The following is a 115,343-nucleotide window of genomic DNA, read 5'->3' as shown; positions in this document are numbered from 1 at the left end:
GTTCAACGGCACTAAATTGTTGCATGCAAGCTCAATAGACATTCATCTATTCTCACCATCAGCAGACCGACGATTTTGCTTAGCAAGACTGTTAGCTTATTACTTGTCGTCACCGATACACACTAAGAGGGGTAATTGTAGTTAAATACAACTATTTGCCATTAAATATACCAATAATGACTAGTAAATTTAGACTCGCTAACGTAAAATTTCACTCTTTTATTTTAACCCCAGTTTTGATGGTTTATTTGTCATAATAAGCGTCAAACTACCGCGTCGTCACTCACTACCGGGTTATCACTTTTGTGTACTCGCATAGCCGACAAGACGCCCAATCGCATTTAAATGCAAAAATGCAGTGGATGATAACATGCAGCAGTTAACCGAGATCGTAGAACAAGCCTTAGAAGTCATTGATAAGGCCAGTGATCTAAAGACATTGGATGATATCCGTGTCGATTACCTTGGTAAAAAAGGTAAAATCACTGACATGATGAAAATGATGGGATCATTAAGTGCAGAAGAAAAACCTGCCTTTGGTGCCGCAGTCAATCAAGCTAAACAAGCCGTTCAACAGCAGTTGACTGAGCGTATTGACGGATTAAAAGCATCTGAGTTAGAAGCCAAATTAATTGCTGAAAATATTGATGTGACTTTACCTGGTCGTACCTTAGATATCGGTGGTTTACATCCGGTTACGCGTACTATCGAACGTATTGAAACCTTCTTTGGTGAGTTAGGCTTTGTTGTTAAGCAAGGTCCTGAAATCGAAGATGATTTCCATAATTTCGATGCGTTAAATATTTCTGAGCATCATCCTGCTCGTGCTGATCATGACACTTTTTACTTTAATCCTAAAGTGATGTTACGCACCCAAACATCGGGCGTACAAATTCGCACGATGGAACATGAAAAGCCGCCACTTCGGATCATTTCTCCAGGCCGTGTTTATCGTAATGATTACGACCAAACTCACACGCCAATGTTCCACCAAGTTGAAGGGTTAATGGTTGCTGAAAACGTTAACTTTGCCGAGCTTAAGGGCATTTTGCATGATTTTTTACGTAACTTCTTTGAAGAAGACTTAGAAGTACGTTTCCGCCCATCTTACTTTCCATTTACAGAACCTTCAGCCGAAGTAGACGTGATGGGAAAAAACGGTAAGTGGTTAGAAGTATTAGGCTGTGGCATGGTACATCCAAATGTATTGCGCAGTGTGGGTATTGACCCTGAAAAATACTCTGGTTTTGCTTTTGGTATGGGTGTTGAGCGTTTAACCATGTTGCGCTACGGCGTAAATGATTTACGTGCCTTCTTCGAAAACGATTTACGTTTTCTTAAGCAATTCAAATAACGGAGCAAAAATTAGATGAAATTCAGTGAATCTTGGCTTCGTGAGTGGGTTAACCCATCAGTAAGTCGTGACGCATTATCACACCAAATCACCATGGCCGGTCTTGAAGTTGACGGTATTGATGCCGTAGCTGCCGATTTTAGCGGTGTTATTATTGGTGAAGTGGTTGAATGTGGCCAACACCCAGATGCAGACAAATTACGCGTCACCAAAATCAATGTTGGCGGCGATGAGCTTATTGACATTGTTTGTGGAGCACCAAACTGCCGTTTAGGCTTAAAAGTGGCTGTAGCAATGGTTGGCGCTGTGTTACCTGACGATTTTAAAATTAAAAAAGCCAAGTTACGTGGTCAACCGTCAATGGGCATGTTGTGCTCGTATGGCGAGTTAGGTATGGACATCGAAAGTGATGGCATTATCGAATTACCACAAGATGCGCCTTTAGGCGTCAATGTGCGTGAATACTTGCAATTAGATGACGCCATTATTGATGTTGATTTAACGGCTAACCGCGCTGATTGTTTAGGCATGGCAGGGCTTGCACGCGAAGTGGGTGTATTAAATCGCCAAGCAGTGACAGAGCCTTCCTGGGAAGCGGTAACGGCCACTATCGACGCGCCGTTTAGCATAAATGTTGTTGCACCAGATTTGTGCCCACGTTACTTAGGACGTGTGGTTAAAAACATCAATGTTAAGGCTGCTACGCCATTATGGATGCAAGAAAAATTGCGTCGCAGTGGTATTCGCTCAATTGATCCCATCGTTGATATCACTAACTATGTGTTGATCGAATTTGGTCAGCCAATGCATGCGTTTGATTTAAATGCTTTAAACGGCGGTATTACCGTGCGTTTAGCTGATGGTGTTGAAAAGCTAACCTTACTGGATAGCAACGAAATTACCGTTCCAAGCGATACCTTAGTGATTGCAGACGACAAACAAGCGGTTGCGCTTGCGGGTGTGTTTGGCGGCGAAAGTACCGGTGTGAATGAAAACACCCAAGACATTCTTTTAGAGTGCGCTTTCTTTGCACCATTAGCCATTATGGGTAAATCTCGTCGCTTAGGCTTACACACAGACGCGTCACACCGTTTTGAACGTGGTGTAGACCCTGAGTTGCAACATAAGGTTATGGACCGCGCTACACGCCTTGTATTAGATATTTGTGGTGGTGAAGCCGGGCAGGTGATTGAAGCCGTGTCTGCTGAGCATTTGCCCGCAGCCGCTAATATCACTTTGCGTCGTAGCAAGTTAGATAAAAGCTTAGGTCACTTTATTCCAGATTCTGACGTGGTTGAAATTCTAGAACGTTTAGGTTTAAGCGTGCAGACCAGCGGTGATGTATGGCATGTGACAACGGCTACCTATCGCTTTGATATGGCGATTGAAGAAGATTTAATCGAAGAAGTCGCCCGCATTTACGGCTACAACAACATTCCTAATATCGCCCCTCAAGCGGCGTTAAGCATGCCAGATCACAAAGAAGCGGATATTTCGTTAAAACGTGTGCGCAGTATATTTGTGGCTCGTGGTTTCCAAGAAGCGGTGACCTACAGCTTTGTCGACCCTAAGATGCAGAACATTGTTCATCCTGGCGAAGAAGCCATGGTATTGCCTAACCCGATTTCTGTCGAAATGTCAGCAATGCGCTTATCAATGTTTACTGGATTATTGACCGCAGTAGGCTATAACCAGAGCCGTCAGCAAAATAGAGTACGTTTATTTGAGACCGGTTTACGCTTTGTTCCTGATGCACAAGCAGATTCTGGAGTTCGTCAACAAGCTATGCTGGGCGCGGTTATTTCCGGTGTTCAAAACGAAGAACATTGGTCAATGGAATCGAAAACTGTCGACTTCTTTGATTTAAAAGGTGATTTAGAAGCAATAATCGGCTTGACAGTTGCCTCTACAGAATTTAGCTTTAGAGGGGCAACACATCCTGCGCTGCATCCAGGTCAATGTGCTGAAATATTACGAAATAATCGAGTCATTGGTTACATCGGTGCTATCCATCCTAGTTTGGAAAAGCCGTTTGGACTCAATGGAAAAACAATTGTTTTTGAGTTAGAACTGGATGCATTATTGCACGCCCGTTTGCCGCTAGCCCAAGCTGTATCTAAGTTTCCTGCCAATCGTCGCGACATCGCGGTAGTAGTAGATGAAACAGTTTCTGCAACTGATGTTATGAATTTGATAAGAAAAGTTGGCGAAAATCAGTTGGTTGGCTTAAACTTGTTCGATGTATACCAAGGTAAAGGTGTTGAGCCAGGCAAAAAGAGCCTAGCCATCGCACTTACGTTACAAGACACTACTCGTACACTTGAAGATAAAGATATTACTGAGACTATGGAATCAGTGGTATCGGCTCTAAAGACCGAGTTCAACGCATCGTTGAGGGATTAAAGTATGGCACTTACCAAAGCCGAAATGGCAGAACATCTTTTTGAAACATTGGGCATTAACAAACGTGTGGCTAAAGAGATGGTTGAGTCTTTTTTTGAAGAAATTCGTGAAGCACTCGAAAGTGGTGAGCAGGTCAAGTTATCTGGCTTTGGCAACTTTGACCTTAGGGACAAGAATCAAAGACCGGGAAGGAACCCGAAAACTGGTGAAGATATTCCGATTTCTGCACGCCGTGTTGTTACCTTCCGTCCTGGACAGAAGTTAAAATCACGTGTCGAAGCGGCAAACTCGGGTAAAAAATAGTTCACTAGTTAATACGCCAATCCGAACGGATCTGTATTACGAAGAGCCACTCTTAATTGAGTGGCTCTTTTGTTTTTGAATTTGGTGAATGTAACCCACCGTTTGCAGCATCAGCTTGATATTGGCATGGTAACCAGTGTATTCGATAAATCTTGCCCAGGCTGTTCTAAAATAGGTGTGAGTAAGCTGTGCAACAAAGACGTTTGCTATTGTCTGGTATAATTTCTGTTTCACACTCATTAATCACTAGTATAATGCCTTCGCTATAATATGATTTTTTACCGTGGGTCACGGTCAGTTTATTTGGAGTTTCTTTTGGCACGACAAGCAAAATATTTTGATACTCGCTTTAATAAATCACTATTGCATCCTCGTTACTGGGGAACATGGCTAGCTATCGCTGTGTTGTTTCTATTTGGCGTACTTCCCGCAAGCGTAAGAGATCCCATTGCGAGACTATTGGCTCGAGTCGTGATGAAAGTGGCCAAAAAACCATTGCGAATAGCAAAGGTGAACATTACCCATTGTTTTCCAGAAAAATCAGCTGAACAAGTCGATGAATTAATCAAAAAAAATGTTGAGACATTTGTCATTACTTTATTATCGCAAGCAGAGCTGCTTATTCGTTCTACCGCGCACCTTAAACGACGTATTCAACTTAACGGTTTTGAGCATGTTAAAGCAGCTCGCGATGCTAAGCAGCCGATTATTTTCATCATGCCGCATGTATGGCCGATGGAGTACGCAGGTCTTCGTATTAACATGGAAATACCTTTAGTGACTATGGCTAAGGCTCATCGCAATGGGTTATTTAATTGGTTTAGTAACCGGATGCGCAGCAGTCAAAATGGTCGCGTGTATATGCGTGAAGCAGGCATCAGAGCATTGTTAGCAGAGTTAAAAAATGATAACAGTTTTTTCTATTTACCAGATGAAGACTTAGGCCCTGAACAGAGTGTGTTTGCACCTTTTATGGGTACTGTTAAAGCGACGTTACCCGTAGTAGGGCGCTTAGCTCAAGCCGGCAACGCACAAGTTATGCCTGTTAAAATAGGATACGATCAACAAGCTAAACAATTTATTATGACAGTGATGCCAGCGGTTAATCCTGATGAAATGATTGGCAAAGAAAACGAAGCTATCGCATTAAACAAAGTGGTTGAACAAGTCATTAATGCTTATCCAGAGCAATATATGTGGTTTTTGAAATTACTTAAAACTCGTCCTCCAGGCGAGCAAGAATTTTACTAAAATATAACGACTACCATGATATGAACACAATAATAATAAGAGGTTTATATGGATTTTAATGAGTTATTAGCGGCTTTATCGTTTGTGGTATTCACTTATGATAATCATCACATCACCTTATTGCAGCTGTTGCAAGTGCCTCTCTACATATTTTTAGCGTGGTTTATTATCACTCGTGTTGGGCGATTGATTGTTAAAGCACTAAAACGTCGTAAAGTGGGCGCAGATGCAATTCACCTGTTCACTCGCATGTATTTTATTATCAGTATTGCGGTGCTGGTGTTTACCAGTATGGAAATTTTAAATATTCCATTAACGGCATTTGCGTTTGTGTCTGGTGCGATAGCCATTGGGGTCGGTTTTGGTGCACAAAATATTATCAATAACTTTATCAGTGGTTGGATTTTAATGTGGGAACGGCCAATCCGTATCGGTGACTTTTTAGAAGTCGGTGAAGCCCGTGGAGTAGTGGAGTGTATTAATACTCGCTCAACCTTGATACGCCGAAATGACGGGGTGCACATGCTAGTACCTAACAGTCAGTTACTGGAAAATACCGTAACTAATTGGACCTTGATCGATAAAAATGCACGTACATTTGTTCGTGTTGGTGTCGCTTACGGTTCGGATGTGATTAAAGTGCGTGAGCTGATTTATCAAGTTATTGCTGAACGGGATGATATTCTGCCGCAACCTAAACCCTCAGTTTTATTTGAAGACTTTGGCGACAACGCATTGATTTTTGACTTAATATTCTGGGTTAGTGCAGTGTCAGAAACGGATATCCGCCGCCGTCGTAGCGAAATTCGTTTTAGAATGTATGAACTATTTAACGAGAATAATGTGGTGATAGCATACCCACAACGTGATTTGCATGTTAATGGTAATTTGACGGTAACTCAAAGTCATAAAATGTAAATAAAACCATTTTTATATCAATGTATATCAACAAAAAAGACGCCGTAGCGTCTTTTTCTATTTAATGCAGAAGGACTCTAAAACTACTTGGCTTTATTGTGGCGATCTAATAGGTTTTTATTAATATCAGCCATTGATAAGCCTTGGTCTTCAAGTAACACGATTAAGTGATACATCAAATCAGAAGCTTCATTCACAAGCTCCTCTTTATCATGAGTCGCAGCAGCAAGTGCAGTTTCTAAACCTTCCTCACCGACTTTTTGGGCGATACGCTTAGTACCACGTTCAAATAGCGAGGCAGTATAGCTTGACTCAGCACTTTGGCCTTTACGTGAAATAATCAACTTGGTTAGATTATCGATAAAAGGATGCGCGTTACCATCTTTCCAGCAGCTTTCTGTCCCAGTGTGACAAGTTGGGCCGTTAGGAATAACTTGAACTAGAAAACTGTCGTTGTCGCAGTCTTTGTCGATAGCAATGAGATCAAGCGTGTTGCCTGAGGTTTCGCCTTTGGTCCATAAACGTTGTTTAGAACGACTAAAAAAAGTGACTTGTTTGGTGGCTAAGGTTTTCTCTAATGCAGCTTGGTCCATGTAACCTAGCATGAGGACTTTGCCCGTTAGGTGGTGCTGTACAACCGCTGGGATCAAGCCTTGTTGCTTGTCCCAATCTACGCCTGTGCTATCAAATTTGATGTCTGTCATCTGTAATCTCTTTTTGGGTAAGGCTATTTTCTAGTTTCGTAAAGTCTAAGCCTATAAACGAATCGCGATGTTATTGGCGTGCAAGTATTGTTTTAACTCACCAATATCAATGATGCCTTTATGAAACACGCTTGCTGCTAATGCGGCATCAACCTTGGCAAGTTCAAACACTTCTTTAAAGTGCTCCATGGTGCCCGCACCGCCAGAAGCAATTAACGGTACATCGCAAATGGCGCGTACAATGCTGAGTTGTTTGATGTCATAACCACCGCGCACGCCGTCTTGGTTCATGACGTTCAATACAATCTCGCCACAACCGCGTTTTTGCACTTCTTCAACCCAATCCTGAGTATACCATTGAGTGTCTTTGGTAGCGGCTTCATCCCCGGTAAACTGTTTTACTTTGTAACTATCGCTGACAGCATCATAAAATGAGTCAATACCGATAACGATACACTGGCGGCCAAACTCATCTTGCAGGCGTGATATTAAACTCGGGTCGCTTAATGCAGGCGAGTTAATCGATATTTTATCAGCACCAAAGGCGAGTTTTTCGCGTGCTTGCTCGATGGTTTTAATGCCCCCGGCGACACAAAACGGAATATCAATTTGTTCAGCTACGCGGCTAACCCAAGATTTATCGATAACGCGGTCGTGCGCGCTGGCGGTAATGTCATAAAACACTAACTCATCAGCGCCTTCTTCTGCATAACGGGCGGCGAGGGGAACGATGTCTCCAACAATCTCGTGATTGCGAAACTGCACCCCTTTAACCACTTTACCTTCACGTACATCAAGACACGGAACTATGCGTTTGGCCAGCATTGTATTGCCTCCTTCACGGTAAATTGGTTAATCAGTAAAGCTTTACCGATAATAATGCCCGATGCTTTGCTGTCGCGTACAGCGGCAACATTGTCAAGTGTTGCAATGCCACCAGAGGCTTGCCAAAGGATATGGGGATACGTTGCGGCAAGTTCTGTGTAGAGCTCGGTATTGGCGCCTGTTAAGGTGCCATCACGGCTGATATCAGTCACTAAAGCATGCTTAAGGCCGACGGTTTCAAATTCAGCTACTAACGACTCTAATGACTTACCGCCACCCGATTGCCAGCCCGATACCGCAACAATTTTGTCGCCGTTATCGTTAATATTGACATCAAGAGCTAAACAAATAGCATCGCTACCGTATTTTACAAACCAACTTTTTACCAGTTCAGGCTCTTTGACTGCAAGAGAGCCTATCACCACACGTTTAACCCCAATGGCTAATAATTCCGCGACTTGCTCTTCGCTGCGAATACCGCCGCCGACTTGAATGTCAACATCAAGTCCCGCAGCAAGTTCAGTAATTAATTGAGTTTGGCGTTTATTCGGATCTTTAGCACCCGTTAAGTCAACGATATGCAGCAATTTTGCCCCTTGGGCTTGATAAGACTGCAATTGTACCAGTGGACTTAAGTCAAAGGTGGTCTGTTTGTCATAGTCACCTTGGTACAAGCGCACCACTTGGCCGTCAATTAAATCAATGGCAGGAATAATCACTGTGGTGTCCCCATATTTAAGAAGTTCTGTAAAATTTGCGCGCCTACTTTGGCACTTTTTTCTGGGTGGAATTGCACCCCAAAAAAGTTACCTTTACCAATGGCGGCACTGAATGACTCGCCATAAGTGCTGCTGGCTAGGGTGTACTCACTGATTGGCGCACGGTAGCTGTGAACAAAATACACGTAGCTGCCATTTTCAATGCCAACAAATAATGGGTGATCGCTCACCTCTATTTGATTCCAGCCCATGTGTGGCAGCGGTAAGCCTTTACTGTCTAGGTCGCCAATGTCTGTCGGCACTAATCCTAGACAGGTGATATTTTGCTCGCTGCGGCCGCCATGTTCATTAGACAATGATGCCAGCATTTGCATGCCTAAACACACGCCCATAACAGGTTGCGTTAAGCTTTTAATTAGCTCGATAAGGTTCTTTTGTTTTAGGGCATCCATGGCCGCACCAGCGGTGCCAACACCCGGTAGTACCACTCTTGCGGCGCTGCGGATGACATCAAAGTCAGCACTGACTAAGACATTGGCATTCAGGCGCTCAAAAGCAAACCGTACAGAGCTTAAATTGGCACAGCCGGTATCAATAATCACGGTAAGATCATTGCTAGCGTTTGAAGTATTCGATACTTGTGTCACATGAACTCCTTACAGCACACCTTTGCTTGATGGCAGTATGTCACCTTCGACTTTCACCGCTTGGCGAAGCGTACGGCCTAACACTTTAAACAGTGCTTCTACTTTGTGGTGATCGTTATCGCCTTTCGATCCAATGTGCAAAGTGCAACGTAGGCCATCAGCGAATGAGCGGAAGAAGTGAGGCACCATTTCGATAGCCATTTCACCGACCATTTCACGATCAAAGTCAGCATTGAATTTTATGAATGGACGACCGGAAATGTCCATTAAACATTCGCCACTGGCTTCATCCATAGGTAAGCTAAAACCAAAACGAGCGATACCGCGTTTGTCGCCTAATGCCTGGCGAATGGCATCGCCAATAGCGAGGGCCGTGTCTTCTACGCTGTGGTGGTCGTCAATTTCTAGGTCGCCGTCAACATGCACGTCCATTTTAAAATTACCGTGGGTTTGAATTTGATCCAGCATATGGTCAAAAAAGCCAATCCCGGTTTCAATCTTACCTTTGCTTTGGTTGTCTAAGTCGATGGTGACTTTGATGTCGGTTTCTTTGGTGGTACGCACTACCGTTGCCACGCGACCTTTACTTAATAAAGCGCTGGTTATAGCGTCCCAGTCGAGTGTTTGACGATTATATTTAAAGCTTTTAATGCCCATGGCATTAGCGAGCTCAACGTCAGTTTCACGATCGCCAATTACCGCGGATTCAGTAAAATCTACTTTACCCTGGGTTAAGTAGTCTTTTACTAAGCCAAGTTTAGGCTTACGACAGCTGCAGTTTTCATCATTAAAGTGTGGACAGATAACCACATCGTCAAAAACGACACCTTGGCTTGAAAAAATTTGCATCATCATGTCGTGCGGGGCATCAAAGTCTGCTTTTGGAAACGAAGGTGTGCCCAAACCGTCTTGATTGCTGACCATGACTAAACGGAAACCGGCTTTCTGCAATTTAAGTAACGCTGGGATCACTTGTGGTTCAAACACTAATTTAGCCAAACTATCGAGTTGTTTATCGATGGCTGGCTCTTCAACTAATGTACCGTCGCGGTCGATAAAAAGGATTTTCTGTTTCATGCTAACTACCTTAATGGTGATATCTAATTCTTATTTATGATGTATAGGGTATTGACCGATATGCAACGTGCACTAACGCACTAACGCATTAACCAAATAACTGAATAATCACATCGGTTTGTTTGGCTGATGTAAAGCTAAAACGAATCGCATCAGCAAGGCGTGGGTCTTTGTATGCTCGAGCAACCACGCCGGAATCGCTTAATCGTTTAGCGGCTGCTTGTACATCGTCAAATTGGGCTAAAACATAGTTACCGTTGGCAGGTAACACCTTAGCGCCATAGGCTGTTAATGCAACGCTTAAGCGTTTGCCTTGTTCAATTAAACTGGCGACTTGAGTTCGCATAGTGTCAATGCCAGCAGGACTTAACGCTTTTACCGCAAGGTCTGACACCGGTAATGGCACCGGGTAAGGGGCGATGACTCGCATGACTAAGTCAATAATGTCATCACTGGCGAGCATAAAGCCACAACGTGCACCTGCTAAAGCAAATGCTTTTGATAATGTGCGCAACACCACAAGGTTAGGGTAGGCGCCAAGTAAATCTGCCACGCTGTAGTCTGGGCAAAACTCAATGTAGGCTTCGTCTACCACCACAATAGCTTTAGGTGCTGCGTTAATAGCTTGTTCAATTTTGTCTTTTGCAATCACGGTGCCGGTTGGGTTATTTGGGTTACAAATAAATACAATTTTGGCATTGCCGATTTGTGTTGGCCACGCATCCGGTAACTGATATTCATCGGTTAACCTTAACGCTGTGACAGCTACATTAAAGGTTGCAGCACTAATTGAATACATTCCATAAGTTGGACCAAAACAAGCAATACTGTCGACGGCAGGGATACAAAATGTACGAATGAGTAATTCGATCGCTTCGTCGGCACCGCGACTGGCAATAATATTACTTGCCTTAACGCCTGAATAACGGCTGTAAGCATTGATGAGTTCAGCAGGTTGGCATTCTGGGTAACGATTCACTTTATCAAGCGGACTATTATTGAATGGCGATTCATTGGCGTTAATCCAAATATCACCGCGACCACCAATTCGTCTGGCACTTTGATAGGGTGTTAATGTCAATAATTCGGGTCTAGCCAACTGCTTTGGATCAAAAGATGCTGCTACGGTCTGGCTCATGGCGGTGTTCTCTACTTTCTACTCTAATAGGGTGCTAACTAGCTCTTAGCTATAGCGCTGACAATATGAATGACTCACTACTCACTACTCAAAACTGGCTAAACGAATGGCGATAGCATTTTTATGTGCATCTAATAATTCATTTTCTGCCAAAACCATCACAGTGTTACCTAAATTTTTAAGCCCTTGTTGGCTGAGCTCTTGCACTGTAAAACGTCGACTAAAATCGGCTAATGACAAACTTGAAACTGAACGGCTATAACCATAAGTCGGTAAAACATGGTTAGTACCGCTAGCATAATCGCCCACAGACTCTGGGGTATAAGCGCCTAAAAAGACGGAGCCGGCACCGCGAACTTGCCTAAGCACGTCACGTGGGGCAGTAGTTTGAATAATTAAATGTTCTGGGCCATACAAATTAGACACTTTTGCAGCTTGCACCATATCGCTAACAATAATACTGCGGCTGCATTCTAGCGCTTGTGCGGCGATGTCTTTACGGCTCAACGGTGCTAATTGTTCAGTTAACGCTTGGTTGACTTGCTCTGCCAATGTTAATGAGTCAGTCACTAACATTACTTGCGAGTCAACACCATGTTCTGCTTGGGATAATAAATCGGCCGCAACAAAACCAGGATTTGCATCTTTGTCGGCAATCACTAACACTTCAGACGGACCTGCAGGCATGTCTATTGACACACTAATACGGCTGTCCTGTGACACTAATCTTTTTGCTTCAGTCACATAACGATTACCCGGACCAAATATTTTATCTACGTTCGGCACCGACTCTGTCCCAAATGCTAATGCCGCAATGGCTTGGGCACCACCCACCTGGAAAATATCAGTAATACCACAGACATTGGCGGCATAAATAATCGCATCATTAATCGGCGGTGGACTGACTAACACACGCTTTTCGCAACCGGCAATTCTTGCTGGTAACGCCAACATCATTACTGTGGATATTAATGGAGCTGTACCACCGGGAATATATAAGCCGACTCGCTCGATGGGTTCACTGCGCAATTCACAACGAATTCCCGCTTGAGTTTCTATATCAACACCCTGAAACACCTGCGCCTTGTGAAAGGTTTCAATGTTGTTCACCGCTTGCGCAACAGCTTGTTTGACGTCGTCACCTACACGTGCACATGCTGCCGCAATGGCGTCAGTTGATAATGCGAGCTCAGTCAGTTCAACACCGTCAAATTGCTTGTTATAAGCCAGTAATGCGCTATCACCTTGAGCGTTGACTTGCTCAATAATGTCACGAACACGTTGCTCTACACTTGCATCACCAATTAATGGCGAACGCGCTAACGTTTGTCGTTGTTGTTCAGTAGATAAAGAAGCCCAATCGAGAATTTGCATTTGTGTTACCCCATCATTTTTTCAATAGGCATGACCAGAATTGAGCTTGCACCTAGTGCGGTTAATTCTTCCATAGTGTCCCAGAATAAATCTTCTGTGCTTACTACGTGAATAGCCACACGATTAGTGTCGTCATTAAGTGGTAATACGGTTGGGTTTTCAGCGCCTGGGAGTAGGGCAACGATTTGATCTAACGTTTCAATTGGAGCGTGCAATAAGATGTACTTACTTTCACGGGCACGGATAACGCCATTAATACGCGATAAGATTTTGTTGATTAGAGCTTGTTTTTCAGTAGATTGAGTTTTGTTTGATTGAATAATGCAAGCCATTGAGCGGTAAATGACTTCGGTTTCATACAAGCCGTTCGCTTCAAGGGTTGCACCGGTCGAGACTAAATCACAAATGCCATCTGACAATCCTGCCCGTGGCGCGACTTCAACAGAACCTTTAAGCATACAGTCGCTGTAGTTAATGCCTTTTTCTAGCATAAAACGGCGCAGTAAGTTCGGGTAAGATGTCGCGATGCGCAGACCTTCTAGTGAGTTGGCATCTTTATATTCAAACTCATTAGGTACCGCGAGTGATAAACGACATGAACCAAAATCTAATTCACGTAATTTAGTGCATTCAGCCGGTTTACCTGCTAGTTGGCGCTCTATTTGTTCTTCTTCTAGAACGTTTTCACCGATAATACCTAGGTCGACAACTCCATCCATTACTAGGCCTGGAATATCATCATCACGAACGCGTAATAAGTCGATTGGCATGTTGTCTGCGTGTGCAATCAAGCGTTGCTCATTAACGTTAAATTTAACGCCACAGCTTTTCAGCAATTGTTGAGATTCTTTAGATAAACGGCCTGATTTCTGGATGGCTATACGTAAACGCTTTGACTCACTCATGTGATAATTCCTTATGTATTAAATATAAAATGTGTAAATTTAACTGCTTAAATAAAAATAAAAATTTAGAAAACAAAAAACCCCTGAAATTCCTTCCAGGGGTTTATGTGAATAATTGTTCACCACCAGAAGGATATCGTCCTTCGGCAGTTAGCATCCGAAGGCTACCGCATATGGTGATGATGGTGGATTGTAGTCACTTGGATTTTCATTTCAGTACTCTTTATTTGATATTAGTAAATCAGTTCAAATGAGGGATTATGCACTCATCTGATGTCGTGTATATCGACTTTCAGTTAACTTAACCGCATTTATGCTTGTTTGCAAGAGCGGATAAAGCATTAATGTTATTTAATTACCATATTTTTTGCATAAGATATGCTTTCTTGTCTGTTTGTGATCATTAGAGCCGATTAAGAAAGCGTTAACAACACAACTGCTTAATATTTTAGCTATCAATGCCCTTGGGGATTAACCTCTACTTGTTGTTTGTCGATAAATGACTTTGAGAACTCAATAAATACAAAGGGTAGACCGTTAGCGTAATGACGCCTCCCATTTGGCACTCTACATCACTTAGGTTAATGATATCGTTTAATGGCTTGATTCTTATGCAACAAGAGCCGTGTGCTAGTCGATTATTCAAGGGATAAACGATGTTTTAGTGTGATGAAACTTGTTCCTTTAGTCTTTATGAATCGCAATGTTTAAATCATATCGTTATAAGCCATTGAGTTTATTGGACGCTACTTATAAGCTGGCGTGAATTACGCTTTATTAATTTAGCTAACTTCTCGAGGTACGCACAGTATGAAGACCATTGATGTAGTGGCGCTTAGAGATGTTATGGACTTAATGCTCGATGCAGTATGTGTGGTTGATAAAGCAGGAAATTTTGTGTTTGTTAGTGCTGCATTTGAAGATATTTTTGGATACTCTCCTGACGAAGTGATAGGCAAACCTATGCTTGACCATGTTTACCCTGAAGACGGTATAAAGACACTTAAAGTCGTTGAATCATTGCTGAGTGGCAAAAAGCTACCTCGTTTTGAAAACCGTTGGGTTCGTAAAGATGGCAAAATAATTGATATTCTTTGGTCGGCACGATGGTCTGAAGATCACCAGTTTAGAATTGCAGTTGCTCACGATATTACTGAACGAAAATTAATGGAGCAGCAACTTCATTACATTGCAGGACATGATCCATTAACAGAATTACCTAATAGAGCATTGTTGTTTGGGCGTTTACAAACATCGCTTGGACTGGCGCGTCGCGAAGGCTCTCATCTTTCTTTGTTATTTATCGACATTGATGGGTTTAAACATGTTAATGACAGCTATGGGCATCTTGTTGGTGACAAGCTACTTAAGAATATCGCTCAGCGTTTGCGTGATTGCGTTCGTAAATCAGATACGGTTGGACGTTTTGGTGGCGATGAATTTGTCGTTGTACTAAACGGTATTGATTCAGTTGATAGTGTGCTGTTTATTGCTGAGAATATTCGAGTTGAACTGGAGAAAACTTATCAATTTGATAGCCTTAATTTGCAACTGTCACCGAGTATTGGTGTCGCTCGTTATCCCGATAATGGTGCTGATGAGCAGCAATTAATTCAATATGCAGATCAAGCTATGTATAGAGCAAAAAATGCTGGAGGGAACCGGATCGATACTGGTGTAGACCATCTTAAGTAGGGTTACGGTTTAGGGCCTGTTGATCTTTCAAGGCTGTTTTTGCAAAGATAAACAGGCCCTCGTCATTAGCTCAAACTGTAACAAGAGTTATGTAACGAAATAGCCGTTCATCATTAATGGTAACCAGAACTATGGTTAACGATATGTTCTGCGCATAAAAACATAATGTACTCGATAGCTTTTAATATGATGATGTATTCATCTAGTTGTACAGATTAGGAAGAACATTTTAGTATGCGAAAAACCGATAAAAAAATCGATAATAAATTAAGAGAGGGGTTAACCGTCGTATGCGAACATGCACTGGATAGCTATCCTGGTTTTGCATGGATTACGCACGTCGTTGATTACACGACATTCCCCAAGAGCTTACGAATTATTTGTATATTTGATACAGAAACACAACTAACGCAATTCAATCAAAGTGGTCATAAAGCGCTACTGTTAACGCTAATTCAACGCACCCTTGCTCAATACCAGATTGATCTCAAAGATATTAATCAACATGTTAGCTTTGATACTGAAACTGCTTGTGATCAGCAACATCATGGTAATTGGGCGTTGCGATTACATAATGCCAGTAGTATCGATAAAAACGGGCTATCTAAGCTGCACTAACATTGTATTGGGGTTTTGTTTAAGTGATTGATATTTAATATTAATTTTTAACCGTTAACTCATTAGATTAAAGTTCTGTTGGTGATTATAAAAATGCAGTACATGGGCAAGCTCGTAATCTGCTTTGTTTAATTCACCATAAGCAAAATGTGGTGCCAAATCAGTTTGATATTGTTGAAAATCTTTTAAAGATTGTATCAGCCTAGCGAGTGCTTGATTAACATCAACACTGCGGTCTAACTCTGGCGTAGCAGGGATTGGTTCGGCTAAGTTATGAGACATTGCGCCTTTAGTGGCAAATACGGTGAATGCCAGCGCCCCGACAGTTTGTTTAAAGAGTGCTGATTTATGCTCTGGAAACCCGCTCATTGAAAATTCAACACTTTGCGCGCAATGTGTAAACACTTCAGCACTGTTCCACTTGCCAGTGCTTAAACCTGCAAGTTGTTCGGTTGATAACATCGTTAACTTATTCAACTTGGCTAATAGTGCAGCAATGTTCAGTTGTGTTGGATCATTGCCTTGGCTTAACCATAATGCACTGGCACCAGTTAATCCTACCGCAGCGCCTAACATTCCCACTTTTAAAAACTGTCTGCGTTGCATTATGTGGCCTTTTTGGTAGGCATTAACTTACTATTTAACCTGAGATCGGTTTAAGCCATAACAACAATAGCGCCAAACTCAGCATTCGTAATATTGAGTTGTGGCTTAGTTTCTTTCAGTTGATAGGCAATCAATCCGCCTATCATATTCAACATAAAACCATGCACGCTTCGATGTCTTGTATGCTCTATTTGTGAAATATTTTTTAGCTGGTCATTGATGGTTTCAATGATAAATCGACGTGAAAGCATCGCTCTATCCCATAGGGATAATGCTTTAGCTTTCATGTTTTTACGGACATTATTGACGATCGTAACACCTTGTTCGAGTAAGTCGCTCGCCAGTGCTCTGCTAATGTAGCCTTTGTCGGCATAAAGTTTATCCATTGAGTTAACCACCATCCCCGAAACAGGCTGAGTGTCATGCACATTCGCGGGCGTTATTTTGGCGGCTACAATGCCGCCTTTGTGATTAACAATTAGGTGAAGTTTAAACCCGTAGAACCATCCCATCGTGCCTTTTCCTCGGCTAGCGAGGCCCGATAAACTTTTATGCCTTGGAATTCGTAAGTTGTGACAGACCTTGATACTCGTTGAATCAACAAACTCAATCCCTGTTGGCTGACTTCTTATGGTACAAAAATAGCTGCACAATGGCACGACAGTTGTGGGCATTAGTTCCAAAAAGCGACTGTAACTGAGCAAATGTGGAAAATCAGATTTAAAGAATCGAGCAAGATAACCAGTATAAAAGTTCTTGAAGTCACGGTGGTGGGATGTATGGAAGAGTATGATAATGGTCATTATTTCGCTCATGTCCATTCGATTTGAGCGCTGACGTTTTCGTGTGCCGTCAGTCAGGCATTGTGTTTTCCATTGCGGAATGAATACAGCACAAAAATCATCGACATCACAAAATATATCCACTAAATTATTCATACGCCCTCTGCATGATTAAATCCTTCTTGGTCGAAAGATCTGATCGTAAAGAGGGCGTTTAGTTCAATTCTTATCCCGAGTTCAGGTTATTTAATGTCATCATCATCATCATCAACTTAACGACTGTGTGCATCTGTGTGGATTGCTTATTTCTATAACAAGATGTTAATTGCCGTGGCAATCAATAGAACAAGCTCGTTAGCCAAATAATCAAATGGCTACTCAAGGGTAAATAATATTCGATGATGTCAGCTGCAATTGTATTTGACTGCTTATTTCGGCTTTTTGGCTGGCTGTTAAGAGGGTTGAGTTATCAATTGCTGTCATCGCTGCTCGTTTGTCAAACCCACTCCAGACATTGACGGTACTGGCAATAGATTCTAATCGAGTCGTGGTATCATTAATGCGTTCGGCTACATTAAACGCTTGTTGTGGATCTGTTTGGCTCAACTGGGCTGATCGTTGACGAAAAGCAATATCTTTGTTGTCATCGGACAGCGAGTTAATTACCTGCAAAAAATCGACTTCCGAATTTTCTGCGAGGGCGTAGCTAGCGTTAATGATAATATCCCGCTGAACATTCGCTTCATAATTGTCTATTCGCGCTAGCATCATATTGGGTTCCACACTGGCTATTTCAGCTAAGGCACTGTTGAAATAATCTTGATTTAAATCGTAAGCTTGTTTTTGATTGTTTAAAAATACTAAAGCAGCCTCAGGATCTGTTTCTGCCATTTTTCGAGAAACAATATATATCCCGCTGGCACGTTGCTCTACGGCAATAGTATCTAACCAATCGACAGCATCTTGAGTATTCTTTTCAACCAACTGATATACCATCGATGTAATAAGATAATTAGTCGACTCATTTAATGGCAGTGATGAAATGAGATTGGCGGCTTCGTTAGGTGACTGTTCAATGTAGTAATACATGGTATTTAAGTACATTTTTAACGTTGATTGAGTTTCTGTTTGCAATTTTAACCATTCAAATGCGGCTATTGCATCGGTGTTGGCCCATGAGTCGACAATCGACATGATGATCGACGACTTCATTGGTTCTACTGCTAATAACTCTACATCGCTTAATGCTTGTTGCGGATTTACAGACGCTAAACCACGTAAATAACCGTCGAGTAATGATTCATATTGTTCAGTCGACTTTTGCTGTTCTAGCCATGAAATGACATTTGAAAATTGCATTTTCCCCGCTATTTCTAAAATTAATCCATATAAGTCTTCATGTTGCGTTTCTTCGGCAACGAGTAATGCTTCTAGAGGGTCTTGTTCGGCCAGTTGCATGATGCGAAAAATCGACATGTAAGGCGTTTCATCATTGCCTAACGATGCCTTAAATGCTTCTCGGTCTTGAGTGTTCTGGGTTACATCATTTACCGAAGTAAGATTAGCTTGACCTGCAGAGACAAATTTTGAAGTGTTGCCTTGTGGTGTTTTGGACAATAAATCGGCATGTTCGGTAGTGTCTGGGGTGTCACTAGGCCATATCAGCGGATAACTGATAAACCCGATACACCAACTTATAACCACTACAATTAACCATTTCATTATTGCTTTTCCTTAAGCTTATTGACTGTGTTCAAATATCTCTAGGGCTACGTTATTATGATGCCGTTAACATTGCAACGAATTATTCAGTAATAGATTTAATAAAAACGAGTTTAACTGACTAATTTTTATATTAATTTATCATCGACATTTAAATTTTGAGTTTGAATAAGTCATCATAGGTAAAACTGACAAAAACAAGACATTTCACTTAGACAAAAAATTAACCCGATATTATTTCGGATAATCTATGTTTATTTTTATCATCAACAAAATCGAGACCTGGATCTTATATTACGACTAAAAATAAGGCTATCTTTACAGTAGTGTTTTTATAGAGCAATAACTTATGTTTCAGATTTTTTCTGATTTTGCATCTTGGCTTATATACAGTTTATTGGGGTTGTCGCCAGAGACCAAACTCGGAGATGCGCTGCATTTTTTTGTTGAAGACGTCACTAAAATTTTTGCTTTACTGCTGGTGATGATTTATTTCATTGCCCTCATCCGGGCTTCGTTAAATGTTGAGCGTGTCAGAGATTATTTAGCAGGTAAACACCGAGGATTAGGTTATTTAATGGGATCAGGTTTTGGTGTCATAACGCCATTCTGTTCTTGTTCGAGCATTCCTGTTTTTTTAGGTTTTACCTCTGCCGGGATCCCATTAGGGATCACCATGAGCTTTTTGATTACCTCGCCTTTAATCAACGAAGTCGCAATATTACTGCTTATGAGCTTATTGGGGCTCAAATTTACCTTATTGTATATTGCCGTTGGAATGAGTGTAGGAATGTTAGGCGGCCTGTTTCTTGACAGTATTAAAGCTGAACGTTGGCTACAGTCGTTTGCGGCCGAAGCCTTAAAACGTGGTCAGCAGAAGGGGGTTGGCAATACTGCTGATGATAGTGGCAAAGTGCAAACTATGTCATTGCCACAAAGGCATCAATTTGCCAAAACTGAGATGCTAGATATATTCGGCCGAGTGTGGAAATGGGTCATCATTGGGGTGGGTTTGGGCGCGGCGCTGCATGGCTTTGTACCAGACGGTTGGATTGAAGCGCATTTGGGCGACGGACAATGGTGGTCTGTTCCTGCTGCGGTGTTGCTCGGCATTCCACTTTATTCCAATGCGACAGGTGTTATTCCGATTATGGAAAGCCTTATTATCAATGGTTTACCAATAGGTACCACATTAGCATTTTGTATGAGCACTGTAGCGGCCAGTTTTCCTGAATTTATTTTGTTAAAGCAAGTCATGCAATGGCGTTTACTGGCAATATTATTTAGCCTTCTATTAGTTTCATTCACTTTAGTGGGGTGGATATTTAATGCATTTGCTCCGTTGCTATCATCTACGAATTAGTCACAAGGAACAATAAATGAAAATCATTAAAGTATTAGGTTCTGGTTGTAAAAAGTGTCTTGAAACTGCTGAGCTTGCCCAAGCTGTTGCTGATGAAAAGGGGGTTACAATAAAAATTGAAAAAGTGACCGATATGGCGCAAATTATGGCTTATGACGTAATGAGTACGCCAGCGGTAGTGGTTGATGAAAAAGTGGTCCACAAAGGCAGTAAGCCCACCAAAGAACAGATGGCAATGTGGATATAATGTGTCTGTAGCGATTAATGGCTTGGGGCTATTGGCTGTAAGTAAGTTAGTAGTAACCTGCCATTAGATTGAAATACGATCATCTATAAGTTTACTATATTCAAATCAACCTTAACCCTGTTGTGTTTACTTTGCTCAGGTATATTTAAGCGTAAAGCTAAGGTACCTCCTCATCGCTTTTACGTTCCCACGTTACGTTGTTCACAACGCTGTAAGTGACGTCACGTCATTAACAGATTATTCACCGAATCCATCACTTTTGTTATTTTTCTGCATAATTTCTGCACTTTCTGTCTATATCATCTATAGGTAATACAATATCTCTTTAGTTAAACCAATAACGATCCACTTAAAGGAATCGATGCCATGAAATTATTCGTTAAACATCAACAATTCACTCAATCAATTTTGTGTTCTTTGGTTATCGCAGGTTTATTAACAGCCTGCAACGGCAGTGATAATAACACTGACACAGCTACAGTCGATGAGAGCACGACAGTGGTCACAGATAATGGTGTCAGTTACGACGGCACTACTGACGGTGTACTATGTGATTATGCATACAGCGAATTCAATGATTCTGAGTCTGTGGGTTATAACAGCGAGTCACAGTGGAATTGTACCGATGATATGCGCGAATTAGTGGCAAACGGTATTCCTGATCACGCTGTTGGGACTTTTCCTAATGATAACAATCCGAACATGATCACCGTGCAAGACATTACAGCCAGTATTACTTTACAGCCCGTTAAAACTGATGTTGCTAAAGAATTAGGTGGCCCATCAGGCCCGCAGGGGTATGTGTTAAATGGGGTTGAAATCGATGCCAGCACAGCCGGAACCTGTGATGATTCTGGTTTAATTTGTGATGCAGCTATGAATGTCGGCAACTGGAATATTGAGGCGCTAGGTCAATCAAGCTTTGATTTTGGTACTGATGACAATAATGCGCATGTTCAACCAAGTGGCGAATATCATTATCACGGTATGCCTGAAGGTTTTATTACGCTACACGGTGGCAGCAGTGACACTATGACCTTAATTGCATGGGCATCTGATGGATTTCCGATTTATGCTCGTTATGGTTATAGCAGCGCAGATGATGCTACTTCAGGACTTAAAGTGGTCACGGGTAGTTACCAATTAGTCACAACAGTGAGTGATAACAGACCATCGACGGATTTATATGCTTTAGGTACCTTTAAACAAGATTGGAAATATGTAGATGGATCAGGTGATTTAGATGAATGTAACGGCCGCTTTGGGGTCACTCCAGAGTTCCCTAATGGCATTTATCATTATTACGCGACAGACAGTTACCCGTTCTTTCAACGATGTGTGAAAGGTGAAGTTGAAGCTGCTGGCCAATTACCTCCACCACCTCAATAAATCAATCTTATTACACGTAAGGAGGACATTACATGCGGGTTTTGAAAAAACAAATAATAATGATTATTTTTATGATGAGTTTACTGTTGGCAACAGAGGCTCAATCTCACATGATGGTGGCTCAACACGGCACCATCAATATGGTCAATAATGGTGCGTTTATGGTGTTATCATTACCGATCAGTGCGTTTAATGATATAGATGATGATATTAATGGTCATTTATCAACGGTTGAGTTTAACGCTCATCGTGTTGAAATCATTGCTCAAATATTGGCTAAGGTTAAATTAAAAGATAATAATGGTTTGCGTCCATTAGAGGGGTTAATGTTTTCGTTAGGCGATGATCATCATGACGCCGATACAGCGACGCAATTAATTGTTATGGGGCGTTTTGCTATTGATAACAACGCGACAAATTTAATTTTCTCATTAGACTTATTTGGCCTAGCCGAGGCTGAAAAAGTCATGAGCATGAGTGTGAAACACAAGGCGGCCAATCAAAAAATGGCGTTTGAACTCACCCCGGAACACCCTATTCAAAACCTATTTGCTGAATAACTCACTGTCCAACGATTAAGTTAGGCGTTGAACGAGTCAAAAATGCTGAGTCACGCTGGTGGCCGGCATTTTTTGTTTCCAGTTTAATCCATCGGAGAGTTGACATTGTTAACCTATCTCCTTTACAACTTTTGGTGATAAACAGTTGGAACATGATGCCGTTATAAGCATAATAGCCCAAATCACACTACATCAGCATTAGCGCGATAATTTGAGGATGCTTTGAGCTCTACACTTACCCAATCTGTAATCCATGAATTTAGCGATCGCGGTGCGTTAGCCAAACATGTGCATCATTACCACCATCGACAAAGTCAGACAGATATGGCCGTTGCGGTCAGTGACGCTATTGCTAAAAAGCATAATCTGATTTTAGAAGCGGGTACTGGTGTGGGTAAAACCTATGCGTATTTAATTCCGGCCTTACTCAGCGGCAAGCAAGTGGTTGTGAGTACCGGCAGTAAAAATCTGCAAGAGCAGCTATTCCTCAAAGATCTCCCCGCATTACTTGCCATGTTAGATGTACATGTACCCATTGCGTTATTAAAAGGGCGTAACAATTATTTATGTCAGTTACGTCTTGAAAAGCAGATGCAAAATGCCAGTCAATTTAGCGAATATTATATTGATGATTTACTCAAGATTAACCAATGGGCACATTTAAGCAAAGATGGCGATATCGGCAATTTAACCTCGGTGGCAGAGCATTCAGAGGTTATTCCTAGCGTTGTGAGCACCAAAGAAACCTGTACGGGTAAAAAATGCGATCATTATGATGTGTGTTTTACCCGTAAAGCACGTATTAGGGCCATGGAGGCAAAAGTGGTGGTGGTTAATCACCATTTATTTTTTGCTGACCGCTTACTCAAAGACACCGGGTTTGCCGAGTTATTGCCAGATCCTGATGTGGTTATTTTTGATGAAGCCCATTTGGTGCCAGATATTTGCATTAACTACTTTGGGAGCCATATCTCCAGTCGCGAAATTGATCAGTTGCTTAATGGCATCATTAAAATACACAAACAACTCATTCGTGACAGTATTCAAATAGAGCAACTGTCGCAACGTGGGCTGTTGGCTTTGAGTGACTGGCACAACGCTATGTACGACAACCAAGTAACTGATTGGCGTAAAGTACTCGCCAACAAACACTTAGCGACAGTATCGTGGGCACTACAACAGGCACTTACCGACCTTACCAATGTAATGCGTCATCATCTTGGGCGTGAAGACCAACTCGACTTAGCGTTTGAACAATTGCATGAGCTTGCTGAAAAGCTACAAGACTATTTTGAATGCAAAGACATGCAAGCGGCTTATAGTGTCGAGTTAGGTCCGCGCTTTATCCTGTTAAGACTGAGTCCTATCAATGTGGCAAAACAATGCCAGCAGCTGTTTGATGCCAAAACTCGCTGGATTTTCACCTCGGCTACCTTACAAGTAAACCGAAGTTTGGGCCATTTTGCGACTGAGCTTGGCTTGTCATCAGCGCAACAAATCATTTTAGACAGTCCATTTGATTACCCTAATCAAGCGGTATTTTGTGTACCGCGCCATTTAGGTAAAGTAGGTCAGTCGCAACATACGGTAAAACAATTAGTCGATGTGTGTATTCAAGCTATCAACGCGGCTCAAGGCCGTACGTTCATATTGTTTACTAGCCATCAAATGCTCGAACAAGTTGCATCCGCTTTACAAGGTAAAGTCGCTTATCCTTTACTGGTACAAGGCCAAGCCAGTAAACAAAGTTTGTTAAATAAATTTAGGCAGTTAGGTAATGCAGTATTACTCGGTACCAGCAGTTTTTGGGAAGGCGTCGATGTTCGCGGTAAGTTACTCAGCTGCGTGATTATCGATAAGTTGCCGTTTGTATCGCCAGATGATGCTTTATACAAAGCCCGTGCAGCTAATGCCGAACGTCAAGGGCTTGACCCTTTTAACCATATTTCTCTGCCACAAGCGGTCATAAGTTTAAAGCAAGGAGTCGGGCGGCTAATCCGTGATGAGAAAGACCGTGGTGTGCTTATTTTGTGCGATAACCGCATCGTTAACCGCGCTTATGGCCAGGCGTTTATTAATTCTTTGCCACCCATGCAACGCACACGTGACTTAGACCGTGCATTACAATTTTTAAAACAAATCCCTTAAGCTTTTTAAAACCGTACGCATCAGTTATCATATTGAGTCTATTTGATGTTTTTTTACTGGGTAACCCATCATAATGCCAAAGCCGTTAACCATCCTCGCTCTTGATACTTGCACTGAAACTTGCTCCGCTGCGTTAACCATTAATGGTAAGGTGTTTGCACTTATTGCTGATGCACCACGTGAGCATAGTCAACGATTATTACCTATGGTCGATGAAGTGCTAGCCCAAGCCCAAGTGACACTGGCCGATGTGGACATGATTGCCTATGGCCGCGGTCCTGGCAGTTTTACCGGTATCCGCATTTGTACCAGCATGACCCAAGGATTAGCCTTGGGACTCGACTTGCCGGTTATTGGCATTTCGACCTTAGCCGCTATGGCCCAATTAGCCATAACAGAGCAAGGTGCTACGCAAGTATTGTGCTGTATTGACGCCCGTATGAAGGAAGTCTATTGGGGCCAATACATTGCCAAAGACGGCATTGCTACCTTAGTAGGTCAAGAACACGTTAGCGCGCCAGAAGCGATTGAGTTAACCCTCGATACACAACAAAACATTAGTGTTTGTGGCACAGGCTTTGAAGCCAATCCACAATTATTAACGATAGCGCCACACATGACACCATGCACCCAAGCAACTTATCCAGATGCGAAAGCCATGTTAATTCTGGCACAACAAGGTTATCAACAAGGTTTGCATACTACTGTTGATGAACTTTCGCCTGTGTACCTTCGTGATACTGTTACGTGGAAAAAACTTCCGGGCCGAGAATAGCCATTCACGGCAATTTGACATAAAGTATAAGATTCAAATATAGGTAAACGGTGTCGTTAATGACGATAAATTCAGCATTATCAATGGCAAATAATCAATCAGGCCCAATTAGCCTGAGCCAAGCTGTTGCCGGTAATCGGCCGATCATAGCGGCCCACGAACCTATTATTGTTAATCCTGCTACTGTAGAAACTGAGGTTCAAGGGATTGAAGCTCGCAACATGGCCATTGTTGATGATTCAACTTTATCGGCCAAACAGCAAGCGCGTGTTGAATACGACCGTGAGACTTACAGTCAGCGTGGCGCTATAGCGCAGTATTTATCGACACAGCATTCTGCTAAAAGAGACGAAATTCAACAAATGGTTGGTATTGATTTATATGCCTAATGTGCCGTTGTCTGCAACACCCAGTCGTAGCCGTTTTGTGATTGAATTACTGTTGGCTTTTTTACTGACGCGATTCCCTTATATCTCTATACCTTTTAAATGGTTTGAAAGTTATTTTCACGAATTATCTCATGGCATCGCGACATTATTGACTGGTGGCTCGGTCAGTCATATTCAGCTATTTCCAAACGGAGCTGGCTTTTGTTTTAGCCAAGGCGGCAGCAGTATATTAATCGCTTATGCGGGCTATTTTGGCGCCGCACTCTGGGGTTATTCGATATTTCTGATGGCAACGCAAAAACAGACCATTAGATTTACCCTGACTTTACTCGCGTTTACCGTGGCAGCATCGTTACTTTTGTGGGCTCGCGATGTGTTAACCATTGTTATACTCAGCGTATTGATAATACTTTTTTTGTTACCACTTAAATTAAAAAACAGTAGTCTGTTAAACACCTTACTGCGTATATTAGGGTTAATGATTATTTTAAATGCCATGGCAAGTCCAATGGTATTATTAGGGTTAAGCGGTCAAGGCGATGCGGTTATGTTAGCTAAAATGACTTGGCTACCTGCATGGTTATGGGTAATAACATGGCTCGCCTTTAGCGGGTTTATGTTGTTGCTCTGTTGGCGTAAAGTTGATCGAAAAAAGGGAGTGTCAAAATGAAACGTAACATGATGTTAGGAGCCTTAATTGGCTTATCAAGTTTAGGTATGTCGACCGCAATATACGCAGCCGATAGTATGCCCGATAAAAAAGTGACAGCACCGCAGGTTAGTTCTGCCCTTGCTAAAGCAGTGGCCAGCGAGTTTCGTACTGCAGATAATAAACTACGTGACCAATATCGTCATCCTGCTGAAACATTAGCGTTTTTTGATATTAAGCCTGAACAAACTGTGATTGAACTATGGCCAGGTGGTGGTTGGTATGCTGAAATTTTAGCGCCATACCTAGCTGAAAAAGGCCAATATGTAGCTGCTAATTTTGAAACTAATCCTGCAACAGACACGAATCAAAGTGCTTATTACAAATCAGCGGGTTTGAAGTTTGAAAAATGGGTTAGCGATAACAAAGCCAGCGTAGGCAATGTACAGTTTGTAACGCTTGATCCACCGGCTAAGTTTTCATTGGGTAAAGATAATTCTGCAGACCACGTATTAACATTCCGTAACTTGCACAATTGGGCAATGAAAGGAGAGTTGGAAGGTGTGTTTAAAGCCGCTCATGACGTGTTAAAAGTTGGAGGCTCATTAGGCATTGTTGAACATCGTGCCAATATCGGTATGGCTGCAGAAAGTGGCTATATGGATCAAAATCAAATGGTTGAGTTGGCCAATAAATACGGTTTTGAATTAACCGGCAGCTCTGAAGTGAATGCCAATCCTAAAGACACTAAAGATTATCAAAAAGGTGTGTGGACATTACCACCGCGTTTAGCTATGGGTGATCAAGATAAACAGAAGTATCTTGATATTGGTGAAAGTGATCGTATGACAATCAAATTTACCAAAATAGCCGCTAAATAATTTTTGCAAAGTGAGCCAACAATGTTGAACATTGATGTAGAAGAAATTCAATTGCCGTTGGCTCATATTACTCTTGCAGCTAAACGTTATGGTCAAGCCGACAAGCCAGTGATTTTGGCTTTGCATGGTTGGCTTGATAATGTCGACAGTTTTATCCCCTTAGCGCAGGCCTTTGCCCAGCAAGAGTTATTCGATAAATTTCAACTGATGTGCATCGATTGGCCAGGGCATGGATTATCAGATCATCGCCCAGGGCGTTATCCGTTGCATTGGGTTGATTATATTTACGATCTGCAAGCCGTGATCCATACCCTGTCACAAGAAACGGGTCCCATTATCTTATTGGGCCATTCGCTCGGCGGCATTGTGGCGTCAGCTTACAATGCATGTCTTGCTGACAACATCCATAAACTCATATTAATAGAAGCCTTGGCACCGTTATCTGAATCTGCCACACAGGCTAAAGATCGCTTACGAAAAGGCTTACAGCAACAACAACGCTTTAATCGTCAACTCGCCAGAGTCACTCCAACGTATTCTTCAATGGATACTGCGATTCAGGCTCGCCATCAACTCACTGGATTAGCATTACCATGGTGCGAAATGATCACCAAACGTAATATGGCTACCACTGATGGCCATTATTCTTGGCGTAGTGATCCTCGGTTAAAATTAGATTCACTTAACCGTTTTACCTTTGAACAGGTTGACGCTTTGATGACAATAAGTGACACGCCTTCGTTACTCATTGTTGGCCATGATGGCTATAAACAATTAACAGTATCAACAGAGCAAGCCAATAAATGGTTTTCCAATATTGATATCGTTCATTTAGCCGGAGACCATCATCTTCACATGGGGAATGCTGACCTGGTTGCTAAATCGATTGGAGCATTTATTCTAAATAGCCGCTAGCCATAGGTGAAAACGCTGTTATTTTTAGTTTATTTATGTGATTATGATCGAAAATTAAAACACTTGTATGATTTAGTTCATGACAAGCAACATAATAAAGCCTGCGAAAACAATATTAATGATACGCAGACAATAAAATATTTTACCACTGACGGGGAATGCACGTCTTAGCACAGTGGGCATTATTAGGAGACACCTGTGGACCAGCCTTGGATTAATAATTTACCTGAACATGTTCCGGCCGAAATCGACCCATCTCAATTCAGTTCTTTAGTACACATGTTCGAAGATGCAGTAGCAAAATATGCTGACCAACCTGCATTTATTAACATGGGTGCGACGATGACGTACCGTAAACTCGAAGAGCGAAGTCGAGCATTTGCTGCATATTTACAAAACGAACTGCACTTAAATAAAGGCGACCGTGTTGCCATTATGATGCCCAATTTGCTGCAATATCCTATTGCTCTGTTTGGTATTTTACGTGCGGGTATGGTGGTGGTTAATGTTAACCCACTGTATACGCCACGGGAATTAAAACATCAATTAGTCGATTCGGGTGCAAGAGCCATCATTGTGGTGTCTAACTTTGCTAACACTCTAGAAGAAATTGTTGATCAAACACCAATAGAGTCGGTCATTATCACTAACCTTGGTGATCAGCTCAGCGCACCCAAACGCACCTTAGTGAATTTTGTTGTTAAATACATTAAAAGATTAGTACCAAAATATCATTTACCGCATGCATTATCATTTCGCGATGCGCTCTCTAAAGGCCGACGCCTGCAGTACATTAAAGCCGATATTAGCGGCGAGGATTTGGCCTTTTTACAGTATACCGGTGGAACTACAGGGGTATCTAAAGGTGCCATGTTAAGCCATAAAAACGTAGTAAGTAACGTTTTACAAGCTAGTGGCGCTTATTCTCCAACGCTTGATGATGGTGCTGAGTTTGTGGTGACAGCATTGCCTCTTTACCATATTTTCGCACTGACAGTTAACTGTTTATTGTTTTTACACAAAGGCAGTAAAAATCTTCTGATCACTAACCCTCGAGATATCCCAGCATTTGTGGGTGAACTTAGAAAGTACCCGTTTACGGTATTAACGGGTGTTAATACCTTATTCAATGCTTTGGTTAATAATGAAGAATTTACTCAACTTGATTTTTCTGGTTTAAAATTGTCTATTGGCGGCGGGATGGCGGTGCAGCGCGCCGTTGCTGATAAATGGCAAAACCTTACTAAGACACGTTTACTCGAAGGCTATGGTTTAACTGAAGCATCACCATTGGTCACATGCTGCCCCTATAATCTCAGTGGGTACAATGGCTCTATTGGTTTTCCTGCGCCTTCAACCTTCATTCAGATACGTGATGATGATGGTAAAGTATTAGCCCAGGGTGAAACTGGTGAGTTGTATGCTCAAGGCCCGCAAGTGATGCAAGGCTATTGGCAGCGTCCGGAAGAAACGGCCAGTGTGATTGATAAAAACGGTTGGTTAGCCACTGGTGATATTGGTTATATGGATGAAAAAGGTTTCTTTTTCATTGTCGATCGTAAAAAAGACATGATTTTAGTGTCAGGTTTTAACGTATTTCCGAATGAAGTGGAAGAGGTTGTTGCCCTACACCCTAAAGTTATCGAAGTCGCTGCTGTTGGCGTTCCCAATGATGCCAGTGGCGAGTTAGTGAAGATTTTTGTGGTAGCAAAAGACAAATCATTAACCGAAGAAGAACTGATTAAGCACTGCCGTCATCATTTAACGGGATATAAAGTTCCTAAGCTGGTAGAATTTAGAGACGAATTACCGAAAACCAATGTGGGTAAAATTTTACGCCGACAACTTCGAGATGAAGTTAACAAAGCGTAAAATCAAAGCCGGCAACTAAGCCGGCTTTTTTATGTTTGGTTGTTATCAGCTTATCGTATTGCTCACACCTTTTTTTAGCGGAGCCTATTTTGTTAACGTTTGAATATATCAGTGATGATGCCAGCCTGTTGTCATTAGTTGAACAATACCAACAAAGCACCTTGCTGGTGCTAGATACTGAGTTTGTCCGCACTCGAACCTATTATGCTAAATTAGGCCTTATTCAAGCCTATGATGGCAAAACTTTAGCCTTAATTGATCCGGTTGCAATTACCGATTTAAGCCCATTTTGGCAGTTATTAACTGACCAAAATATTGTCAAATTAGTGCATTCATGCAGTGAAGATCTCGAGGTGTTTGCTCATTATGGTGAATGCCAACCAAGCCCTTTATTTGATAGCCAAATAGCGGCAAGCTTTGCTGGTTTAGGCCACGGATTAGGTTATGCCAAGCTCGTTGACGCATGCTTGCAAGTCGAAATAGATAAAGGCGAATCACGTACGGATTGGATGAATCGTCCACTGTCTGATGCGCAATTACAGTATGCGGCTAATGATGTGTTTTATTTATATCAATTATACCCTCAGCTGCAACAGAAGCTTGCTGCGGACAATCGTCTTGAATGGTTGTTTGAAGAAGGTCAGCGTATGACTGAAGGGCGCATGTCATTGCCAGAAGGCGACAGCGTTTACCTTAAAGTCAAAAATGCATTTCAATTATCGAGTCAGCAGCTAGCCTATTTAAAAGTATTGGCGAAATGGCGTCTAGCCAAAGCGGTAAGCCGCAATCTAGCGCTGGGTTTTGTGGTAAAAGACCATGCATTAATTGCATTAGCCAAAAAACAACCGACCACACTGGCGGAATTGAATAGTTTAAATGACTTAACAGATCAAGAGAAACGTATTCACGGCAAAGATTTATTAACAGTTATGGCGACGGCAGATTTAATTAATCTACCTGAAGAAGTTGATGTTGTTGCGCTTAAGTCAGGTTATAAATCAGCTTTTAAAGAAGTTAAAACAGTCTTAACTGAATTATGTGAGCGTGAAAATGTCGCATTAGAATTTGTTGGTTCTAAGCGCCATATTCATGAATTTCTATTATGGTTGTATCACAACAAACAAACACCAACACCGATACTCTTGGTCGGTTGGCGTGGGCAGTTGGTAGGTGATTTACTAGAGCCAGTGCGCTTTAGTTAATACAGCTTTAGTTAATACAGCTTTAGTTGATACCGCTTTAGTTAATGCAATTTATCAACATACCAAAAAAGGATACTCGCATAATGCCAGTATCCTTTTTTGTGTTAAGCAGAGTAGGGTGACCTTGGCTGATTACTTTGAATCAGGTAAGGTAACGTTTAACTCTAACACCGATAAATTGTCATCGTTTTGGTCAAGTTGCACAGAGACTTGGTCATCTGATATTTGCACATATTTACGGATCACTTCGATGATTTCTTGTTTCATCTTTGGGAAATAATCAGGTGCACCACGTTCACCACGTTGATGAGCCACAATAATTTGTAATCGTTCTTTTGCCAATGATGCGGTATTGGGCTTTTTACTGCTTCTAAAATAATCAAGTATCGACATAGTTAGCTCCCAAATATCCTTTTAAGGAATCCCTTTTTTTCTTCTGTAATAAATCGAACAGGTACATCATCACCTAATAAGCGTGCAACCGTATCGCCATAAGCTAAACCTGCATCACTTTCTTGATCAATAATGACCGGTACACCAGAGTTTGACGCCTTCAGTACCGATTGAGACTCAGGGATCACACCGAGTAATTCAATGGCTAATATTTCCTTCACATCCTCAACACTGAGCATTTCACCCGTTTTGACCCGCGCAGGAGAGTAACGAGTTAACAATAAATATTCTTTTATGGGCTCTAAAGACAATTCCGCACGACGTGAACGGCTCTGCAGCATGCCTAATATACGATCTGAGTCACGTACAGAACTCACTTCAGGGTTAGTGGTAACAATCGCTATGTCGGCAAAGTAAAGCGCCATCATGGCACCTTGTTCAATACCCGCTGGTGAATCACAAACAATATAATCGAAATCTTTGGCTAAATTTTCAAGTACCCGGCCAACGCCTTCTTTAGTGAGCGCATCTTTATCGCGTGTTTGAGACGCGGGTAAGATAAACAGTTTGTCGCAGCGTTTATCTTTAATTAACGCTTGGTTCAAATTAGCTTCACCATTAATGACGTTAACAAAATCATATACGACTCTGCGTTCACAACCCATAATCAAATCAAGATTACGTAACCCAATATCAAAATCGATAACGACAGTTTTCTTTCCTTTTAAGGCCAATCCGGTGGCAATTGCTGCACTGGATGTTGTTTTACCCACACCGCCTTTACCTGATGTGACAACAATAATTTGCGCCATTTATATTTATATCCTTGTATTTGCCGATTATTGGGGCAATGATTCAACAGTAAGAGATGCGCCTTCAAGGCGAACACAGCCTCTTTGACTTAGATCGTATTGTTGCAAATGTTCTGTCAACCAATACTGTCCAGCAATCGATACTAATTCTGCTTCTAACGAGTTAGCGATAATCACACTTTGATTATCTCCCGCAGCACCCGCCATGGCTTTCCCACGAAGAGCACCATATATATGGATGCTACCATCAGCAATGACTTCAGCGCCATTACCAACCGCACCAAAAATGATTAAATCAGCATTTTGTGCGTATATTTGTTGTCCAGAACGCACATTTTGTTTAACAATTTTAGTTGCTCGTACAGGCAACTCAGCTTTGCGGGCTTGTTTACCCGATTTAACCACTGCAATTGCCATACTTTTTGCTTGTTCAATTTGTTCTGGGCTGGCATCGGTAATGCCTACAATAATAAGATTTCGGTCAATTAATAATTGTTTTAGTGCATTAAAATCAATGTGAGTATGCTGAATGGCTGATAAATTTAATACCAAGGGGGCGCCCAAAAAAAACTGGGGAGCTTGAGCCAATTTGTTGTCTAATTCAGCCGCAATGATATCGAGATCGTTATGATTGATATGCAGTACTGATAAGGTAAAAGACGTGGCCTTTAATTCGAGATTTTGTTTAGCCATCCCGGCGTGATTCTCCAATACTTCAGCGATAAACTGATTTACAATTATTTTCTTGTGCCACCATGTTATAGTGTGCTTAGTTGACTATCAAGTTTGAACCTTTGGAAATTTACACTAAAATGATATGTGCAGTATATAAAAGCGGTCGAAGAGCAGATACTTACCTTTTTGTCAAAAAACGTGATGTATTTGATGACGTTCCTGAACCGTTAATGGAAATGTTTGGTTCAAAGACATTAGTGATGATTGTACCTTTATCTAAACGAGATCATTTAGGTATCGCTGATATTGACAAAGTTAAGTCAGCATTAGTAGAAAAAGGCTATTACTTGCAAATACCACCACCGCAAATTAATTTACTCGAACAACATAAACAAGAATTAGCTTTTAAGAAATAAGCTCATTCTTAAAGGAGTAATCAAGACGAATATGATTCAAAAAATCATTTTATGTGCATTTTGTTACTTCATTTGTTCTAATATTGCCATGGCAGAAGACAGCCGTGGCGAATTTTCCGACTATTTGTTGGAACTACAACAAAGGGCAATAGCCACTGGCGTTAATCAACTGACAGCAGAACGCTATATTGCTAATATTAAAATCTTCAAAAAAGCCAGCCTCAATACCCATTCAGATGAATCACAAACATTAGAACACTTTATTCCCCAAGCTGTACCTGAAATTACCGTGAGTACAGCCAGAGCAATGTTTCAGCAACATGAATCACAAATAGAAAATATTAGCCGAACTTATCAAGTTCAGTCCCGATTCCTGATGGCATTATGGGGGATGAACTCTCGATTTGGAGAGCGAACAGGACGTTTTTCTGGGTTATCTGTTTTAGCCTCACTGGCTTATAAAGGCGATAAAGAAGCTTTTTACATTAATGAATTTATTGCAGCGCTCAAGCTAATCGAACAAAAAAATATTACCGAAGATTTATTGCAAAGTTCTTCATCAGGGGCGATGGGACAGATGCAAATGATGCCTAGCCAGATACTCCAATACGGTATAGATGCCGATAAAGATGGCATCATTGATGTTTGGAGCAGTATGGATGATGCCTTTGCATCTACGGCTAATATGCTACATCAACAAGATTGGCAATATGATTCTACGTGGGGAAGACAGGTAAAAACGACAATGATGTTAGATCCAAACTTACTTGGTTTACAATCACATCACACATTTCCAGATTGGCAAGCCTATGGTGTCAGGCGTTTTGATGGTGCAGATTTACCCCAACGTAATGACATGGAAGTATCATTAATTGCGCCGGATGGACCCAAAGGCCGCTTTTATTTAACTTATAATAATTTTCGATTATTACATCAATTTAATAATTCTTTGTACGATACGCTGGCAATAACCTACCTTTCTGAGAAAATTAAACAGTAAATTGTACCGTTTTAGGTGTAAAATGCGTGAAAATTTAGACAATAAACTACTTTAGACATAAAATGATGACTCAGTTTTGGATAACCACACCTTTAGAAAACATGACCCCCGAACAATGGGAGTCTCTTTGTGACGGCTGCGGTAAGTGCTGTCTAAATAAAATCATCGATGATGAAACGGATGAACTTTATTATACCAATGCCGCCTGCCATCTATTGGACAACGATACTTGTGGTTGCCGTAGATATCCTGATCGTTTTACTTATGTGCCTGAATGTACTGCCATTACGCCTGAGAATATTGCTGAGCTGACTTGGTTACCCGATAGCTGTGCTTACCGACGTTTGCATGTTGGCAAAGGCTTACCTAGCTGGCATCCGTTATTGACTGGAAATAAACAGGCTATGCATGCAGCGGGTATTTCGGTACAAGGTAAAACCGTAAACGAAATGAAAGTGAAGTATTTGGAAGACTGTATTGTACTGTGGCCGATGCTAGACGTTGAATAATCAATTCTTCAAATATAAAAAAGACCTCAATGAGGTCTTTTTTATATTTGATTTCGAACTTTTGCTGATTTATTTTGCAGATTTAAGTGCAGGTAACAACATCAACAACCAAATAACACCATAAACAGCAAAACCAAGCATCATCCATTGTGCCATGCTGACAGACAGCCACGACCATGGTGAGTCACTACACATGCCTGTTGGCGAGAATACTGAAGGTAACCAGGTGTCTAATGGCATAAAACTGGGGAATTCGGGGTAAAAAGAACAAGTCGCAAACGGTGAAGGATTAACTTGCATCTGGTTTAGATCATAAGCTAATTTGAAGCCCCAAACCGCCGATACAGACCATCCAGCCATACCCACAAATCGTAACAACCACGCTTTAGGTTGTAGTATCCCTATCAGCGCTGCCAGAATAATACCGAGTACAGCAACCCGAATATAAATGCACATGACACACGGCGCTAGATCCATTCCATATTGAAAGAAAAGGGCTGCCAATTCCAATCCAATGGCGGACAATAATAATAAACCCCAAGACAAACGGTTATGGCAAAACTGCTGTAGTTGCGACAATTTCAGTTCCTAATAAATGTGTTAACAGATAAAAAAACACCCTCAAATGAGGGTGTTTACACAAACAATAGAGACTTTAAGATAATTTATCTACTAAGTCCAATAAGCTGATTTAATTAATGACCCATTGTCGCGCCACTGATGTCTTTGGCTGAGTGGTGGATAATTAATTGAGTTTCATAAAGTAAATCAGTCATGTCGACTAAGAAACCTGACTCAATGGCCATCACGCCCACAATTGATAATACAATCGTATAAGGCAACGCCATCCATACCATACGGCCGTACGATAAACGAATAAGCGGTGCTATGGCCGAGGTTAACAAGAATAAGAACGCTGCTTGTCCATTCGGCGTAGCCACAGAAGGTAGGTTAGTACCGGTATTAATTGCCACAGCAAGTAAATCAAATTGATCTCGAGTGATTTGGCCACTCATCAATGCTGCTTTCACTTCATTAATGTAAACAGTTCCCACAAATACGTTATCACTGACCATAGATAACAAGCCGTTAGCGATGTAAAAAATCACTAACTGCATATTGCCTTCATAACCTAATGCCCATTGGATCACTGGAGCAAACAGTTCCTGGTCAATAATCACACCAACGATGGCAAAAAATACCGCCAATAGTGCAGTGAAAGGTAAAGCTTCTTCAAATGCTTTACCCAAAGAATGTTCGTCGGTTATACCATTAAACGCAGTGGCTAAGATGATGACTGATAAACCAATGAGGCCAACAGAAGCTAGGTGAAGTGCTAAACCAGCAATTAACCAAATACCAATAAGGGCTTGGATAACCAATTTCATTTTATCTTGATTGGTTCTGTGCGAGTCTTCATGAGTGGCGTAATCAGTTAAAATCTTATGTACTGCATCAGGTAATTGTGCACCATAACCAAAGACTTTGAATTTTTCGACAAGAAAACAAGTGAATATACCTGCAACCAATACTGGCATTGTCACTGGCGACATCCGTAAGAAAAACTCACCAAACTGCCAATGGGCTTGGGCCGCAATGATTAAGTTTTGTGGTTCGCCAACCATGGTGCAAACACCACCAAGAGCGGTACCAATGCCTGAATGCATTAATAAATTACGTAAGAATGCTCGGAACGATTCTAATTCTTCATTGTTTAACTGTTCAGTTGTTTCAGATGTATGGTCGTGACCATCATTAAAACTCTTTCCTGAAGCCACTTTGTGGTAGATAGAGTAAAAACCAACGGCAACAGCAATAATAACCGCGATGACCGTTAACGCATCTAAGAACGCAGATAAGAATGCCGACGCAGTACAAAACATCAATGAAACGATGATTTTCGAACGTACTTTGGTAATCATCTTGGTAAATACAAACAGTAACAACTGCTTCATAAAGTAAATACCAGCGACCATGAAGACTAAAAGTAACAATACTTCTAAGTTTGCTTCAATTTCATGTAGAACTTGCGAGGGAGATGTCATGCCAATAAATACGGCTTGAATTGCGAGCAAACCGCCGGGCTGAAGTGGATAACATTTAAGTGCCATTGCTAGAGTGAAAATAAATTCAACGACTAGCACCCATCCAGCGATAAATGGACTGACATAAAAAAACAGCAGGGGATTTATTACTAAAAATGCCAAAATTGCGTATTTGTACCATTTAGGTGAATTGCCTAAAAAGTTTACAAATAGCGCCTGACTTTTGGTTACAGGCATATCAGCCTCTCCGATATTGTTATTGTGGCAGTATTGTTACCATTTTTTGATAGCTTACAATACATCATTATTTTCAAATAGATTTGGGAGAATAGAGGCAACTCAGATTAGAAAACTTGATAAGCATCAATTTTTCGTTAATTGAGTTTAAAATTCAATTCGATTGAACTGAGTATTTTGGCCAATTACTCTCTGTTGAATAAAGATATCTTGTTATAGCAAACAATGTGTTAGCAAAATAGTTTACTCACTAACTACGTATGGCTCTTATTTTCATCGCTAGTGTAGCTTAAAAAAAATCGAATTGTAACGCTGTTATTGTCGTTAGAATTAACACGTAGCGTTAACAAACTAGCTACATCATTATATACTAAACTTAAAGAGTTCTATCAGATAAATTGATGATATGTCGATGATTATAGTGGTTTAATGTGATGAATATTCAATTATTGATTTTTGCTCAGTTTAGTTGTTTGAAAATCAATCGTAATGAGCGTAGTGATTAAACAATGGTTTTTATTTTCTACCGCTCTGGTATGATCAGTCACAATAGTTTCGCCATTGTTTAGCAATAGGATATGAAGGCTGATGATCATCAATGCCAAAGGGCCAGCGAGTTTTGCCGAGAAATATATTGTTCGTTCCATTTGGGAAAACAAATTTCCACCGGGATCAATTTTACCTGCTGAACGTGAGCTCTCTGAACTTATCGGTGTTACTCGAACAACGTTAAGAGAAGTGTTACAACGTCTTGCTCGAGATGGTTGGTTGAAAATTCAACATGGTAAACCTACCCAGGTGAATAATTTTTGGGAAACGTCTGGGTTAAATATTTTAGAAACCATTGCTGATTTAAATCCGGATGGTTTTCCACTACTTGTCGACCAATTAATGGCTGCTCGTGGTAACGTAAGCAACATTTACTTTCGGGCCTCCATTCGCCACAATCCTGAAAAAGTAGTTGATGTATTAGCGGGTATTCATAGCTTAGAAAATGATGCAGAAGCGTATGCTACATTTGATTACCAATTGCATCATACATTAGCTTTTGCATCAGGTAATCCATTGTATGTATTGATTTTAAATGGTTTCAAAGGTCTTTATAATCGTGTTGGTCGATATTATTTTTCGAGCCAAGAAGCTCGTGAATTAACCATGCGTTTTTATGTCAAACTTGAAAAGTTAGCTAAAGATAAAAATTACTCTGACGTACCAGCATTAATGCGTATCAATGGTATCGAAAGTGGCAAAATGTGGCAAAAATTACGTGATGATTTACCTGCTGAAATGGGTCATGATAAATCCTAGTGAATTAGTGAATTAGTGAATTAGTGAGTAAAACCTCTCATTTACACTTAAAAAAGAGCCAATTAAATCGATTGGCTCTTTTTTATAGCATAAATCATCTCGTTCAAACCACAGATTGTAAACTAGATAGACTTTATGCTGCCGTTTCTGGACACATTGATAAGGTACTAACAATGCCTAAGTCATCAAGTTGCTCCAAGGTGACATTAAATCCCCATAATCGATGTAAATGCTTTAATACCTCTTGATGGTTGTTTGCCAGCGGGATGCCGTCAAATGGTATGTAGCGTAAGATAATTGACCTGTCACCGTTCACTTGCACTTGTTGTACTTGTATATTGGGCTCGATATTCGACAGATTATATTGTTGTGATAGGGTGTTGCGAATATCTTGGTAACCTTGATCATCATGAATGGCCGATATTGATAGTTGACTGCGTTTTTCATTATCTAAAATACCAAATAGCTTAAAGTCACGAATCACTTTAGGTGATAAATATTGGCTAATAAAACTCTCATCTTTAAAGTGTTTCATGGCAAAGTGAACCGTTGTCAGCCAATCGCTGCCTGCAATGTCTGGAAACCATTTTCGATCTTCTTCAGTGGGGGTTTCGCAGATGCGTCTGATATCGATAAACATTGCAAACCCTAAAGCATAGGGGTTTATGCCACTATAATGTGGACTATTATAGGCAGGTTGAGCGACCACTGCGGTGTGATTTTGCAAGAATTCCAACATGAAACGGTCGGTAACTTTATCGGTATCATATAAGCGATTGAGTATGGTGTAATGCCAAAAAGTTGCCCAGCCTTCGTTCATCACTTGGGTTTGCTTTTGTGGGTAAAAATATTGCGCCATCTTACGTACTATGCGCACCAATTCACGTTGCCAAGGTGCTAATAATGGTGCATTTTTTTCAATAAAATATAAAATGTTTTCTTGAGGTTCACTGGGGAAAATAGCCGTCGTTTCAGGGGTGTCTGTTTGTGGTGATGTAGGCAGCGTTCGCCATAAGTCATTCACTTGGCTTTGCAGATAATCTTCACGCTCTTGTTGTCTTGCTTGTTCTTCTTTGAGTGACACTTCAGCTGGACGTTTGTAGCGGTCTACACCGTAATTCATTAATGCATGGCAAGAGTCTAAGGTCAGTTCAACTTGCTCTACACCATAACGTAATTCACATTCACGAATATAATTCTTAGCAAAAACTAAATAATCAATAATCGAACTGGCATCGGTCCAGGTGTTAAATAAATAGTTATTTTTAAAAAAACTATTGTGGCCATAACAGGCGTGAGCCATAACCAATGCTTGCATCGTGATGGTATTTTCTTCCATTAAATAGGCGATGCAGGGGTCGGAATTTATCACAATTTCATAAGCTAACCCCATTTGGCCGCGCTTGTAGCCTTGTTCTGTTTGGATAAACCGTTTACCAAATGACCAATGAGTGTAACCAATGGGCATTCCTATCCCTGCATAGGCATCCATCATTTGTTCCGCGGTAATAATTTCAATTTGATTCGGATAAGTATCAAGTTTAAAGAAAGCCGCGGCCTGTTCAATTTCATATTGATATTGTTGCAGTAAATCAAATGTCCACTCGGGACCATCATCTAACGGGTTACGTTTATGTTGAACCATGATAGCCTCCTATATAGCTTGTTTTTTAAAGAGTTCACGGAAAACGGGATAGATATCTTCAACTTGGTGAATATGCTGTACCGCAATGTTGTCAAACTGCTGTTGTAACTGTTCATATTGATGCCACAAGGTTTGATGAGCCCGATGACTGATTTCGATGTAACTGAAATAGCGTACTTTGGGCAGAATATGTTTTGCTAATATTTCATGGCAAGTGGGGGAGTCGTCGGACCAATTATCGCCATCAGAAGCTTGAGCTGCATAGATATTCCATTCATTTTCAGGGTAACGAGCTTGTTGTATTTCATGCATCAGTTTTAATGCGCTTGATACTATGGTTCCGCCGGTTTCTTGTGAGTAAAAAAATTCGTGTTCATCGACTTCTTTTGCCTGTGTATGGTGGCGAATATATACTACCTCGAGGTTCTGATAACTGCGGGTCAGAAATAGATACAATAGAATATAAAAACGTTTAGCCATATCTTTGGTAGCTTGATCCATCGAACCTGACACATCCATTAAACAAAACATCACCGCTTGACTAGAAGGGACTTCGCGTTTCGCATAGTTGTTATAGCGTAAATCAAAGGTATCGATAAAAGGTACTTTAGCGATTTGCTGCTTGAGCACTGTTATTTGCTCTTTGATGGCTATAATCCGCTCGGCTTGAGCGCCAGGAGTATCTTCTAATACCGCAAGTTCGGCTTCCAATGCCTGTAGTGCTTTCTTTTTCCCGCCGCTCATGGCGATGCGTCTAGCGAGTGATGAACGCAGTGATCTGACAATATTGATATTGGCGGGTACGCCATCATTGGTGAAGCCTGCGCGATAGGTTTGATATTCAACCAATTTATTAAGGCGATTATTCTGTAAGTTTGGCAGTTCGAGATCTTCAAACAACAATGCTAAATATTCATCTTTTGAAATAGTAAATACAAAATCGTCGTCACCTTCGCCACTATTTGAGGCATCGCCTCGACCTGCACCGCCTTGGCCATCTTTAGGCCGTTGAATTTGGTCTCCACGATTAAATTGATCATTGCCAGGATGAACTCTGTCCCTTATTCCACCTTGTCCTTGCCTAAAAACGGGCTCACTGAGATCCCGCTTGGGAATACTAATCTGTTCACCTTTATCAATATCCGTAACACTTCGGCGTGTTACCGCATCACCGACAGCTTTTTTGATTTGTTTTTTATAGCGTTCAATAAAACGCTGCCGATTAACAGTGCTTTTTCCTTTTGCGTTGAGTCGTCTATCAATAAAATTTGCCATACGTCGCTCCCAAGTCTTATGTTTGGTAGCGCCCTGGTCAGCGGCGCTACCAATTATTGGGTGTCTACGATGATTTACGCACTCGTAAATACCATTCTGACAATAGTCTGACTTGTTTTTTGGTGTAACCTTTTTCCATCATGCGATTAACAAAGTCGTCATGCTTACGCTGATCGTCATTCGATGTTTTGCCGTTAAACGAAATAACGGGCAGCAAATCTTCAGTGTTGGAAAACATTTTTTTCTCAATCACGGTGCGTAATTTCTCATAGCTAGTCCACAGAGGATTATTACCTTCATTATTGGCTCGAGCACGTAAGACGAAGTTAACAATTTCATTGCGGAAATCTTTTGGATTACTGATCCCCGCTGGTTTTTCAATTTTCTCCAATTCAGCATTTAAGGCACCACGATCAAAAAGTTGTCCTGTTTCTGGGTCGCGATATTCTTGATCTTGGATCCAAAAATCAGCATAGGTAACATAACGATCGAAAATATTTTGTCCGTATTCAGAATACGACTCAAGGTAAGCGGTTTGGATCTCTTTACCGATAAACTCAACATACTTAGGGATTAAATAACCTTTAAGAAACTCTAAATATTTCTCACTTATATCGTTAGGAAATTGTTCTTGTTCAATTTGCTTTTCCAGTACATAAAATAAGTGGACTGGGTTTGCGGCGATTTCTGCACTGTCAAAATTGAATACTCGTGACAAAATCTTAAATGCAAATCGGGTCGATAGCCCTTGCATGCCTTCATCTACGCCAGCATAGTCACGATATTCTTGGTAGGATTTCGCTTTGGGATCGGTGTCTTTTAAGCTTTCACCGTTATAGACGCGCATTTTAGAATAAATAGACGAGTTTTCGGGCACTTTTAAACGCGATAACACGCTAAATTGTGCCAGGGTTTCTAAGGTCCCAGGAGCACAAGATGCAGTGGATAATTCAGAATTAGCCAATAATTTTTGATAAATTTCCATTTCTTCAGATACCCGCAAACAATAGGGCACTTTGACAATATAGACGCGATCTAAAAACGCTTCGTTATTTTTATTATTCCTAAACGCGGACCATTCTGACTCATTAGAATGGGCCAAAATAATACCGTTATACGGCAAGGCCGATAAGCCTTCAGTACCGTTGTAATTGCCTTCCTGAGTCGCAGTCAATAATGGATGAAGTACCTTAATGGGGGCTTTAAACATTTCAACAAACTCCATCAACCCTTGGTTTGCACGACATAACGCACCTGAGTAAGCATAAGCGTCGGCATCATCTTGTGAAAAATGTTCTAACTGACGAATATCAACTTTACCCACCAAAGCAGAAATATCTTGGTTATTTTCGTCTCCGGGTTCTGTTTTAGCAATACCGATTTGATCGAGCACCGATGGATACACTTTTACGACTCTAAATTTTGAGATATTACCACCATACTGGTGTAAACGTTTTACTGTCCATGGTGACATAATCGTTTTGATATAACGACTTGGTATGTTGTATTCGTTTTTGAGTAGTTCACTGTCTTCTTCAGGATCAAACAGACAAAATGGGTGGTCGTTGACAGGACTACGAACGCCATCGGCAGTTAATATGTAAATCGGCACTTGTTGCATTAATGCTTTGAGTTTTTCGGCCAGCGATGATTTACCGCCACCGACAGGGCCTAAGAGATATAATATTTGCTTTGACTCTTCTAAGCCTTGAGCAGAATGTTTCAAGTAGGCCACGATTTGTTCAATCGCATCTTCCATACCATAGAAATCTTTAAATGCGGGATACTGTGCAATAACACGATTAGAAAAAATCCGACTTAAAATTGGATTTTTTGCTGTGTCAATAATCTGCGGTTCACCAATGGCCATGAGTAACCGTTCGGCAGCAGACACATAGGCACTTCTGTCTTGTTTACAGATATCGAGAAATTGCTCTAAGGTATATTCTTCGTCACGTTTTTTTTCATAGCGTTGTTGATAGTGCTCAAAAATGCCCATAGTAACCCCCTCAAAACGTACAGTTGTATGACGTAAAAAGCCTGAGTGATGAATGCGATGGTCAAGAATGTAATGTTAAATCTGTTAGCGCAATATTAGGCTTTACGACTAAAGTGTAGGACAGGGTAAATAACTTGGCGAAGTTTTAATGAAAAATAAATCAAATAAAAACAATAACAAACAGTAGCATTTGCAATAGTTGCAAACATAGTCTGATGATAGGCAGCGTACTTTAGGCGGATAAAATGACAAAAAAAGGAGCCAGAAGGCTCCTTTAGTTTTTGCAGTTAATCGAAATTAAGCAGCAAAATTCTTATTAACAAATTCCCAGTTAACAAGCTGCCAGAAGTGAGCTAAATATTCTGGACGTGCGTTACGGTAATCAACGTAGTAAGCATGTTCCCATACATCTACAGTTAATAGAATCGTAACAGACTCATCTGTTAACGGTGTAGCAGCATTGCTAGTGTTAACAATCGCTAATGAACCATCAGCTTTTTTCACTAACCATGTCCAAGCGCTACCAAAGTTATTTACTGCAGAATCAGTAAATTTAGCTTTGAATTCTTCAAAAGAACCAAAAGAAGCATTGATAGCAGCAGCGATATCGCCAGTTGCTTCGCCGCCAGCATTAGGTGCTAAGCAGTTCCAGTAAAAAGTGTGGTTCCAAACTTGAGCCGCGTTGTTGAACATACCGCCAGTTGAAGTTTTAACAACTTCTTCTAGTGTTTTGCCCGCAAACTCAGTTCCTTCAACTAAACCGTTTAGTTTAACCACATATGTGTTGTGATGCTTACCATAATGGAACTCAATGGTTTCTTGAGAAATGTGTGGTTCAAGTGCGTTCTTTGCATAAGGTAATGCTGGTAATTCGAAGGCCATTAGTATCTCTCCATGGATTCAGGTTATCGTTTTGTTTACCCATCAGGTAACATTGCTCTATTGCTATTGTACTGATTATTTTTGTGATGTGAATCATTGTTTAGGGAATTATGTGGATTGCAGTAATCGATTTTATGGATTTTAGATAAACCCTACAAACTGTGGCATTTTGTTCTTAGTCTAGGTGTCGTACAATAGACATTATGTATTCAGTCGTCGTACTTAGGAAATCAAATGGAAACTGTAGAAAAGATTAAACAGCAAATTACCGAAAACCCAATTATTGTGTACATGAAAGGTTCACCTAAATTACCAAGCTGTGGATTTTCATCTCAAGTTGCTCAAGTGATGATCAACTGTGGTGAACAATTTGCGTTCGTAGATATTTTACAGCATCCAGATATTCGTGCTGAATTACCAAAATTTGCTAACTGGCCAACATTCCCACAATTATGGGTAGAAGGCGAGTTAATTGGTGGCTGTGACATTATCACTGAAATGTTCCAAAAAGGTGAACTTCAACCAATTATTAAAGCAACTGCTGATAAATTCCGTACAGAAGACGCAGCAGAGTAATTGCAGATGATTGAGTGTTTACGCACTCAAAAAAAGCCCCAAAGCGAAAGGCTGTTGGGGCTTTTTATTATTTTTTAAAACATGTACTTACAAAGCAGTGCTTCTGCATGCGGTTACAGAAAGTTACTTTTCAACCTGTGGCTTTTTCACGGCAGGTAAAATCAAGTTCATCAAAATAGCAACAATACCGCACAAACTTATCCCCGTTAAGCTAAACGAGCCAATACCAAACGCCATTCCGCCAATACCAAACACCAACGTTACCCCGACAATACTCAGATTACGAGGTTCAGATAAATCGACTTGATGACGAATTAAGGTATTTAATCCAACAGCTGCAATCGAGCCAAATAATAAGCACATAATACCGCCCATTACCGGTACAGGTATGGTTTGCATCATGGCACCCAATTTACCGACAAAAGCTAGGGTTATCGCAGTGATGGCTGTCCAGGTCATGATCCGTGGATCAAAACTTTTGGTCAGTGTAACCGCACCGGTTACTTCACTGTAAGTGGTATTAGGCGGACCGCCCAATGCCGACGCTGCTATCGTAGCAATACCATCGCCAGTAAGGGTGCGATGTAAACCAGGCTTTTTAAAATAGTCTTTACCCGTCACGTTAGAAATGGCTAAAATATCGCCGATATGTTCAACCGCTGGTGCAATGGCAACTGGGATCATAAATAGAATCGCATGCCAGTTAAATTCTGGGGCGACAAAGTTTGGCATGGCTAACCAAGCCGCTTGAGTAACTGGGGTGAAATCGACAACACCAAAGGCTAAGCTCACACCATAGCCAACCAATATACCCGCCAGAATAGGCATTAGTCGGACCAATCCTTTAGCAAAAATCGCTACGATTATGGTGGTCATTAATGCCGAAAGTGAAATCGTTAGCGCGACATTTTGCTCTACGATGATCAAGCTTCCATCACCACTTTTACCTAATGCCATATTGACGGCTACAGGCGCTAAGCCTAAGCCAATGATCATAATGACTGGGCCGACAACAACCGGAGGTAATAAAGTATGTATAAATCCAGTGCCACGAAGTTTTACTGTTAATCCAAGTAGCATATACACCACGCCAGCAGCCATTAAACCGCCCATGGTGGCAGGAATACCCCATGTTTGTACGCCATATAAAATGGGCGCAATAAAGGCAAAGGAAGAAGCGAGGAATACAGGTACTTGACGTTTAGTGACTAATTGAAACAGTAGGGTACCGAAACCGGCTGTAAATAATGCGACACTGGTGTCTAAACCCGTTAATAACGGCATTAGCACGAGTGCCCCAAAAGCGACAAATAGCATTTGTGCGCCTTGAAGCGGAATTAACACGCGTTTCATATTGTTCTCCATCATTATTTAGAAAGTTAGCGTGTGATTAAACGGCGCGAATTGTCACATAAAAGCGATAATATGCATAACAACTTTGAGGACGCTGTAGCGATTATTGTTATTTGATATGGCTACAATACTGGGTCAATTTGGCGGCAGTAAAAAAGAGTTTTCGTTATCCATTACTCGATAGAATTTTATTATGATATAATTTGTTCACTTATATTTGCTGCGTTTATGTTATCAGATGCTGAAAAAACTAATTAATCTCATTACGTTACCACTAATTGCGTTAACCTCGATTACGCTTGTGCATGCTGCTGAAGTGAGCAAGCTTGATGAAGCCGATATTACGGTAGCTTCACGCGCAAACGATGTGAAAAATAACGCCCTTAAAGAGGCATTAGCTGCCGTTTTCTTAAAAAACTCTGGTCTGCCGAGTGTAGTATTAAACCCATTGGTAAAAGACCAAATTAATAACCCAGAAGTCATTTTGACTCAATACGGTTATTATGAGAAAAATGGTGAACTCATGCTCAAAGCCAGCTTTGACCATCAACGGGTTATTTCAACGTTACGTCAAGCCGGTTTACCTGTTTGGGGCAGTCAACGACCATTAACCTTGTTATGGATGTCGGTTGATGAAAATAATGAACCGTCTATTTTAGCTGATGCTTCTTCAGCCGATATTCGATCAGAGTTGGCTCAAGAGTCTAATAATAAAGGCATTCCGTTATTGCTGCCTATTATGGATTTGGATGATGTGATGCAAGTGAGTATCACTGATGTACGTGGAATGTTTACTGATGTGTTAGCTAATGCATCTACCCGTTATCAAGCTGATTACTTCGCTATTGCCAATTTGGATACTCAAAGCAGTAACGTTCATTTCACCATCAAATTATTTGATAAAAATAGAACTAATGGTGTACTACAGCCGTTAATTTCACAACAGGGTGAAGCGACGGATTATCAACAAGCCACGAAGCGAATGATGAACATTCTGGCCGATTATTATATTAGCCAGTTTGCCATAGCCTCGACAGGCAGTGATGTAGCTACCCAAGTCAGCTTTACTGGGTTAAACAACATGACTCAAGTGGTAAATATTGAAACCTATCTTCGTCAGCTTAGTGCGGTGAAATCCCTGAAACTTAGTCAGTTTAAGGGTGAAGCAGCCACTTATACGATAGAATTGTTTAGCAGTGTAGATGATTTGCAACGATTGCTTAATATTGATAGTCGGTTATCAAAATTAGATACCGTTGGCAGTGTGGAGTCATTTTATGAGTCTAAGGCCGATAATTCTACGCCTAAATTACTTTATCAATGGTTGGGCCAATAAGTATTATCAAAAGGTGCGCTGTACACTTTAATTGTACAGCGTGAAATGCTATACCGAGGTGATCTTTATGTGCAGGATTCTTGCTGATACTCGCATAATTGACGGATTTAGGTATAATAACGTTAGTTAGTTTATGATTTTGAGACCTATCTGAGTGACACAAAACTCACCAAGACAATTATCTTTACCCGTTTATCTACCTGACGATGAAACCTTTCAGAGTTATTATCCTGCTTCGGGTAATGATGAGTTGATCCAGAAACTTCAAGCTAGCGCTGAAGGCAATCTAGCGTCTTCTTTGTATGTATATGGCCCAGAAAAATCAGGCCGCACGCATTTAATGCATGCAGCTTGTGCCCTTGCCAATGACCTAGAACGCCGCACTCTCTATATCCCATTAGGCATTCATGCGAGTATTTCACCGGCATTATTTGAGGGCCTAGAATCTCTGGAATTGATTTGTATTGATGATATAGAAGCCATAGCGGGTCATCCTGTATGGGAAGAAGCTATTTTTCATCTATATAATCGTATAGCTGAGCAACAAGATTGCCGTTTAATTGTTAGCGGAAAGGCATCACCTTCTGAAACGGGGTTTTTATTGCCAGATTTGGTTTCTCGTATGCAATGGGGATTAATCTATCAATTACAACCAATGGCAGACGATGAAAAGCTCGTGGCCTTGCAGCGCCGAGCGGCAATGCGTGGTTTGCAGTTGTCTGATGAAGTAGGGCGCTTTTTACTGACGCGAATGGCGCGTGATTTACGCACCTTGTTTGATGTACTCGATAAACTCGATAAAGCTTCTATGGTACATCAGCGTAAACTGACTATTCCGTTTATAAAAGAGATGTTGAGACTTTAATACCTTAGGTTTTAATTCTTTAGGCAAAAATTATCGTCATCAGTCTACGCAATCACACAATAAAAAACGCCAAATGAATTCATTTGGCGTTTTTTATTGTGTGATTCAATGGTTTATTGCTTCACGTGATCACTGCCACTAAATTGCAATGGTCTAGTCTCAGCAGTGTTTTTTTCAGTTTGTGATGAGATTTTCTGTGGTGATTGTGATGGATCAGTTGTTAGCACCAAGTTTTGTGCCCAAGTTTGGCCTTTAACTAACGCTACTGGTGCAGGTAAACCGTCCATCACTTGGCTAACATCAACTTCAGGCAGTATTTGGCTCAAGACGTAGCTAGCGCGATCGTATAACTCAGGTTGACCGACTCGGCCGCGTTGGCCCCATTCAACCACAATCGTCGAGCTCGTCTCAATTTCTGGTTTGTCAGTAATGGCGATATCACGCAAAATACCATATCGATGGCTCATCATCACTTCTTCAAACAACATGGCAACATCTTCTCGTGTTGATGAATAGGCATAATCATCGTTGGCGAGGTCACTTGAGAAAAATAGCGCTACATCACTTGGAGTATAGGCTTTTTGGGTGTTATTTGCAGATTCACCGGCATAATTTACTTTTGCAAGACCATACATCTCATTACTGGTTAATGGATAGCGGATGTTAAGTTGGTCTGATGTCATCTCTTTACCATCAAAACGACGATTAAATTCGTCTTTTAAAGTAGGGCCTTGAATATTGGCATGCATGTTTTGTGGATAAAAATCATTTGCATGAGCCAGTTCATGATACAAGAGCCTGGCTAGGTTAGAAGACATATTCTCCATGGTACGGTTAGTACGGTTGCCTATTTCTATATATTGACCAGCATAATCGTTGTTTTTGACATAACGATAGGGAGATAAATAATTCAGGTCTTCACCAAAGTTGCTGCGATAATCAGGCGTTTCATTAATCGTATCTCGCTGGGCAGAAGTTAGCCACAGGTATTCAGGATCAAGATATATTGCTCCTATAAAACCAGTATAAAAGGCTGGTCTGATATCGTAACTGATGACGACAGCCGTCACTGATTGCAACAATTCTACAAAGTCATTATGTGTTTGTGCGCGTAAATAGGCTTCAAAGTTTGCCCCCATCCAGTCGTGCGACACAAGAACTCTGTCCATAATAGTATCAATCGGATCTGGCTTAGTATCTTGGCTAATAAAGGGCAGCTCGTTAAGAATATTACATTGATTGACTAGTTGGTTCGAGTAAACACAATAGGCCAGATTATTAGCATAAGGTGAGTTAGGCTTGTAAGGGTGCATTCGTGCAATGGGGTAGCTGAAGTAGGCGTCCGATGGGGCGTTTTTTTCTTTGGTTACGAGTAAATTGACGTCATCACTAATGGTTTGGCCATCAAATGTGGCAGTGGCTTTAAGACTGAATAATTGATCGGTATCGACGTTTGGCGCAACAAAAAGTGGCCTATTTATGTCACTCAAATCCACGTTGGTAAAGGCTTTATTATTAGCACTCGGATACATGCACCAACTAATATTTTCAGGTACTTGGCCGTTTATATTTTGTATACGTAAACTCGCATCAGTTCTATTCACCATTTGATGATCGCTATTAATGCGTAAAATATTGTCATTAGAATCGGCAGTAATTGATATCGTTTCTTCAATGTTGATATTACCGCCAGAGACAGTCACCTTAAAAGCGTAATCTTGGTTACTTGTGGGTGTGAATGCTAATACTTGGCTATTAACTGCAGCTAGTTCAAGACTGGGTCCTGATATCTGCTGCCACAAAAATGATTTGCCAATAGTGTCTTGTTCATTAAGGTTGGCAATAATGCTGCCAGGCTTGTCTTTGGCATAATGCTGTTCAAGGGTAAAAGCCAATTGAGAGTTTGTGTCGGTAATTGAATAAGTTAAACTTTCACTGCAGATTTCGAAAGTGGATGAGGTAGGCACACCTTGATCGTTATTGTCTGAATCTCCTCCGCAGGCGCTAACGAATATGGCACTGGCTAAAAGGCTATAGATCCCTAAATTTTGCGATAACTTCATTAAGCGACTCCATGTCTATTTTATTATTATTTAACAATACATTTTTATAACATCTTGTTTGCAAAATAATGTAGCACGCTGTTTTGGTTAAATGCAACTAACAAAAAAGCGCCCGAAGGCGCTTAGTGAGGCAACAAAAATGAAGTTTGTTTATTGTTGTTCAGACTTTTTCTTCAACCCTAATCCCAGTTCTCGGCCGCGTTTACGTGCATAGAATGGAAAACTCACCAACAAGACACAAATCAATACCGATTCAATCAGTGCAAATACCAGCGCATCAGTGGTGACATAAGCAAGGGTTAAGCCATGTAATAAGTATACACACAGAATAAAACTGGCCCATGCATATGTATATGGGTTACCGGTTAAGATGCCTTTAAGCGGAAACAGTAAAGGTACAATCCATATTAAGCTGAATCCTAGCGAGTAGGTGCCATTCATGCCTTGTTGAATAAACCAGCCGCTGAGCAGCAGGAGTAATGCAAGGTAACCAATTCGACTTAGTTGAAACAAGGTTTGTGAAGTCATTATTTTACTCGTTAAAGAATAGACAAAACATTTTCTGGTGGACGACCAATGGCTGCTTTGTTGTTGGCTAGCACGATAGGACGTTCAATTAATTTAGGTGTTGCTACCATTGCAGCGATGAGCTGATCTTCCGATAACGATGTGTCAGCCAAATTTTGAGCTTTATATTCGTCTTCTTTAGTGCGCATAAGCTGGCGAGCTGTTAAACCAAGTTGTTGCAAAATAGTCTGAATTTCAGCGGCTGTAGGTGGTGTCTTTAAGTATTCAACGACAGTGACATCTACTGCATTAGCTTGCAACAATGCGAGCGTCTCACGGCTTTTTGAACAGCGAGGGTTATGGTATATCGTTGTTTTTGTGGTTGTCATTGTCATAGTCCGTCATTAAAAAATGGCAAACAATAAGTAGATTTATTGTTTGCCATTATTCTATCAAAAAATAGCTTATAAGGTTAGATTATCGCGGCTATTTTAATTCTTCCATTGCCCTATCTGCTTGTCTGAATTGTCTTATTCTTGCCTCAATTCGCGCCAGTTGCAGGTTTTGTCCATCAGAATAGCGATATGCATAATTGAGTTGGTCAATAGCACCTTTATAGTTAGCCGATAAGGCCATGAGTTCAGCATTGCTATAATACTCAAGCGCCTTATTGTCTAGCTTACGATATGCATCAGCCATAATTTGATACGGCAGCATATTTTGCTTATCGAAAAATATCAGTTCTTCTAACAGCGGGATCGCTTTTTTAGGTTGATCTGCCTGAACATAAATATTGGCTAAGTTAGCATTGACCACTTGTGAGGTCGGTTTCAATTTCCGCTGAGCTTCTAATAATGCTATTGCGCCTGCAAAATCTTTTTTCTGATCTAACAAATCTGTTTTGGTGTCGATGTAGAACAGATTATTGTCATCTTGTTTTAGTAGATCATCGATGATCACTTCAGCTTGAGCAAATTTTTCCAAACGGAAAAGTGCTAACGCTTTGCCGTAGAGTGCCGCTTGTTTAAACGAATACTCATTCTTTTTGAGTTGTTGTTCAAACAAAGATAACGCGGCATCATCACTAAAACTTGAAAAGCGAACTTGGATACGCGCTTTAGCTAGCTGAAAGTTAAGGCTGTTAGGGACATTACTTTTAGGGTACTGAGCCGCGCGGTTACGTGCCTCGGTAATACGTGATTCTGGCAATGGATGCGTCAGCAACATTTGTGGTGGTGTTGTGGTAAAACGATAACGAATTGCCAGTTGACCAAAAAATGTAGCGGCAGCATTAGGATCAAATCCGGCATCGACAAGAATTTGCATTCCAATACGATCAGCTTCTTTTTCATGTAAGCGGGTATAGTTAATTTTAGATTGTGTTGCTAAGGCCTGAGTGGTTGCTAAGGCTGCCATACCGGCTTGTGGTGCAGCAATCGTTAATAAAATAGCCCCTAACATTCCCACAATTGTGGCAGTTGAGCTTTTTTGTTGTGCCTCAAGAGATCGTGCTAAATGGCGTTGAGTGACGTGGGTAATTTCGTGGGCTAATACCGATGCAAGTTCACTTTCGTTGTCGGCATTTAAAAATAACCCCGTATGTACGCCAACATGACCACCAAAAAACGCAAACGCGTTGATTTCATCATTGCGGAGTAAAAAGAAATAAAATGGTGTCTTTACCCCCGTGGCATTAGCAACAAGCTTGTTACCCAGTTCAGATAAATATTGGGTTAACACTGGATCACTGAGTACCGGTGCCGATGAACGAATAACGCGCATATAAGCGTCTCCGTAGACAGTTTCTTTTTCTAAACTAAAAGTATTGACCGCTGCGGTACCTAGATCTGGAAGATCATTATTGGCAAAACTGTGGCCAATACTGGCAGCAAAAAGCACACTAATAGCGCTAGCAGCCAGTGATTTTGAAAAGGTCGATAATGATAATTTACTCAAGCGGAACCTTTAATGATGATTGAATCGAAAATTTAAGCTTAACCAGCAAGTTTGCTTAAGTTACATTGCTTGTGGTTTATTGTACAAGCTAGGATAATAGCCCTAGATTGTTTAAAGCAAGTTGATAATGATTTTAATTGATTTAACACCCTATGTTTGTCCTTATCCTTTAGTAAAAGTGAAACTTTTACTAAAACAGATGGATGTGGATGAAAAATTACATGTACTCTTATCTGACCCTGGTTCACGCCGAGATGTTCCCTTGTTGATAAAAAAAATGGGTTTTGGTATTGAAATCATTGCTGATCAACCGCATTGTTTGTCATTTATCATCACCAAAACAAATTGATATTGTTTATATAAAAGGTTTTTCAATGCTGGAAATTTTAACTGATTGGTACAAAACCCGTTTTAGTGATCCACAAGCCATAACGTTAATGTTTATTATTATTGGGATTGGTCTTGCATTGTACTTCGGTTCTGGATTGCTTGCGCCTTTGCTGGTTGCTTTGGTGTTAGCGTTTTTACTGGAGTGGCCGGTAGCACAAATGTCGCGACTGGGTATAAGCCGAACCGCTGCGGCAACAATCGTGTTGGTGGTATTTTTAGGGGTGATGATTATTTTGATGTTTGGTTTGGTGCCCAGTATTTGGCGTCAAGGGGTGTCATTGGTTACTGATTTACCCTCAATGATTGATAAGGGCATGCTAATTGTGCGCGAGTTTAGCGCTGATTACCCGCAGTTTGTGAGTGCATCACAACTTGATTCGATGATGGAAGAAATTAATAAGATGCTTGATACACAGCACCTTATTGATTTAGGGAAACAAATTTTAGGTTATTCTGCGTCATTATTAGTATTAATGGTGTACGCCATTTTAGTGCCATTGTTGGTATTTTTCTTTTTAAAAGACAAAGACTTTTTATTAAATGGCAGCAAACGATTTTTCCCGTCTAACCGTGGTCTAGCGAGAAAAGTTTGGTTTGAAATGGACCAACAAATCTTTAATTATATTCGTGGTAAAGTGATTGAAATTGTTATTGTTGGCGTAGCCAGTTATATCTTTTTTGCTATCATGGGGCTGCGTTACTCAGCACTACTAGGTGTATTGACAGGCTTGTCGGTATTGATCCCATATGTTGGCGCTACTTTGGTTACATTGCCGATTGCATTAGTCGCATTTTTTCAATGGGGTTTTAGTGCTGAGTTTGGTTACTTAATGTTAGGTTATGGGATTATTCAGGCGCTAGATGGCAATGTATTGGTACCGCTATTGTTTTCTGATGCGGTTGATTTACACCCGGTTGTGATTATTGCCGCCGTGTTAGTCTTTGGGGGCTTATGGGGCGTTTGGGGAGTCTTTTTTGCCATACCACTAGCATCGCTAGTAAAAGCAGTCATTAATGCTTGGCCTAATAACCAAGAGCAACAACGAGTCACACTTGACAGTGAGTAACACTTGCCTGTGGTATTAAAACATCAGTATAGCAACAGAGCCGTTGGATACTTTAAGCTAACCCCATTATGAGGTTAGCTTTATTATTAGCTTAAGTTGCGCCATATAGAGGTTATGACTAATGGAAATACAGATATAAAATAACTGCTAGGCAAATAACAACGATTAAGAACGAGAAGATAGGCCAACATGGGCGTTTTGCTATTTGCAACCCACTAAATTATAGATAGGCTCATTTTATAGATAGGTACATTGAGCATTATAACGTTTTGTCTTTGCTGTCTTTGCTGCCGTTGTCTTTCTCGTCTGAAGGTTCTTCAGTCAGTTTTTGTTCAGATTCTGGTGAACTGGTTTCTTTTTCAGGATTTTGCTCTCGGTCTTTATGTTCACCAAATTGAGGCATTTTAAATTTGGCAGAATATTTCAACACCGCAATGTTACTTGCAATAACGCCGATGACTAAAATGATAATTAGCCAAACTTCATAACCTTCTAGACTCATTGGAAACTCCTTTTAACCTGCAATTTTATAGCTGATGTTGTTAAGACAACACCAGCTATAAGCATATATGTTTGGTTAGTCGACGGCTAAACGTAGTTCACATTTGCGAATATCTTCAGGGGTATCGACTTCTGGAGAGTCAAATGCGCTGATAGCAATTTTAATTTTGTGGCCGTATTCGAGTGCGCGTAGCTGTTCTAATTTTTCGAGATCTTCAAGTCTACCTAAAGGTAACTTAGCAAAGGCATTCACAAAACGCTTAGTGTAGCCATAAACACCTAAATGCTTGTAAACCGGATAGTCATTGGTATCGCGACCAAAGGGGATACGAGAGCGAGAGAAATACAATGCATTATGGTCATTATCAAATACCATTTTAACGTGCATAGGATCGTCTAATTCTCTTTTATCGACGATTTCAAATCCTAAAGTCGCCATTTCGAATTCACCAGGGTGACGTTCAAATAGACTTATGATTTGTTCGATTGAGATAGGATCAATCAGCGGTTGATCGCCTTGCAAATTAATCACTAAATCGTCATCGTTAAGACCAAGCAATGCAATGGCATCATTAATACGGTCGGTACCAGAGGCGGCATCAGGGCTGGTCATTACTACTTTACCACCAAAGGATTCAACGGCATCTTTAATGCGGTCGTCATCTGTAGCAACATAGATGCTATCGAGGCCTTTTGCTAATGATGCACGTTCATAAACGTGTTGGATCATGGGTTTACCATTAATCGGGGCTAGCGGCTTGCCCGGGAAACGGCTTGAACCATAACGTGCCGGGATTAATAGAGTAACTTTCATTAATATGACCTACTTGTGGTTGTGACAATAATATAGACAATAAATAAAAGGGCTCATAAGAGCCCTTTATGACTTAATCTGTCGTTTATTATATACGACGGAATAACTTAGTCAGCATTTCATCGGTAACTTTCTCTTCCCAGCCTTTACCGTACACGTTGTCCCAAAGTGGACCCATGCTCTTAGTCACAGCAACCATCTTAGCGATAGTTCCATCTGGCAAATCTTTACAGATGTTTTTAGGCAGAGTGATGTTATGAATTTTCATCATTTTACGGAATTCAGTCACACCTTCTGGATAGAATTCTTCCAGCACGTCAAAGGCTAAACAGTTACCAATACCGTGGTGATAACCCAGTACATAACCTAAACCGTAAGATACCGCATGACATGCACCGACTTGGCTATAAGCAATGCTCATACCGCCCATGTATGACGCCATCATTAACTTGTCGTCTTTTTCTGCGTGGTCTTCTAAGAACACTTGACGACATAAATCCATTGATTTTTCGGCAAATGCTTTAGCAAACTCGTTGAGGTATGTGCCTTGTAATGATTCTACACAATGGATAAAACAATCCATACCAGTATAGAACCACTGATCAGTCGGAACCCCTGCAATTAATTCAGAGTCCATGATGATTTGATCAAACACGGTGTAATCTGAGTTTAAACCTAGCTTACGAACGGGTCCGCACAATACTGCAGTACGTGATGCTTCAGCACCCGTGCCTGACACTGTTGGAATACCAATATGATGTATTGCAGGATTTTTAATTAAATCCCAACCTTGGTATTCAGAAGAACTACCAGGGTTAGTGAGCATTAGTGATACGGCTTTGGCTAAGTCCATCGTTGAACCGCCGCCTAAACCGACTACGCTCACTGGTAGCTTAGTGTTAAATGCGTTAACTTGCGCCGTTAACGCATCAACTTGTTCAGTTGTTGGCTCATCATCTACGTTTACGTAAATCAGTAGGTCGTGCGCTTGAGTTGGCACGCGGTCAGCTAGCGGTTTACCTTGATGTACATCATCGACAAGGAAAACGACAAAATCGTTAGCATCTTGGCGTTCTTGACCTAATACAACATCAAGTTGCACAAATGAACCACGGCCAAAGATCATTTTTGGTACACATTTAAAATTTTTAAAACTCATTACAACAGTCTCCATTGAGATAAGTACTGTAAAAAGTGCTCTGAGCCATCACTGACCGAGAGGCATCAATGCTAGGCAAAAGCGCGTTTGATATTTTCAATACGTTCAGCTATTTGCTCATCAGTCCAAGACAACTTGATCAACATCGAAATCGTTCGGCTCATGATAGCGTCAGATTTAGGTGTCAGCACTTTAGTGTAGTCAGGGCGATCAGCGATTAGCATAATCGGTAATGCGGCAGGTGCTTTAAGTTCTTGGATGTGTTTCCAATTTTTAAGGTAATGCCAGTTGTTAACATACCAGTAAAAACAACCATCAACTTTGTTGGCAGCCAGCTTTTTATTAATTTCTTGAGTGCGTTCTTCTGTTGGCATCATAAATGTTAAGAAGCCTGCAGAATCGCCGTCTGGATCTGGAATTTCACGGAAGGTGATTTCAGCAATAGACGCCATAGCATCTTTAATGGTTTTCTTATTTTTACGCTGAATAGCAATGATTTTATCAAGCTTACGTAATTGTGCTAAACCCATTGCTGCATTCATTTCTGAAATTCGGAAATTCAAACCCATAATTGGGTGTGATTCTGCACCACGATCATTACCAACATGGTCATGGCCGTGATCTGAAAACATGTGTGAGTGGTTATAAATTTCGCTATTGTTAGTGACAATCGCGCCACCCTCACCACAGGTGATGGTTTTAACTGAGTCAAATGAATAACAACCTACATCACCGATGGTGCCCAATGCTTGGCCTTTATAACTGCCACCGATGGCTTGACATGCATCTTCTAAAATCACCAAGTTATGCTTTTTACACACCGCTTTGATTTCGTCCATCTTCGCCATAGAACCACACATATGAACAAGGTTAATAGCCTTGGTACGTGGTGTGATGACAGCTTCAATACCTTCTGGAGATAAACATAATGTTTCGTCAATTTCAGCAAAAATAGGTACAGCACCGGCCATAAACACGGCTTCAACAGAGGCTACGAAGGTAAATGGAGGCACAATAACTTCATCGCCAGCACCAATGCCCGCTGCTGCCATTGCAGTTTGTAATGCAGCAGTACCGCTTGATACTAAATGAGCGTGTTTCACGTTCATTTTTTCGCAAAGTAGTTGCTCCATGTCGCGGGTTTTCCAGCGATCATTACGCATATGGTCGAAGTTATAACGGAAGGTAAAACCGTTCTCCATTACGTCAGCAACTTCCTGCTTTTCTTCAGGACCAAATAATTCAAAACCAGGCATGGAAATCATCTCCTAAAAATTCTGCGCATAGTAGCGCTAAATAAACTGGATGATTATAACGTTCTTCAGTGGTGGTTCGCGACTTTTATTGCATATTTTTAATAACAATAAACAAAGGCCTGCTAAATAACAGGCCTATTAAAAGTGTAAATGGAGATAGAAGGCAAGGTTAAGCTAAATTGCGCCCATGAAGACGGTCGATTGTCACGTCTAAATCTGTGAGTAATCCGTTATTAATTCCGTAAATCCAACCATGTATTGCAACATCTTGGCCACGATCCCATGCTTCTTGAACGATGTTGGTCGACACAACATTTGACACTTGTTCCATCACATTAAGCTCACACAGGCGATCAAAACGCCCTTGTTCACTCATCGATTCAAGAGCATCCTCGTGAATACGATAAATGTCACGTAAATGTCCGAGCCAATTGTCAATCAGGCCCAGTCGCTCTTTATTCATTGCCGCACGAACACCACCACAGCCATAATGCCCAACGACCATGATGTGCTTTACTTTTAGTACATCGACAGCATATTGCAGCACTGATAAACAATTTAAATCTGTGTGAATGACCATATTAGCGATGTTACGGTGAACAAACACTTCACCGGGTAATAAGTCGATAATCTGATTAGAAGGCACTCGGCTATCTGAGCAACCAATCCATAAGTATTCTGGGTTTTGTTGTTTTGCCAGTTGCGCAAAAAAGGTAGGATCTTCTTTATTGATCCGTTCAGCCCAACGGCGATTATTATCAAATAATGGTTTAAGAAGTTTCATGAGCGCTCGAATTAGGTCGTTTTTTACCGGTAAGGTATTACAGGTAATATGTCATTTTGTAATGAGTATATCAGCAATGCCGACGGATCTGGTCTATCCATTGAGGTGATTAATTAAAATTAACTTTACTCAAAAAATCAACAAGATGCTGATTAAAAATGGCTGGTTTTTCGATGTTAGCTAAGTGACCAGCTTGTTCAATGTGCAATAATTGACTGCCATCAATACAGTCATGCATTAAATAACTTTCCAGTGCGGTACGCAAATAACCACTTAATCCTACGGCCACCAAAGTCGGTAATGTTAATAACTCAACCGATTCGAGTGTGTCACGTTTGAATATGGCCATATTGGCAAATTTAAGTAACGCAGTAAGTTGGGCGCCAGAGTAAGACGTTAATTCAGCGCTAAATTGTGCAACAATATTAGCTAGATTGGGGTCTTGGTTGACCAATTGCTCAATCTCTTTACTAAAATATAATGTGCTAATGGTTTGTGCAAGGTCTGCTGATATAGCTTGGTCGTTGGCAACTTGAGCCATTAACCCTTGGTATTTAACGCAATTAACTTGCGGTTCAAATCCCACAAAACTGTTTAACATCACCAAGCCATTAATGCGAGCCGGTGCATGTAATATAAGCTCTGCCGCAATTGCACCGCCACTACCATGACCTACGATGGCGGCAGAGTTGATTTCAAGCTTATCCATTAACGTTAATACGTTTTGGGCCACATCTTGTAAATTTTCAACAGATTCTGGGATAGTGGTTGTTTGACCATGGCCCCAAAAGTCGATGGCAATACATCGATACTGTGATGACAGTTGGTCAATTTGCGATCGCCACATAGTGCTATTGGTGAGTAAGCCATGACAAAAAATAACAACAGGTCCATGTCCTTCATCTAAGTAATACAGTGGTTGATTATCAATTTCTATGTGATGCATTAAAGTGGACATAACAAACTCATTCAAAGAGGAAATGCGCGCAAACATTAAGCCGGAGAGGGCGCAACAAAGAAAACATAATGATTAACTAACTCTGTTAGCCGTTCAATTAAGGGTGATTTTAACGATATTTCTGCCGCAGACAACACTTTTGCAAATTCATCTGCGCTAAATTGCTCCAACAACTCATTAGCGACAGGAAAATAGCTCATGTGCCATGGCTCAGGACTAACGCCACTTAAATCAGGTTGATAGGGGAAATAAAATCCAAACTCAGCAGCATGCGAGATAAGCCATTGATGTAGAGAAGCACAAGGGCCATCGGCGGTATATTCTGCAGTGATTAACTGCAGTGCTTGTTTGCTAATGTTATTCGCATCATATATATCGAAATCGGTGCCCCAATGATGCCGAGATGCGCCAGGGAGGGCAGACCATATCAAAATGGTATCAATCAGCTGTTGGGGCGTGAGTGACGTAAACTCAACTGGATTTGAGTCTTGGTCGAGTAATGGTCGCTGACCTGTGGCTTTGGCGTTCCAAATACTCAATTGACGATCAAATGGTCTATATGCCGAACATATTTGTACATTAAACCCCGCAGCAGATGCCGCGTTCTGCAACTGCTGAAATGCAGTTGCAGTGCGTTGTTCAAGCAAAAACTGTCCTACTGAAACTAAATGACGATCGTCTAAACCGTATAGTTTAGCTTGCTCGTTAGGGATATCAATCGAACAAAGCAGTGAGCTTATTTGCACAATAGCTTTTCCAAAATGCGTTCATAGCAATTAGCTAATATTTCTAAGTCGGCCACGTTGACACATTCATTCACTTTATGAATTGTCGCGTTGACTGGGCCTAACTCCAACACTTGTGCGCCAGTTGGTGCGATAAAGCGACCATCTGAGGTACCACCTGAGGTTTGGGGGTCGGTTTCATAACCTGTGACTTCGCGAATCGCTTCCCGTGTTGCATCAAGCAGTGGACCGTCACCCGTTAGAAACGGTAAACCATTAAATATCCAGTTGATATCATAATCTAAGCCATGAGCATCAAGAATACTTACCACCCGTTGGATTAACTCTTCAGCGGTCACTTCGGTTGAGTAACGGAAGTTAAACATCACGGTTAATTCACCGGGGATAACATTAGATGCCCCTGTACCGCCATTTATATTAGCAATTTGGAAACTGGTTGGTGGGAAAAACTCATTACCGTTATCCCAATGCATTTGTGCGAGTTCAGTTAGTGCTGGAACCGCGTTATGAATAGGGTTGTCGGCTAAATGTGGATAGGCAACATGGCCTTGAATTCCGTTAACGGTTAAGTTGCCCGTTAAGCTGCCACGACGACCATTTTTGACGACATCACCCAATTTATGCGTTGATGAAGGTTCGCCAACTAGCGCCCATGTCATTTTTTCATTACGAGCTTCGAGCGTATCAATAACCCGAGTGGTACCGTTAATAAAAGGACCTTCTTCGTCACTGGTAATTAAATAAGCAATAGAGCCGTTGTGGTCTGGATGCTTAGCAACAAAACGTTCAGTCGCGATAATCATCGCGGCTAACGATCCTTTCATGTCTGCTGCACCACGACCATGTAAATAGTTATCAATAATGGTCGGTTCAAACGGAGGAGTATGCCAACGGTTAAGATCACCAGTAGGCACCACATCGGTATGACCTGCAAAGCAGAAAACCGGATCACTGTTCCCTCTTCTTGCCCACATATTGGTGGTGTCTTCAAAAACCATTGGTTCAATGTTAAAACCAATTGCGGCAAGGCGATTGGCCATTAAGGTTTGGCAACCTTCATCCAATGGTGTTACCGATGGACGTGAAATCAGATCTTTTGCTAATTCAACTACATCATTATTCATTATGCGAACCACGCTTGGTATTGAGCTAGGTTAAAACCAACCAGTAATTTATCGTTATTGACGAGAACAGGGCGCTTAATTAATGTTGGATGTTGCACCATTAAGGCAATGGCTTTGTCTTGAGTGATATCCGTTTTATCTGCATCAGATAAACCACGAAAACTGGTGCTACGTTTGTTAAACAAGGTTTCCCAACCTACAACATCAGCCCACTGCGTAACCATGGCTTCATTTAGGCCATCTTCACGGAAGTCGTGAAACGTGTAATCAATTTTTTCGGCTTCAAGCCATTTGCGCGCTTTACGAACGGTATCGCAATTTTTTATGCCGTATAAAGTCAAAAGAATACTCCATTAATGTCGATAGGGGTGTCATGTAGAGGCTTGGCTCTATAGATAAGCCTGAAAAAGTGCCTTATGTAACATTGATATCATTGAATGCATTTAACAACATTGTGGCATTGTGAAGCGGCTTGGACAAGCCGAAGACGGTGTTTTGAAAAGATTTCATAATATGCAACCTACGCTCACTTAAGCTGAAGGTTGCATATTATCGTGGCGTAATAGTTTACGACACGATTGAGTAGAGGTATTAAATAAATCGAACCAATTTGATGTTACATTTGCACCGTAAAAATAATATCTTTACCCGCAATAACGCTGCCTTGGGCCTTATCTAATTGTTTAACGTCTTCCATATTGGCCAGCACTACCGGAGTGAGTAAACTATCAACTTTTCCGCGTAAGTAAGCTAAATCGAAAGACAAAATCGGTTCACCGGCTTTAACTTGCTGACCTTCCTCGGCTAAACGCTTAAAACCATTGCCTCTAAGTTCAACGGTACCAACCCCAAAATGCACAAACAGCTCAAGCCCTTGTGGAGACTCAATACTAAATGCGTGGTTGGTTTCAAAAATTTTACCTATAGTGCCATCAATCGGGGCAACAATAAATTCGCCCTTAGGGTCGATAGCAATCCCATCGCCAACAATTTTTTCAGCAAATACCACGTCGGGTACTTTTTCAATTGCAACAATATCACCCGATACAGGTGCATAAATGGCAATACCACCCGTTAATGGTGGTTGGCCGGAAATAAGTCGTCTAATGCGGCTTAAAAATCCCATAAGAACAAGCCCCTTTTATTAATATTTTTATGCGCTTAATTGTAAACGGCTCTGTCAACTTTACCAACTTTATTCGTGTGATTAATCGCAATCATGTGCAAAAGCGTTAATGGCTTTACGAATTTCAGTAATTCGAGTTAACAAAGCAATGTGTTGTGCATGGCGGACAAATTTTGTGTAATTACCTTTAATCAATGCCACTTTTACGTCTAATAAATTAGCCGGGTTGATACTCAACTCATCAAGCCCAAGTCCGACTAACAAAGGTAAGACGTATGGATCGCTGCCAAGTTCACCACATAAAGAGACTTTAACATTTGCCTGTTTACAGTGGTTTATGGTGATGGAAATTAATTGAATAACAGCAGGTGATAAAGGTGGATATTGTTTGGCTAAATGTGGATTAGTTCTATCGGCCGCTAAAGTATATTGAGTTAAATCATTGGTGCCGATACTGACAAAATCGAGCAGTGGCAGCATGCTGGGTAGGTTCAGTACCGCTGCTGGGGTTTCAACCACAATGCCGTAACTCAGGGTACCAAAACCTTTTTCTTGTTCAATTAATTCTGCTTTGGCACGTTCAATTAATAAAAATGCGGCGTCAAGTTCTTCAACCTGGCTTACCATCGGAAACATTAATCGAACCTGGCCATGATTCGCCGCCCGAAGTATTGCTTTTACCTGGGTGATAAAGGTCTCTGGGTGCGCCAAACTATAGCGAATACCACGAATGCCAAGAGCTGGATTATCTTCGTTACTTTGCGGCAAACAAGGGATCTCTTTATCTGCGCCGATATCAAATGTTCGAATGGTCAGTACGTCACCTTGTAAGCTATGAAGGGCGTCACAATAGAGTTTATATTGTTGCTGCTCATTAGGTAGCGCTTTGGCATTCATCAATAAAAATTCAGTACGAAACAAGCCAATGCCTTGTGCTCCGACTTCGGCTGTATGAGATATTTCACTCAGATTACCCACATTGGCCAGCAAAGTGACCAGATGACCATCATTGGTTTGACTGGGCTTATCTTTATAAATCATTAACGCTTGGCGACGCAGTAACTCTTGTTGTTGTTTTTGCTTTAATTGGTCGAAAAGTTCAGCTGATGGAGCGATATGTAACTCACCAGACATTCCATCTAAAATAAGCTGCGAACCATCTGTAATAGGATCTTCAGATTGTGAAAACTGATAATTGAGTAATGCAGGAATTCCTGCTGCCCGAGCCAAAATGGCAGTATGGCTTGTTAAGCCTCCTGATTCGAGAATAAGTCCAGTAATGTGGGTTAATGGCAATATGGCAAATTCAGCAGGGGTTAAGTCATCAGCGAGTAAAATAGTGTCTTCAGTGAGTGTTGATAAATCCCATTGCAAATGGCCATGCAAAGCACTGGTGAGGCGTTTAGCTAAACAAATTATATCACCGCTACGATTGGCCAAATAAGGGTTGTCTAATGACAACATTTCTGCAGCATGTTGATTAAAAATACGATCAACTGCGACAGCTGCGCAGACTCTAAATTGCTCAATATGTTGATGTAGTTGCTGCTGCAGCTCCTCATCTTCAAGCAACATAATATCGCTATCAATCAGTTGGAAATTATCACAATCTGGGCACAGGTGATGTTGGCAGTGTTGTAAATGTGCAATCAAGTGATGAATTGCCTGGGTTAACTGTTGCTGTTGCTGGTCAATTTGTTCAATAGAAAGCAGTTTAAAATCGAGTGGTGGCAGTTGGGTGGTAATAGTTAATGCTTTACCAAAAGCGATACCTGCAGATACAACGATTCCATTGATTGACATAACGTTGTCCTATTAACTAAGCGTAATCAGCATTGAGGCTATTTTGTCAACGGCTGCTTGGCCGTGTTCACCTGACGCTAACACCGTCACAGACATGCCTTGGTAAAGGCCTAATGTTTGCAACTTAAATAAACTTTTCGCACTGGCTTGTTTTCCATTACATTCGACCATAATGTCGCAATCAAACTCTTTTGCCTCTTTTACCAGTAATGCCGCTGGACGGGTGTGAATACCGTGAGGAGCAACAATGGTGACCGTTTTTTGATACATAAACAACATACTCTGTAATGAATGACAACTAAATACTCATCGGATTAAGTATCAATATTTCAATAAGCTAGTCGAAAGTACTCACTAGCCATTTGGTTGAAAAATGCTTGTAGAACCCAAGTTTTTAATCTGATGGAGACAATATACCCTAAAGTCAGAAGGGCTAAAAGTGATGTTCGACTCGAAATGATCGGCGATGTAATCATCAGGGATATAAGCCAATATTGGCAGTGCTAAGAATGAGAGGGTTTAGCAGGTAAAAAACTAAGGCTTTTGGGGCTGACATTTGCAATGCTCCGCCTGACAAGCCTTAGTTAATAAATCGTTTTATTAATTATATTTTAAATTGCCCTAGTGTTTTGCTCATATCAACACTAATGGCTTGCAACGATTGCGCTGCCTGGCTGTGGGTTTCGTTAGCGGTTAACGACTGTTCGGTGAGTTCAGAAATGGTATTGACGTTGACATTGATGTCTTCGGTAACCAATGCTTGTTCTTCAGTGGCACTAGCAAGTTGTGCTGTCATGCCACTAATATTATCGATGAGTGCTAGAATTTCGATAATTGCATCGCTTGACTGTACGGCTTTTGACTGTAACTGAGCAGACTCCCGTTGGGTATGAGTAATGCTGTCGATAACCGATTGAATACCCGTTTGGATCTGACTAATAATTTTATTGATTTCATTAGTCGATGACTGAGTTCTATTCGCGAGTGCTCGTACTTCATCTGCCACTACAGCAAAGCCTCGACCATGTTCACCGGCTCGTGCTGCTTCAATGGCGGCATTGAGCGCAAGCAGGTTAGTTTGATCTGCAATACTGCCAATAACATCAAGAATACTGCCAATCTCAGCGGATGAATGACTCAGTGTTAGTGACACTGTTTCAGCTTGATGTAATTCATGGACTAAACTTTGTGTTTGTTCAACGGTTTGTTGCATCAATTTTTGATTCTGTTCCGCTTGATGTTTTACATTAGCGGCACCGTCAGCTGCATCTTGTGTATTTCGTGCCATTTCTTGGCTAGTCGATAACATCTGGTTGATAGCCGCGGCGACACTTTGGGTTTCACTATGCACTTGATTCGCGCTTTGATTAGATGACTTTACGGTGTCTAATAAATGTATGGCTTCATCATTTAAGGTATGCCCGAGCGGTTGCAAATTAGCCACCATATTGGCAATTTTAATCACAAATTGATTGAATGCATCAGCCAATTTAGCCACTTCGTCGTTACCTTCAGTCGACAAACGCTGGGTCAAGTCACCTTCACCTTTGGCTATCTGTTCCATCGCATCGATCGTGACGTTGAGAGGTTGGGTAATGGAATGATTCAACAATAAAAAGAATGCAAAAATAGGCACTGAAATAATCATCATGATAATAAAATAGTCAATAATGATACCCGTCATGCTTTCATTAACATCGTTGACGTTAGCTTGAGTGATTAAGGTCCAATCAAGGGCTGAATAATACTGCGCTGCGACTAATACTGTTTGAGGCTGATTTTGTTGGTCGACAATAGCAAGTTCATTTTGTGCGATGTTGTTTTTTTTGGCGTTAGCGATCAATTGTTGATATGAATTAGAGCCGTTGAATGTTGCTAAATTGGCAAGTGGTTTACCGATAGAGTTTTGATTAAGCGGATTAACAATAATGCGGTCTTGGTTATCAACAATGATAAAAGCTTGATGATCATTAACCTCAATTTGACTGGCAAATTGGCTTAATATTTCAACCGTAGCGTCCGGCTTAGCCAATTTAAACGCATCAAGAGTGCTACTTAATTGGCTGACTTGTCCACTTATCTGCTTATATTTTTCCTCAATTAAATGATTATATTGTTCTTTAATTGAAAAAGAACCGAAAACCACAGTGCCTACAGCAGCTAAAGCTAACATAATGAATAAGCGCTTTAAAATGGTTAAGCGTCTTAATAATCCAATCATCATCAGTCCTAATTCAAACAATCCATACAAAGTTGTGCGATTATAATGAAAATATGAAAAAACATAAGCTTGAAAGATTGTTTTTGTGAGCAAACAGCTGATTTTTACATTTGTTAATTGAATGTGTTTATTTGTAAAAAATTATTGATTATCAAATGATTAGTGTACCATTAAGTTTGATTGGTTAATTAACATGCTAATCGATTGTTTTAATTTTGATTTTTTTTTGATTTACCCGCAAGATTAGCTTAATTAATGGATAAGGTACCTACGTTATGAATTCATCTTCTACAGTAAAAAATGACGACATTTTACTTAAACTTTGTCATTCTGTTTCTCATGTTCTGTCTAGCACTAGTGCGAGCCATATTAGTCATGCTGGGATGGTTCAAAGTATTTCTCGTACCCGTTTAAAGCCTGATTTGGCGTGTTTTTCCATTTTCGACGGCGGCTTTTCAGGTTTAGTTGTTATCAATTTTTCAGCTGCTGCGGCTATTGAAATTTATCGCCGCTATATGATCAACATGGGCATGCCTGAAACAGAACTCGCGTTTTCACATACTTCTGATGATGTCAGTAATGTTATGGGCGAATTAATGAACCAAATTTTGGGTGATTTTATTGGTAAAATATCGAAAGAATTGCAAACATCAATTAGCCAAAGCCAACCTAAAATGTTGGTTATCAATAAAGAGTTAACTATTTCTATCGATACAAACCTCGATAATGCAGTTGCCAGACGAGTGTCATTTAAGACTGAAAATAATCATATTTTTTATCTTGAATTCGCCATGGATAAAACTGAGTTTATACGCTCAGCAGACTTTGAAATGGACGAAGAGTTTGATTTGGATTCGTTAATTGAAACTCATGGTAAAACAGCGCAAGTCAGCACTGTAAAATCAAAAGATGTATTAAATGATCCCAATATTAAAGGCATTGTTGTCGATGACGCAGATGACTTGCTTAGTGAACTTGGATTATAAGTAATGCAGATTGAGAGACATAACCAAATAAGCAATTCATCTTGGTTGTTTCTCTCGATTTTGGCCATCTTGGTTGTTAATTTCTTTATTGAAGCTCTTTAAAGACATTCAACTTATAGCGTTAGAATCTTATTACCAGAAAAATTTATTGTTTATTATTTAAGAAGTGACGGTAGACCTTTTCATCTAGGCCAATTGTTGGACACGTTAACCCTTTATCTCTTACAGTTGAAACAGTCATCTTGCCATCAGTGATAAACACTGCTTGTGATTGTAATGAGCATTTATCAATCGCTTTCACTTGCCATCTTTTGAGTTCATCTAAAGCTGCAGGCGCACCAGCAACAATATAAACTTTCACATTATTGTATTGATAAAAATAACGCCCATCGTCATTAACCTTTACGAGAGAACATGGTGTTTTTAGTTGTAAAGAAATATGTTGAGTATCTTTATCGAAAACGCATTGCCCTGAATCATCGTTCAAACTGACATGAGCGTTAGCACATGACATTAACAATAATGATCCGAGTAAACCAAATGGTCGAATCATGCTGACATTTCCCAGAACCATATTTGCTCTCCTAAATTAAGCCAGTCAGGATCTCCAGCCTTTAAATATTCACCATCCCATAAATCAATATGATCAGTATTTCCCCAACCATTCATTATAAAAACAATGCCTTTTTTATCTTTTAAAACAGATAGAGCATCGTTTTTAAGGACTTGTTTGTTACCAACAAATGTACAGCTAGCAGAGTCAATCCAATTTGCAAGTTCTTGTGCAGCAAGGATATGCCTTGGTGTATGTTTTAAACCAGGATAACAGCGACGTTGAGGATACATTTTATCAAAAGATGAAATATCGATTCCAGACGCTTCTAATGACACACCCATACGGATAGCACATTGATTAGCGAATAATGTTTTGTCGCAAGGGTTGCTGGGATAAGGATGGTTAACCCATAATTTATTAAATTGAATAAGCATGTTACTAAGTCCTTTTAAATGAATAATTAACAATACCACCTTCTTAATGTTAAAAAAATTACCCATAGTAATTACTGATAACTTAACTTAACATATGATAATAGATACCTAAAACCAAAGTAAATGATGTAGTTAACTACCCCCATTTACGTATTCAGCTAGCTTAAGTTGGCTCATTACTATGAAATGATAGAATTATGAATAAATATTTTAAGTGAATAAACTACAATATTTATAAATTTCATAATAGTAGAGGCTAACTATTTTTTTAAATCATTATTAAAAGCAAATGTGGGTACTTTCAGTTTCAAACCTTCACCCATTAACTAAAGGCGATGCAGAGAAATGACATCTAAAGCGACTTCTATTGATATAGCTTACCGTGCAGGCGTGTCGCAATCGACAGTGTCTCGTGCGTTAAGAAACAGTCCATTGGTAAATTTAGAAACGCGACAGCGTATTCAAGCCATTGCAAAAGAACTCAATTATAAAGTCGATAAAAATGCCAGTAACTTACGCATGCAAAATAGCCATACGTTAGCATTGCTAATTTGTGAAGATCCTACTAACGATGAGTCGATGATCAACCCATTTTTTCTCTCTATGCTGGGTTCGATTACTCGAGCAACCGCCCGTCAAGGTTATGATTTATTGGTGTCATTTCAGCAGCTTTCAACGGATTGGCATGCAGATTATGAAGACAGCAATAAAGCCGATGGTATTATTTTATTAGGTTATGGCGATTATATGGATTATGCCCATAAACTTGATAAGCTTATCGAAAAAAATACTCACTTTGTTATCTGGGGAGCTGAGCATAACAATAAAGCGGTGTTGTCTATTGGTTGCGATAATCATCAAGGTGGTTTTTTGGCCACAGAGCATTTGCTCGGGTTAGGGCATAAACACATTGCGTTTTTAGGTGACTCGTCAAGTCGCAGCCCTGAATTTCGCGACAGATATTTAGGTCATGTTGATGCTTTAAAATCTACCGGTATCGAAGCCGACAAACAGTTACAGCATGACGCTATTAATACCGAAGCCTCTGGCTATCATGCCGCCAACGTATTATTAGATAGCGGCGTGACATTTGATGCTATTTTTACTGCGAGTGATCTTATTGCGATAGGGGCCATTCGTGCATTGAAAAAGCGCGGTGTTGTAGTGCCAGATCAAGTTGCTGTAGTGGGATACGATGATATTCCAGTGGCCAGTTTTGCCAATCCGGCGTTAACAACCATAAAGCAAGATACTCAGTTCGCAGGTGAAATACTTGTCGAAAGTGTGTTGAAGTTAATCCGTGGTCAAGAAGTTAGCCAGCGATTAATCAAGACCCATTTAGTGGTGCGTAGTTCATGTGGTGCAAATGTTGAAGATAATTAGATAATTGATATTAAGTGCATTGAATACTTTATGTAGTGCTATTTTTGTTTATTTACAGAAGCTTGGCAAACTAATGCTCTGAGTTAAGATCACTTATTTTACAGTAACAACTTACATGCTCATATCATTAAATCGCTTTCAAACATGTGTGTAATTCCTGCTATTCAATTGTTTTTTAAAGGATAAGTTTTTTATGGCCGGTGCCAGTTTATTAACCCTATTAGATGATATTGCGACTATTCTGGATGATGTGGCGGCAATGAGTAAAGTGGCTGCACGCAAAACTGCGGGCGTTCTGGGTGATGATTTAGCCTTAAATGCACAACAAGTGTCGGGTGTTGCTTCTGATCGTGAACTGCCTGTGGTATTTGCGGTGGCGATGGGATCATTTAAAAATAAAGTGATTTTAGTGCCGATGGCCATGCTGATCAGCGCATTTATTCCATGGGCTATAACGCCTTTATTAATGTTTGGTGGTTTGTTTTTATGTTATGAGGGCTTTGAAAAAGTCTATCATTCACTAACACATAAGCGTGCTCCTGTGATTGATGACGATGCGGTAGTCGCCAAAGCAAAAGCGGATATCGAAGATTTAGCCGCATTCGAAAAAGAAAAAATAAAAGGGGCTATTCGTACCGATTTTGTCTTATCGGCTGAGATCATCGCTATTAGTTTAGGTGTGGCTGCACACATGGATCTAATGGGGCAATTTTTAACCTTATGTGTTATTGCCATTGTGATTACGGTAGGGGTATACGGTTTAGTAGCAGGGATTGTTAAAATCGATGATCTTGGTTTGTTTCTGGCTCAGCGTAAGCCAAGTGGAATAGGGCATAAATTGGGTTTAGGATTAGTATCTGCTGCCCCTTACTTAATGAAGGTCCTGACATTTGTCGGCACTATTGCCATGTTTATGGTCGGTGGCGGTATTTTAACTCACGGAATTCATGTGGTGTCTGAATGGATTGTGCATGCAGAAACGCTGGTAAGCCAAGTGAGTGTTGTTGGTGACGTTTTAGGGCTATTAACCCCAAGCGTGTTGAATGCACTATTTGGTGTTGTTGCTGGTGGTTTGGCGGTATTATTGATGAATGGTGTGACCAAGTTACTGCCTGCAAAAGATTAGTTACTGCCTGCAAAAGATTAGTTACTGCCTGCAAAAGATTAGTTACTGCCTGCAAAAAACTAGTTAATGCCAGCAAAAAGTTAGTTAATCCAAGTATTTGTTGTGGTAAGCAATGATGGGTAAAAACATACGAAAAAAGCATAGTCCATGACTATGCTTTTTTCGTGGTATTGACGATAACGACGATGTTAATCAGTCTCTTAGGACTAAACCGTTAAATTATCGGGACTGTCTGGATTTGGTACTGTTTTTGGATTTGGCCCATATTCGTTGTCATCTTTACTGTTAAAGCACATCACAACCAGTAAAATTAATATGCCAAGCAATGGAATAAATATCAATAATAACCACCAACCAGAATGGTCTGTGTCGTGTAAACGACGGACACTCACTGCGATACTTGGGATCATGATGGCGAGTGAATAAATTGAGCTTAATACCCCTGCACCGTAGACGTCGCTGTAAAAACCGACACCCATGTCTAATAGCGTCAGTACGATACTGATCACCGCACTGATTAATCCAAACATCCAGTATTCTTTACGACGTGCACGGCCGCTAAAATCAAAATACTGCTTCAATACTTTTACATACCAATCCATTTGTTGTTCCTTAACGTTAACTTTTATTAATCCGGTGTATTTGTAACAAGATAGTGTTTGAATTAACAAGGATTTGTTTCAAAATACACACAAAAAATAAAACCGTTGTGAGTCACAACGGCTTATTGAACAAGCTAATACAGTGCTATCAATACACTGTGATTAATACAGTGCTATTTAGCGAGTGTTTGTTGTACAACAGGGTAAAAGTCCCATACTTTTTCATCGGTCATCGAACGCACCAATTTAACGTATTCAGCATGAGTCCACGCTAGCGGTGTTGCTGAGTTGGTGCCTTGGCCCATTTTGTAATTATAACGAGTCTCATTGCCTACGCCGTCCCAAGCTTGCTCAGGTAACATTAACCCTTGGTTAGCAAAGGTTTCCATGCCTTGAACATAGGTATTGATTAATACTTTCTTCGTGTCAGGGGTTAAGGTGTCGTTCGCTTTTGCTAAGGCTAATTCGTAATGACCGCGTTCACCGGTAAAGAAAGGCCATACTCGACCTCGTTGATTTACGGTGTCGCCTTTTTCTGCGTAGCTAAGACCTGTGACTGTGTCTTCACCATATCCATCGTTACCATAGCGGCGATATCCTGGTACTTTACTGCCATCTTTGGCGGTAAATTGGTATTTAACTCGTAAGTTATCTTCAAGACCTTGGTTGTCTATTAGCATGACGCTGTTTTTAATAACAGGGTCTTGGGCGTTAACCACACCATAACGGACTAATTCTAAAAAACCACCATCGAGGATCATGCGCTGATCTAAACCAGGTTTACCATTGTTATCGATGAGTTTATCGGTGTTATTAGGGTTACCATTTGGGCTAATGCGAACATAGTAAGGCGCAATATTACCTTTGGCATCTGTTTCACCTAATAAGCCAGTGGTGGTGACCATAGTGGTTTCAAGCTGACTTTGAAGCTTACGTGCTAAATCGGCATACTCAGGTGCTCGTTCATCTTTGGCTAGCGCTCCAATATCACTGGCAGCCACTAAACCGGCAATTACGGCTGCAGTTGTGGATGGAGAGAATCCTGCTTGTTCTTCCCAGCGTTCTTGTTGGGTACTAGGAGGGTTAATTTCAGTGTCATTCCAATCCAGTTTTACGTTACCGCCTTTAACTAAAAAGTTAGCGGCTGGTTTAAGCATGTCGTTGTACCATTGTGTTATTTCTGCATCGCTAAGCACACCTGCTTGCCACAGTTTCCAGCCGAGCATGATTGGCATAGCGGTTTGATCTAACTGCACGCCAACCCATTCAATTTCACCATCGACATGGGTTTTCTGTAAAAACCATCCAGGTGTACCTGCAAAACCAGGTGTTTGTTGTTGTACTTGAACCTGCTTTAAATATTCAAAAGCCACTTTTGGTGTTTGAGTATCGCCCATGGCTAAAAATGCCATTGCACATTGGTAAAAATCACGTGGCCATACGGCTTTATAGCCTGTGCTACCGACTTTAGCTGAAACGGTGTCGCCCCAAGGATTTGAAAGTGATGCGATTAATGCACCAGCATGGGTTTTATCTTCTTGAGCTTTTAACACTAAGGCGCTGGCATAGAGTAATTTACCGTTATCTGTAGTGTTGCTGCTCATGTCATTTAATGGCTTAAGCGAGGCTAAGTAATCTTTCCAGCCAAGATGTTTATCGTCGCCTAAATACGCTTGTTTAACGGCGTCATAACCCGCATCTAATGTCGCTTGAGTGGTGGCTAAGCTGCTTGCTTTGTCTTTACCAAAACCAATAACCAAATTAAAGCTTAGGCTGTCATTAGCATTGGTGAGGGTAGGGTATTGTGCGGTTAGGGCGACGTTGCCGCCTTGATTGGTGTCGCTAGTGGTTTGGTAATGAGAGTCAAGTTTACCGTTATCTTGTAAATCGACAATACCATCTGATGTGCCGACAAACCCAGCGCTTGCAGCGACAAAATCAACATCTGTTTTAACGGTCATTACCGTTGAATTAGTGTCGCTGGTGTAAGCCACTAGCGATTGGCCTTCAACACTAGCAATGTCATTTGAACCACTGTTATCAATGTGCGGATTGACATAAAGGTGTGGCGTAATGCCAGCCTCAAAAGCAGTAAAGGTGACTTTCATCATCAAGCTATTTCTATCGGGATCGGTAAAAATATGTTTTTCTATTTGGTATTTACCTTCAACATCTTTATTAATAACTTTATAAGCCAGCGATAATGGTCGTCCCATATCATCGGTATCTAAATACTCAATAGTGCTGATAGTGTGGTCTTTTTCAGTATCGACAAAGCCATTGCCAGAGATAATAAATTGCAGTTCTTTAAGCTGGGCATTGTGAATAAGGCCAAACATGGTTTCGGTTAATACGCCTTGAGCTATCGAAAACCACACTTTACTGACAGGGTTTGCAGCTGTGTCTTGATAATGGCCGTTAACATAGGGCTCGTAAGATGTGCCTATGCCAGTTTTTCCTGAGAAAGCCCAAGTAGGTTCTATGCCCGGCGTACCGGGTGCGACGTTAATAACCTGAGCTTGTGTGTTTACTTGAGTATCAGCTGGTGAGCATGCACTTAAGGCTAGTGCCATCAGACTAGTTGTGACAGCTTTCGCTATGATGCTGCGATGCGTGAGTAAATGTGGTTTTAACATGGAATTCCCCAAAATAATAATCTTAATCTAGTTACTAGTTACCAGTGACAAAGACTGGTAATCCTTATTGTGTTTGCTTGTCTTGATCGACAAATAGCACCGCAATGCCCGACAACATCATAAATATCCCGCCTAGTACTAACGCGTAAATAGGTTGTCCATCAAAAAATACCTTAAGCAATAAGCCAAGAATACTGGCCGCTAACAGCTGTGGGATCACAATGAAGAAGTTAAAAATCCCCATGTAAACGCCCATTTTTTTCGGGGGTAATACACCTGATAACATGGCGTAAGGTACCGATAGAATGGATGCCCAAGCAAAACCAACGCCAATCATCGGTATCCACAACAGGTTAGGGTTTTCAATAAACATAAAGCTGATGAGACCCGCACCACCAATAAACATGTTGATGGTATGGGTGAGTTTAATGCCGACAGCTTTGGCTAGAAACGGAATAATAATCGCAGCAATTGCAGCAAAGCCGTTATATGACGCAAATAAGATACCGACCCAATCTGCACCATCATTATAGGCTTGTGATACCACATCAGTGGTGCCGTAATGGTACGAAGTAACGGCCGCTGTGGTGTAAATCCACATTGCAAATAGCGCAAACCAAGCAAAAAACTGTACCAGTGCTAGCTGACGCATGGCTTTAGGCATATGAAACAAATCATCGACAACATTAAACGTCATGCCTAAGCCGTCGCGTGTTGCTGACGATTCTGCGTTATTGTTTGACAGTTTGGCTAACTTACGCGAGCAGTAAAGTTGCAGCGGTCCGAAGGTGAAAATACCCAAGCTTAAAATATAAAGTTGCTTATCTAGGTCTAGGCTTACAATTGCGAGAGTGAAAATGGCGCCAATCGCCATCCATATAATGGCACCATGTTGATATTGTTTGGCTGTACGCGTATTGACGTTAGTGTCTTGTGCGTCAGTGGTGTCGTGTTGATGAAATTCAGCTAATTGCTCTGGAGAATATTCTTTGGTTGAAATAATGGTCCAACCCACGGCCAACATTAGTACCGCGCCACCAAAGTAAAATGCATAGCGTACAGAGTCGGCAATTTCGCCCGCTGGGGCGGTATTTTCCACATCAAAGACATTGGTTAAAATATATGGCAAGGCAGATGCCACCACCGCACCAATACCAATGAAAAAGCTCTGCATTGCATAGCCTTGGGTACGCTGGTTTTTGGGAAGATTATCGCCGACAAAAGCGCGAAACGGCTCCATGGCGATATTGATTGAGGCATCCATAATCCACAACATACCAGCAGCAATCCATAACGTAGGTGAATGCGGCATGATAAAGAGTGACAATGTGGTTAATACTGCACCAATTAAAAAATAGGGGCGACGACGGCCTAATCCATTCCAAGTGTTATCACTTAAATAACCGATGATAGGTTGTACTATGAGACCCGTGAGCGGTGCGGCAATCCATAAAATGGGAATGTCATCAATGGATGCTCCTAGAGTTTGAAAGATACGGCTGACATTGGCGTTTTGCAGTGCGAAACCAAATTGGATCCCCAAAAATCCAAAACACATATTGAAGATTTGCCAAAAATTAAGCTGCGGTTGTTGGGTGACGTTTTTATAATTATTGTCAGACATGTGACATCCTTTTTGGTAAGTCGTTGTGCTTACTTCTTTTAATTTTATTGCTTATGGCGAATTCGTTGGTAACCATTACGTTGGCTATGTTACATATTAATAGTTAAAAAAATGGCGAATACGCATCTCCCTAAGACGGGTATTCGCCAAAACCTACGCTTTATCCATTAGCGACTTTCGTCAAATAATCAGTGGATAAAGTTAATCAAGGTACTCTAAAGCTGATGGTCTCCATGGCCGAAGACACACCAGAAACGACCTAAACCATTCCATCCTGCAATTAGAAACGAAATAGCATGTTTTATAGTATCCTCGAGCTTGTTCTTGGCACAACTGACTACATACGTATTCATGCTTTGTGAGCAACCTAATGCGAACACTTATGTAACATTCTAGCGTTACAAAGCTTTAAAACGAATCGCGGTACCCCCACTGGCTGCGAGGTTAAGTGTCAGCGCGTCTTTTGCAGTAACGATTTTGGTTTCAATCACGTAATCATAAGGGTTTGTTAGCCAATCCGCTTTATCACCGTCACGATAAATTTGGGCTTGGTAGCGTTTCCCTGGCGTGAGGAAGTCTAATTTTAGCGTCAATTTCCGTGATTCTTCATCTGTTAATGCGCCTAGATACCAGTCTTCTGCACCGCGCTGTTTTCTTGCAAAGGCAACATAGTCGCCAACTTCACCTGCAAGGGCGATACTGTCGCTCCAATCTGTTGGTACATCTTCAATAAACTGGAAAGCATCGAGACGTTGCACGTAGTTACGCGGTAAGTCTGCAGCCATTTGAATAGGGCTGTACAACACGACATACAAGGCTAATTGCTTTGTGAGTGTGGTTTTTACGCGGTTAACCGCATCTAGACCTTCAGGCGCTAAATTAAAGATCCCAGGGGTGAAGTCCATCGGCCCAGCCAGCATACGGGTATAAGGTAGAATTGCTGTATGTTCTGGAGCATTAGGTGGGCTTCCCCATGCATTAAACTCTTGGCCTCGAGCGCCTTCGCGTGCTATCCAATTTGGGTAAGTACGACGTAAACCGGTATCTTTAATCGGCTCGTGAGTATTAATGCTAATACCACGTTTTGCGGCTTCGGTAACGCTATGTAGATATTCGTTAACCATAAATTGGCCGTCGTGCCATTCATGGCGCACAATACCATTTTCATCAACGCGCTTAATGTCACCACCGTCTGCTACGTAACCGGTTTTAACTTGAGTCACGCCATGTTTTTGATATAAATCATAAGCATCACTCATTTGATTTCGGTAATTAGTGACTGAACCAGAGGTTTCATGATGGCCAATTAAACGGACATTTTTACTGTGTCCATATTGAGTTATCTCATCAATGTCAAAATCAGGATAAGCTTTAGTAAAGCTAAACACGTCGCCGTTATCGAACCAACTACCATCCCAGCCTTCATTCCAACCTTCAACCAATACCCCATCAAACCCATATTGGGCGGCAAAGTCCATATAACGCTTAGTTTCGCTGGTGGTCGCACCATGCTTAGGGCCGCTTCCCCAGGTGTTTTCATTGAGGTGCATTCCCCACCAAATGCCGACGTATTTACCCGGTTGCACCCAAGACACATCACCTAGTTTATTGGGTTCATTAAGATTAAGGATAAGATCTGAGTTAAGTAAACCTGGGGCATCTTTAGCAATTTGAATCGTACGCCAAGGTGTTGAAAAGCCAGGTTGAGTCTTCACTCGAATACCATCCGACCAGGGGGTTAAATCAGCACGTAAAATACCGTCACGCCCTTGATTAAGCACCATTGCGGCATAATCGGTGAGGGCGGCTTCATGGATGCTTAAATGCACGCCATCAGCCGTTCTAAAAGTCATAGGTGTGTGGGCTCGGTCGATTTTATCAAGTGAGGTTGTACGGTATAAATATTCGTATCGGTTCCAGCCGCGCCCGGGGATCCACCATGCGGTTGTGTGTTGTGGATCTGGGATGGAAAATTCAGTCAATTCATCGGTAATATCGAGTTTTGGTGTGTTAGCCAACCCGGTTTGTTTTGGCACTAGGTAACGAAAGCCAATACCATCATTAAACGATTTAAATTCGATATCAAAGTCAATTTTGCCGTTACTCAGGGTGGCGACCACGCGGTTGTAATGATCGCGGATATTTTTACGTTCACCCCAAGGTTGCTGCCATGTTTGGTCTACGCTGCTGTTAGTCACATGTTTAATGTTAAAATCAGTACCTAATTCACCTAACTGTTGAAATACCAACCCTAATTTACTTGGGTTAATAACAATATTGTCATTAAATTTTACTTGGTATTCAGGACGGCCATTATCATCGGTCAAGCTGATGTTGATGTGCTTGTCAGGCGAGGCGACATTAATGGTTTTAGCTTGAGCGATATTGGGAATGGTTGATAACGCGACAGCACAAGCTACTGCGATAACATTAAGTGCAAAGTGTGACTGTGTGGATAGCGGATTTGCTCCGTTAAATAAAACGCGCGCCATAGTATGTCCTTGTTGATTATTATTTTATCTTTAGAACAAGTAATATATGACGCTTTTCGTTTATACAGCAAAGATTTGCATACGTATTCAGTGTGCCAAGCAAGTGCTTGAAGTGAAATTACGCAACAATTTTATTACCCCACGAACAATGATTGGCTCAGGGTTGATTACTTGACTCAGACATTGTTCACCAACACTTTATCCTTTACGCAATCGTATTAATTTACATTCTCATGTCTAATTCATTGTGTATTAACACCACGCATTGTGATGCAAACAACATTTTGGGCCCCAAGTTTATGTGCTGAGTACCCAGGCGTTTAAGGCTGTTAAAGCTCTTCTTAGGCATAGGGATGTGATCGGTCAGTAAAAAACACGGGTTAGCAGCAAACTCGATATCACGTACTGGGGTGCCTTTTTTCTCTAACATATACAGCTGATAATCTTCCGCTAACTCTTGCACCAGTTTTTCAAAGCTAACAGTGCGCACTGTGATACCTGCTTCAACTTCACGTAACTGTTCTTTCGCCATGCCTTTAGATGTCGTTAAAGCTTTAGCAATTTTATGGGTTAAGTTTTGCTCATGGAAGCCGCCAATATGACCTAACTCACTTGAACGGAAACAGATGGTGCGAGAAAAATCGAGGGTGCTTTCTAACACTAAATACACCACTACATCGTCGCGATGTGATTGGGCGACAAAAATGGTATTCATCAAAGTGTGAGCTAAAATTTCAGTGTGGGCCGATTGACCAATACCTGCCAAAAATTGTTGGCTATCAACGGGAGCTGCTCTGGCTCGAACTACAAAAGCGCGCATGGGGAAATCCTATTAGAGGTAAATTAAACATGAAGCGGATAACGTAGTCGAATAATCAATCAGTTAAAGCCTAATATAATGTCTATTATCACAGTTTAAAGGCCCGCTGTAACGCTATTAATGACTGAAAAAATGAGTAGCGCAGATTCAAGTTATTTATTAGTTACGGCTATGTAGTTAATTGAATAATTGATAAAAAAGGGATTAAATTTGTGGCTTAATCCCTCTGGAGTATTTACTTGGTCTGGCTATCGTAATACTTACTACTAATCATGCCTTTAACAATTGATTCAATTTGTTTGATCGGAACCACCGATTGTATTCCTTGTGATGATTGCGGCGTCACTGATTGCGGTTCATCTATCCATTCATTAATTGAGGTGAACAATAATTGACCATCAGCACCTTTTTCAATTTTGGCTACATACCACCACTCTGTAATACCAACTGTTGGTGGGCTAAATATGCGTTGTTCATTATTAAATATAAATTCAACACGTGTTGTAGCCGGGTCAATGTCAGGTGAGCCAGAGAAATTTTTCACGTAGTAATCGTATCTACCTTCGACAGGAAACTGAGGAATTGAAATCACTTCAGGCCCATAACTTGTTACATCATCAACATCTAAATAGATGATGGTTTCATTAAGGGTGACTTCTGAATTGGCATAATACACATGGCTTTCATTACCTTCAGTATCAGTAATATAGAGATGTGAGTCTAAATCTCTTGGTGCTTCACCCCAGTTCAAGGTTATTTTAGTTAACGCTTCAGATAGCACTAAACACTCTGCTAAGGTGATGTCCTCTTCAAACGTGTTAATAATAGATGTTCGGCTTTGAAATCCGATAGTGGCGCCAAGTAAAACGGTAGAATGACGCTTAACTGGGATGCTAAATGTGCCATCATCGATAGAGAATGTGAGTGAGCGCCCCAAGTAATCACGTCCGTCTGAAATAACGCGAGCACCATTTAACAAATTACCATCTTCATCTTCCACACAACCATTTACCATAATGGTGTCGTAAATCATATCAGCATTCCAAGTAGTGAAATGACTAACATTACCTTGATAAAATGATTCACCGTTGACTGAAACTAATTGCGCTTCACCTTCTTCGATCCATAAACCTGACGTGGTGTCGAAATAATAAAGCGGTATCGTTGAGGGGGGAGTAGTACCTGCTACAGGTATATGAATTTGCGCGACTTTGTTTGGAGCGAGTTGTAGCTTGTTACCTGCACTATCAACAAAACTAACTGTAATAGCACCAAATGATTCTATTGGCACAATTTCGTTGGCACCGTTTGTTGTGAGCATATCACCTGGCATCATTTCAATATCAATAGCCGGGTTAATGACGGTTAGTTCAGCTACAACGGCAGAAGATACAAGGTTACCATTTAAATCAACAAGGCTGTTTTCAGGTAAAGTAACAAGCACATTACCATCAACAGCTAGCTCAGATACTTGAGTCGCATCAAAACTAATTGATGCATGAACAGGTTGTAATAGTAAATTGTGTTCTTGGGTTAGTTCATTTCTTGAAATACTCAATGCAGCTTCAGAATAATCTGTCGCATCAGCCACAAGAGTCAATCTGTCACTCAATTGAGTATCTTGGATTTTTGCTGAAAATAAGCCTTCAGCATCAGCCGTTACTGTATTAACAACTAGGTTACCATTAGATAAACTCACGACACTTTCTGGAATGACTTCACCATTAAAATAGTTAATCGTGGTACCAGAAATAGTATAAAAATATTTTTCATTTAAATTGAAACTAACTTGAACTGGCGCAACGCTATCTTCACCACCGTCAGTAACTTGTACAGAAATATCGGTTGATGTTGTTTCATATACGGAAGATGTATAAGTTATTAAGCCAGAAGGACTAATCAATAAACCATTTGGTCCGGCAATTAGTTCAAAGTTAATGTCATTTTCAGTGTCAGAATCGTCTACATCAGAAACGACTAATTGGTAGGTAAATGTCGAGCCTGAATCTACACTTTGCGCCACGATAGAAGACACAACCGGGGCATCGTTTACAGGCGTTACAGAGACTTCAAAGTTCTGTACAGCAGGTTGCGCTTCGTCTTCTCCACCATCACTCACAGTAACCGTGATTGACCCAGACGTTAATACACCTTCAAGTGGTGTCCATGAAATCAGACCTGTATTGTTAATGGCCATACCATCTGGCGCATTGGTTAAATTGAATGTTAAATTCGTACCATCATTGGCATCGTCTTGATCGGTAACGGTTAGCTGATACAGGTATTCACTATCTTCAATTGCAGTGACAACAGCGCTAGAAGATATTAACGGTGCGATGTTTTTAATCACCTCATTTTCATCATCGGAAGATGAACCACATCCGGTTAATACAAAAGAAAGTGCAGTTGCAACAACAGAAAGTCGCCACTTGTTTGTTAATTCCATTTACCTACTCCATGAATCAATAATTGTTAACTAGTCATTAAAATATTAAACATAAGGTGTTGATCTTTAGTTGCATATTTCGTTGTGATAATGACGATTAAACAATGATTTATCAATAATCATAAGTGATGTGCATTAGCGATTAGCGTACACTTTTGTATAGGTTAAATGTTAATAGCAAGCCAAATATGGCTATATAATTCTGTTAGCAGCATCAATTTTAATACAGGCAACAAGAAAGATATTTTTCAAATCTTGTGTGTGAGATCGGTATTTATAACTAAAAAATACGTTATAAAGTACAAATAAATTACATCTTTAATTGGAGATACTATGTCTGGATCAGTTCACGGTCATCAAGTTATGCAAATGATGCTAACCCACGGCTCAGCGTTAACAAAACAAGAACTTAAAATGATGATGCAAACTACATTTGGTGCAGATACTCGTTATCATACTTGCTCTGCAACAGAGATGGACGCTGAGATGCTGATTGAGTTTTTAGAGGGCAAAGGTAAGTTTATTCCCAGTGACGGCGGTATTACCACTGCAGCAGATAAAATTTGTAATCACTAAATTAATCAAGATGACAATATGTGGCTTAGCACTAGTTGGTTCTAGATAAGCCTAATGTAAATATAATTTACCATACACTCTTCAATTTCACTCACTAACTCTTCAGTGTTGATTTCTGGCTCGGATAAATCCATTTCACAAATTAAGCACACAATCCCCTTTGAACCTTTGAATTTCAATATGTGATCAACATCAAACTTTAACAATAGGAAGGCTCGTATTGTGTAGATAAAGGTAAAGGTGTGGTTATACATATAAATATAGATTTTCTAATTACGCAATCTAATCACGCGATCTAATATCACACAAATAATCGCTGTTAAATAGCACACTTACGCAGATACTCAGGATTGGCTGAAGCCCATTCTGCTGATTTAGTATCTAAGACTAAGGCCAACTCATGAACACATTCTTTTGTCCTCAAGGTTGAATATTGCCACAAGCAGCCTTGACTGGGTTATGGGCCAAACCATAAGACATTCATTAAATCTGCAAGATGCTGTAGCACTTGATGAATTACAACAGCTGATTGTGCCAGACAAGCCGATTGAAACGCTTTATATCCACATTCCTTTTTGTCATACCTTGTGCCGTTATTGCTCGTTTCATAAAATTAAATTTAATGAACCAGTAGCCCGAGAATATTTTAAGGCGCTGAGACAAGAAATCCGCCAAGTGCTTGCTAAAGGATTTCGTTTTAATCGGGTGTACATCGGCGGTGGCACCACAACTATTTTAGAAGATGAGCTGATCAAAACAATAGAGTTGATTAAGTCATTAACATCAGTACGTGAAGTCACTTGTGAAAGCGATCCTATTTACTTTAAAAATGGTCAGCCGCATTTGCTTAACGGTTTGGTCGACCGAATGTCGATTGGAATACAAAGCTTTGACGATAAGATTTTAAAAGCGGTTGGTCGTTTTGAAAAATTTGGCAGCGGTTTACAACAAGCTGAGTATGTTAGCCGCGCTATCGAGATTATCCCTACGGTTAATCTCGATATGATGTATGGCTTTACCATGCAAACACCGCAGACGGTGGCGAACGACTTGGCTCAAACCATTCGTTTACGTCCAGATCAAATTACCACTTATCCGTTAACCATTGGCATTGGTAAAAATCGCAAAAAAGCCGGTTGCCTTGCTGGCGAACCTGAAGCGTTATGGCCACAGTTTTTAGCGGTAAAACAAGCGTTAGCTGAACACTATATTATGGAGTTTCCGTGGACCTTTAGCCGTAACTTTGGTCAGCCAGTTGAACATAAATATGTATTAGATGGTGAAGACTGCTTCGGTGTCGGTTCAGGCGCATTTGGTCGCTTTGGGGAGCAATTTAGAATTTCCAGTTTTAATATCCCAGATTACATTAACCGTATTAAAGCAGGACATAGCGGCACTTGTTATACCAAACCATTAAAAACCAAGGCACTGTCACAGCATTATTTAATGATGATGATGGGCTGCGGCTTACTGGACAATCGACAATGTAAAGCCTATACCGGCAAGTCTTTGTGGCACGCATTCCCGTTAGAAATGAGTTTTTTAATTTCAGCTGGAGCACTGAATAAGCAGGGTGATAATTATATCACTACGGTTGAGGGTCAGTTTATAGCGCTAAAAATGTTTTCAGGCTTTTTGTCTGGAATGGATTTTTTACGCGAACAGGCCTGTGGATTACCCTTAAGCGCAATTGAAACGATGCCGAATATTTAGTCTGTGCGTTATCGATAAACGTTTAAAAAAGCCACAGGTAAGCATATCTGTGGCTTTTTAATGAGATACTTTTTACATAAACTAAACAATTATAAGTATCAGTTTATGCCTTATTGGCGACGTTAAGAATAACAGACTGCAAAGGGGCTAATTCAATATCAACACTGGCGCTGCCATCTTTGTGTAAAATGAGTTGTTGATTCTGTGGGGTACTTTTCAGCAAATCTGTCAGCTTTTTATTACTGCTAATTTGCCACGTTTGCATCAGTATGTTTGGCAACTGAAGGGTAAATTGTTTGCTGTGGCTTTGACTGAAATTACTGACAATGATCAATTGCTGTACTTCGTTAAAACGGCTAAAAGCAAATACGCTGTCGTCATAGCCTTCAAGCTTATTTTGGCGTTGTAGGCTATCTAGTTCTCTGTACTCACCGCTTAGCGCAGTAGCAGTGTGGCTTAAGTTTAATAACGTTTGATAATAACCACGTAATGTCTTTTCATCAGATGTTGACTGTCCGCCATCAAACTTGCCGTTGTTCATCCAGCGTTGATGAGCCGGTACGCCCACATAATCAAAAATACTGGTGCGAGTCGGTTGGCCAAAGCCTGCATTTTCAGCGCCTTGTTCGCCAACATCCTGGCCAAAATACAGCAAGGTGGGTGAGCGACTTAAGGTTGTAGACACCACCATCGCTGGTAGGGCATTAAATGGATTGCCAGCAAACTCGTTGGTGTTGATGCGTTGTTCGTCGTGGTTTTCTAAAAAATGCAGCATGTGCTGATCGATGTCACTGACTTTGGCTTGAACTGTGGCAATGGCTGCAGTGCTAGCTTTACCTTGAATAATGGCTTTTAAGGTGTCATATAAATCGACTTTGTCGTACAAGTAATCCATTTTACCTAAATGAATATAATCGCGGTATAAATCGGGGTTATACACCTCAGCCAGAATAAACGCATCTGGGTTGGTGTGCTTGATGTGGCTATTGAGGTAGCTCCAAAACTCTACTGGTACCATTTCAGCCATGTCGTAGCGAAAACCATCTACGCCTTTGGCTAGCCAATATTGCGCAATGTGCTCAAATTTACGCCATGAATCGGGAATGTTATCGGCCGCTTGTGTTTGCCAAAAGGCTAAATGCTCGGCGGTGCTTTTGTTTTCATATTCTTTTGGCAGAGCAGGGAAGTCATGGCTACCATCGGGTTTGACTCCATAATTTATTTTAACGGTTTCGTACCAATCGTTGGCATCGGGCTTGGCTAAACGTGAACCGTTGCCGGTCCATTTAGCCGGTGACTCGGCAAACTTTGCGTCTATGAGGGGATGTGTTTCGCCGCCTAATGGCAAATAACCATCCGATGCTTGTGGGACTTGAAAGTCTTCACCGACTACATAATAGAAATTGTTGTGTCTACTATAGGTGTTAGTTTTATCGTCGTTAGCACCAAAGTCTGGCTCGCCTTTTGGCGCTGAAATAGAATGATAATTGCGCGCGACATGGTTAGGCACTATGTCGATAATCACTTGCATACCATTGGCATGGGTGCGGTCGATTAATGCTTCGAATTCTGCCAAGCGATTAGCCGGATTATCCGCTAAATCTGGATTAACGTTGTAATAATCTTTTACCGCATAAGGTGAACCCGCACGGCCTTTGACGACATCAGGATCATCATTACCAATGCCATAATATGTATAGTCATTGACTAATGCATGATGCGGTACGCCGGTATACCAAAGGTGAGTGGTGCCTAAGGACTTAATATCTTGTAATGCCACATCGGTAAAATCACGGAATTTGCCTACGCCATTTTCGGCAATAGTTCCCCAAGCTTTGTTGGTAGTATTGGTGTTGCCATACAGACGAGTGAATACTTGATATACCACAGGTTTGCCTGTTGCAGCAGTTTGACTTGTTTGAGTAACTGATACGTTTTCGTTATCGTTTTTTACAGCAGTATCAATTTGTTCAACGGTATTGGGTTGGCAAGCGCTTAATCCTAACCCCAGTATACAGGCTAGTACCAATGCCTTTGGGGTCGGTGAAGGTAGGCGAAGTTGGCTTACTAACGGTTTAGTGATGGGGCGCATGAGTCTCTCTTTTATTGTTTTTATGAGAGTGATTCTATTGAAGAACATAGAACCACTCCTTAATGTCAAATAACTGAACGTATCTGTATCTAAACTTTAGAGCGTAAATTCCAACGTCTAAATATTCGACTCTAAATATTCGACTCTACATATTCGAGTATACATATCTGTGATAAAAATCAATGGCTCAGTTTAAGAATCGTGACACCTTTATTGGCCAAGGTAAGCGGCTTAGATAATGAGTACGTTTGTTTGTTGATAATATCAACGCCAGTAGTGTTGTCATTAATCGCAGGTTTGAAACGTTGTAAATCAAGTTCAATAGGCTGGCTGTTTTTATTGTAAATGATCAGTAAGGTTTCATCGCCCTGATGACGGCTTTGGACATAAACACCGTCTTTGGGCACAAAGTGCTGCAACTTACCTTGTTGAATCGCTAATGAGTTTTTACGGTAATTTAATAATGTACGTACGAAGTTAAGTGCTTCGGTTTGTTGTGCATTCAAACCTTTACCCGTAAACACATTGACACTGTCTTGTGGCCAGCCACCAGGAAAATCTGCGCGCACAGCGCCGTCGTTACGGTCTTCTGTAGGACTTTGCATGACTATTTCTGAGCCGTAAAATATTTGTGGAATACGGTTGCTGGTCAGTACATAAGCCATGGCCATTTTGTACAGTGCAATGTCGTTTTTCATTAAACTGTAAATACGGTTAGTGTCGTGATTACCTTCAAATAACACTAACTGGCTTGGATTGGCATACACCACATCGTTAGCCAACATTTGGTAAAGATCGATAAATCCAGCGCCCCAATCTTCCTCTTTGGTTAAGCTTGCTATAAGAGTGTCGTACAAGGGGAAATCCATCATGCTGGGTGCAAAAGATTGATAACCATCTACATTTACCTTACCAGCTTGCCAGTAGCTTACCGTCACTGGGTTACTACTCCATTCTTCGCCAACAATATTAAAATGCGGGTATTCATCCATAATGGCCTTTGACCATGCTGTTAGAAAATCTTTGTCAGCATAAGAGTAGGTGTCTTCGCGAATACCGCTCAGCCCCGCGTATTCAACCCACCAAATACTATTTTGAATTAAGTATGTTGCCATGTGCGGATCGCGTTGATTGAGATCTGGCATAGTGACGTCAAACCATCCATCACTAAAATCGACCGTGTCTGCATTCACAGAGTAAGGATCTTGTACGGTAGTGCGTCTATGGCTTGAATAGCTAACATTTGTAGGGTCTTTCACCCAACGGGATTGACCATTAATCCAAGTGTTACTCGGCATACTGCTCATCCATTTATGACCCGAGCCCATGTGATTAACAACCACATCTTGGATGATGCCAATGCCAAAGGTTTTCGCTTCTTCTACCAAGGCTTGGTATTCTTGATTGCTACCAAAACGAGGGTCTATTTTATAAAAATCTGTGGTGGAATAACCGTGGTAAGAATATTTTTGTTGGTTATTTTCAAGCAGTGGATTAATCCACAATTGAGTGACACCTAAATCATGCAAGTAGGGCAGAGCTTTGCGGATCCCCATAATATCACCACCATGGCGGCCACCATCAAAGCTTCTATCGGCTTTTTCAAGCATGTCTGGGTGGTTATCATTGTCGGGATTACCGTTAACAAAACGATCTGGAGTGATTAAGTAAATCACATCTTTATTACTAAACCCTTGGCGATCGCGTGAACCTTTTTGACGGGTTTGCAGCTCATAATCAAATTGATCAACTAATTGGTCGTCTTTATATAGACCTAAAGTAAGTTGTTGTGGTTTAGCTTGGCTTAAGTCCAAATTAACGAATAAATGGTCGTTACTGTCGGTTTTATCTACGCTGCTGAGCGTGACACCTTCAGCCTTGATTAATTTCACTTGGGTGTCGCGAATGTTATCGCCAGCAATCAATAGTTGTAACGTAGGTTGTTGCATACCCGCCCACCATGACATGGGCTCGACGTTAAGTGCGGCATTCACCGACATGGCGCTGACACTGAGCGCACAGCCTAATACTAAACGTGATGCGAGCTTGCTGATGCGATGTTGGCCTAGGGGCGTTGGGTGTGAGTAATGTGATGACATGATTACTAGTCCTGTTTTATGTAATTTATTTTTATTCTGTTAACGCATTATTACTTTTTATCAAATACTTAAATTTTTTCGATATAGGTTTCATGGGTCGGCATTTGGTTCACCGTGCTGGCAATGACCTTACGGATATTAGTTAAGTAGTCGGTTAAATCGACTTGGGTGACCGCTTGGGTCAGTGGATGATAATCTAAAGGAATAATGCCTTGACCTAACATGACCTGGATCCAGGCCGCTTCGGTAAAGAGTTCATCTTGATGCCTGAAAACCGTTGCGGTGGATTTAAATAAATCGATTTTTCGTTGCAAGCTTTCAGGGATGTCCATATCGCGACATTGCTGCCATAAACCGTGTTCACTGTCGGCAGATTGTTTAGCATTAAGATGATAGTGCAAAATAATAAAGTCGCGGATTTGCTCAAACTCTGTTTGTGATTGGCGATTAAACTCATCAATGTGCTGTGCTTGAATGCCGTTTCGGGGAAATAATTTGGTTAAACGAATTATCGCCGATTGGACTAAATGTAAGCTGGTGGACTCTAACGGTTCTAAAAATCCGCTCGATAACCCAATAGCAACACAGTTTTTATGCCATTGCTTGACGCGCCTGCCTGTGGTGAAGGTGATTTTACGTGGCTCGGCTAGCGGTTTTCCGTCTAGGTTGGCTAATAAATGCTGCTTAGCTTGCTCGTCGCTCATATGTTTACTGCTATACACAATGCCATTGCCAGTGCGATGTTGCAGTGGAATACGCCACTGCCAACCAGCATCATGGGCGGTTGCTTTAGTGTAAGGCGTGACAGGAGAGGTGCTTTCAGATGGCACTGCATATGCGCTGTCACAGGGGAGCCAATGCTGCCAGTTTTCGTATTCTACCCCTAATGCTTTTTCAATTAATAAAGCAGAAAAACCTGAACAATCAATAAATAAGTCACCATTAATGCAGTCACCATTTTGTAAGGTGATACTGTCTATCGAGCCATCATTGGTGAGTTGAGTGCTGGTTATAGTGCCTTCTATTCGAGTGACGCCACGTTGTGTGCTGTATTGGCGAAGTAAGTTGGCGTATAAGCTGGCATCAAAATGATAGGCATGGGTGATACCACTCATCTGCGCTTGAGCAATACTTTGAATAGGTTGGAATTTATTATTTTTAGCGGCCTGATAATTAAGCGAGTATTGCCAGAAATCTTTAGCGCTAAACGTACTTTGATTTTGTTGGCCACAATGAGCTTGTGCGCTGAGCCAATAATGATGAAACGAGGTAAAGCCTAAGTCACGACCAATATTGCCAAAAGCGTGCATGTAAGCATCGCCTTGTTGGTGCCAGTTTTCAAACTCGATGCCTAATTTATAGGTTGCTTGGGTCGCTTTAATAAAGTCTTTCTCGCTGATGCCTAATACGCTGTTAAATATCTGCAGGGGCGGAATGGTGGCTTCACCCACACCTATAGTGCCGATGGTGTCAGATTCAATGAGAGTGATATTAAGTTGTGTTTTAAACAATTTGGCTAACATGGCTGCGGTCATCCAGCCCGACGTTCCGCCACCTACAATGACAATGTTTTTTATTATTGTTTGATCCATTGTTATCGCCTTTTATCTCTTGTTATTTGTATTCAGTATCAAAAAATAAAAAAGCCCCTGTAATTGGTTACAGAGGCTTTTTTTGTCGGTTTAGTAGATTCTACAAGCCCATTAGAACTTGTAGTTTGCGCCTAACATAAAGTTACGACCGTAGTTTTGATAATCACGTACGTGACGTGCATCTTCACCAGTGTAAGATGTAAATGGCTCGTTGGTTAAGTTGTTCACTTGGAACTGTACCGATAAACCATATAGGGCATCGATACCACTTTCAGTAAAGTCATAACCAATTTGGGCATCAACAACCGTTTCAGCTTTCACGTTTACGTTGACACGAGTCAAACTGATTGCGGTAACTTCACCTAAGAAGTCACTACGATAGCGTGAGCTAATACGCGCTTCAAAACCGGCGTTTTCGTAGTAAACAGTGGCGTTGAAGGTTTTTTCAGATAAACCTGGCAACGTCGTTGGATCGCTATCTGGTGTTTCTTTCACTTCACTGTCGTTGTACGAACCACTTAAGATAGTACCAAAACCTTCTAGTTGGTCTGCAAAAAGGCCAAAGTCGAGAGACAAAGACGCTTCTATACCTTGTACATAACCACCTTCACCATTTTGTGGTTGTGAGGCTAAACCAATTGGATTACCTTCACGATTTGGGAACAACTCTCCAAAGTTAAAAGGTGCTTGTTGGTCATATACATAGTTTTCTAAGTCTTTATAGAACACAGCTAATGAGAAATAACCTTGGTCGCTAAAGTAGTTTTCGTAGCTAATGTCGTACTGACGCGCTAACCATGGACGTAGTTCTGGATTACCCGCACCACCGGACCAGTTTACGCCGTCAGTTGGGTTTTCGTTGTAGCTAAAGTTTACGTTAGCATTCATTTTGTCCATGCGTGCGCGGGTTAACGTACGTGCAGCGGCAAAACGCAGCATTTGACCATCGGCAACTTCAAAGCCTAAGTTCATGCTTGGTAACCATTCAAGGTAGGTATCGCCCGCTGTGCGTGCTGTCAATACAACTGCATCATCTTCAACTGTCGCGACAGTGCCATTTGAGCTTTGATCAGTATGAACGGCCTGTATACCAATGTTACCGGTTAGTGGGAATCCGAATAGCTCAGACTCTAAGTTGGTTTTAACATAAAAAGTTGAGACTTCTTCTGAAACGTCCCAAGAGTTAGTCGCACGGGATAAATCGACATCTGCTACGTCTGTTTCGGTATAGCCGCCCGCATTGTAAAAGGCTAACGAATCATAACTGAGCACATCACCCATGCCGAAAAAGTCGAGTGAGGTTGGCGATAATAAATATTGCTCTGGTACAGATTCTAGGTAGTTATCAGAACCGTCATAGCCCGCTAACGTTAGGTAATAACCTTTATCAAGTTTGCTTTTATCACGATTAGTGCGGTTAACACCAAACTCAACGCTGCGCACTGCACCGTCATCAAACACATATTCTGCGCTTAAACGGAACGAGTTTAACTCATCTTCAATTTCAGGCTTGTTAATAAAACCGTCTTGAGTATTGGCACCAAGTGGGCTACCCCAACCGAGTGGGTCACCTAATTTGATGACATTAGGGTCTGCATAGTTAAGGTCATGAGTAAAGTTGTAACCACCATTACCGTTGTAAGCAAAGCCTAAGTCATCAACTGCACCAACACCGGTGCCACGGCCTGTACCAGTATAACTTTCCATACCAATGTCGGTACGATCAACTTTTGATAAAGCAATATCGGCTTCAACGCGCCAGTTATCATTAATGGTGAACTTGTTATTCCAGCCAATTGAAAGTGATTCAGCATCACGTTTGTTGACATCATTACGGATAACGACTTCGGCACCATTAATGGTTCCTTGTGTCACTAAACCATCTTCGGTAGTTGTCGCAGTCACTCCACCGTTAGTACCCCAAGCTGCAGGGATTTCAATACCGCGTAAACGCTGGTCATCAGTGAACTTTGTATAGTAAATGTCAACAACTGAAGTGAATTTTTCGTTAGGTGCGTATTCAAATACAGCTAATACACCATCACGTTCTAATTCACTTGAGCGCACAAATGGTTTTGCGCCACCTAAAACACTGTCACCGGCATCATTTTCTGGGTAACCCCATGCCTGCCAGCGTTCTTCTTGGTTGGGTGACATCATGCGGGCATAACCTAACGCAATACCGATAGTGTCGTCTGCAAACTGGTCGATGTATGAAATGCTGCCACGATAACCGGTGTCACTTGAACCACTGTTAAGTGATCCTAAATCATTCATTTCGCCACGAAGCGACATCGCAATAGTTTGCTCACCATGTGTTAATGGGCTGATAGTTTGCATATCTACCGTGCCGCCGATGGCCTGCGCCATGACAGACGCATCAGGTGTTTTGTACACCACAACACGATTTAATAATTCAGAAGGATATTGGTCAAACTCAACACCACGGTTATCGTTAACCGAGGCTTGTTCGCGACCGTTTAATGTCGCAGTAGTGAAGTCTGGGCCTAAACCACGGATAGAGATAACGTTTGCACGTCCATCTAAACGCTGTGCTGATACACCGGGTAAGCGTGCGAGTGATTCTGCAATACTGACATCAGGCAATTTACCAATGTCTTCGGCAGAAATGGCTTCAACAATGGATGATGAAGACATTTTTAGTGATTGTGATTCTTGTAAGCTGCGACGAATACCAGTGACTTGAATCACTTCAATATTTTCTTCGGCAGTATCAGTAGTATTAACGTCATCAGCAGCGTAAGCACTCATGCTTGCACCTGCAGCAACTAACGCTAGCGTAAGTAGGCTCGGTTTAAATAGCAACATTCATCTTTCCCCTTTAGTGGATACTTAACAACTTGAAGTCCAGGTCGAGTGTTAGTGTCCTTTTGAATTTTGGTTACAGTCTTTATTGTGTTTTTCCCTCAGCATGCTTAATTAACTTTTATAAGTGACTGCATAAGTGCTGAAGTTATGACCAAATTGTTGCGCAACAGTGACGATACTACTCCCAGTACAGTTTTGCCGACAATATTATGCATACGTATTCAACGTTATTAGTGACGAATTAGCGGCTCAATTTTACAATTTCGAAACAACTTAAGGATACTATTTATGTAAGTTAACCTATTGTATTAATAGTTTTTTTATTGTTTCCAGTAAGTGCGTTAGGTCAATTAATTCTTTGCATACGTATGCAGGTGTATTGAACCTGATTTCCTTATTCACGTATCCTCGGGGTAATGAAAAACAACAGCGAGCTGTTACCCAGCCGCAACATCAAGGTAACTCACAGGTAATTTTGGGGTTAGCTTAATTCTAAGGGGAAGCAATGGATCAGGTAACCTGGTGGCGCGGTGGAGTGGTATATCAAATCTATCCACGCAGTTTAATGGATTCTAATGGTGACGGTGTTGGCGACTTACAGGGCATCATTGCTAAACTTGATTATATTGCCAGTTTAAACGTTGATGCTATTTGGATTTCGCCTTTTTTCAAATCACCGATGAAAGACTTTGGTTACGACATTAGTGATTATCTTGAAATAGACCCACTGTTTGGCACCATGGCCGACTTTGACCAACTTATTGAGAAAGCCCATCAATTAAATATAAAAGTGGTGATTGACCAAGTACTCAGTCACACCTCAGATCAGCATGATTGGTTCGAGCAAAGTCGTCAAAGCCGTGATAACGATAAAGCAGACTGGTACGTGTGGGCCGATCCTAAAGATGATGGCAGTGCGCCAAACAATTGGCTCGCTATTTTTGGCGGTTGTGCATGGGAATGGGAACCACGCCGTCAGCAATACTATTTGCATAATTTTCTTAAAAGTCAGCCAGATTTGAATTTCCATTGTCCGCAGGTTCGTCAAGCTGTGCTGGATAATGTTGAATTTTGGCTTAAAAAAGGCGTTGATGGTTTCCGTCTCGATGCGATTACATTCTGTTATCACGATGAACAATTACGCGATAACCCCGCTAAACCAAAAGATAAGCGTCAAGGCCGTGGCTTCAGTGAAGATAACCCGTATGCTTACCAATACCATTACTACAATAATACTCGTCCACAAACCGTTGGCTTTATTGAAGAGTTACGTGCATTAATTAATCGTTACCCTGGCGCGGTTACCTTAGGTGAAGTGTCATCTGAAGATTCACTTGCCACGATGGCAGAATACACTCAAGGCGATGACCGTTTACACATGGCCTACAGTTTTGAGTTGTTAACCGATGATTTTAGCGCGGCTTATATTCGCCAAACTGTTGAAGAACTGGAAGCCAGTATTGGTGATGGTTGGCCATGTTGGGCTATCGGCAATCATGATGTGAAGCGGGTTGCATCACGTTGGGGTAAAGATAGTGTTAACCCAACGATGGTGAAAATGCTCAATGCGATGTTGTTTTCATTACGCGGCAGTGTGTGTAGTTATCAGGGTGAAGAATTAGGCTTAACGGAAGCACCGATTGAGTTTAATCAATTACAAGACCCCTTCGGCATAGCATTTTGGCCGATGTTTAAAGGCCGTGATGGATGTCGCACGCCAATGCCTTGGGTAAAAGAAGCACCTAATGCAGGTTTTAGTGACGCAACACCTTGGCTACCAATAGATCCGTTACACAATAATAGTGCCGTAGATGTACAAGAAGCCGATCAAGATTCGATACTGAACAGTTATCGTCATTTTTTACAGTGGCGTAAACAGCAACATATCCTGATTGAAGGTGATATTCAGTTTATTGATAGCCATCCTGATGTATTAGCGTTTATCCGCAGTCAAGATCAACAACGGATGCTAGTTCTGTTTAACTTGTCAGCAATGCAACAAACCTTTGACCTAAAAGCGTTACGTTTATCTTCGACCTTAGATGGACATGGGTTACTCAGTGGCATGCAAGATAAACAGCATCCTGCGACTATCGTATTACCAAGTTATGCCAGTTTTTATGGCTTGCTTGCTAAGTAGAGTGACTAAGCTGAAATACGACAGTATTTCAGCTTTTTTGATCTATTAGTTTTCAGTAGAGAGACAATATAAAAATTAATGTATCAAACTTCAAATGCTATACGGCCGCCATTATAAATTTATAAAACAGCGACATAATAATTAACAAGAAGAGACCACACTATGGCTTCATCAATGCAAAGTACTCAACAAACAACAGTGACCGGAGGCAGCGGTAGTTATCGCTTTGCACTTGTGTCATTAACTTCACTGTTTTTCATGTGGGGATTTATTACCTGTTTAAATGATATTCTCATTCCACATTTAAAAGCGGTGTTCTCGCTTAATTACACCGAAGCGATGTTGATCCAATTTTGTTTCTTTGGAGCCTACTTTTTAGTCTCATTACCAGCAGGTAAGTTAGTCAAAAAATTAGGTTATCAAAAAGGCATCGTAACAGGGCTTGTTATTGCTTGTATCGGGTGTTTGTTATTTTACCCTGCTGCAGCGTTTGCAACGTATGGATTATTCCTTGGTGCACTGTTTGTATTGGCGTCTGGGATCACCATTTTACAAGTGGCGGCAAACCCTTATGTCAATGCGTTAGGCAGCGTTGAAACCGCATCAAGTCGTTTAAACCTAACTCAAGCATTTAATGCATTAGGCACGACGGTTGCTCCTTTCTTTGGTGCTGTATTGATATTATCTGTTGCATCTGGCGCGGTAGAAGGCTTAAGTCAAGCGCAATCAGAAGCAGAAGTGGTTAAGCTTCCATACCTTATTTTGGCTGCGATGTTAGGCTTACTCGCGTTAATTTTTTCTAAACTCAATTTACCTACCATTGCTGAACACAGCGATGATTCAGCGACTGGCGTGATAACGCATAATGGCAAAACAAGTGCCTTACAAAGCATCCATTTGGTGTTAGGTGCTGTAGGTATTTTTGTCTATGTTGGTGCTGAAGTGTCTATTGGTAGTTTTTTAGTTAACTTTTTAGGCGAAGAGCAAGTTGCCGGTTTACAAGAAGCAGAAGCCGCTAAATATATCACCTACTATTGGGGCGGGGCGATGATAGGCCGTTTTGTCGGTTCGGTTATTATGCAAAAAATTCCAGCAGGTACTTTGTTAGCCTTTAATGCCTTTGTTGCCGCTGCACTGGTGTTAGTGGCAATGAACAGTACTGGCGCAGTGGCCATGTGGTCTATCTTGGCAGTTGGATTGTTTAATTCGATTATGTTCCCAACTATCTTTAGCTTAGCACTCCGAGATTTAGGCCCACACACCTCACAAGGCAGTGGCATATTATGTTTAGCCATTGTTGGTGGCGCAATTGTACCGTTATTACAGGGAGTGATGGCCGATAGTATGGGCTTACAAGTGGCGTTTATTTTACCGGTTGTGTGTTACGCGTTTATTCTATTCTATGGTGCTAAAGGCTCAAGAATGTAATCTCGTTTTGATTACCGGTCATTAGTATTAACCATCAGCGGCTTTAGGGCCGCTTTTTAATGCGTTGCATTAGTGAACATATCATCATGCAGTTATGAATGGGGACGGGTTAGCTTCAGGGTATTAAGGTCGGTTGCTGCTACAAAATGTTATTCACAGAAAACCTATAAAGGTAGAATAATTGGCTATTTTATGCTGTCAAAGTGAGGAGTAAAGCCTGATATGGCCTTGCTATCAACAGCGTTAATCCCTATGATCAGCACGTTTTTAAATTGATCGTTATATTAGATAGAGAGCCCCCATGTTGACTTATCCGTTGTCAGGCAGTTCATCAGAGTTAGTCTTAAATGTACTAACCATGGTGTTAACCCGAGGAAAACCATTAGATAGAGCTTATTCAGAGCATTTTTCTGGTTTAACGCTTAACCCATCAGAGCAAGCGCGGATCACGCAAGTCACCGGCGATATTTTACGTCGTTTAAACTTATATTGTTTTCTGGTTGATATTAAACCAGAAGAATTTGATCGTTTAGGGTCAAAATTACTTAACGGTTGGCATGTATTTCATGGCTTAGATTTACCTAAAATGCAGTATTCATTGCAACTAGAGCAAGCAGCATTTGAGGCGAATCTAGAACAAGCCAAAACTGATCCTGTATTATGGGATGGTTGTCCTGAGTGGCTAAATGAGCTTGGTCAGGCACAACTTGGTGATAAGTGGCCTGCTGAACGTGCGGCACTGGCTGAACAACCAAAACGCTATTTACGCGTTAATGAACTGAAATGTAATCGCGACGCCCTTATTGAAAGACTTAAAAAAGAAGGCGTAACGGCAATAGAAGTAAGTGATGTAGCTTCTGCTATTGAGGTCACATCAGACTCAGCATTATTTCGCACCGATGCATTTAAAGACGGTTGGTTTGAACAGCAAGACGCGGGTTCACAGTTAGTTGCCAATGCTGTGGATGCAAAACCAGGTATGCGTGTTGTTGATGCTTGTGCTGGCGCAGGTGGAAAAACTTTGCACATCGCGGCACAAATGCAAGGTAAGGGCCGTTTGCTCGCGATGGATGTTGAGCAATGGAAACTGGATAATCTTAAAACTCGCGCTAAACGTGCAGGTGCCCATAACGTTGAAACACGGATTATTGCCAGTTCTAAAACCATTAAGCGTTTAAAATTAACCGCTGACCGCGTGCTACTAGATGTACCTTGTTCTGGACTTGGCGTGTTAAAACGTAATCCAGATTCAAAATGGCGTGATACTCCAGAGCGTTTGCCTGTGTTGGTTGAATTGCAGAAACATATTTTGCAAAGCTACAGCCGTATGGTTAAAGTCGGCGGAATATTAATCTATGCGACTTGTTCAATCATGCCAGAAGAAAATCGCGATCAAATTGATGCATTTCTTGCAGACAATCCACAGTTTACGCTTATTGAAGATGAAAACATCTTAGTTTCAGAACGCGGCTTCGATGGTTTCTATCTTGCAAAGATGGAACGCATTAGCGAATAATTATTCAAATAATACCAATTTTTATATTCATTAAATTGATGGTGAGTAACATAAAAACAGTGCATTTATTTGCACTGTTTTTATTTATGGATAAATTTTGCTCGTTAAACTGAGTGTTTTGAATTAATTTACGTTAAGACATTGATTAAGTTCTCACAAATGCATAATCTTATTCATATTAGAAATATCTATTTTTAAGCATTCGCCGTAATAATGGAGCGTTATGGATATAGGACCGCATATCAATAAATTCATAGAAGATACAGACCAACATGATTTTCGTGAATCGAGTATCGAGCGATACAGTACAATACTCGATATGGTATTGCAGGGCCTACCCTTAGGCGAAATGCTTCATGCCTTAGTATTATTGATAGAAGCACAAAAAATTGGTACTCGTGCATCAGTGCTTTTATTGAGTGATGACGGTAAACGGTTATTCTCGGGTGCGGCTCCTAATCTTCCTGAAGAATATAACAATGCGATTAACGGCATCGAGATTGGCGTTGATGTGGGCTCTTGTGGCGCCGCCGCATATACTTGTGAAAGAGTCATTGTTGAAGACATTGAACATCATCCTAATTGGAAAGACTTTAAAGCATTACCTTTAAAAGCCGGACTAAAATCGTGTTGGTCTGAACCGATAAAAGACAGTAATCAAAAAGTACTGGGCACTTTTGCCATGTACTATGACACGATTAAATCGCCGTCCAAGCAAGATTTGCACCTAATACAAGAAGCGGCACGTTTGGCCAGTTTAGCCATTGAACGAAGCCGCGGAATGCATATTCAACGGTTAAGTAGCAATATTTTTAACAGCTTGCCTATTGCGTTAGTTATTACGAGTGAAGATAACTCGGTGTTATCAGCCAATCCAATTTTTAAATCCTTAACGTCTACCTATTACGCCAATCTTAAATTATTTGATGTTCATCGTTTTTTGAGTCACTCCCAAAAAGATGTAGTAGCAGATTTATTTGAGCATTTAAAGCGCGGACACCCTTGGCAAGGGGAGTTAAAAGGTCTTAAAACCGACAATGATATTATTGATATCTCGCTTAATGTGACCGTTATTCGGGATAGTTTTACGCAACAGAATTGTTTTGCATGGTTAATTACCGATATTTCCGCCCGTAAAAACGCTGAAAAAATGATTAACTTTCAATCCAACTACGATCAACTTACCGGATTGTCGAACCGTAAATACTTGTTTGAAAGTCTACAAGCTATGATCGATTCAGAAGACAGCGTAAACGGTTGTAAGCAAGACTTTAGCTTGATGCTGATGGACATCGACCATTTTAAACAAATTAACGATACCCTCGGACATGATAACGGTGATCTTGTATTGAAATTTGTCGCGCAGCGCTTACTGAGTGCCATTCCTGATAATGTCCTTATTGCGCGTATTGCGGCCGATGAATTTGCATTAGTTTTACCGGGTAAAATGTGTACCGACTCATTAATTAGTCTTTTTGATGATCTAACGGATGAGTTGAAAAAGCTTTTTATTGTTGGCGGTCAAGATGTCATGTTATCCATGAGTACTGGCCTTGCTCGTTATCCACACGATGCTGATAATGTGGAACAAATATTAAATTGCGCCACGCAAGCTATGTACAACGCAAAATCTCGAGGTCGTAATTGTCTGCAGTTCTTTAATCAGCAGATCCAAAAAGATGCAGAAAGACATGCAGAATTGTACTTACACCTTAAGTCTGCATTGAGCCAGAATGAATTTGAACTGTATTATCAACCCATTGTGAATCCGTTTAGTGGCCAAATCATTAAAGCTGAAGTGTTATTGCGCTGGATACATGATGGTCAATTTATTTCGCCAGATGAGTTTATTCCTATTGCAGAAGAGTCTGGTTTAATTGTTCAAATCGGTGAGTGGGTGAGAACACAAGCAATAACCAGTATCATCGCATTGCAGAAAAGTGGTTATGCCATTCCATTTTCAATTAATGTGTCGACGATTGAATTTTGGACGACCGATCTACAACAACGATTTTTACGGTATTTTGATGACCTTTCACAGTTGTTAGGTGGTAGCCAGATCCCGTATCAGCTGATCACTTTAGAAATCACCGAATCATTAATGATGAAACAACAATCATCGATTAGCCAATTATTAACAGAACTTCGGCATCGTGGAATGAAAATTTCAGTGGATGATTTTGGTACTGGCTATTCATCTTTATCTTATTTGGCAAACTTCCCAGTGGATCAAGTTAAAATTGATAAATCCTTCATCCAGAAAATTTCATTGGGTGCGCGACATGAAGCGTTGATAGAAGCTATTGTCAGTATGAGCCGAGCATTAGATCTGTCAATTGTCGCTGAAGGTGTCGAAACTGAAGTTGAATTAGATTTTATCAAAAAACAGAATATTGAAGCGGTGCAAGGGTATTATTTTTATAAACCTATGCCAAAAGCTGACTTCTTTGCATTATTGGCGAAACAATCTCGTATCTTTTGATATCGGCGTTTGATATCGGCGTTTAATATCAGTGTTTGATATTCTCGCTTAATAAACATAAAAAATGCCGCATTTATTAATGCGGCATTTTTATTGAATAAAGTTAATTCAATGACTTACTCATTTAAGCAAGCATGCTTCTTGGTTCAGTGAACTCAAGGTTCAACGCTTCTGCCACTTCTTTACAGACGACTTTACCGTGCATTACGTTTAAGCCATTTAATAAATGTTTGTCATTTAATAATGCTTGTTTGTAACCTTGGTTAGCTAACTTGATAATGTAAGGTAGTGTTGCATTGTTTAATGCAAATGTAGAAGTACGCGCTACTGCACCTGGCATGTTAGCCACACAGTAATGTACAACGTCATCAACAATGTAAGTTGGGTCTTGGTGAGTGGTAGCGTGCGATGTTTCAACACAACCACCTTGGTCAATTGCAACGTCAACAATTGCACTGCCTGGTTTCATGCGCTTAACCATGTCACGAGTGATTAATTTTGGCGCTGCAGCACCTGGAACTAATACACCGCCAATTACAAGATCAGCTTCTAATACGTGACGCTCAATAGCATCAGCTGTTGAGTAAATGGCTTTAACCGCTGAACCAAACTGAACGTTTAGACGACGTAATGCATCGATGCTGCGATCTAAAACAACAACATCAGCACCCATACCAACAGCCATTTGCGCTGCGTTTGTACCAACCATACCGCCACCAATGATGACCACTTTAGCTGGCTCAACACCTGGAACACCACCAAGCAACATACCACGACCGCCTAATGATTTTTCAAGTGCGCGAGCTCCTGCTTGGATTGACATGCGGCCAGCCACTTCTGACATTGGTGCAAGTAATGGTAATCCGCCGCGGTCATCTGTTACGGTTTCGTAAGCAATACAAACAGCGCCACTGGTGATTAATTCTTCAGTTTGCGGCAAATCTGGTGCAAGGTGCAAATAAGTGAATAAAATCTGGTCGTGACGTAACATTGCACGTTCAACTGCTTGTGGCTCTTTAACTTTTACAATCATGTCTGATTTAGCAAACACTTCAGCTGCTGTAGCTAAAATCGAGGCGCCCGCATCCATATAGTCTTGATCGGTAAAACCAATACCCACACCCGCATCTGATTGAACATAAACAACGTGACCTTTTATGGTTAATTCACGTACGCTTGAAGGAACCATGCCTACACGGTATTCGTGGTTTTTGATTTCTGTTGGAACACCAATAATCATTATTTGAGCCTCGATTGACATAAAAAACCCCACTTCAAGTGGGTATAGTTGTTATTAATTGTGACCTGAACGTGCTTATTTCAGGTGACTCTAGTATAGTGCTGCTTTAGCAGATTATGTTGCTGAATTTCGATAATTAATAGGCAGAAGTGTTGTTTTAAGGACAAAACAAGGTTGAATATATGGCAAATAGTAAAAGCTTTTCAGTGAAAGATTTAGACCGCATTGATCGTAATATCTTAAATGAACTTCAACAGGATGGTCGCATATCAAATGTTGAACTATCTAAACGAGTCGGCTTAAGTCCTACACCGTGTTTAGAAAGAGTAAAAAGGCTTGAGAAACAAGGTTTTATTAGCGGTTATACTGCGTTGGTTAATCCACATTTTCTCGGTGCTTCTTTATTAGTCTTTGTTGAGATCACTCTAAATCGTGACACTCCAGACATTTTTGACCGCTTTAACCGTGCTGTACAATTGCTTGATGACATCCAAGAATGCCATTTGGTCTCTGGTGATTTTGACTACTTATTAAAGACTAGGGTGTCAGATATGTCTGCATATCGGCGATTACTAGGTGAAACCTTACTGAAACTGCCATCCATTTCAGACACTCGTACTTATGTAGTGATGGAGGAGGTTAAACAAACCAATAAGGTTGCGTTATACAACCTAGGGTAATCTCACTAACTTAATCGCCTATCCCGTTTTTAGAGCCGGAATGATGAATTATAGATGACTGTTGTTGCCTATGTTCATCTTTTTCGCTAACTAAACATTTTTTGTATATAAAATCATCATCTTGACTACCATCATCAATGCTTTTATGTTTCTTGATTAATTCGACATAACAATCGATTGAGCTTGATTAATTCAAGGTGCATAATCACTGCAAATACAGTGATATTCTGTTATCTTAACCCTTATTTTTCACTTTTTTATGGATGCTTTCGTTTGACTCAGGAAAATAGTCTTAAAACACTCAGTGGCCTACAAAGGCTACTTGAAGGTGGTCTTATATTATGTTGCATGGTTGCAACCTATATTCTATTGGCATTATCCAGTTTCAATCCAAGTGACCCTGGCTGGAGTCAGTCGCATTTCCAAGGTGAGATACACAACTGGACTGGTGCTGTAGGTGCTTGGACAGCAGATGTGTTGTTTTATTTCTTCGGGTTCATCGCTTTTTTAATTCCCATGATTATAGCCACAACCGGTTGGTTTATTTTTAATCGCGCGCATCGAGTGTTCGAAATAGATTATTTTTCTGTTGGCCTAAGAATCATTGGTTTTATTCTGATGTTGCTGGCGTTAGCTGCGCTGGTCAGTATGAATGCCGAGAATATGTTTGTGTTTTCAGCCGGTGGTGTTGCAGGTGACGTTATTGGTCAAGCCATGTTGCCGTATTTTAATAAGCTCGGCACCACATTACTATTAATGTGTTTTATTGGTGCAGGCTTCACCTTAGCGACAGGCGTGAGTTGGTTAACCATTATTGAGTTAACGGGTTTAGGTTCTATCTGGTTAGCTAAGAAAATATGGACATTGCCACGATTATTTAAACGTGAACGTGAGACCGAAGATACCAAAGGTTTTATGTCATTAGTGGATAAGTTTACCCAACGCCGTAATGAAATTGATCTACAAAATGAACCCTCACTGGATAAGCCAAGCAAATCGGCAGTCAAAGTGCCAATTCATATTAAGCCAGCAATAGAGACGCCACCAATTGTTGAGAAAAAACGCAGTTTCTTTAGCCGCAAGGCTAAACCTGCTGAAGATATTAACGTATCAGACAATGATGACGATGAATTTGATATAGATGATCGCCAAGAACCGTCGATGCAACTCGATAATGACGACACATCTTTTGCACCTTGGGTCGCGACTAAAGATGATGTCGATTTTGATATTGATGACGACAATGATGATGGCGTTAATGATAGCCCTGCAATTAATAATCTAGATATCGCAGATGAACCTTTTGAGGAAGCATTTAATAAGCCTCATTCAACAGGGGCATTAGTCGCTCAGCAAAAGCCGAAAAAAGATGTCCGAATTGTGGATGGCGTTGTGGTAATTGATGGCCAAACCCCTCAACAAGCGCGTCAAAAAATGGATCCGCTACCGAGCATTACCTTACTTGATGTTCCAGATCGTAAGAAAAACCCCATAAGTGAAGCTGAATTACAGCAAGTTGCTCGATTGGTTGAAACAAAACTGGCCGACTTTAACATTATCGCCAATGTAGTAGGGGTGTATCCTGGACCTGTGATTACTCGTTTTGAACTTGAATTAGCTCCAGGGGTTAAAGCGTCTAAAATCACCAATTTATCGAAAGATTTAGCCCGTTCATTATTATCTGAAAACGTGCGTGTAGTTGAAGTTATTCCAGGTAAAGCTTATGTAGGCTTAGAATTGCCGAACAAGTTCCGTGAAACCGTGTTTATGCGCGATGTACTCGATTCTGCCGCGTTTAAAGACAGCAAATCGACATTGTCTATGGTGTTAGGACAAGACATTGCCGGTGAGCCTGTGGTCGTTGATTTAGGCAAAATGCCGCATTTATTAGTTGCTGGTACAACGGGTTCTGGTAAATCGGTCGGTGTGAATGCGATGATCACCAGTTTGTTGTATAAATCGGGCCCAGATGATGTCCGCTTTATTATGATTGACCCTAAGATGCTCGAATTGTCGGTGTATGAAGGTATTCCACATTTATTGTGTGAAGTGGTTACCGACATGAAAGAAGCAGCCAATGCACTGCGATGGTGTGTAGGTGAAATGGAACGCCGATATAAATTAATGTCGGCATTAGGTGTGCGTAACCTTAAAGGCTACAACTTTAAAATTAAAGAAGCAGCCGCCAAAGGGGAGTACATTCCCGATCCATTATGGAAGTCTTCTGAAAGCATGCTAGACGATGCGCCACCATTAGAAAAACTGCCTTCTATTGTGGTGGTCGTCGATGAATTTGCTGACATGATCATGATTGTTGGTAAGAAAGTAGAAGAACTCATTGCCCGTATCGCGCAAAAAGCGCGTGCGGCAGGTATTCACTTAATATTAGCGACACAGCGTCCATCGGTTGATGTGATCACTGGCTTGATTAAAGCTAACATTCCAACCCGTATTGCGTTCCAAGTGTCGTCACGAATTGACTCTCGTACCATTCTTGATCAACAGGGCGCAGAAACCCTATTAGGCATGGGTGATATGCTGTATTTACCTCCAGGAACCGGTTTGCCAAATCGTGTTCATGGGGCGTTTATTGATGATCATGAAGTGCATAAAGTCGTAGCCGATTGGTGTGCTCGTGGTAAGCCACAATATATTGAAGAAATTCTTAATGGTGCTACAGATGGTGAACAAGTACTGTTACCCGGTGAAACCTCCGATAGCGAAGAAGAGTTGGATGCGTTATATGATGACGCGGTAGCATTTGTTACCGAAACTCGCCGCGGCTCCATATCTAGCGTACAACGTAAATTTAAAATTGGTTACAATCGCGCCGCCCGCATTATTGAAATGATGGAAAGCCAAGGTATTGTGACAGCCCAAGGCCACAATGGTAATCGTGAAGTGTTGGCTCCGCCACCACCGAGGAATTAATGATGAATAAACGTATTACAGTGTTAAGCCTATTATTAGCCACAAGTTTAAGCAGCGTTGCAGCAATGGCCGATGACGCAACCGAATTACGCGCTAAGCTATCTAATATAGACAGCTTGCATGCGACATTTACCCAACAAGTGACTGACATTAACAGTAAGCCTATTCAAACCGGCAGCGGGGTGTTTGCACTTGCGTATCCGAATCAATTTTACTGGCATTTAACTCAGCCAGACGAATCATTAATTGTGGCTGATGGCGCTAATTTGTGGATTTATAATCCTTTTGCGGAAGAAGTGACTGTGATGGATGTTGCTCAAGCCGTTGATGCATCACCTATGGCCTTGTTAGTGCATCGAGACGAAGCTACATGGGCTAAGTATTCTGTCACTAAGCGTGCCGTAAGCGGAAAATCAACTTGTTTTGATATTCAACCTAAAAAACTTAACAGCAATGTTGTTGCAGTGAGTGTGTGTTTTGACGCGAGCCAGTTAGTTAAATTTAACTTGACTGACGAGCAAGGCAACCTCAGTCAATTTGCGTTAACTCAGCAACGTAAAGTAAAAGATAACGAGACAAACATTTTTAAGTTTGCCGTACCTGATAACGTTGATATTGACGATCAACGTTTAAAGCAAACAAACTAGGTTGTTTGATGGCTAATTTAGGTTTTGATTTTGCACCAGATTTTCGCCCCTTGGCCGCTCGCATGCGCCCAAGGGAGATTAGTGAATACATAGGTCAGGCACACTTATTAGGTGAAGGTAAACCTCTGCGTAAAGCGCTAGAGGCTAATCGAGCACACTCGATGTTACTTTGGGGCCCACCCGGTACGGGGAAAACCACCTTAGCTGAGTTAATTGCCCATTATGCCAACGCCCATGTTGAACGTATCTCTGCGGTAACATCTGGCGTAAAGGACATTCGCGCCGCAATAGAACAAGCTAAAGCCATTGCCCAAAGTCGTGGTCAACGAACCTTATTATTTGTCGACGAAGTTCATCGCTTTAATAAAAGTCAGCAAGATGCATTTTTACCTTTTATTGAAGACGGCACGGTTATTTTCATCGGTGCCACCACCGAAAACCCCTCATTTGAAATCAATAACGCTTTATTGTCGCGTGCGCGTGTTTACCTTATAAATCGACTAAGCTCTGACGAAATAAGCTTAATTGTTACTCAAGCATTAGCTGATGTTGAACGTGGTTTGGGCAAACGCCAATTAACATTACCTGCAGATGTAGCCAAGCAATTGGCCGACATTAGTGATGGTGACGCACGTAAAGCGCTTAATTTGCTTGAGTTAATGAGCGATTTAGTGGCTGATGCTGGCGCGTTTACCACCGAGATGCTGACGCAAGTTGCCGGACACCAAGCTGCGGGTTACGATAAAAATGGCGATCAATTTTACGATTTAATTTCTGCTGTACATAAGTCTGTGCGGGGCTCTGCGCCGGATGCCGCTTTGTATTGGTATTGCCGTATTTTAGAAGGTGGCGGTGATGCTTTGTATGTTGCTCGCCGCTTATTAGCGATTGCCTCAGAAGACATTGGTAATGCCGACCCAGTAGCCATGACCGTTGCACTTAATGCGTGGGATTGTTATCACCGCATTGGCCCTGCAGAAGGTGAACGAGCGATAGCGCAAGCAGTATTATATTTAGCCAGTGCTCCTAAAAGTAATGCTGTTTATAGTGCATTTGGTGCTGCTCGCGAGTTAGCCAAACAAACCGGACACGAACCTGTGCCCAACCATTTACGTAATGCGCCAACCAAACTGATGAAAGACATCGGCTTTGGTAAGGAGTATCGTTATGCACATAATGAACCTGGTGCTTATGCTGCTGGCGAAAATTACTTTCCAGAATCACTGCAACACAGTCAATTTTATCAACCCACTAACAGAGGTTTTGAAAAGCGCATTCAAGATAAATTGGCCCAATTAAACCAACTTGATCAACAAAGCGAGGACAAACGCTATGACTAATGTGTTCTTGGTGGCATTAGGTGGGTCGATTGGTGCAGTTTTACGCTATCTTCTGTCAATTTTTATGATCCAGGTATTTGGAAGCAGTTTTCCTTTTGGTACACTGTTAGTCAATCTATTGGGATCGTTTTTAATGGGCGTCGTTTATGCGCTAGGGCAATTGAGTCATATTAGCCCTGAAATTAAAGCGCTTATTGGCATTGGTCTATTAGGTGCATTAACGACGTTTTCGACTTTTTCGAATGAAACCTTACTGCTATTGCAAGAAGGCTTATGGCAGAAAGCTATTTTAAATGTGTTGTTGAATGTCACCTTATGCCTCTTTATGGTGTATTTAGGTCAACAGCTTATATTTTCACGTGTTTAACTAAAAAGAACTCACAACATGCTAGATCCAAAATTTTTGCGTAATGAACTGGAAATCACTGCCGAGCGTTTAGCCACTCGTGGCTTTATTCTTGATGTCGATAATTTGACCAAACTTGAAGAAAAGCGTAAATCGCTACAAGTTGCTACAGAAGACTTGCAAGCATCGCGTAACGCGATCTCTAAGTCGATTGGTCAAGCTAAAGCGCGCGGTGAAGATACCAGTTCCATTATGGCGCAAGTGGGTGATTTAGGTGCACAGCTAGATGCAAAGAAAGCTGAGCTTGCTGAGTTGTTGCAACAAATCAATAGCATCGCCATGAGCATGCCAAATTTGCCAGACGAATCGGCTCCGGTAGGCGCTGATGAAAACGACAATGTTGAAGTGCGTCGTTGGGGCACCCCAAAGGTATTCGACTTTGAAGTGAAAGATCACTTAGATTTAGGCGAAGCACTAGGCGGTTTAGACTTTAAAAGCGCGGTTAAAATTACCGGTTCACGTTTTATTATCATGCGTGGTCAAATTGCCCGTTTAAATCGTGCCTTAGGCCAGTTTATGTTAGACCTACACACCACTGAACACGGCTATACAGAAACATACGTACCGTTATTGGTTAACGAAGACAGCTTATTAGGCACAGGTCAATTACCTAAGTTTGGTGAAGACTTATTCCACACTAAACCGGCCACAGAAGAAGGCCAAGGTTTATCACTTATCCCAACTGCTGAAGTGCCATTAACTAACTATGTGCGCGATATGATCGTGGACGAAAGTGAACTGCCAATGAAAATGACGGCGTTAACGTCATGTTTCCGCAGTGAAGCGGGCTCTTATGGTCGTGATACTCGTGGTTTGATCCGTCAGCATCAATTTGACAAAGTTGAGTTAGTGCAAATTGCTCACCCAGATAATTCAATGGAAGCACTAGAAGAAATTACTGCCAATGCTGAAAAAGTATTACAGTTATTAAACTTACCGTACCGCACTATGGTGTTATGTACTGGTGATATGGGCTTTGGATCAAGTAAAACTTTTGATATCGAAGTGTGGTTACCAGCGCAAAATACTTACCGAGAAATTTCATCTTGTTCAAATATGAAAGATTTCCAAGCGCGAAGAATGCAAGCTAGATACCGTAGCAAAGTCGACAACAAACCTGCTTTATTGCACACCTTAAATGGTTCAGGTTTAGCGGTTGGCCGAACGTTAGTAGCAGTACTTGAGAACTATCAAAATCAAGATGGCACCATTACAGTACCTGAAGTATTACGTCCATACATGGGCGGTTTAAGTCTGATTGGTTAATGTTAAGCGCTAATTATAGTTAGCTAATTATAGTTAGCTAATATGATTGGCCAATTGATATAGTCCTAGCCGCGGTCCATTTTGAGTGTGGCTAGGGTGTTAATCGTCAGTCTTGTACAGGATAGAGCTTTAGACCTTCGTCGTTCTAAAAGACCTGTATGTTGTGCGCGTTGAGTAACCTCGTAATCCGTAAATCGTGTTAACGGTGTTACCGTATCGCAACACATATTTTATTTTTACGTTGCATTGGAAATTGTGTCACTCAGTTTGAGTTGGTCACATATTTATAAGGGTTGGTACAACCAGCAATGGGTTCAAGTCGGCGTGATAATCGTAGGCTTATCTACTTATCAGTTATCTCCTTTTTTATGTTGTTGGTAATTGTTCAACTAGCTCAAGCAGCATTTATAGTGATAGAAAATATATTTCCAAAATAACCTCAGTTAAGGTTAGCCATTTAAAAAGCCCGCTTAAGTTATCTTGAGCGGGCTTTTTTGTAAGCATTAATCAGCTATAGACATTTTGCCGGTTTGGGTAAGCCTGCAATTTTTGTTGCTTGTTTTGCTGGGCCAATCGGAAACAAGGTATATAAATATTTAGAATTACCTTTATCCGCACCTAAACGTTGACCGATAGCTTTGACCAGCACACGTATAGCAGGGCTGGTTTTGTACTCTAGATAAAAATCCCGCACAAACCGGATAACTTCCCAGTGTTGCTCGGTTAACTCAATGTTCTCTGTAGCGGCAATCGCAATTGCCATAGGTTCTTGCCAATCATTAACATTTTTTAAATAGCCTTGATGATCGGTTTCAATTTGTTGGCCATTAAATTCAAAAAAGTTTACCAAGTTATCACCTTATCGTGTAACAAAGATTGTTCAACAAATTGTGAATAATCAATAATATCAAAAGAGCCCGCAGCTTTATTGGCTAACATAATCATCAAGCGATCGGATAAACCCCTGGCGACAACATCATCTTGTAGCACAAACAGAGCAATGTTTGCTAAACGCTGTTGCCACTGGGTTTGTAATAAACAATTCACTGCATCGCTAGACAATAAAATACTGTCTGTAGGGTGAATATAGCGTAAGCATGTACTTAAGGCGTCGTCAGTCATTACTGATGTTTGGATATGATGTAATATCAAAATACTAACACCTCATCAGCAGCTTGCAGGGTTTGACTAATCACCTCTGGAGTCGCCACCGTCGCGGCAATACTAAGGTCATTAGGCTGTAATCCTAATGTGAGCATTGATTCTGCACAAACCAATACGGTATTAATATCGTAAAGAGAAAGTGCTTTAAATGCCGACACATAATCTTTAGATCCTGCTTGCTCAGGTGTTTGGCCTGCCAGCAAATGTAATACCGCTTCATTGGTAAATATAATACTCACTTGTTGTTCAAAGCTGGCACTGAGCATGGCAAAATCTAGCCCTTCACGGGTACTTGTGGTACCCAATGGTGCATGCCTAAACATAATTGCCAGTGATTTCATTGTCTATTCCACTCATACGTTAAAAGCTAATCAACCTGTCAGCTTGTTCAATACCGACCACTAATTCACCTAAACCGCCCATGGTAAATGCGTCACTGCTATTCCATTGTGGTTTGCCGTTTTCGGTTGCATCTTGTGGAGATAACACACCACGGCGCAGCGCTGCAGACACACAATTGGTTAGCGGTATTGAATGTTGTGATGACAATGATTGCCATTTTGAATGCATATCAATTTCGTCAGATGCAGGACAGGTGAGGGCATTACTGTTGGTTACGCCATCTTGATAGAAAAAGACATTGATAATTTGATGGCCATTGGCTAATGCGCTTTGACAAAATGATAACGCACGAAAACTGGCCGTAGAGCCATAAACGCTGCCGTTTACTTGAATGATGAATTTGCTCATGATAAAAAAAATGACCCTAATGTAGGGTCATTTTAACGTAATTTGTCAATGAACTCTATCGACGATTAATCGTCGTTGCCAATACCCATTAAATGTAACAGGCTTATGAATAAGTTCAAAAAGTCTAAGTACAATGAGATAGTCGCACGAACGTAGTTTGTTTCGCCGCCATTCACTATACGACTAGTGTCATATAGAATGAAACCTGTCATTAGCAACGCAATACCTGCATTCATTGCCATAAATAATATTGAGCTACCGACGAATATATTAATGACCATCGCACCAATCATCACTAATAAACCCGCAAATAAGAAGCCGCGCATAAATGAGAAGTCTTTCTTAGTGGTTAACGCATACGCTGAAAGCGACACGAAAATGATAGAGGTTAACCCTAAGGCCTGCATAATTAAGCCAGGGCCATTTGCCATACCAGCATAATGGTTAAGAATGTAACCGAGCGACGCACCTTGCATACCGGTAAAGGCAAACACCCAAAATATAGCGGCAGCACTGTCTGCTTTTTTAAGGGTCACAAATAATAACACTAAGCTACCAAGCGATAAGCCTATCGACATCATTGGACCAATGTTGATTGCCATGGCTAAACCTGCAGTAACAGCAGAGAATGCCAATGTCATTGCAAGCAGCATATAAGTGTTTTTTAGCATTTTGTTGACATCAGTAGTCGATAGACTAGGTGATATAACTGATTGTTGATTCATTATCGTCTCCAGGTGTTAACTCAATGATTTGCTCAACGAGAAAAATATCTTTCACAAAAAATATATTTCACTCTGAAGCTAAATCCTTTTGTATAGCGTAAGCAATGTACATTAAACAAAAATTAATTCATAACAAACATCATCTTAATAGTCGCTAATTTAACATAAACGTTTGTATAAGTAATGTTATTAACAAAAACTTATTTTGCAAAAGTGGTTTAACTAAGCCACTCTTTTTTTAATTTTTCGGTGTCGCCGAGGTGATCTAACACCCACTGCATAGCAGGCGTCATATTGGCATTATTCCAAGCTAAACAGCAGGCTGTGTCTTGCTTTGGGGCGGCAAGTTGTTTTTCTATTAGCGCGCCGGCTTTGATAAAAATATCGGCCAAATGATATGGCATGTAACCCACGCCTAAGCCTTCTCTAAAACAATTTATTGCTCTGATCCAATCAGGTACCACAATTCTGCGCTGGTTATTTAACAACCAATTTGGCCTATGGGCAATATTATGAGCCGTGTCTTGCAGGCAAATTGACGGATATTGTAATAATTCATCATCGGTTAACGCATGCTCTGCTTTGGCTAACGGGTGATTTTTACCGACTAAAAAAGACCACTGAATCATTCCCATATCGCGCGACTTGAAAGTGCCACCAACAGGAATACTTGAGGTTGCTCCTATGGCGATATCGCTTTTACCCGTCGACAATGCTTCCCACACACCATTGTAAACTTCTAAGCGAATAATCAATTCAATGTCGGTAAAATGGCGATAAAAATCAGCAATCAAGCCACTGATTTTGTCTGCGCGAACCATATTGTCAATCGCAATAGATAAAGAAGGGCGCCAGCCATTAGCCACTTTCTGGGTATCACGTTTAATGTTGTTCAATTTAGTCATTATCTCGCGCGACTGCGCCACAAAATGCTCACCCGCGGGCGTCAAACTGACACTGCGATGGTGACGCTCAAACAATATTACCCCTAAGTCATCTTCAATCTGTTTAATGGCGTAACTCACTGCAGACGGTACTTTATTCAATTTATTGGCTGCGGCGGTAAAACTGCCCACACGGGCAACAATATCTATCATCTCGAATGCTTGTTCTGAAAGCATCTCGCTATCCTTGGCATTGGCAAAATTACTTGCAGTAAAGGTAAACATTAAGCCTAATCAAATCAAGCAAAGTCGCCGCTATCAGCTGTTTAATCACATTTTAAATGACAAAAATGGTCAGCTTAAGTTGATTAGCACAATTCAACTGCCGTTGAGCTCGTTTAAGAACACTTCAAACCACATATTGTGTTCATCCTCAGTATAGAGGCTTAGCTGTTAGCGAATAATCCATATCGATACACCAATTACAGTTAACTTGAGTGTTTAATCACCACTTAACAAATTATTTGCAATTTACCCTTTACACAAAACAGTCATTATCATATTATTCGCCCGCTCGGAGGGATGGCAGAGTGGTCGAATGCACCGGTCTTGAAAACCGGCAACGGTTTATCCCGTTCTAGGGTTCAAATCCCTATCCCTCCGCCACATTAAATACGAGAAAATCCGTTGATTATCAACGGCTTTTTTTGTTTTTGGCGTTTGAGGGTTCTCCATAAGGATTGACTCAGACAATGTATCTTTATCGAGCACCCAACAACGTATACTTTACACGTATCTGTTTAGCCAAATATTTACGCGACAAGGGCTTTCCCTTTGACGTAAAAGTCTCCTTACTGACTCGTGACAGAGCAGAAGCGGTCATCCGTAACATTGATGTTGCCGGAGCACTCAAAAAAATCATCAAGTCTATTGACCATCAAACCCGTATAAATGACTTTATTCGCTACGTTGATGAGGTCATTAACCATCTCAGAGCTCAGTTTGATGCAGCTGATCCTGATATTACATTCAACATCACGCAAAAACCTCATTCTATCCCCATTAGAGAGACTAAATTGTCTCAGCATCGTGAAACTACCTCTGTGGCGCAAGCAAAGCCTGTTATTGGGTTAAACGAAGCATTAAGCGCATTTATTATCTCAAAACAAAAATCAGCCATTAGGCCTCTGTCTATCAAGCAGCTTGAGCAGCGTACTCGGCATTTTATTGATACCGTATCATCAAAATCCATTCTTAAAACCAAGCTTAAAACTGATGATAAATGTGTGCATGACATCACCAGTGCTGATGCGATGACCTATCGCGATGAGTTACTGACCCAAGGCCGAAGCTACAAAAGCAATAAAGAGTACTTAGCTGCCATATTTCAGTTCTTTAAGTGGTGCCAGTTAATGAACTATTGCAACCACAACCCCTTTGAAAGCGTTACTGTCGGACAAAAACCAAAAGCTAAACCGAATCAAGCTAGAGACCGCTGGACGCACACTGAACTTAAACGACTACTTCGCAGCTCATCATTCAAGGCTTCAACAATCGATTTCAAATGGGTCACCCGTTTGATGCTTTATGGTGGTTTAAGGCCTTCAGAAGCTTGCCAGCTCAAACCTGGAGATATCAAACTAATCGACGGCATACACTGCATTAGCATTGATGACAGTGGCGCTGTACAACGATTAAAGAACCTCAATGCTAAACGTTATGTGCCAATACATCAGCACTTGCTTGAGCTAGGCTTTATTGCGTTTGTTGAGCAAAGAAAATCAACACATACCCAGCTGTTTGATTATAAACCCGTTGGCATCATTGAAGATTGGTCAAAAACTTACTGCAAACAGCTCGCCAAGCTTCAAACCGAGATAGGCATGCAAGCGAATCTGCGCCCCACGTCATATGGCTTCAGACACACTTTTATCGATGAAATGAAGCAACTGGATATCAGCGAGCATATCGTGGCGCAAATCGTTGGCCACGCTAACCCCAATATCACTTTCAGTCGTTACGGCAAAGATGTAAACGTTGCTGCCTTGCTTAAGGAGATTGACAAAATTGACTATCAAATTTGATGATCGGGTGGTGTTAATCGAGAAACTTTATACTGAATTAACAACCTGTCTCAATTGGCAGCAACAGTACCTAATAAGGCACAAACACTGCCAAAGCTGTCATTATTTCGCTACAGCAGAGAGCGAAATATAATGGTATTGAAAATGGCTCGCAGTCAGTGAGAGCGAAAAAAAACGTGTAAATCAAACAGGTGTTTCAAACGTTGATTTTTTAATAAATTATATTAAACACTCTGTAACCCAGCACTCATCAGCTATAGGGTAGTGCGAAATAAATATTTTCGCTCTCACTGAGAGCGAAATTAGTTTGTATAAAAGAGTGAGCAAGTGGTTTTAACTGGAGCGTTATGTGAGATGGTTGCAGCATTTAAAAGGAGCCGCCGTGCTAAGATGCTTCTAAACAATACGTAAGATTCGGGGGC

General features: G+C 41.0%; 101 protein-coding genes and 1 tRNA gene. 45 read left to right on the top strand and 57 right to left on the bottom strand.

Going from position 1 to position 115,343, the window contains the following annotated elements; all coding sequences use genetic code 11:
- Positions 1–370 precede the first annotated feature (370 nt).
- From pheS to HNW13_RS21415, 5 genes are all read left to right on the top strand, one after another.
- On the top strand, positions 371–1,354 hold the full coding sequence (pheS, locus tag HNW13_RS21435) for a phenylalanine--tRNA ligase subunit alpha (protein ID WP_059745381.1): 984 nt from the start codon (positions 371–373) through the stop codon (positions 1,352–1,354).
- A gap of 15 nt (positions 1,355–1,369) precedes the next feature.
- Positions 1,370–3,757, top strand: a complete 2,388-nt coding sequence (pheT, locus tag HNW13_RS21430; protein ID WP_192116098.1) for a phenylalanine--tRNA ligase subunit beta — start codon at positions 1,370–1,372, stop codon at positions 3,755–3,757.
- A gap of 3 nt (positions 3,758–3,760) precedes the next feature.
- A complete protein-coding gene (gene ihfA, locus HNW13_RS21425) occupies positions 3,761–4,060 on the top strand; it encodes an integration host factor subunit alpha (protein ID WP_011637176.1) in 300 nt (99 codons plus the stop codon).
- Positions 4,061–4,375: 315 nt separating this feature from the next.
- Positions 4,376–5,311: a lauroyl-Kdo(2)-lipid IV(A) myristoyltransferase gene (gene lpxM / locus HNW13_RS21420; RefSeq protein ID WP_101087555.1), complete on the top strand. Its 936-nt coding sequence runs from the start codon at positions 4,376–4,378 to the stop codon at positions 5,309–5,311.
- 48 nt (positions 5,312–5,359) lie between these two features.
- Positions 5,360–6,229, top strand: a complete 870-nt coding sequence (locus HNW13_RS21415; protein ID WP_192116097.1) for a mechanosensitive ion channel domain-containing protein — start codon at positions 5,360–5,362, stop codon at positions 6,227–6,229.
- An 83-nt stretch (positions 6,230–6,312) separates the two neighbouring features.
- Here HNW13_RS21415 and hisIE read toward each other — a convergent pair whose 3' ends face one another.
- The 8 genes from hisIE to hisG all read right to left on the bottom strand — a co-directional run bounded on the left by hisIE (position 6,313) and on the right by hisG (position 13,618).
- A complete protein-coding gene (gene hisIE / locus HNW13_RS21410; protein ID WP_101087557.1) occupies positions 6,313–6,933 on the bottom strand; it encodes a bifunctional phosphoribosyl-AMP cyclohydrolase/phosphoribosyl-ATP diphosphatase HisIE in 621 nt (206 codons plus the stop codon).
- Between the two features lie 51 nt (positions 6,934–6,984).
- Positions 6,985–7,758 (bottom strand): imidazole glycerol phosphate synthase subunit HisF, encoded by a 774-nt coding sequence (hisF, locus tag HNW13_RS21405; protein WP_101087558.1) that lies wholly within the window; start codon positions 7,756–7,758, stop codon positions 6,985–6,987.
- Positions 7,740–8,477, bottom strand: a complete 738-nt coding sequence (gene hisA, locus HNW13_RS21400; RefSeq protein ID WP_192116096.1) for a 1-(5-phosphoribosyl)-5-[(5-phosphoribosylamino)methylideneamino]imidazole-4-carboxamide isomerase — start codon at positions 8,475–8,477, stop codon at positions 7,740–7,742. The genes hisF and hisA overlap by 19 nt, the downstream gene beginning before the upstream one ends.
- Positions 8,474–9,124: an imidazole glycerol phosphate synthase subunit HisH gene (gene hisH / locus HNW13_RS21395; protein ID WP_101087560.1), complete on the bottom strand. Its 651-nt coding sequence runs from the start codon at positions 9,122–9,124 to the stop codon at positions 8,474–8,476. The genes hisA and hisH overlap by 4 nt, the downstream gene beginning before the upstream one ends.
- A gap of 9 nt (positions 9,125–9,133) precedes the next feature.
- Positions 9,134–10,201, bottom strand: coding sequence for a bifunctional histidinol-phosphatase/imidazoleglycerol-phosphate dehydratase HisB (hisB, locus tag HNW13_RS21390; RefSeq protein WP_101087561.1), 1,068 nt, complete (start codon positions 10,199–10,201; stop codon positions 9,134–9,136).
- Positions 10,202–10,289: 88 nt separating this feature from the next.
- Complete coding sequence (hisC, locus tag HNW13_RS21385; protein ID WP_192116095.1) at positions 10,290–11,339, bottom strand: histidinol-phosphate transaminase; 1,050 nt, start codon at positions 11,337–11,339, stop codon at positions 10,290–10,292.
- An 84-nt stretch (positions 11,340–11,423) separates the two neighbouring features.
- A complete protein-coding gene (hisD, locus tag HNW13_RS21380; protein ID WP_192116094.1) occupies positions 11,424–12,713 on the bottom strand; it encodes a histidinol dehydrogenase in 1,290 nt (429 codons plus the stop codon).
- A 5-nt stretch (positions 12,714–12,718) separates the two neighbouring features.
- On the bottom strand, positions 12,719–13,618 hold the full coding sequence (gene hisG, locus HNW13_RS21375) for an ATP phosphoribosyltransferase (protein WP_101087564.1): 900 nt from the start codon (positions 13,616–13,618) through the stop codon (positions 12,719–12,721).
- Between the two features lie 810 nt (positions 13,619–14,428).
- Between hisG and HNW13_RS21370 the strand changes: the two genes are divergently transcribed.
- Both HNW13_RS21370 and HNW13_RS21365 read left to right on the top strand, forming a co-directional pair.
- Positions 14,429–15,313, top strand: coding sequence for a diguanylate cyclase (locus HNW13_RS21370; RefSeq protein WP_192116093.1), 885 nt, complete (start codon positions 14,429–14,431; stop codon positions 15,311–15,313).
- Between the two features lie 234 nt (positions 15,314–15,547).
- Positions 15,548–15,931 (top strand): Fis family transcriptional regulator, encoded by a 384-nt coding sequence (locus tag HNW13_RS21365; RefSeq protein ID WP_192116092.1) that lies wholly within the window; start codon positions 15,548–15,550, stop codon positions 15,929–15,931.
- Positions 15,932–15,985: 54 nt separating this feature from the next.
- Here the strand turns inward: HNW13_RS21365 and HNW13_RS21360 are convergent, their stop codons facing one another.
- The 3 genes from HNW13_RS21360 to HNW13_RS21350 all read right to left on the bottom strand — a co-directional run bounded on the left by HNW13_RS21360 (position 15,986) and on the right by HNW13_RS21350 (position 19,041).
- Positions 15,986–16,537, bottom strand: coding sequence for a DUF1569 domain-containing protein (locus tag HNW13_RS21360; RefSeq protein WP_192116091.1), 552 nt, complete (start codon positions 16,535–16,537; stop codon positions 15,986–15,988).
- 50 nt (positions 16,538–16,587) lie between these two features.
- Positions 16,588–17,475, bottom strand: coding sequence for an IS982 family transposase (locus tag HNW13_RS21355; RefSeq protein WP_192116090.1), 888 nt, complete (start codon positions 17,473–17,475; stop codon positions 16,588–16,590).
- Between the two features lie 222 nt (positions 17,476–17,697).
- Positions 17,698–19,041 carry a hypothetical protein gene (locus tag HNW13_RS21350; protein WP_192116089.1) on the bottom strand — a complete coding sequence of 448 codons (1,344 nt, stop codon included), beginning with the start codon at positions 19,039–19,041 and terminating at the stop codon, positions 17,698–17,700.
- 349 nt (positions 19,042–19,390) lie between these two features.
- Between HNW13_RS21350 and HNW13_RS21345 the strand changes: the two genes are divergently transcribed.
- The 12 genes from HNW13_RS21345 (at position 19,391) to rnd (ending at position 31,431) form a co-directional block, all read left to right on the top strand.
- The gene (locus HNW13_RS21345; protein WP_182743680.1) at positions 19,391–20,404 is read left to right on the top strand and encodes a permease; all 1,014 of its coding nucleotides are present in this window, start codon (positions 19,391–19,393) and stop codon (positions 20,402–20,404) included.
- Between the two features lie 16 nt (positions 20,405–20,420).
- Positions 20,421–20,651, top strand: a complete 231-nt coding sequence (locus HNW13_RS21340; protein WP_162022927.1) for a thioredoxin family protein — start codon at positions 20,421–20,423, stop codon at positions 20,649–20,651.
- Positions 20,652–21,017: 366 nt separating this feature from the next.
- Positions 21,018–22,040, top strand: coding sequence for a YHYH protein (locus HNW13_RS21335; protein ID WP_192116088.1), 1,023 nt, complete (start codon positions 21,018–21,020; stop codon positions 22,038–22,040).
- A 32-nt stretch (positions 22,041–22,072) separates the two neighbouring features.
- Complete coding sequence (locus tag HNW13_RS21330; RefSeq protein WP_208062953.1) at positions 22,073–22,600, top strand: hypothetical protein; 528 nt, start codon at positions 22,073–22,075, stop codon at positions 22,598–22,600.
- Between the two features lie 222 nt (positions 22,601–22,822).
- Entirely contained in the window at positions 22,823–24,748 is a 1,926-nt protein-coding gene (locus HNW13_RS21325) for an ATP-dependent DNA helicase (RefSeq protein ID WP_192116086.1), read from the top strand.
- Positions 24,749–24,821: 73 nt separating this feature from the next.
- Positions 24,822–25,523 (top strand): tRNA (adenosine(37)-N6)-threonylcarbamoyltransferase complex dimerization subunit type 1 TsaB, encoded by a 702-nt coding sequence (tsaB, locus tag HNW13_RS21320; protein WP_192116085.1) that lies wholly within the window; start codon positions 24,822–24,824, stop codon positions 25,521–25,523.
- A gap of 59 nt (positions 25,524–25,582) precedes the next feature.
- Complete coding sequence (locus HNW13_RS21315; protein ID WP_059745362.1) at positions 25,583–25,912, top strand: hypothetical protein; 330 nt, start codon at positions 25,583–25,585, stop codon at positions 25,910–25,912.
- Positions 25,905–26,582, top strand: a complete 678-nt coding sequence (locus HNW13_RS21310) for a M50 family metallopeptidase (RefSeq protein ID WP_192116084.1) — start codon at positions 25,905–25,907, stop codon at positions 26,580–26,582. The genes HNW13_RS21315 and HNW13_RS21310 overlap by 8 nt, the downstream gene beginning before the upstream one ends.
- Positions 26,583–26,659: 77 nt before the next feature.
- On the top strand, positions 26,660–27,442 hold the full coding sequence (locus HNW13_RS21305) for a methyltransferase (protein ID WP_243756366.1): 783 nt from the start codon (positions 26,660–26,662) through the stop codon (positions 27,440–27,442).
- A gap of 21 nt (positions 27,443–27,463) precedes the next feature.
- Positions 27,464–28,357, top strand: a complete 894-nt coding sequence (locus HNW13_RS21300; RefSeq protein WP_192116083.1) for an alpha/beta hydrolase — start codon at positions 27,464–27,466, stop codon at positions 28,355–28,357.
- Positions 28,358–28,555: 198 nt separating this feature from the next.
- Positions 28,556–30,229 (top strand): long-chain-fatty-acid--CoA ligase FadD, encoded by a 1,674-nt coding sequence (gene fadD, locus HNW13_RS21295; protein ID WP_182743674.1) that lies wholly within the window; start codon positions 28,556–28,558, stop codon positions 30,227–30,229.
- Positions 30,230–30,318: 89 nt separating this feature from the next.
- Positions 30,319–31,431 carry a ribonuclease D gene (gene rnd / locus HNW13_RS21290; protein ID WP_101087579.1) on the top strand — a complete coding sequence of 371 codons (1,113 nt, stop codon included), beginning with the start codon at positions 30,319–30,321 and terminating at the stop codon, positions 31,429–31,431.
- A gap of 132 nt (positions 31,432–31,563) precedes the next feature.
- On the opposite strand, the gene minE is transcribed toward rnd, so the two are convergent.
- Genes minE through minC form a run of 3 tightly spaced genes read right to left on the bottom strand, consistent with a single transcriptional unit; the run spans position 31,564 to position 33,329 of the window.
- Positions 31,564–31,824: a cell division topological specificity factor MinE gene (gene minE / locus HNW13_RS21285; RefSeq protein WP_011637201.1), complete on the bottom strand. Its 261-nt coding sequence runs from the start codon at positions 31,822–31,824 to the stop codon at positions 31,564–31,566.
- Positions 31,825–31,826: 2 nt separating this feature from the next.
- Positions 31,827–32,636 (bottom strand): septum site-determining protein MinD, encoded by an 810-nt coding sequence (gene minD, locus HNW13_RS21280; RefSeq protein WP_011637202.1) that lies wholly within the window; start codon positions 32,634–32,636, stop codon positions 31,827–31,829.
- Between the two features lie 27 nt (positions 32,637–32,663).
- Positions 32,664–33,329, bottom strand: coding sequence for a septum site-determining protein MinC (minC, locus tag HNW13_RS21275; protein ID WP_101087580.1), 666 nt, complete (start codon positions 33,327–33,329; stop codon positions 32,664–32,666).
- 119 nt (positions 33,330–33,448) lie between these two features.
- Here minC and HNW13_RS21270 point away from each other — a divergent pair, with 119 nt between their 5' ends.
- From HNW13_RS21270 to HNW13_RS21260, 3 genes are all read left to right on the top strand, one after another.
- The gene (locus HNW13_RS21270; RefSeq protein ID WP_101087581.1) at positions 33,449–33,727 is read left to right on the top strand and encodes a YcgL domain-containing protein; all 279 of its coding nucleotides are present in this window, start codon (positions 33,449–33,451) and stop codon (positions 33,725–33,727) included.
- Between the two features lie 31 nt (positions 33,728–33,758).
- Positions 33,759–34,727, top strand: a complete 969-nt coding sequence (locus tag HNW13_RS21265; RefSeq protein WP_162022932.1) for a lytic murein transglycosylase — start codon at positions 33,759–33,761, stop codon at positions 34,725–34,727.
- Positions 34,728–34,789: 62 nt separating this feature from the next.
- A complete protein-coding gene (locus HNW13_RS21260) occupies positions 34,790–35,236 on the top strand; it encodes a YcgN family cysteine cluster protein (RefSeq protein ID WP_162022933.1) in 447 nt (148 codons plus the stop codon).
- 69 nt (positions 35,237–35,305) lie between these two features.
- Here HNW13_RS21260 and dsbB read toward each other — a convergent pair whose 3' ends face one another.
- Together dsbB and nhaB are read right to left on the bottom strand one after the other, a co-directional pair.
- A complete protein-coding gene (gene dsbB, locus HNW13_RS21255; protein ID WP_192116082.1) occupies positions 35,306–35,815 on the bottom strand; it encodes a disulfide bond formation protein DsbB in 510 nt (169 codons plus the stop codon).
- A gap of 116 nt (positions 35,816–35,931) precedes the next feature.
- Entirely contained in the window at positions 35,932–37,518 is a 1,587-nt protein-coding gene (gene nhaB / locus HNW13_RS21250) for a sodium/proton antiporter NhaB (RefSeq protein ID WP_192116081.1), read from the bottom strand.
- Positions 37,519–38,106: 588 nt separating this feature from the next.
- Here nhaB and fadR point away from each other — a divergent pair.
- Entirely contained in the window at positions 38,107–38,826 is a 720-nt protein-coding gene (fadR, locus tag HNW13_RS21245; RefSeq protein WP_101087586.1) for a fatty acid metabolism transcriptional regulator FadR, read from the top strand.
- Positions 38,827–38,959: 133 nt separating this feature from the next.
- On the opposite strand, the gene HNW13_RS21240 is transcribed toward fadR, so the two are convergent.
- From HNW13_RS21240 to sodB, 4 genes are all read right to left on the bottom strand, one after another.
- Complete coding sequence (locus HNW13_RS21240) at positions 38,960–40,471, bottom strand: SpoVR family protein (protein ID WP_192116080.1); 1,512 nt, start codon at positions 40,469–40,471, stop codon at positions 38,960–38,962.
- Positions 40,472–40,480: 9 nt separating this feature from the next.
- On the bottom strand, positions 40,481–41,746 hold the full coding sequence (locus tag HNW13_RS21235) for a YeaH/YhbH family protein (RefSeq protein WP_162022936.1): 1,266 nt from the start codon (positions 41,744–41,746) through the stop codon (positions 40,481–40,483).
- 64 nt (positions 41,747–41,810) lie between these two features.
- Complete coding sequence (locus HNW13_RS21230; RefSeq protein WP_162022937.1) at positions 41,811–43,745, bottom strand: PrkA family serine protein kinase; 1,935 nt, start codon at positions 43,743–43,745, stop codon at positions 41,811–41,813.
- Positions 43,746–44,042: 297 nt separating this feature from the next.
- The gene (gene sodB / locus HNW13_RS21225) at positions 44,043–44,627 is read right to left on the bottom strand and encodes a superoxide dismutase [Fe] (protein ID WP_011637213.1); all 585 of its coding nucleotides are present in this window, start codon (positions 44,625–44,627) and stop codon (positions 44,043–44,045) included.
- Positions 44,628–44,861: 234 nt separating this feature from the next.
- On the opposite strand from sodB, the gene grxD reads away from it, so the two are divergent.
- A complete protein-coding gene (grxD, locus tag HNW13_RS21220; RefSeq protein ID WP_101087590.1) occupies positions 44,862–45,203 on the top strand; it encodes a Grx4 family monothiol glutaredoxin in 342 nt (113 codons plus the stop codon).
- 123 nt (positions 45,204–45,326) lie between these two features.
- Here grxD and HNW13_RS21215 read toward each other — a convergent pair whose 3' ends face one another.
- Positions 45,327–46,556 (bottom strand): uracil-xanthine permease family protein, encoded by a 1,230-nt coding sequence (locus HNW13_RS21215; RefSeq protein WP_101087591.1) that lies wholly within the window; start codon positions 46,554–46,556, stop codon positions 45,327–45,329.
- 238 nt (positions 46,557–46,794) lie between these two features.
- Here HNW13_RS21215 and HNW13_RS21210 point away from each other — a divergent pair, with 238 nt between their 5' ends.
- Positions 46,795–47,892: a DUF2066 domain-containing protein gene (locus tag HNW13_RS21210; RefSeq protein WP_101087592.1), complete on the top strand. Its 1,098-nt coding sequence runs from the start codon at positions 46,795–46,797 to the stop codon at positions 47,890–47,892.
- Positions 47,893–48,046: 154 nt separating this feature from the next.
- Entirely contained in the window at positions 48,047–48,757 is a 711-nt protein-coding gene (gene hda, locus HNW13_RS21205; RefSeq protein ID WP_059745344.1) for a DnaA inactivator Hda, read from the top strand.
- A 113-nt stretch (positions 48,758–48,870) separates the two neighbouring features.
- On the opposite strand, the gene HNW13_RS21200 is transcribed toward hda, so the two are convergent.
- The 4 genes from HNW13_RS21200 to HNW13_RS21185 form a co-directional block, all read right to left on the bottom strand.
- Positions 48,871–50,820 (bottom strand): hypothetical protein, encoded by a 1,950-nt coding sequence (locus tag HNW13_RS21200; protein ID WP_192116079.1) that lies wholly within the window; start codon positions 50,818–50,820, stop codon positions 48,871–48,873.
- Positions 50,821–50,970: 150 nt separating this feature from the next.
- On the bottom strand, positions 50,971–51,348 hold the full coding sequence (locus tag HNW13_RS21195; RefSeq protein ID WP_011637219.1) for a DUF2069 domain-containing protein: 378 nt from the start codon (positions 51,346–51,348) through the stop codon (positions 50,971–50,973).
- Between the two features lie 11 nt (positions 51,349–51,359).
- Positions 51,360–51,716, bottom strand: coding sequence for an arsenate reductase (glutaredoxin) (arsC, locus tag HNW13_RS21190; RefSeq protein WP_101087594.1), 357 nt, complete (start codon positions 51,714–51,716; stop codon positions 51,360–51,362).
- A 97-nt stretch (positions 51,717–51,813) separates the two neighbouring features.
- Positions 51,814–53,247: a M48 family metalloprotease gene (locus tag HNW13_RS21185; RefSeq protein WP_243756365.1), complete on the bottom strand. Its 1,434-nt coding sequence runs from the start codon at positions 53,245–53,247 to the stop codon at positions 51,814–51,816.
- Positions 53,248–53,410: 163 nt separating this feature from the next.
- Between HNW13_RS21185 and HNW13_RS21180 the strand changes: the two genes are divergently transcribed.
- Together HNW13_RS21180 and HNW13_RS21175 are read left to right on the top strand one after the other, a co-directional pair.
- Entirely contained in the window at positions 53,411–53,632 is a 222-nt protein-coding gene (locus tag HNW13_RS21180; RefSeq protein WP_162022940.1) for a sulfurtransferase TusA family protein, read from the top strand.
- 25 nt (positions 53,633–53,657) lie between these two features.
- A complete protein-coding gene (locus HNW13_RS21175; RefSeq protein ID WP_101087597.1) occupies positions 53,658–54,740 on the top strand; it encodes an AI-2E family transporter in 1,083 nt (360 codons plus the stop codon).
- Between the two features lie 259 nt (positions 54,741–54,999).
- On the opposite strand, the gene HNW13_RS21170 is transcribed toward HNW13_RS21175, so the two are convergent.
- The 13 genes from HNW13_RS21170 to HNW13_RS21110 all read right to left on the bottom strand — a co-directional run bounded on the left by HNW13_RS21170 (position 55,000) and on the right by HNW13_RS21110 (position 67,232).
- The gene (locus HNW13_RS21170) at positions 55,000–55,242 is read right to left on the bottom strand and encodes a DUF2897 family protein (protein ID WP_182743665.1); all 243 of its coding nucleotides are present in this window, start codon (positions 55,240–55,242) and stop codon (positions 55,000–55,002) included.
- Positions 55,243–55,317: 75 nt separating this feature from the next.
- Entirely contained in the window at positions 55,318–56,055 is a 738-nt protein-coding gene (kdsB, locus tag HNW13_RS21165) for an 8-amino-3,8-dideoxy-manno-octulosonate cytidylyltransferase KdsB (protein WP_101087599.1), read from the bottom strand.
- A gap of 88 nt (positions 56,056–56,143) precedes the next feature.
- Positions 56,144–57,214: a 3-deoxy-alpha-D-manno-octulosonate 8-oxidase KdnB gene (gene kdnB / locus HNW13_RS21160; RefSeq protein WP_192116077.1), complete on the bottom strand. Its 1,071-nt coding sequence runs from the start codon at positions 57,212–57,214 to the stop codon at positions 56,144–56,146.
- A 71-nt stretch (positions 57,215–57,285) separates the two neighbouring features.
- On the bottom strand, positions 57,286–58,470 hold the full coding sequence (gene kdnA / locus HNW13_RS21155; protein ID WP_011637227.1) for an 8-amino-3,8-dideoxy-alpha-D-manno-octulosonate transaminase KdnA: 1,185 nt from the start codon (positions 58,468–58,470) through the stop codon (positions 57,286–57,288).
- Between the two features lie 169 nt (positions 58,471–58,639).
- Positions 58,640–59,254 (bottom strand): carbonate dehydratase, encoded by a 615-nt coding sequence (gene can / locus HNW13_RS21150; RefSeq protein ID WP_101087601.1) that lies wholly within the window; start codon positions 59,252–59,254, stop codon positions 58,640–58,642.
- A 109-nt stretch (positions 59,255–59,363) separates the two neighbouring features.
- A complete protein-coding gene (locus HNW13_RS21145; protein ID WP_182743663.1) occupies positions 59,364–60,212 on the bottom strand; it encodes an alpha/beta hydrolase in 849 nt (282 codons plus the stop codon).
- 35 nt (positions 60,213–60,247) lie between these two features.
- Positions 60,248–60,958, bottom strand: a complete 711-nt coding sequence (locus HNW13_RS21140) for a M15 family metallopeptidase (protein WP_192116076.1) — start codon at positions 60,956–60,958, stop codon at positions 60,248–60,250.
- Positions 60,949–62,094 carry a succinyl-diaminopimelate desuccinylase gene (gene dapE, locus HNW13_RS21135; protein WP_192116075.1) on the bottom strand — a complete coding sequence of 382 codons (1,146 nt, stop codon included), beginning with the start codon at positions 62,092–62,094 and terminating at the stop codon, positions 60,949–60,951. The genes HNW13_RS21140 and dapE overlap by 10 nt, the downstream gene beginning before the upstream one ends.
- On the bottom strand, positions 62,082–62,423 hold the full coding sequence (locus HNW13_RS21130) for an ArsC family reductase (RefSeq protein ID WP_101087605.1): 342 nt from the start codon (positions 62,421–62,423) through the stop codon (positions 62,082–62,084). Before HNW13_RS21130 ends, dapE begins: the two co-directional genes overlap by 13 nt.
- Before the next feature lie 275 nt (positions 62,424–62,698).
- On the bottom strand, positions 62,699–63,208 hold the full coding sequence (gene crr / locus HNW13_RS21125; RefSeq protein ID WP_101087606.1) for a PTS glucose transporter subunit IIA: 510 nt from the start codon (positions 63,206–63,208) through the stop codon (positions 62,699–62,701).
- Between the two features lie 81 nt (positions 63,209–63,289).
- Complete coding sequence (gene ptsP / locus HNW13_RS21120; protein WP_192116074.1) at positions 63,290–65,011, bottom strand: phosphoenolpyruvate--protein phosphotransferase; 1,722 nt, start codon at positions 65,009–65,011, stop codon at positions 63,290–63,292.
- A gap of 12 nt (positions 65,012–65,023) precedes the next feature.
- A complete protein-coding gene (locus HNW13_RS21115) occupies positions 65,024–65,281 on the bottom strand; it encodes an HPr family phosphocarrier protein (RefSeq protein WP_041413537.1) in 258 nt (85 codons plus the stop codon).
- Positions 65,282–65,615: 334 nt separating this feature from the next.
- Positions 65,616–67,232, bottom strand: coding sequence for a methyl-accepting chemotaxis protein (locus tag HNW13_RS21110; RefSeq protein WP_162024329.1), 1,617 nt, complete (start codon positions 67,230–67,232; stop codon positions 65,616–65,618).
- Positions 67,233–67,507: 275 nt separating this feature from the next.
- On the opposite strand from HNW13_RS21110, the gene HNW13_RS21105 reads away from it, so the two are divergent.
- Entirely contained in the window at positions 67,508–68,218 is a 711-nt protein-coding gene (locus HNW13_RS21105) for a DUF3334 family protein (RefSeq protein ID WP_101087609.1), read from the top strand.
- 145 nt (positions 68,219–68,363) lie between these two features.
- Here the strand turns inward: HNW13_RS21105 and HNW13_RS21100 are convergent, their stop codons facing one another.
- Entirely contained in the window at positions 68,364–68,771 is a 408-nt protein-coding gene (locus tag HNW13_RS21100) for a hypothetical protein (protein ID WP_101087610.1), read from the bottom strand.
- Positions 68,768–69,208, bottom strand: coding sequence for a T6SS effector amidase Tae4 family protein (locus HNW13_RS21095; RefSeq protein ID WP_082707333.1), 441 nt, complete (start codon positions 69,206–69,208; stop codon positions 68,768–68,770). Before HNW13_RS21095 ends, HNW13_RS21100 begins: the two co-directional genes overlap by 4 nt.
- A gap of 345 nt (positions 69,209–69,553) precedes the next feature.
- Between HNW13_RS21095 and HNW13_RS21090 the strand changes: the two genes are divergently transcribed.
- Together HNW13_RS21090 and HNW13_RS21085 are read left to right on the top strand one after the other, a co-directional pair.
- Entirely contained in the window at positions 69,554–70,591 is a 1,038-nt protein-coding gene (locus HNW13_RS21090; RefSeq protein ID WP_192116073.1) for a LacI family DNA-binding transcriptional regulator, read from the top strand.
- Between the two features lie 193 nt (positions 70,592–70,784).
- The gene (locus tag HNW13_RS21085; protein WP_101087612.1) at positions 70,785–71,717 is read left to right on the top strand and encodes a DUF808 domain-containing protein; all 933 of its coding nucleotides are present in this window, start codon (positions 70,785–70,787) and stop codon (positions 71,715–71,717) included.
- Between the two features lie 206 nt (positions 71,718–71,923).
- On the opposite strand, the gene HNW13_RS21080 is transcribed toward HNW13_RS21085, so the two are convergent.
- The 6 genes from HNW13_RS21080 to HNW13_RS21055 all read right to left on the bottom strand — a co-directional run bounded on the left by HNW13_RS21080 (position 71,924) and on the right by HNW13_RS21055 (position 82,337).
- Positions 71,924–72,319 carry a DUF805 domain-containing protein gene (locus tag HNW13_RS21080; RefSeq protein ID WP_101087613.1) on the bottom strand — a complete coding sequence of 132 codons (396 nt, stop codon included), beginning with the start codon at positions 72,317–72,319 and terminating at the stop codon, positions 71,924–71,926.
- A 173-nt stretch (positions 72,320–72,492) separates the two neighbouring features.
- Positions 72,493–74,955: a glucan 1,4-alpha-glucosidase gene (locus tag HNW13_RS21075; protein WP_192116072.1), complete on the bottom strand. Its 2,463-nt coding sequence runs from the start codon at positions 74,953–74,955 to the stop codon at positions 72,493–72,495.
- A 64-nt stretch (positions 74,956–75,019) separates the two neighbouring features.
- Positions 75,020–76,579: an MFS transporter gene (locus HNW13_RS21070; RefSeq protein WP_192116071.1), complete on the bottom strand. Its 1,560-nt coding sequence runs from the start codon at positions 76,577–76,579 to the stop codon at positions 75,020–75,022.
- 398 nt (positions 76,580–76,977) lie between these two features.
- Positions 76,978–79,071 (bottom strand): glycoside hydrolase family 97 protein, encoded by a 2,094-nt coding sequence (locus HNW13_RS21065; protein ID WP_192116070.1) that lies wholly within the window; start codon positions 79,069–79,071, stop codon positions 76,978–76,980.
- 223 nt (positions 79,072–79,294) lie between these two features.
- Positions 79,295–79,891 (bottom strand): tRNA (pseudouridine(54)-N(1))-methyltransferase TrmY, encoded by a 597-nt coding sequence (trmY, locus tag HNW13_RS21060; protein WP_192116069.1) that lies wholly within the window; start codon positions 79,889–79,891, stop codon positions 79,295–79,297.
- Between the two features lie 235 nt (positions 79,892–80,126).
- The gene (locus HNW13_RS21055) at positions 80,127–82,337 is read right to left on the bottom strand and encodes a putative Ig domain-containing protein (RefSeq protein WP_192116068.1); all 2,211 of its coding nucleotides are present in this window, start codon (positions 82,335–82,337) and stop codon (positions 80,127–80,129) included.
- A gap of 333 nt (positions 82,338–82,670) precedes the next feature.
- Here HNW13_RS21055 and HNW13_RS21050 point away from each other — a divergent pair, with 333 nt between their 5' ends.
- Both HNW13_RS21050 and HNW13_RS21045 read left to right on the top strand, forming a co-directional pair.
- Complete coding sequence (locus tag HNW13_RS21050) at positions 82,671–82,913, top strand: YecH family metal-binding protein (protein ID WP_182743654.1); 243 nt, start codon at positions 82,671–82,673, stop codon at positions 82,911–82,913.
- A 414-nt stretch (positions 82,914–83,327) separates the two neighbouring features.
- Positions 83,328–84,626 (top strand): coproporphyrinogen III oxidase family protein, encoded by a 1,299-nt coding sequence (locus HNW13_RS21045; protein ID WP_279575218.1) that lies wholly within the window; start codon positions 83,328–83,330, stop codon positions 84,624–84,626.
- Between the two features lie 103 nt (positions 84,627–84,729).
- Here the strand turns inward: HNW13_RS21045 and HNW13_RS21040 are convergent, their stop codons facing one another.
- The 4 genes from HNW13_RS21040 to HNW13_RS21025 form a co-directional block, all read right to left on the bottom strand.
- A complete protein-coding gene (locus tag HNW13_RS21040; protein WP_243756362.1) occupies positions 84,730–86,718 on the bottom strand; it encodes an alpha-amylase family protein in 1,989 nt (662 codons plus the stop codon).
- Between the two features lie 179 nt (positions 86,719–86,897).
- Entirely contained in the window at positions 86,898–88,817 is a 1,920-nt protein-coding gene (locus HNW13_RS21035) for a glycoside hydrolase family 13 protein (protein ID WP_192116065.1), read from the bottom strand.
- A gap of 68 nt (positions 88,818–88,885) precedes the next feature.
- The gene (locus HNW13_RS21030; protein WP_192116064.1) at positions 88,886–90,409 is read right to left on the bottom strand and encodes a tryptophan halogenase family protein; all 1,524 of its coding nucleotides are present in this window, start codon (positions 90,407–90,409) and stop codon (positions 88,886–88,888) included.
- A gap of 111 nt (positions 90,410–90,520) precedes the next feature.
- Positions 90,521–93,238, bottom strand: a complete 2,718-nt coding sequence (locus HNW13_RS21025; protein WP_192116063.1) for a TonB-dependent receptor — start codon at positions 93,236–93,238, stop codon at positions 90,521–90,523.
- A 505-nt stretch (positions 93,239–93,743) separates the two neighbouring features.
- Here HNW13_RS21025 and HNW13_RS21020 point away from each other — a divergent pair.
- The 4 genes from HNW13_RS21020 (at position 93,744) to HNW13_RS21005 (ending at position 100,804) form a co-directional block, all read left to right on the top strand.
- Positions 93,744–95,378 (top strand): alpha-glucosidase family protein, encoded by a 1,635-nt coding sequence (locus tag HNW13_RS21020; RefSeq protein WP_192116062.1) that lies wholly within the window; start codon positions 93,744–93,746, stop codon positions 95,376–95,378.
- A gap of 162 nt (positions 95,379–95,540) precedes the next feature.
- The gene (locus HNW13_RS21015; RefSeq protein WP_192116061.1) at positions 95,541–96,806 is read left to right on the top strand and encodes a sugar MFS transporter; all 1,266 of its coding nucleotides are present in this window, start codon (positions 95,541–95,543) and stop codon (positions 96,804–96,806) included.
- Between the two features lie 301 nt (positions 96,807–97,107).
- Positions 97,108–98,322 carry an RsmB/NOP family class I SAM-dependent RNA methyltransferase gene (locus tag HNW13_RS21010; protein ID WP_059746707.1) on the top strand — a complete coding sequence of 405 codons (1,215 nt, stop codon included), beginning with the start codon at positions 97,108–97,110 and terminating at the stop codon, positions 98,320–98,322.
- A 223-nt stretch (positions 98,323–98,545) separates the two neighbouring features.
- Positions 98,546–100,804, top strand: a complete 2,259-nt coding sequence (locus HNW13_RS21005) for an EAL domain-containing protein (protein WP_192116060.1) — start codon at positions 98,546–98,548, stop codon at positions 100,802–100,804.
- Positions 100,805–100,928: 124 nt separating this feature from the next.
- On the opposite strand, the gene ald is transcribed toward HNW13_RS21005, so the two are convergent.
- Positions 100,929–102,044: an alanine dehydrogenase gene (gene ald, locus HNW13_RS21000; protein WP_192116148.1), complete on the bottom strand. Its 1,116-nt coding sequence runs from the start codon at positions 102,042–102,044 to the stop codon at positions 100,929–100,931.
- Between the two features lie 182 nt (positions 102,045–102,226).
- Here ald and lrp point away from each other — a divergent pair, with 182 nt between their 5' ends.
- From lrp to serS, 6 genes are all read left to right on the top strand, one after another.
- Positions 102,227–102,724 carry a leucine-responsive transcriptional regulator Lrp gene (gene lrp / locus HNW13_RS20995; RefSeq protein WP_101087629.1) on the top strand — a complete coding sequence of 166 codons (498 nt, stop codon included), beginning with the start codon at positions 102,227–102,229 and terminating at the stop codon, positions 102,722–102,724.
- A 273-nt stretch (positions 102,725–102,997) separates the two neighbouring features.
- Positions 102,998–105,655, top strand: coding sequence for a DNA translocase FtsK 4TM domain-containing protein (locus HNW13_RS20990; protein ID WP_162022961.1), 2,658 nt, complete (start codon positions 102,998–103,000; stop codon positions 105,653–105,655).
- Positions 105,656–105,657: 2 nt separating this feature from the next.
- Positions 105,658–106,302 carry an outer membrane lipoprotein chaperone LolA gene (gene lolA, locus HNW13_RS20985; protein WP_182743712.1) on the top strand — a complete coding sequence of 215 codons (645 nt, stop codon included), beginning with the start codon at positions 105,658–105,660 and terminating at the stop codon, positions 106,300–106,302.
- Between the two features lie 8 nt (positions 106,303–106,310).
- Complete coding sequence (locus HNW13_RS20980) at positions 106,311–107,642, top strand: replication-associated recombination protein A (RefSeq protein WP_192116059.1); 1,332 nt, start codon at positions 106,311–106,313, stop codon at positions 107,640–107,642.
- Entirely contained in the window at positions 107,635–108,009 is a 375-nt protein-coding gene (gene crcB, locus HNW13_RS20975; protein ID WP_101087633.1) for a fluoride efflux transporter CrcB, read from the top strand. Before HNW13_RS20980 ends, crcB begins: the two co-directional genes overlap by 8 nt.
- Before the next feature lie 18 nt (positions 108,010–108,027).
- Positions 108,028–109,314, top strand: a complete 1,287-nt coding sequence (gene serS, locus HNW13_RS20970; protein ID WP_192116058.1) for a serine--tRNA ligase — start codon at positions 108,028–108,030, stop codon at positions 109,312–109,314.
- Positions 109,315–109,825: 511 nt separating this feature from the next.
- Here the strand turns inward: serS and HNW13_RS20965 are convergent.
- The 6 genes from HNW13_RS20965 to punR form a co-directional block, all read right to left on the bottom strand.
- Positions 109,826–110,164, bottom strand: a complete 339-nt coding sequence (locus HNW13_RS20965) for a TusE/DsrC/DsvC family sulfur relay protein (RefSeq protein WP_101087635.1) — start codon at positions 110,162–110,164, stop codon at positions 109,826–109,828.
- A complete protein-coding gene (gene tusB, locus HNW13_RS20960) occupies positions 110,158–110,466 on the bottom strand; it encodes a sulfurtransferase complex subunit TusB (RefSeq protein WP_192116057.1) in 309 nt (102 codons plus the stop codon). Before tusB ends, HNW13_RS20965 begins: the two co-directional genes overlap by 7 nt.
- Complete coding sequence (tusC, locus tag HNW13_RS20955; RefSeq protein WP_192116056.1) at positions 110,463–110,819, bottom strand: sulfurtransferase complex subunit TusC; 357 nt, start codon at positions 110,817–110,819, stop codon at positions 110,463–110,465. Before tusC ends, tusB begins: the two co-directional genes overlap by 4 nt.
- Positions 110,820–110,838: 19 nt before the next feature.
- Positions 110,839–111,228 carry a sulfurtransferase complex subunit TusD gene (gene tusD / locus HNW13_RS20950; RefSeq protein WP_192116055.1) on the bottom strand — a complete coding sequence of 130 codons (390 nt, stop codon included), beginning with the start codon at positions 111,226–111,228 and terminating at the stop codon, positions 110,839–110,841.
- Positions 111,229–111,293: 65 nt separating this feature from the next.
- Positions 111,294–111,953: a Bax inhibitor-1/YccA family protein gene (locus HNW13_RS20945; RefSeq protein WP_101087639.1), complete on the bottom strand. Its 660-nt coding sequence runs from the start codon at positions 111,951–111,953 to the stop codon at positions 111,294–111,296.
- Positions 111,954–112,171: 218 nt separating this feature from the next.
- Positions 112,172–113,074, bottom strand: a complete 903-nt coding sequence (punR, locus tag HNW13_RS20940; RefSeq protein ID WP_192116054.1) for a DNA-binding transcriptional activator PunR — start codon at positions 113,072–113,074, stop codon at positions 112,172–112,174.
- 339 nt (positions 113,075–113,413) lie between these two features.
- Here punR and HNW13_RS20935 point away from each other — a divergent pair.
- Positions 113,414–113,503 (top strand) — tRNA-Ser (locus tag HNW13_RS20935).
- An 86-nt stretch (positions 113,504–113,589) separates the two neighbouring features.
- On the top strand, positions 113,590–114,921 hold the full coding sequence (locus HNW13_RS20930; protein ID WP_208062952.1) for a tyrosine-type recombinase/integrase: 1,332 nt from the start codon (positions 113,590–113,592) through the stop codon (positions 114,919–114,921).
- Positions 114,922–115,343: the final 422 nt, after the last annotated feature.

It is taken from the genome of Shewanella sp. BF02_Schw, assembly GCF_014596695.2.
Classification (GTDB): Bacteria; Pseudomonadota; Gammaproteobacteria; order Enterobacterales; family Shewanellaceae; genus Shewanella.
This window is presented reverse-complemented; position numbering and strand designations above follow the sequence as displayed.

Excerpts from the sequence above, each read along its gene's own strand:
- pheS (WP_059745381.1), top strand. The coding sequence starts at position 371 with ATGCAGCAGTTAACCGAGATCGTAGAACAAGCCTTAGAAGTCATTGAT.
- pheT (WP_192116098.1), top strand. The coding sequence starts at position 1,370 with ATGAAATTCAGTGAATCTTGGCTTCGTGAGTGGGTTAACCCATCAGTA.
- ihfA (WP_011637176.1), top strand. The coding sequence starts at position 3,761 with ATGGCACTTACCAAAGCCGAAATGGCAGAACATCTTTTTGAAACATTG.
- HNW13_RS21415 (WP_192116097.1), top strand. The coding sequence starts at position 5,360 with ATGGATTTTAATGAGTTATTAGCGGCTTTATCGTTTGTGGTATTCACT.
- hisIE (WP_101087557.1), bottom strand. The coding sequence starts at position 6,933 with ATGACAGACATCAAATTTGATAGCACAGGCGTAGATTGGGACAAGCAA.
- hisF (WP_101087558.1), bottom strand. The coding sequence starts at position 7,758 with ATGCTGGCCAAACGCATAGTTCCGTGTCTTGATGTACGTGAAGGTAAA.
- hisB (WP_101087561.1), bottom strand. The coding sequence starts at position 10,201 with ATGAAACAGAAAATCCTTTTTATCGACCGCGACGGTACATTAGTTGAA.
- hisC (WP_192116095.1), bottom strand. The coding sequence starts at position 11,339 with ATGAGCCAGACCGTAGCAGCATCTTTTGATCCAAAGCAGTTGGCTAGA.
- hisD (WP_192116094.1), bottom strand. The coding sequence starts at position 12,713 with ATGCAAATTCTCGATTGGGCTTCTTTATCTACTGAACAACAACGACAA.
- hisG (WP_101087564.1), bottom strand. The coding sequence starts at position 13,618 with ATGAGTGAGTCAAAGCGTTTACGTATAGCCATCCAGAAATCAGGCCGT.
- HNW13_RS21370 (WP_192116093.1), top strand. The coding sequence starts at position 14,429 with ATGAAGACCATTGATGTAGTGGCGCTTAGAGATGTTATGGACTTAATG.
- HNW13_RS21365 (WP_192116092.1), top strand. The coding sequence starts at position 15,548 with ATGCGAAAAACCGATAAAAAAATCGATAATAAATTAAGAGAGGGGTTA.
- HNW13_RS21360 (WP_192116091.1), bottom strand. The coding sequence starts at position 16,537 with ATGCAACGCAGACAGTTTTTAAAAGTGGGAATGTTAGGCGCTGCGGTA.
- HNW13_RS21355 (WP_192116090.1), bottom strand. The coding sequence starts at position 17,475 with ATGAATAATTTAGTGGATATATTTTGTGATGTCGATGATTTTTGTGCT.
- HNW13_RS21350 (WP_192116089.1), bottom strand. The coding sequence starts at position 19,041 with ATGAAATGGTTAATTGTAGTGGTTATAAGTTGGTGTATCGGGTTTATC.
- HNW13_RS21345 (WP_182743680.1), top strand. The coding sequence starts at position 19,391 with ATGTTTCAGATTTTTTCTGATTTTGCATCTTGGCTTATATACAGTTTA.
- HNW13_RS21340 (WP_162022927.1), top strand. The coding sequence starts at position 20,421 with ATGAAAATCATTAAAGTATTAGGTTCTGGTTGTAAAAAGTGTCTTGAA.
- HNW13_RS21335 (WP_192116088.1), top strand. The coding sequence starts at position 21,018 with ATGAAATTATTCGTTAAACATCAACAATTCACTCAATCAATTTTGTGT.
- HNW13_RS21330 (WP_208062953.1), top strand. The coding sequence starts at position 22,073 with ATGCGGGTTTTGAAAAAACAAATAATAATGATTATTTTTATGATGAGT.
- tsaB (WP_192116085.1), top strand. The coding sequence starts at position 24,822 with ATGCCAAAGCCGTTAACCATCCTCGCTCTTGATACTTGCACTGAAACT.
- HNW13_RS21315 (WP_059745362.1), top strand. The coding sequence starts at position 25,583 with ATGACGATAAATTCAGCATTATCAATGGCAAATAATCAATCAGGCCCA.
- HNW13_RS21310 (WP_192116084.1), top strand. The coding sequence starts at position 25,905 with ATGCCTAATGTGCCGTTGTCTGCAACACCCAGTCGTAGCCGTTTTGTG.
- HNW13_RS21305 (WP_243756366.1), top strand. The coding sequence starts at position 26,660 with ATGCCCGATAAAAAAGTGACAGCACCGCAGGTTAGTTCTGCCCTTGCT.
- HNW13_RS21300 (WP_192116083.1), top strand. The coding sequence starts at position 27,464 with ATGTTGAACATTGATGTAGAAGAAATTCAATTGCCGTTGGCTCATATT.
- minE (WP_011637201.1), bottom strand. The coding sequence starts at position 31,824 with ATGTCGATACTTGATTATTTTAGAAGCAGTAAAAAGCCCAATACCGCA.
- minD (WP_011637202.1), bottom strand. The coding sequence starts at position 32,636 with ATGGCGCAAATTATTGTTGTCACATCAGGTAAAGGCGGTGTGGGTAAA.
- minC (WP_101087580.1), bottom strand. The coding sequence starts at position 33,329 with ATGGCTAAACAAAATCTCGAATTAAAGGCCACGTCTTTTACCTTATCA.
- HNW13_RS21270 (WP_101087581.1), top strand. The coding sequence starts at position 33,449 with ATGATATGTGCAGTATATAAAAGCGGTCGAAGAGCAGATACTTACCTT.
- HNW13_RS21265 (WP_162022932.1), top strand. The coding sequence starts at position 33,759 with ATGATTCAAAAAATCATTTTATGTGCATTTTGTTACTTCATTTGTTCT.
- HNW13_RS21260 (WP_162022933.1), top strand. The coding sequence starts at position 34,790 with ATGATGACTCAGTTTTGGATAACCACACCTTTAGAAAACATGACCCCC.
- nhaB (WP_192116081.1), bottom strand. The coding sequence starts at position 37,518 with ATGCCTGTAACCAAAAGTCAGGCGCTATTTGTAAACTTTTTAGGCAAT.
- fadR (WP_101087586.1), top strand. The coding sequence starts at position 38,107 with ATGATCATCAATGCCAAAGGGCCAGCGAGTTTTGCCGAGAAATATATT.
- HNW13_RS21240 (WP_192116080.1), bottom strand. The coding sequence starts at position 40,471 with ATGGTTCAACATAAACGTAACCCGTTAGATGATGGTCCCGAGTGGACA.
- HNW13_RS21235 (WP_162022936.1), bottom strand. The coding sequence starts at position 41,746 with ATGGCAAATTTTATTGATAGACGACTCAACGCAAAAGGAAAAAGCACT.
- HNW13_RS21230 (WP_162022937.1), bottom strand. The coding sequence starts at position 43,745 with ATGGGCATTTTTGAGCACTATCAACAACGCTATGAAAAAAAACGTGAC.
- sodB (WP_011637213.1), bottom strand. The coding sequence starts at position 44,627 with ATGGCCTTCGAATTACCAGCATTACCTTATGCAAAGAACGCACTTGAA.
- grxD (WP_101087590.1), top strand. The coding sequence starts at position 44,862 with ATGGAAACTGTAGAAAAGATTAAACAGCAAATTACCGAAAACCCAATT.
- HNW13_RS21215 (WP_101087591.1), bottom strand. The coding sequence starts at position 46,556 with ATGAAACGCGTGTTAATTCCGCTTCAAGGCGCACAAATGCTATTTGTC.
- HNW13_RS21210 (WP_101087592.1), top strand. The coding sequence starts at position 46,795 with ATGCTGAAAAAACTAATTAATCTCATTACGTTACCACTAATTGCGTTA.
- HNW13_RS21200 (WP_192116079.1), bottom strand. The coding sequence starts at position 50,820 with ATGAAGTTATCGCAAAATTTAGGGATCTATAGCCTTTTAGCCAGTGCC.
- HNW13_RS21195 (WP_011637219.1), bottom strand. The coding sequence starts at position 51,348 with ATGACTTCACAAACCTTGTTTCAACTAAGTCGAATTGGTTACCTTGCA.
- arsC (WP_101087594.1), bottom strand. The coding sequence starts at position 51,716 with ATGACAACCACAAAAACAACGATATACCATAACCCTCGCTGTTCAAAA.
- HNW13_RS21180 (WP_162022940.1), top strand. The coding sequence starts at position 53,411 with ATGATTTTAATTGATTTAACACCCTATGTTTGTCCTTATCCTTTAGTA.
- HNW13_RS21175 (WP_101087597.1), top strand. The coding sequence starts at position 53,658 with ATGCTGGAAATTTTAACTGATTGGTACAAAACCCGTTTTAGTGATCCA.
- HNW13_RS21170 (WP_182743665.1), bottom strand. The coding sequence starts at position 55,242 with ATGAGTCTAGAAGGTTATGAAGTTTGGCTAATTATCATTTTAGTCATC.
- kdsB (WP_101087599.1), bottom strand. The coding sequence starts at position 56,055 with ATGAAAGTTACTCTATTAATCCCGGCACGTTATGGTTCAAGCCGTTTC.
- kdnB (WP_192116077.1), bottom strand. The coding sequence starts at position 57,214 with ATGAGTTTTAAAAATTTTAAATGTGTACCAAAAATGATCTTTGGCCGT.
- kdnA (WP_011637227.1), bottom strand. The coding sequence starts at position 58,470 with ATGCCTGGTTTTGAATTATTTGGTCCTGAAGAAAAGCAGGAAGTTGCT.
- can (WP_101087601.1), bottom strand. The coding sequence starts at position 59,254 with ATGAAACTTCTTAAACCATTATTTGATAATAATCGCCGTTGGGCTGAA.
- HNW13_RS21145 (WP_182743663.1), bottom strand. The coding sequence starts at position 60,212 with ATGTCCACTTTAATGCATCACATAGAAATTGATAATCAACCACTGTAT.
- crr (WP_101087606.1), bottom strand. The coding sequence starts at position 63,208 with ATGGGATTTTTAAGCCGCATTAGACGACTTATTTCCGGCCAACCACCA.
- ptsP (WP_192116074.1), bottom strand. The coding sequence starts at position 65,011 with ATGTCAATCAATGGAATCGTTGTATCTGCAGGTATCGCTTTTGGTAAA.
- HNW13_RS21115 (WP_041413537.1), bottom strand. The coding sequence starts at position 65,281 with ATGTATCAAAAAACGGTCACCATTGTTGCTCCTCACGGTATTCACACC.
- HNW13_RS21110 (WP_162024329.1), bottom strand. The coding sequence starts at position 67,232 with ATGATTGGATTATTAAGACGCTTAACCATTTTAAAGCGCTTATTCATT.
- HNW13_RS21105 (WP_101087609.1), top strand. The coding sequence starts at position 67,508 with ATGAATTCATCTTCTACAGTAAAAAATGACGACATTTTACTTAAACTT.
- HNW13_RS21100 (WP_101087610.1), bottom strand. The coding sequence starts at position 68,771 with ATGATTCGACCATTTGGTTTACTCGGATCATTATTGTTAATGTCATGT.
- HNW13_RS21095 (WP_082707333.1), bottom strand. The coding sequence starts at position 69,208 with ATGCTTATTCAATTTAATAAATTATGGGTTAACCATCCTTATCCCAGC.
- HNW13_RS21090 (WP_192116073.1), top strand. The coding sequence starts at position 69,554 with ATGACATCTAAAGCGACTTCTATTGATATAGCTTACCGTGCAGGCGTG.
- HNW13_RS21085 (WP_101087612.1), top strand. The coding sequence starts at position 70,785 with ATGGCCGGTGCCAGTTTATTAACCCTATTAGATGATATTGCGACTATT.
- HNW13_RS21080 (WP_101087613.1), bottom strand. The coding sequence starts at position 72,319 with ATGGATTGGTATGTAAAAGTATTGAAGCAGTATTTTGATTTTAGCGGC.
- HNW13_RS21075 (WP_192116072.1), bottom strand. The coding sequence starts at position 74,955 with ATGTTAAAACCACATTTACTCACGCATCGCAGCATCATAGCGAAAGCT.
- HNW13_RS21070 (WP_192116071.1), bottom strand. The coding sequence starts at position 76,579 with ATGTCTGACAATAATTATAAAAACGTCACCCAACAACCGCAGCTTAAT.
- HNW13_RS21065 (WP_192116070.1), bottom strand. The coding sequence starts at position 79,071 with ATGGCGCGCGTTTTATTTAACGGAGCAAATCCGCTATCCACACAGTCA.
- trmY (WP_192116069.1), bottom strand. The coding sequence starts at position 79,891 with ATGCGCGCTTTTGTAGTTCGAGCCAGAGCAGCTCCCGTTGATAGCCAA.
- HNW13_RS21055 (WP_192116068.1), bottom strand. The coding sequence starts at position 82,337 with ATGGAATTAACAAACAAGTGGCGACTTTCTGTTGTTGCAACTGCACTT.
- HNW13_RS21050 (WP_182743654.1), top strand. The coding sequence starts at position 82,671 with ATGTCTGGATCAGTTCACGGTCATCAAGTTATGCAAATGATGCTAACC.
- HNW13_RS21040 (WP_243756362.1), bottom strand. The coding sequence starts at position 86,718 with ATGCGCCCCATCACTAAACCGTTAGTAAGCCAACTTCGCCTACCTTCA.
- HNW13_RS21035 (WP_192116065.1), bottom strand. The coding sequence starts at position 88,817 with ATGTCATCACATTACTCACACCCAACGCCCCTAGGCCAACATCGCATC.
- HNW13_RS21030 (WP_192116064.1), bottom strand. The coding sequence starts at position 90,409 with ATGGATCAAACAATAATAAAAAACATTGTCATTGTAGGTGGCGGAACG.
- HNW13_RS21025 (WP_192116063.1), bottom strand. The coding sequence starts at position 93,238 with ATGTTGCTATTTAAACCGAGCCTACTTACGCTAGCGTTAGTTGCTGCA.
- HNW13_RS21020 (WP_192116062.1), top strand. The coding sequence starts at position 93,744 with ATGGATCAGGTAACCTGGTGGCGCGGTGGAGTGGTATATCAAATCTAT.
- HNW13_RS21015 (WP_192116061.1), top strand. The coding sequence starts at position 95,541 with ATGGCTTCATCAATGCAAAGTACTCAACAAACAACAGTGACCGGAGGC.
- HNW13_RS21010 (WP_059746707.1), top strand. The coding sequence starts at position 97,108 with ATGTTGACTTATCCGTTGTCAGGCAGTTCATCAGAGTTAGTCTTAAAT.
- HNW13_RS21005 (WP_192116060.1), top strand. The coding sequence starts at position 98,546 with ATGGATATAGGACCGCATATCAATAAATTCATAGAAGATACAGACCAA.
- ald (WP_192116148.1), bottom strand. The coding sequence starts at position 102,044 with ATGATTATTGGTGTTCCAACAGAAATCAAAAACCACGAATACCGTGTA.
- lrp (WP_101087629.1), top strand. The coding sequence starts at position 102,227 with ATGGCAAATAGTAAAAGCTTTTCAGTGAAAGATTTAGACCGCATTGAT.
- lolA (WP_182743712.1), top strand. The coding sequence starts at position 105,658 with ATGAATAAACGTATTACAGTGTTAAGCCTATTATTAGCCACAAGTTTA.
- HNW13_RS20980 (WP_192116059.1), top strand. The coding sequence starts at position 106,311 with ATGGCTAATTTAGGTTTTGATTTTGCACCAGATTTTCGCCCCTTGGCC.
- crcB (WP_101087633.1), top strand. The coding sequence starts at position 107,635 with ATGACTAATGTGTTCTTGGTGGCATTAGGTGGGTCGATTGGTGCAGTT.
- serS (WP_192116058.1), top strand. The coding sequence starts at position 108,028 with ATGCTAGATCCAAAATTTTTGCGTAATGAACTGGAAATCACTGCCGAG.
- tusC (WP_192116056.1), bottom strand. The coding sequence starts at position 110,819 with ATGAAATCACTGGCAATTATGTTTAGGCATGCACCATTGGGTACCACA.
- tusD (WP_192116055.1), bottom strand. The coding sequence starts at position 111,228 with ATGAGCAAATTCATCATTCAAGTAAACGGCAGCGTTTATGGCTCTACG.
- HNW13_RS20945 (WP_101087639.1), bottom strand. The coding sequence starts at position 111,953 with ATGAATCAACAATCAGTTATATCACCTAGTCTATCGACTACTGATGTC.
- punR (WP_192116054.1), bottom strand. The coding sequence starts at position 113,074 with ATGCTTTCAGAACAAGCATTCGAGATGATAGATATTGTTGCCCGTGTG.
- HNW13_RS20930 (WP_208062952.1), top strand. The coding sequence starts at position 113,590 with ATGTATCTTTATCGAGCACCCAACAACGTATACTTTACACGTATCTGT.